The 115,343-nt window shown below is 33.7% G+C and carries 93 protein-coding genes, 3 tRNA genes and 9 pseudogenes (1 of these 105 only partly in view); 61 read left to right on the top strand and 44 right to left on the bottom strand.

What is annotated here, in order from left to right; translation table 11 throughout:
* The first annotated feature begins 88 nt into the window (after positions 1 to 88).
* Positions 89 to 1,225 carry a TomO hydrophobic C-terminal domain-containing protein gene (locus OPR37_RS03620; protein WP_264684801.1) on the top strand — a complete coding sequence of 379 codons (1,137 nt, stop codon included), beginning with the start codon at positions 89 to 91 and terminating at the stop codon, positions 1,223 to 1,225.
* Between the two features lie 142 nt (positions 1,226 to 1,367).
* Here OPR37_RS03620 and ubiB read toward each other — a convergent pair whose 3' ends face one another.
* Both ubiB and OPR37_RS03610 read right to left on the bottom strand, forming a co-directional pair.
* Positions 1,368 to 2,789 carry a 2-polyprenylphenol 6-hydroxylase gene (gene ubiB / locus OPR37_RS03615; RefSeq protein ID WP_019236358.1) on the bottom strand — a complete coding sequence of 474 codons (1,422 nt, stop codon included), beginning with the start codon at positions 2,787 to 2,789 and terminating at the stop codon, positions 1,368 to 1,370.
* On the bottom strand, positions 2,786 to 3,517 hold the full coding sequence (locus tag OPR37_RS03610) for a metal ABC transporter ATP-binding protein (RefSeq protein ID WP_019236357.1): 732 nt from the start codon (positions 3,515 to 3,517) through the stop codon (positions 2,786 to 2,788). The genes ubiB and OPR37_RS03610 overlap by 4 nt, the downstream gene beginning before the upstream one ends.
* Here OPR37_RS03610 and OPR37_RS03605 point away from each other — a divergent pair.
* Positions 3,509 to 4,384, top strand: a complete 876-nt coding sequence (locus OPR37_RS03605) for a zinc ABC transporter substrate-binding protein (RefSeq protein WP_265016824.1) — start codon at positions 3,509 to 3,511, stop codon at positions 4,382 to 4,384. The genes OPR37_RS03610 and OPR37_RS03605 overlap by 9 nt on opposite strands.
* A 359-nt stretch (positions 4,385 to 4,743) precedes the next feature.
* Here OPR37_RS03605 and OPR37_RS03600 read toward each other — a convergent pair whose 3' ends face one another.
* Positions 4,744 to 5,040 (bottom strand): hypothetical protein, encoded by a 297-nt coding sequence (locus OPR37_RS03600; RefSeq protein WP_007302708.1) that lies wholly within the window; start codon positions 5,038 to 5,040, stop codon positions 4,744 to 4,746.
* Positions 5,041 to 5,749: 709 nt separating this feature from the next.
* Positions 5,750 to 5,950 (bottom strand): 50S ribosomal protein L33, encoded by a 201-nt coding sequence (rpmG, locus tag OPR37_RS03595; RefSeq protein ID WP_012481745.1) that lies wholly within the window; start codon positions 5,948 to 5,950, stop codon positions 5,750 to 5,752.
* Between the two features lie 149 nt (positions 5,951 to 6,099).
* Here rpmG and OPR37_RS03590 point away from each other — a divergent pair, with 149 nt between their 5' ends.
* The 5 genes from OPR37_RS03590 (at position 6,100) to OPR37_RS03570 (ending at position 12,963) form a co-directional block, all read left to right on the top strand.
* Positions 6,100 to 7,848 (top strand): Rne/Rng family ribonuclease, encoded by a 1,749-nt coding sequence (locus tag OPR37_RS03590; RefSeq protein ID WP_007302710.1) that lies wholly within the window; start codon positions 6,100 to 6,102, stop codon positions 7,846 to 7,848.
* A 73-nt stretch (positions 7,849 to 7,921) separates the two neighbouring features.
* Entirely contained in the window at positions 7,922 to 9,835 is a 1,914-nt protein-coding gene (gene dnaK, locus OPR37_RS03585) for a molecular chaperone DnaK (RefSeq protein ID WP_019236356.1), read from the top strand.
* A 72-nt stretch (positions 9,836 to 9,907) separates the two neighbouring features.
* Positions 9,908 to 10,192 carry a BolA family protein gene (locus tag OPR37_RS03580; RefSeq protein ID WP_012481743.1) on the top strand — a complete coding sequence of 95 codons (285 nt, stop codon included), beginning with the start codon at positions 9,908 to 9,910 and terminating at the stop codon, positions 10,190 to 10,192.
* 7 nt (positions 10,193 to 10,199) lie between these two features.
* Positions 10,200 to 11,432: a cystathionine beta-lyase gene (metC, locus tag OPR37_RS03575; RefSeq protein WP_264684800.1), complete on the top strand. Its 1,233-nt coding sequence runs from the start codon at positions 10,200 to 10,202 to the stop codon at positions 11,430 to 11,432.
* Positions 11,401 to 12,963 carry a Mur ligase family protein gene (locus OPR37_RS03570; RefSeq protein ID WP_264685036.1) on the top strand — a complete coding sequence of 521 codons (1,563 nt, stop codon included), beginning with the start codon at positions 11,401 to 11,403 and terminating at the stop codon, positions 12,961 to 12,963. Before metC ends, OPR37_RS03570 begins: the two co-directional genes overlap by 32 nt.
* Before the next feature lie 358 nt (positions 12,964 to 13,321).
* Here the strand turns inward: OPR37_RS03570 and miaA are convergent, their stop codons facing one another.
* On the bottom strand, positions 13,322 to 14,215 hold the full coding sequence (gene miaA / locus OPR37_RS03565; RefSeq protein WP_214303411.1) for a tRNA (adenosine(37)-N6)-dimethylallyltransferase MiaA: 894 nt from the start codon (positions 14,213 to 14,215) through the stop codon (positions 13,322 to 13,324).
* Positions 14,216 to 14,290: 75 nt separating this feature from the next.
* On the opposite strand from miaA, the gene OPR37_RS03560 reads away from it, so the two are divergent.
* The 5 genes from OPR37_RS03560 to OPR37_RS03540 all read left to right on the top strand — a co-directional run bounded on the left by OPR37_RS03560 (position 14,291) and on the right by OPR37_RS03540 (position 17,868).
* On the top strand, positions 14,291 to 14,761 hold the full coding sequence (locus tag OPR37_RS03560) for a hypothetical protein (protein WP_019236353.1): 471 nt from the start codon (positions 14,291 to 14,293) through the stop codon (positions 14,759 to 14,761).
* 139 nt (positions 14,762 to 14,900) lie between these two features.
* Complete coding sequence (locus tag OPR37_RS03555) at positions 14,901 to 15,488, top strand: L-threonylcarbamoyladenylate synthase (protein ID WP_214303401.1); 588 nt, start codon at positions 14,901 to 14,903, stop codon at positions 15,486 to 15,488.
* Positions 15,489 to 15,505: 17 nt separating this feature from the next.
* A complete protein-coding gene (locus OPR37_RS03550; RefSeq protein WP_007302718.1) occupies positions 15,506 to 16,357 on the top strand; it encodes a DNA polymerase III subunit delta' in 852 nt (283 codons plus the stop codon).
* A 36-nt stretch (positions 16,358 to 16,393) separates the two neighbouring features.
* Complete coding sequence (locus OPR37_RS03545) at positions 16,394 to 17,188, top strand: hypothetical protein (protein ID WP_214303399.1); 795 nt, start codon at positions 16,394 to 16,396, stop codon at positions 17,186 to 17,188.
* A gap of 29 nt (positions 17,189 to 17,217) precedes the next feature.
* Positions 17,218 to 17,868 (top strand): VirB8/TrbF family protein, encoded by a 651-nt coding sequence (locus OPR37_RS03540; RefSeq protein WP_254229674.1) that lies wholly within the window; start codon positions 17,218 to 17,220, stop codon positions 17,866 to 17,868.
* Between the two features lie 14 nt (positions 17,869 to 17,882).
* Here the strand turns inward: OPR37_RS03540 and OPR37_RS03535 are convergent, their stop codons facing one another.
* The 3 genes and pseudogenes from OPR37_RS03535 to OPR37_RS03525 form a co-directional block, all read right to left on the bottom strand.
* Entirely contained in the window at positions 17,883 to 19,382 is a 1,500-nt protein-coding gene (locus OPR37_RS03535) for a proton-conducting transporter transmembrane domain-containing protein (protein ID WP_372436128.1), read from the bottom strand.
* Between the two features lie 276 nt (positions 19,383 to 19,658).
* A pseudogene (tnpA, locus tag OPR37_RS03530) lies at positions 19,659 to 20,077 on the bottom strand (IS200/IS605 family transposase).
* Between the two features lie 191 nt (positions 20,078 to 20,268).
* Positions 20,269 to 21,711, bottom strand: coding sequence for a replicative DNA helicase (locus OPR37_RS03525; RefSeq protein WP_264684799.1), 1,443 nt, complete (start codon positions 21,709 to 21,711; stop codon positions 20,269 to 20,271).
* Between the two features lie 102 nt (positions 21,712 to 21,813).
* Between OPR37_RS03525 and OPR37_RS03520 the strand changes: the two genes are divergently transcribed.
* From OPR37_RS03520 to OPR37_RS03495, 6 genes are all read left to right on the top strand, one after another.
* Positions 21,814 to 21,896 (top strand) — tRNA-Leu (locus tag OPR37_RS03520).
* A 23-nt stretch (positions 21,897 to 21,919) separates the two neighbouring features.
* Positions 21,920 to 22,522 carry an RDD family protein gene (locus OPR37_RS03515; RefSeq protein WP_264684798.1) on the top strand — a complete coding sequence of 201 codons (603 nt, stop codon included), beginning with the start codon at positions 21,920 to 21,922 and terminating at the stop codon, positions 22,520 to 22,522.
* A gap of 91 nt (positions 22,523 to 22,613) precedes the next feature.
* Positions 22,614 to 23,333, top strand: a complete 720-nt coding sequence (locus OPR37_RS03510) for an alpha/beta hydrolase family protein (RefSeq protein WP_264684797.1) — start codon at positions 22,614 to 22,616, stop codon at positions 23,331 to 23,333.
* Between the two features lie 38 nt (positions 23,334 to 23,371).
* Positions 23,372 to 25,117, top strand: coding sequence for a TomO hydrophobic C-terminal domain-containing protein (locus tag OPR37_RS03505; protein WP_264376801.1), 1,746 nt, complete (start codon positions 23,372 to 23,374; stop codon positions 25,115 to 25,117).
* A gap of 114 nt (positions 25,118 to 25,231) precedes the next feature.
* Complete coding sequence (locus tag OPR37_RS03500) at positions 25,232 to 26,551, top strand: dihydroorotase (protein ID WP_213863713.1); 1,320 nt, start codon at positions 25,232 to 25,234, stop codon at positions 26,549 to 26,551.
* Positions 26,552 to 26,635: 84 nt separating this feature from the next.
* Entirely contained in the window at positions 26,636 to 27,820 is a 1,185-nt protein-coding gene (locus OPR37_RS03495; protein WP_012481740.1) for a ribonuclease D, read from the top strand.
* Here the strand turns inward: OPR37_RS03495 and coaE are convergent.
* Complete coding sequence (gene coaE, locus OPR37_RS03490; protein WP_007302729.1) at positions 27,810 to 28,388, bottom strand: dephospho-CoA kinase; 579 nt, start codon at positions 28,386 to 28,388, stop codon at positions 27,810 to 27,812. The two genes, OPR37_RS03495 and coaE, sit on opposite strands and share 11 nt — an antisense overlap.
* 135 nt (positions 28,389 to 28,523) lie before the next feature.
* On the opposite strand from coaE, the gene OPR37_RS03485 reads away from it, so the two are divergent.
* The 3 genes from OPR37_RS03485 to metG all read left to right on the top strand — a co-directional run bounded on the left by OPR37_RS03485 (position 28,524) and on the right by metG (position 32,582).
* Positions 28,524 to 29,927, top strand: coding sequence for an NAD(P)H-dependent flavin oxidoreductase (locus OPR37_RS03485; protein ID WP_052264766.1), 1,404 nt, complete (start codon positions 28,524 to 28,526; stop codon positions 29,925 to 29,927).
* 83 nt (positions 29,928 to 30,010) lie between these two features.
* A complete protein-coding gene (locus OPR37_RS03480; RefSeq protein WP_264684796.1) occupies positions 30,011 to 30,919 on the top strand; it encodes a hypothetical protein in 909 nt (302 codons plus the stop codon).
* Between the two features lie 133 nt (positions 30,920 to 31,052).
* On the top strand, positions 31,053 to 32,582 hold the full coding sequence (gene metG, locus OPR37_RS03475) for a methionine--tRNA ligase (RefSeq protein ID WP_052264938.1): 1,530 nt from the start codon (positions 31,053 to 31,055) through the stop codon (positions 32,580 to 32,582).
* Here metG and OPR37_RS03470 read toward each other — a convergent pair.
* Positions 32,579 to 34,087 (bottom strand): WH2 domain-containing protein, encoded by a 1,509-nt coding sequence (locus OPR37_RS03470; RefSeq protein ID WP_264684795.1) that lies wholly within the window; start codon positions 34,085 to 34,087, stop codon positions 32,579 to 32,581. The two genes, metG and OPR37_RS03470, sit on opposite strands and share 4 nt — an antisense overlap.
* Before the next feature lie 95 nt (positions 34,088 to 34,182).
* On the opposite strand from OPR37_RS03470, the gene OPR37_RS03465 reads away from it, so the two are divergent.
* Both OPR37_RS03465 and OPR37_RS03460 read left to right on the top strand, forming a co-directional pair.
* Positions 34,183 to 34,350, top strand: a complete 168-nt coding sequence (locus OPR37_RS03465) for a hypothetical protein (protein WP_246485284.1) — start codon at positions 34,183 to 34,185, stop codon at positions 34,348 to 34,350.
* A 293-nt stretch (positions 34,351 to 34,643) separates the two neighbouring features.
* Positions 34,644 to 35,039 (top strand): annotated as a pseudogene (locus OPR37_RS03460) (hypothetical protein); the annotation flags it as partial.
* Between the two features lie 30 nt (positions 35,040 to 35,069).
* Here the strand turns inward: OPR37_RS03460 and OPR37_RS03455 are convergent.
* Positions 35,070 to 35,408 carry an outer membrane protein assembly factor BamE gene (locus OPR37_RS03455; RefSeq protein ID WP_007302809.1) on the bottom strand — a complete coding sequence of 113 codons (339 nt, stop codon included), beginning with the start codon at positions 35,406 to 35,408 and terminating at the stop codon, positions 35,070 to 35,072.
* 129 nt (positions 35,409 to 35,537) lie between these two features.
* Here OPR37_RS03455 and OPR37_RS03450 point away from each other — a divergent pair, with 129 nt between their 5' ends.
* Both OPR37_RS03450 and OPR37_RS03445 read left to right on the top strand, forming a co-directional pair.
* Positions 35,538 to 36,527, top strand: coding sequence for a ribonucleotide-diphosphate reductase subunit beta (locus OPR37_RS03450; protein ID WP_052264911.1), 990 nt, complete (start codon positions 35,538 to 35,540; stop codon positions 36,525 to 36,527).
* A 75-nt stretch (positions 36,528 to 36,602) separates the two neighbouring features.
* Positions 36,603 to 37,268 (top strand): annotated as a pseudogene (locus tag OPR37_RS03445) (IS6 family transposase).
* A gap of 656 nt (positions 37,269 to 37,924) precedes the next feature.
* On the opposite strand, the gene ygfZ reads toward OPR37_RS03445, so the two are convergent.
* On the bottom strand, positions 37,925 to 38,722 hold the full coding sequence (gene ygfZ, locus OPR37_RS03440) for a CAF17-like 4Fe-4S cluster assembly/insertion protein YgfZ (protein WP_265016823.1): 798 nt from the start codon (positions 38,720 to 38,722) through the stop codon (positions 37,925 to 37,927).
* A 112-nt stretch (positions 38,723 to 38,834) separates the two neighbouring features.
* Here ygfZ and OPR37_RS03435 point away from each other — a divergent pair, with 112 nt between their 5' ends.
* The 3 genes from OPR37_RS03435 to OPR37_RS03425 all read left to right on the top strand — a co-directional run bounded on the left by OPR37_RS03435 (position 38,835) and on the right by OPR37_RS03425 (position 41,664).
* Positions 38,835 to 39,125 carry a co-chaperone GroES gene (locus OPR37_RS03435; protein ID WP_007302813.1) on the top strand — a complete coding sequence of 97 codons (291 nt, stop codon included), beginning with the start codon at positions 38,835 to 38,837 and terminating at the stop codon, positions 39,123 to 39,125.
* Between the two features lie 89 nt (positions 39,126 to 39,214).
* Positions 39,215 to 40,873: a chaperonin GroEL gene (gene groL / locus OPR37_RS03430; protein WP_007302814.1), complete on the top strand. Its 1,659-nt coding sequence runs from the start codon at positions 39,215 to 39,217 to the stop codon at positions 40,871 to 40,873.
* A 287-nt stretch (positions 40,874 to 41,160) separates the two neighbouring features.
* On the top strand, positions 41,161 to 41,664 hold the full coding sequence (locus OPR37_RS03425) for a protein-disulfide reductase DsbD domain-containing protein (RefSeq protein WP_264684794.1): 504 nt from the start codon (positions 41,161 to 41,163) through the stop codon (positions 41,662 to 41,664).
* A gap of 144 nt (positions 41,665 to 41,808) precedes the next feature.
* On the opposite strand, the gene OPR37_RS03420 is transcribed toward OPR37_RS03425, so the two are convergent.
* Positions 41,809 to 42,492, bottom strand: coding sequence for a hypothetical protein (locus OPR37_RS03420; RefSeq protein WP_265016822.1), 684 nt, complete (start codon positions 42,490 to 42,492; stop codon positions 41,809 to 41,811).
* 56 nt (positions 42,493 to 42,548) lie between these two features.
* Between OPR37_RS03420 and OPR37_RS03415 the strand changes: the two genes are divergently transcribed.
* Complete coding sequence (locus OPR37_RS03415; protein ID WP_214303242.1) at positions 42,549 to 43,568, top strand: IS110 family RNA-guided transposase; 1,020 nt, start codon at positions 42,549 to 42,551, stop codon at positions 43,566 to 43,568.
* A 450-nt stretch (positions 43,569 to 44,018) separates the two neighbouring features.
* Here the strand turns inward: OPR37_RS03415 and OPR37_RS03410 are convergent, their stop codons facing one another.
* Complete coding sequence (locus OPR37_RS03410; RefSeq protein WP_265016821.1) at positions 44,019 to 44,351, bottom strand: hypothetical protein; 333 nt, start codon at positions 44,349 to 44,351, stop codon at positions 44,019 to 44,021.
* Positions 44,352 to 44,989: 638 nt separating this feature from the next.
* Here OPR37_RS03410 and OPR37_RS03405 point away from each other — a divergent pair.
* Together OPR37_RS03405 and OPR37_RS03400 are read left to right on the top strand one after the other, a co-directional pair.
* Positions 44,990 to 46,327, top strand: coding sequence for an alanine/glycine:cation symporter family protein (locus tag OPR37_RS03405; protein ID WP_052264771.1), 1,338 nt, complete (start codon positions 44,990 to 44,992; stop codon positions 46,325 to 46,327).
* A gap of 380 nt (positions 46,328 to 46,707) precedes the next feature.
* Positions 46,708 to 48,921 (top strand): hypothetical protein, encoded by a 2,214-nt coding sequence (locus OPR37_RS03400; RefSeq protein WP_019236339.1) that lies wholly within the window; start codon positions 46,708 to 46,710, stop codon positions 48,919 to 48,921.
* On the opposite strand, the gene OPR37_RS03395 is transcribed toward OPR37_RS03400, so the two are convergent.
* The 4 genes from OPR37_RS03395 to OPR37_RS03380 all read right to left on the bottom strand — a co-directional run bounded on the left by OPR37_RS03395 (position 48,908) and on the right by OPR37_RS03380 (position 53,357).
* On the bottom strand, positions 48,908 to 49,498 hold the full coding sequence (locus OPR37_RS03395) for a Maf family nucleotide pyrophosphatase (protein ID WP_007302819.1): 591 nt from the start codon (positions 49,496 to 49,498) through the stop codon (positions 48,908 to 48,910). The two genes, OPR37_RS03400 and OPR37_RS03395, sit on opposite strands and share 14 nt — an antisense overlap.
* Positions 49,495 to 49,731, bottom strand: a complete 237-nt coding sequence (gene infA / locus OPR37_RS03390) for a translation initiation factor IF-1 (RefSeq protein WP_007302820.1) — start codon at positions 49,729 to 49,731, stop codon at positions 49,495 to 49,497. The genes OPR37_RS03395 and infA overlap by 4 nt, the downstream gene beginning before the upstream one ends.
* Positions 49,732 to 49,830: 99 nt before the next feature.
* Entirely contained in the window at positions 49,831 to 51,921 is a 2,091-nt protein-coding gene (locus tag OPR37_RS03385) for a hypothetical protein (RefSeq protein WP_264684793.1), read from the bottom strand.
* A gap of 158 nt (positions 51,922 to 52,079) precedes the next feature.
* Positions 52,080 to 53,357 carry an adenylosuccinate synthase gene (locus tag OPR37_RS03380; RefSeq protein WP_007302822.1) on the bottom strand — a complete coding sequence of 426 codons (1,278 nt, stop codon included), beginning with the start codon at positions 53,355 to 53,357 and terminating at the stop codon, positions 52,080 to 52,082.
* A gap of 179 nt (positions 53,358 to 53,536) precedes the next feature.
* Between OPR37_RS03380 and OPR37_RS03375 the strand changes: the two genes are divergently transcribed.
* Positions 53,537 to 55,069: a hypothetical protein gene (locus OPR37_RS03375; RefSeq protein WP_007302823.1), complete on the top strand. Its 1,533-nt coding sequence runs from the start codon at positions 53,537 to 53,539 to the stop codon at positions 55,067 to 55,069.
* 371 nt (positions 55,070 to 55,440) lie between these two features.
* On the opposite strand, the gene argB is transcribed toward OPR37_RS03375, so the two are convergent.
* Both argB and yihA read right to left on the bottom strand, forming a co-directional pair.
* Entirely contained in the window at positions 55,441 to 56,379 is a 939-nt protein-coding gene (gene argB, locus OPR37_RS03370; protein ID WP_007302824.1) for an acetylglutamate kinase, read from the bottom strand.
* Entirely contained in the window at positions 56,354 to 56,947 is a 594-nt protein-coding gene (gene yihA, locus OPR37_RS03365) for a ribosome biogenesis GTP-binding protein YihA/YsxC (protein WP_007302825.1), read from the bottom strand. Before yihA ends, argB begins: the two co-directional genes overlap by 26 nt.
* A gap of 113 nt (positions 56,948 to 57,060) precedes the next feature.
* On the opposite strand from yihA, the gene prfA reads away from it, so the two are divergent.
* Entirely contained in the window at positions 57,061 to 58,152 is a 1,092-nt protein-coding gene (gene prfA / locus OPR37_RS03360) for a peptide chain release factor 1 (protein WP_007302826.1), read from the top strand.
* 118 nt (positions 58,153 to 58,270) lie between these two features.
* Entirely contained in the window at positions 58,271 to 58,714 is a 444-nt protein-coding gene (locus tag OPR37_RS03355) for a leucine-rich repeat domain-containing protein (protein WP_012481725.1), read from the top strand.
* A gap of 364 nt (positions 58,715 to 59,078) precedes the next feature.
* On the opposite strand, the gene OPR37_RS03350 is transcribed toward OPR37_RS03355, so the two are convergent.
* Positions 59,079 to 60,008, bottom strand: a complete 930-nt coding sequence (locus OPR37_RS03350; RefSeq protein WP_007302828.1) for an AEC family transporter — start codon at positions 60,006 to 60,008, stop codon at positions 59,079 to 59,081.
* A gap of 253 nt (positions 60,009 to 60,261) precedes the next feature.
* Positions 60,262 to 60,817: pseudogene (locus OPR37_RS03345) on the bottom strand (GNAT family N-acetyltransferase).
* A gap of 16 nt (positions 60,818 to 60,833) precedes the next feature.
* Here OPR37_RS03345 and OPR37_RS03340 point away from each other — a divergent pair.
* Positions 60,834 to 61,994 (top strand): multidrug effflux MFS transporter, encoded by a 1,161-nt coding sequence (locus OPR37_RS03340; protein ID WP_264684792.1) that lies wholly within the window; start codon positions 60,834 to 60,836, stop codon positions 61,992 to 61,994.
* Between the two features lie 440 nt (positions 61,995 to 62,434).
* On the opposite strand, the pseudogene OPR37_RS03335 reads toward OPR37_RS03340, so the two are convergent.
* Positions 62,435 to 63,263, bottom strand: a pseudogene (locus OPR37_RS03335) (Mur ligase domain-containing protein); the annotation flags it as partial.
* 26 nt (positions 63,264 to 63,289) lie between these two features.
* On the opposite strand from OPR37_RS03335, the gene OPR37_RS03330 reads away from it, so the two are divergent.
* The gene (locus OPR37_RS03330; protein ID WP_012481726.1) at positions 63,290 to 63,958 is read left to right on the top strand and encodes a septal ring lytic transglycosylase RlpA family protein; all 669 of its coding nucleotides are present in this window, start codon (positions 63,290 to 63,292) and stop codon (positions 63,956 to 63,958) included.
* A gap of 224 nt (positions 63,959 to 64,182) precedes the next feature.
* Here the strand turns inward: OPR37_RS03330 and OPR37_RS03325 are convergent, their stop codons facing one another.
* The gene (locus OPR37_RS03325) at positions 64,183 to 64,818 is read right to left on the bottom strand and encodes a hypothetical protein (protein ID WP_052264692.1); all 636 of its coding nucleotides are present in this window, start codon (positions 64,816 to 64,818) and stop codon (positions 64,183 to 64,185) included.
* A 161-nt stretch (positions 64,819 to 64,979) separates the two neighbouring features.
* On the opposite strand from OPR37_RS03325, the gene ubiH reads away from it, so the two are divergent.
* Both ubiH and OPR37_RS06315 read left to right on the top strand, forming a co-directional pair.
* Positions 64,980 to 66,137 (top strand): 2-octaprenyl-6-methoxyphenyl hydroxylase, encoded by a 1,158-nt coding sequence (gene ubiH / locus OPR37_RS03320; RefSeq protein ID WP_007302833.1) that lies wholly within the window; start codon positions 64,980 to 64,982, stop codon positions 66,135 to 66,137.
* Between the two features lie 250 nt (positions 66,138 to 66,387).
* Positions 66,388 to 67,328, top strand: a pseudogene (locus OPR37_RS06315) (IS5 family transposase).
* Positions 67,329 to 67,561: 233 nt separating this feature from the next.
* Here the strand turns inward: OPR37_RS06315 and odhB are convergent.
* A complete protein-coding gene (odhB, locus tag OPR37_RS03300; protein ID WP_007302840.1) occupies positions 67,562 to 68,734 on the bottom strand; it encodes a 2-oxoglutarate dehydrogenase complex dihydrolipoyllysine-residue succinyltransferase in 1,173 nt (390 codons plus the stop codon).
* Between the two features lie 143 nt (positions 68,735 to 68,877).
* On the opposite strand from odhB, the gene OPR37_RS03295 reads away from it, so the two are divergent.
* The 3 genes from OPR37_RS03295 (at position 68,878) to OPR37_RS03285 (ending at position 71,683) form a co-directional block, all read left to right on the top strand.
* Entirely contained in the window at positions 68,878 to 70,095 is a 1,218-nt protein-coding gene (locus tag OPR37_RS03295) for a hypothetical protein (RefSeq protein ID WP_264684791.1), read from the top strand.
* Positions 70,096 to 70,371: 276 nt separating this feature from the next.
* A complete protein-coding gene (uppS, locus tag OPR37_RS03290) occupies positions 70,372 to 71,067 on the top strand; it encodes a polyprenyl diphosphate synthase (RefSeq protein WP_007302838.1) in 696 nt (231 codons plus the stop codon).
* Complete coding sequence (locus tag OPR37_RS03285; RefSeq protein ID WP_007302837.1) at positions 71,057 to 71,683, top strand: phosphatidate cytidylyltransferase; 627 nt, start codon at positions 71,057 to 71,059, stop codon at positions 71,681 to 71,683. Before uppS ends, OPR37_RS03285 begins: the two co-directional genes overlap by 11 nt.
* Before the next feature lie 15 nt (positions 71,684 to 71,698).
* Here the strand turns inward: OPR37_RS03285 and OPR37_RS03280 are convergent, their stop codons facing one another.
* Positions 71,699 to 71,908, bottom strand: coding sequence for a zinc-finger domain-containing protein (locus OPR37_RS03280; protein ID WP_007302836.1), 210 nt, complete (start codon positions 71,906 to 71,908; stop codon positions 71,699 to 71,701).
* 71 nt (positions 71,909 to 71,979) lie between these two features.
* Entirely contained in the window at positions 71,980 to 72,486 is a 507-nt protein-coding gene (coaD, locus tag OPR37_RS03275; protein WP_007302835.1) for a pantetheine-phosphate adenylyltransferase, read from the bottom strand.
* A 74-nt stretch (positions 72,487 to 72,560) separates the two neighbouring features.
* Between coaD and OPR37_RS03270 the strand changes: the two genes are divergently transcribed.
* A tRNA-Phe gene (locus OPR37_RS03270) sits at positions 72,561 to 72,633 on the top strand.
* Positions 72,634 to 72,693: 60 nt separating this feature from the next.
* Positions 72,694 to 73,632: a gamma-glutamyl-gamma-aminobutyrate hydrolase family protein gene (locus OPR37_RS03265; RefSeq protein WP_007302834.1), complete on the top strand. Its 939-nt coding sequence runs from the start codon at positions 72,694 to 72,696 to the stop codon at positions 73,630 to 73,632.
* 347 nt (positions 73,633 to 73,979) lie between these two features.
* On the opposite strand, the gene OPR37_RS03260 is transcribed toward OPR37_RS03265, so the two are convergent.
* Positions 73,980 to 74,924, bottom strand: a complete 945-nt coding sequence (locus OPR37_RS03260; RefSeq protein WP_264336326.1) for an IS110 family RNA-guided transposase — start codon at positions 74,922 to 74,924, stop codon at positions 73,980 to 73,982.
* Positions 74,925 to 75,169: 245 nt separating this feature from the next.
* Positions 75,170 to 76,110: pseudogene (locus tag OPR37_RS06310) on the bottom strand (IS5 family transposase).
* Between the two features lie 441 nt (positions 76,111 to 76,551).
* Here OPR37_RS06310 and tnpA (OPR37_RS03240) point away from each other — a divergent pair.
* The 4 genes and pseudogenes from tnpA (OPR37_RS03240) to OPR37_RS03225 all read left to right on the top strand — a co-directional run bounded on the left by tnpA (OPR37_RS03240) (position 76,552) and on the right by OPR37_RS03225 (position 79,442).
* Positions 76,552 to 76,970, top strand: a pseudogene (gene tnpA, locus OPR37_RS03240) (IS200/IS605 family transposase).
* 107 nt (positions 76,971 to 77,077) lie between these two features.
* Entirely contained in the window at positions 77,078 to 77,923 is an 846-nt protein-coding gene (locus OPR37_RS03235) for a hypothetical protein (protein WP_007302842.1), read from the top strand.
* A gap of 418 nt (positions 77,924 to 78,341) precedes the next feature.
* Positions 78,342 to 79,118 carry an enoyl-ACP reductase FabI gene (locus OPR37_RS03230; protein WP_007302843.1) on the top strand — a complete coding sequence of 259 codons (777 nt, stop codon included), beginning with the start codon at positions 78,342 to 78,344 and terminating at the stop codon, positions 79,116 to 79,118.
* A gap of 177 nt (positions 79,119 to 79,295) precedes the next feature.
* Complete coding sequence (locus tag OPR37_RS03225) at positions 79,296 to 79,442, top strand: hypothetical protein (protein WP_265016820.1); 147 nt, start codon at positions 79,296 to 79,298, stop codon at positions 79,440 to 79,442.
* A 71-nt stretch (positions 79,443 to 79,513) separates the two neighbouring features.
* Here OPR37_RS03225 and OPR37_RS03220 read toward each other — a convergent pair whose 3' ends face one another.
* Positions 79,514 to 80,695: a hypothetical protein gene (locus tag OPR37_RS03220; RefSeq protein ID WP_010406367.1), complete on the bottom strand. Its 1,182-nt coding sequence runs from the start codon at positions 80,693 to 80,695 to the stop codon at positions 79,514 to 79,516.
* Between the two features lie 118 nt (positions 80,696 to 80,813).
* Between OPR37_RS03220 and ychF the strand changes: the two genes are divergently transcribed.
* Positions 80,814 to 81,908 carry a redox-regulated ATPase YchF gene (gene ychF / locus OPR37_RS03215; protein WP_010406370.1) on the top strand — a complete coding sequence of 365 codons (1,095 nt, stop codon included), beginning with the start codon at positions 80,814 to 80,816 and terminating at the stop codon, positions 81,906 to 81,908.
* Positions 81,909 to 81,913: 5 nt separating this feature from the next.
* Here the strand turns inward: ychF and OPR37_RS03210 are convergent, their stop codons facing one another.
* Positions 81,914 to 83,371 carry a hypothetical protein gene (locus OPR37_RS03210; protein WP_264711296.1) on the bottom strand — a complete coding sequence of 486 codons (1,458 nt, stop codon included), beginning with the start codon at positions 83,369 to 83,371 and terminating at the stop codon, positions 81,914 to 81,916.
* A 143-nt stretch (positions 83,372 to 83,514) separates the two neighbouring features.
* Positions 83,515 to 84,438, bottom strand: coding sequence for a class II fructose-bisphosphatase (gene glpX / locus OPR37_RS03205; RefSeq protein WP_264685035.1), 924 nt, complete (start codon positions 84,436 to 84,438; stop codon positions 83,515 to 83,517).
* Between the two features lie 116 nt (positions 84,439 to 84,554).
* Between glpX and OPR37_RS03200 the strand changes: the two genes are divergently transcribed.
* Positions 84,555 to 85,916: an ankyrin repeat domain-containing protein gene (locus OPR37_RS03200; RefSeq protein WP_264684789.1), complete on the top strand. Its 1,362-nt coding sequence runs from the start codon at positions 84,555 to 84,557 to the stop codon at positions 85,914 to 85,916.
* A 66-nt stretch (positions 85,917 to 85,982) separates the two neighbouring features.
* Here the strand turns inward: OPR37_RS03200 and OPR37_RS03195 are convergent.
* Positions 85,983 to 86,056: transfer RNA gene (locus OPR37_RS03195), tRNA-Arg, on the bottom strand.
* Positions 86,057 to 86,207: 151 nt separating this feature from the next.
* On the opposite strand from OPR37_RS03195, the gene OPR37_RS03190 reads away from it, so the two are divergent.
* From OPR37_RS03190 to OPR37_RS06225, 6 genes are all read left to right on the top strand, one after another.
* Complete coding sequence (locus OPR37_RS03190; protein WP_007302769.1) at positions 86,208 to 86,945, top strand: ABC transporter ATP-binding protein; 738 nt, start codon at positions 86,208 to 86,210, stop codon at positions 86,943 to 86,945.
* Positions 86,946 to 87,085: 140 nt separating this feature from the next.
* Entirely contained in the window at positions 87,086 to 87,253 is a 168-nt protein-coding gene (gene tatA, locus OPR37_RS03185; protein ID WP_006013840.1) for a twin-arginine translocase TatA, read from the top strand.
* Between the two features lie 126 nt (positions 87,254 to 87,379).
* Entirely contained in the window at positions 87,380 to 88,033 is a 654-nt protein-coding gene (locus OPR37_RS03180; RefSeq protein ID WP_007302768.1) for an exopolysaccharide biosynthesis protein, read from the top strand.
* A 114-nt stretch (positions 88,034 to 88,147) separates the two neighbouring features.
* Positions 88,148 to 88,804, top strand: coding sequence for an exopolysaccharide biosynthesis protein (locus OPR37_RS03175; protein WP_007302767.1), 657 nt, complete (start codon positions 88,148 to 88,150; stop codon positions 88,802 to 88,804).
* Entirely contained in the window at positions 88,797 to 90,191 is a 1,395-nt protein-coding gene (gene cysS, locus OPR37_RS03170) for a cysteine--tRNA ligase (protein WP_012481729.1), read from the top strand. The genes OPR37_RS03175 and cysS overlap by 8 nt, the downstream gene beginning before the upstream one ends.
* Positions 90,160 to 90,573 carry a YqaA family protein gene (locus tag OPR37_RS06225; RefSeq protein ID WP_012481730.1) on the top strand — a complete coding sequence of 138 codons (414 nt, stop codon included), beginning with the start codon at positions 90,160 to 90,162 and terminating at the stop codon, positions 90,571 to 90,573. The genes cysS and OPR37_RS06225 overlap by 32 nt, the downstream gene beginning before the upstream one ends.
* Positions 90,574 to 90,603: 30 nt before the next feature.
* Here OPR37_RS06225 and OPR37_RS03165 read toward each other — a convergent pair whose 3' ends face one another.
* From OPR37_RS03165 to hemJ, 7 genes are all read right to left on the bottom strand, one after another.
* Positions 90,604 to 93,537 (bottom strand): YhdP family protein, encoded by a 2,934-nt coding sequence (locus tag OPR37_RS03165; protein ID WP_007302765.1) that lies wholly within the window; start codon positions 93,535 to 93,537, stop codon positions 90,604 to 90,606.
* Positions 93,530 to 93,967 carry a ribonuclease HI gene (rnhA, locus tag OPR37_RS03160; RefSeq protein WP_007302764.1) on the bottom strand — a complete coding sequence of 146 codons (438 nt, stop codon included), beginning with the start codon at positions 93,965 to 93,967 and terminating at the stop codon, positions 93,530 to 93,532. The genes OPR37_RS03165 and rnhA overlap by 8 nt, the downstream gene beginning before the upstream one ends.
* A 175-nt stretch (positions 93,968 to 94,142) precedes the next feature.
* Positions 94,143 to 95,030, bottom strand: a complete 888-nt coding sequence (locus tag OPR37_RS03155; protein WP_007302763.1) for a heme o synthase — start codon at positions 95,028 to 95,030, stop codon at positions 94,143 to 94,145.
* 1 nt (position 95,031) lies between these two features.
* Positions 95,032 to 96,582 carry a cytochrome c oxidase subunit I gene (gene ctaD, locus OPR37_RS03150; RefSeq protein WP_264684788.1) on the bottom strand — a complete coding sequence of 517 codons (1,551 nt, stop codon included), beginning with the start codon at positions 96,580 to 96,582 and terminating at the stop codon, positions 95,032 to 95,034.
* 15 nt (positions 96,583 to 96,597) lie between these two features.
* Entirely contained in the window at positions 96,598 to 97,362 is a 765-nt protein-coding gene (gene coxB / locus OPR37_RS03145; protein WP_264374714.1) for a cytochrome c oxidase subunit II, read from the bottom strand.
* 556 nt (positions 97,363 to 97,918) lie between these two features.
* Positions 97,919 to 99,430, bottom strand: a complete 1,512-nt coding sequence (locus OPR37_RS03140; RefSeq protein ID WP_007302760.1) for an HlyD family type I secretion periplasmic adaptor subunit — start codon at positions 99,428 to 99,430, stop codon at positions 97,919 to 97,921.
* Positions 99,431 to 99,584: 154 nt separating this feature from the next.
* Complete coding sequence (hemJ, locus tag OPR37_RS03135; RefSeq protein ID WP_012481732.1) at positions 99,585 to 100,013, bottom strand: protoporphyrinogen oxidase HemJ; 429 nt, start codon at positions 100,011 to 100,013, stop codon at positions 99,585 to 99,587.
* 65 nt (positions 100,014 to 100,078) lie between these two features.
* On the opposite strand from hemJ, the gene pdhA reads away from it, so the two are divergent.
* The 4 genes and pseudogenes from pdhA (at position 100,079) to OPR37_RS03115 (ending at position 107,363) form a co-directional block, all read left to right on the top strand.
* Positions 100,079 to 101,059, top strand: coding sequence for a pyruvate dehydrogenase (acetyl-transferring) E1 component subunit alpha (pdhA, locus tag OPR37_RS03130; protein WP_213863701.1), 981 nt, complete (start codon positions 100,079 to 100,081; stop codon positions 101,057 to 101,059).
* A 205-nt stretch (positions 101,060 to 101,264) separates the two neighbouring features.
* Positions 101,265 to 102,689: an Asp-tRNA(Asn)/Glu-tRNA(Gln) amidotransferase subunit GatB gene (gatB, locus tag OPR37_RS03125; RefSeq protein ID WP_264684785.1), complete on the top strand. Its 1,425-nt coding sequence runs from the start codon at positions 101,265 to 101,267 to the stop codon at positions 102,687 to 102,689.
* 132 nt (positions 102,690 to 102,821) lie between these two features.
* Positions 102,822 to 105,719 (top strand): ankyrin repeat domain-containing protein, encoded by a 2,898-nt coding sequence (locus OPR37_RS03120; protein WP_264684784.1) that lies wholly within the window; start codon positions 102,822 to 102,824, stop codon positions 105,717 to 105,719.
* A gap of 641 nt (positions 105,720 to 106,360) precedes the next feature.
* A pseudogene (locus tag OPR37_RS03115) lies at positions 106,361 to 107,363 on the top strand (IS630 family transposase).
* A gap of 139 nt (positions 107,364 to 107,502) precedes the next feature.
* Here OPR37_RS03115 and OPR37_RS03110 read toward each other — a convergent pair.
* The 3 genes from OPR37_RS03110 to OPR37_RS03100 are packed head-to-tail and all read right to left on the bottom strand — an operon-like array spanning position 107,503 to position 110,907.
* Positions 107,503 to 108,423 (bottom strand): tyrosine-type recombinase/integrase, encoded by a 921-nt coding sequence (locus tag OPR37_RS03110; RefSeq protein WP_010401376.1) that lies wholly within the window; start codon positions 108,421 to 108,423, stop codon positions 107,503 to 107,505.
* 2 nt (positions 108,424 to 108,425) lie between these two features.
* Positions 108,426 to 109,805, bottom strand: coding sequence for a dihydrolipoyl dehydrogenase (gene lpdA / locus OPR37_RS03105; RefSeq protein WP_264376823.1), 1,380 nt, complete (start codon positions 109,803 to 109,805; stop codon positions 108,426 to 108,428).
* Positions 109,798 to 110,907: an outer membrane protein assembly factor BamB family protein gene (locus OPR37_RS03100; RefSeq protein ID WP_007302753.1), complete on the bottom strand. Its 1,110-nt coding sequence runs from the start codon at positions 110,905 to 110,907 to the stop codon at positions 109,798 to 109,800. The genes lpdA and OPR37_RS03100 overlap by 8 nt, the downstream gene beginning before the upstream one ends.
* 315 nt (positions 110,908 to 111,222) lie before the next feature.
* Here OPR37_RS03100 and OPR37_RS03090 point away from each other — a divergent pair, with 315 nt between their 5' ends.
* Positions 111,223 to 112,515 (top strand): cbb3-type cytochrome c oxidase subunit I, encoded by a 1,293-nt coding sequence (locus OPR37_RS03090; RefSeq protein ID WP_007302752.1) that lies wholly within the window; start codon positions 111,223 to 111,225, stop codon positions 112,513 to 112,515.
* Positions 112,516 to 112,632: 117 nt separating this feature from the next.
* Here the strand turns inward: OPR37_RS03090 and OPR37_RS03085 are convergent, their stop codons facing one another.
* Positions 112,633 to 113,136, bottom strand: a complete 504-nt coding sequence (locus tag OPR37_RS03085) for a hypothetical protein (RefSeq protein WP_264684783.1) — start codon at positions 113,134 to 113,136, stop codon at positions 112,633 to 112,635.
* A gap of 157 nt (positions 113,137 to 113,293) precedes the next feature.
* Between OPR37_RS03085 and OPR37_RS03080 the strand changes: the two genes are divergently transcribed.
* Positions 113,294 to 115,343, top strand: the 5' portion of a protein-coding gene (locus OPR37_RS03080; RefSeq protein WP_264684782.1) for a valine--tRNA ligase. The gene runs 524 nt beyond the window's last position; only the first 2,050 of its 2,574 coding nucleotides appear in the window; it begins with the start codon at positions 113,294 to 113,296; its stop codon lies beyond the right edge, outside the window.

Below are 115,343 nucleotides of genomic sequence, written 5' to 3'. Positions count from 1 at the left end.
ATATATTGAACAAATTGGGAGAGAGCAGGAGAAAGATTTTTCACATCTTACAAAAGAAATACAAAAAGCACAAACAGGAAAACAATTATTGAATGCTCTTTCTCATGGAAATTTCCATGAAGCAAAAAGACTATTAAATGAAGAATTCAACCCTAATTGCTGGAAAAGAAATTTCAATGGAGAAATAGAAACGCTGCTTAGCCTGATTATCAAATCATGTTTACAAGGAATAACACAAGATAACGAGGAAGTATTGACTAAACTTTTAGAACATAAAGACCTAGATTTTAATCAAATAAAACCGATACCAGCTATAGAGCAAAATCCATGGGTGAAGCAAATAATTGAGCAAGTTATGAAAGAGCGATTAACTGATGCTATTAATAGAAAAGATTTGGATGATATAAAAAAATTAGTAGAAGATAATTGCTTTATGAATGATCAAATTGTTATTGAGTTGCTTAAAAGTTTTAATCCTGTCAGAGAATATCTAAATGGAAAATTCCCTGCAACTGTGGAACAGTCTTCAGCAAATGTACATAATGTTGCCCCGGAAATAAACGACGATTTGATTGCTCAAGAATTGCAGCAGCTCGAAAACCTTAGAAATGAGCTTGAAAGAACAAAGGCTCAACTTGCAGAAAAAGAGCAAGAGTTGAATAGGACCGTAGATGAAAGAACAAGAGACACTGACAAAATTTCACAGTTAGAAAGGGAGTTGAGACAAGTAAGGCAGGATAATCAGGAAAGAATTCACACTCTCACTGATCAAGTAGCTCGACTTACTAGAGAAAAAAGTCAACTTGAAAACCTTAGAGATGAGCTTGAAAGAACAAAAATTCGACTTAGAGAAAAAGAGCAAGAGCTGGGTAGGGTTGTAAGTGAAAGAGACACTAACAAAATTTCACAGTTAGAAAGGGATTTTAGGCAAGAGAGATTAGAACTTCAAGCTCAAAATCAAGACTTAAAGAACAAAAACAGAAAACTTTCAGAAGCAAACATTTATAATAGAAGGCAAAGTAACTATGCCTCTGCCTCTTTTGTGTTATCTGGAGCGTTTGCTATTGGTGCATGTTTAACAATATCGAATTTAGAAATATGTATTTCACTTGCTGTAGCTGCACTTGTTTTCATTGCAATTGGGTGCTACTGTTCATATAAAGCAAGTACAGTACTGAGTGATGTGATAAGCACTGAATTTGGTAATGTTATCAGTTTAAGATAGAGTTAAAGTTTTTACTTCTTCTCTAAACTCTGCTGAAAGTTTTATACATCCTGAAAATACCTTGATAATTCGAGTGAATGTGAACCTGAGTGGTTTCAAGACTTAAATAGTTGTTGTAAACTTGCTTTTATTATCTTTTAGTTCAAGAAATTAAAAGTTTAACGATGAGAATTATAATTACAGACCAAAGTAAAAAGTAGGCTTTTCCATTTGATTTATTTTTCACCTGTAATTTTTTGTCAGCTATTAGGTTTAATTTTTCTATAAGGCTAAATATTCCTTGGATTGTTTTGATGGGATAAGAGCTTTTAATTTTTTCCCTATACCCTATTTTACTTTCATGTTGACTGTTTATCCATGTTTCAACTACTTTCCACATATTGATTTCTGGATAGACTTTCCTACATGTTCCTTCTAATAAAATCATAGTTTTCTGCAGCAATAACAATTGTGTTTGAACTTTCATATCAAAATCACCAGTTATTTTTAGTAGCTGAGTAAGTAATCGAGCAAATGAAATCTTCTGTATAGGCTGTCCAACAATGGGCTCACCTATTGCTCTGCAAGCTGTAACAAAATTTCTATGCTGTGATGGAACATAACCGGCTCTAAAGTGCATTTTTGCAACGTGATCATAATCCCTATTTAAAAAGCCTTTGAGTATCTCTATAACGTAATAGCATGTCTCACGATCTATTCTACCCATGATTCCACAATCCAGGGCAATAATATTGTTATTACTATCGATCATTAAATTTCCAGGATGCATATCAGCATGAAAAAAACAATCCCTATATACCTGATTACAAAAAGATTCTATAAGATTGATAGCTATTTGCTTTCGGTTATTCAGCTTTTCAACTTCGTATATTGGTATAGCTTCCATCCATTCTAATGTTAAAACCTTTTTTGAAGTTCTACTCCAATCTATTTCAGGTACGTAGAAACCTCTGTCATGTTTAGTATTTTCCTTCAGTTCCGAAGAGTGGGCAGCCTCAAAACGTAGATCTAACTCTAATCGGCAAATTTCAGCAAAAGTTTTGACTAATTCAACTGGCTTCAGCCTTTTTGATTGTTCACTAAATTTTTCTGCAATTTCTGCAAGCCAAGAAAGCATTTTTATATCCCTTGAGAATGTTTTCTCAATATTTGGCCTCAAAACCTTTACAGCAACTTCCTTACCCTCAATTGTAACTGCTCTATGCACCTGAGAAATTGATGCTGCTGCAATTGGCTTTTCAGAAAAACTTGAAAAAATATCGCTTAATTTACAATTAAACTCACTTTCTATAGTTTTAACTGCTATTTTATACGAAAATGATGGCAATCTATCACATATCAATAGCAAGTTATTTGTTATGTCCTCATTTAAAATATCAGTGCGTGATGAAATGGATTGCCCAAATTTAATGAACACCGGACCTAATCTTTCAAGAGCACGCTTTAGTTTATGACCTTGTATTTTATTTATTGATTTTTTTGATGGTGGAAGTAAATAAGGTAACACATTGTAACGTGTTAGCACTGTAGTTATTTGCAGAAGACGTAGAATATTTTGAATCATTTCGCTGCGTAACTGCCAAATATTTCATTTATCTCCATAATTTCATCAGGTTTACCTTGATAATAGATAGTATTATTTATGCAAATTATGTAATCTGAGGATGGTAGAGCAGAGTTAAGGTCATGAGAAGTCATGAGAATCGACACTGATCGTTCTTTTGCGATTTTATTTATAATATCATAAAATTTAGATCGTGCGTTAATATCCATTGCACTGACTGGCTCATCTAAAATGATCAAATCAGATTCTGAAATTAAACAGCGTGCAAGCAGCAGTAATTGTGTTTGTCCTGCAGAGATTTCTAATACTTGATTTTTTAGGATGTTACCGATACCAACCAATTCTATTGCTTCTGTAACAATGGGTTGATTTTTCTTCAATTTCTTCGAGGAGCTATTGAAAAGGAAAGACTCAACTGTTATTGGCATCAAATTACCAATACTAAAATTTTGTGGCATATAGCTAATTTTTATATTGTCAGCGAATACAATACTGCCAATAAAACCTTTATTTATACCAGCAACTGCTTTCACTAAAGAGGTTTTACCTCCGCCATTTGGACCAAGTATTGTAACTATATCTCCTCTTTGTACTGATATGTTGATATTATCAAGAACTTTTTTATTATCGTATGAAAGAGTAAGGTTTTCTATTTTTAGAATGCAGTTATTGACACTACTTAATTTTTTGGCAAAAATTGACTTCTTCTCAACATTTATATGAGACATTTACTGTTTTTTTTTCTATTACTTTCATTTACATTATACTACAATAGTGCCTTTTCATCCAATTTAAAAATTGTAGCTACAATCAAACCTATACACTCACTTGTAGCTTCTGTTACAGATGGAATTTCAAAGCCAGAACTACTAATGTACGAAGTAGTGTCTGAACATGACTACATGCTCAGGCCTTCAGACGCAAGTAAATTAGAATCTAGCAATATTATATTTTATATCGATGATTCTTTGGAAACATTCATTAAAACTTTCGCTAAAGAAAATAAGAAGTTAATACCGCTATCAAGTGCAATCGATCTACTTCCTGCTCGAACACATTCATTTTCTAGTCACATTCAAGATGAAAAAGATTTGCATATTTGGCTGAGTCCTGAAAATGCAAAAAGTATGATACTTTCTATCAGTGCAACATTATCTAATATAGATAAAGAAAATGCCTATCGATACAATACTAACGCAGAGGAGGCTATAAGAAAGATAGACCAAGAAGTAGAAAAAATTACGAAAGAATTGGATGAGTTAAAAAATCAAAAATACATAGTTACTCACGATGCTTATCAATATTTCGAAAAATATTTTGATTTAAGTTACCCAAGCGCCATTCTTTCTATAGAAGAAGATTCTTACATAGGTATGAAGAGTTTAATGAAATTAAAAAAGGTAATGAAAGAGGAAAACGTTAAATGTATTGTTTCTCATTCACGAGAGGATAGCATAAAGCCTAATGTCTTTTCTAGTGACGTAAAAATGGTGATTCTTGATCCTATTGGATCAGATGTAGAGCCTGGAAAGGATGCATATCTAGATATAATCAGCAGCATTGCACAAAATTTCAAGTCTTGTTTCACTGAGTAATGAGTTCTTTTATCTATTCAGATAGCATTGCAAACTTAGTGCTTTCTATTCCAATCACAACTATACCGACATTATCTACCAGAAGTATATCATCCCAGTCTGGGATTCAGTTAAGTTGGTAAGCATAAAAATATTATGTTAAAGCACAACGTTCTTGATGAGATTAGGGCAAGCCAATGTCAGCTACTTGAATGACACCATTTGCTATGCCCTCAAAAATGAATGCTCGTACAGCTGTGTGCCAGCTACTTGCATCTGCTATTTTTACTCATAATTATCTTGCCTGAACGAACTTAAATTCAAGTAGTTAATCATAGAAACAAAAAAAAGAAGATAACCAATATCTTCTTTTACTCTAATTAAAAAGACATTGAATTGTAATTGTCTATTTCATCTGATATAAGCGATAATTTTATGCTCTCAAAACGGAGATTACTTGCAATATCTGTTAACTGTTCACTAAGTGTTACTTTTTCTGGTGAATGGTGTTCAGGAGCTTTAATATTTCTATTACAGTCAGCCTTACACCAAGATCTATTAATTTTTGTCAATAAATCATTACCCTCGTATTTATTTTCACACTGTCTGTGGCACAAATTAAGTAAATCAACACCATGCAATGTCAATGAAGCAGAATCTTGTGTAAATTTTACCATAATATAATCCTTAATCTTATTATATCTATATTAACATATAAATGTGAATATTATACTAATATAGTTACTTTTTATGGCAAGTGGTTTTTGGTTATTTTCTAAACTTTCTTTATAAAAACCATAGGCGCCTATTGGTTTTTAGCTAAAGTAAAGATCAAGTATCTGGAATTCTGGACATAAAATCCTCCTGTGTAAAAAAGATTAGAAAAAAAGTGCGGCGCACATACGACAGAGATTAAGTATGTGTGTGCACCTACGTACGCTGAAGAAGATACGCCACATTTTTTAATGAATTTAATGAAAAAAGTCTGCAGATAAAGATAAATTTTGAGCTCTTAAAATATCTTTTACTATGATTATAGTCAGATTTAAAATATGCGCAAGCAATTTTTTTCTGTAAAAGTTTAACAAAAGAATTCAAAAGTTTGTGAACAACCTCTAAGTGTATGGTCCCAGAGTGTGATGGTATATAGACTATCTGGATCATTTAAAGTGTCAGATCAAGTCCCATTTAAGCAATAAAAAGACCAGATCAGGACAAAAACGCTACCATTTTCAGCCCTTATTCAGGTGGCTCAATTTCCCGTAACTTATATAAGTTACCGTAATCTTTCAAAACCTCAAACAGACTTTCTCTAATGCAAAACAGTATAACTAGTGAGCAATAAGCTACACTCCTTTTAGCTGTAAGCTTTGCATGATAATATACTTACTTTAATTTTTCTTCTTTAAATAATACGTGTCTTCTGACCACTGGGTCATACTTCCTAAACTCGAGCTTCTTGGGAAGGTTCTTAGGATTACGTTTTTTTACACAAAAATAGCCTGTTAGTTTCTCTTCTCCAGTTTTTGTTGTTTTAGTTGCAGTGCTAACTAGCTTGACAAGCAAAGAAGCATTTTTTTTCGCCATAATTGTTAGTGACATAATAAACTCTATGCAAGTTTATTACGCAAAACACTGAAAGTCAACCCAATAATGCAGATCGCAAAATTCTTGACAATCAATAATATATTAAGTAGTATAAGAACATTTCAGAATGAAAAGTAGACGGTAAATAAGTGGTGAGTGATGGCAAAAGGTTATTGTTGATAGAAAGTACTACCTGTTCTAACGAGGTAAGGGTTGCCCTACTAGTTAATGGTAGGGTTGTAGAGTTTGAACAAGAATTCAAGGAAAAAAAACAATTAAGAGGTAATATATACGTTGCTTATGTAAAGCGTATAGAGCCTGCTTTGCAGGCCGTGTTCATTGAGTATGGAAAAAATAAGCAAGGTTTTTTGTCTTTTTCTGAGATATCTCTAAATTATTTTAATATTCCAGAAAAAGAGAAGGAAATTTTCCCTGATGAAGACTATTCGAGCGGTGTGGACTGTTCAAATGATAATTGCACAGAAGAAGGCCTAGATTCTACAGCTAGTAATGAATCCAGCAGTGGTTTTGTGAGGGGGGTACCTTTACATAGAAAATATAAGTTACAAGATGTGATTTCAGTAAATCAAAAGTTATTAGTTCAATTAACTAAGGAAGAACGAGGAAATAAAGGAGCTTCATTTACAACATACGTAACTTTGGTCGGTAGATACTGTGTTTTCATGCCCAATTCCATAAGTAGGGGTGGAGTATCTCGCAGAATTGAAGATACCAACGTTAGAAAACAGTTAAAGGATATATTAAATTCAATAAATTTACCAAAAGGCTCAGGTTTAATAGTAAGAACTGTTGGTGCAGGAAAAAGTAAGAAAGAAATTGAGCAAGATTACAATAATTTGACCTTATTATGGCAAAATATTCAGCAAAACTTCTCTTCTTTAAATGTTCCATCATTAATTTACAACGAAGCAGATGTAGTTATGAGATCTGTACGTGACTTTTGTAGTAATGATACAGAAATTATAGTATCTGATAGAGAAGTTTGTGAAGCGGTAAGAAAATACACTAAAAATGTGTTACAAGGAAAATTGCGTCCTAGATTATATAGAGGTTCTGTTCCAATCTTTACTTACTATCGAGTCGAAGATCAAATTTCTGAATTATATAGCAATAGAGTAGAATTGCCATCTGGTGGGTCTTTGGTGATAACCTTAACTGAGGCATTTGTTTCAATAGACGTAAATTCAGGGAAAATGACAGGAGAAGATAACATAGAAGAAACAGCTTATAGAACTAATATGGAGGCATTATCTGAAATATCAAGGCAAGCGAATCTCAGGGGCTTATCAGGGTTAATAGTTGTTGATTTTATTGACATGTTGAAACTTGAGTATTGTAAAAATGTTGAATTTGCTATCAAGCAGGCGTTTAAAGATGATAAAGCTAAAGTTCAATTTAGCTTTATCAATGACTTTGGTTTAATGGTCTTTTCAAGACAAAGAATTAAACCAAATATACAGGAAATTAATACTACAGAGTGCTTACACTGTAAAGGTATTGGAAGAGTGAAATCAAACGAAGTGGTTGTTGCATCGATACTAAGGGATTTGCAACATATTGCTAATAAAAATCAAAATAAGTCCTTTGATTTAATAGCACGCAGTGCAGTTATAGCGCACATTTTTAATAATAAGCGTGATATGGTTTCTACAATCGAAAAAGAGTTCAATATTACATTAAATGTTAGTATTGATAATAGTTTAGACGCAGATACATTTATTTTAAAGCAAGGAGACCATATTAATTTTAATGATTATAAGCCATTGCAGAATTCTGGATGTCAAATTGTGAATAGCAGGGATAAAGAAGCTGGTAAACTACCGGGCAACTTTTGGTTAACTAAATGGCTTTCGCGCCTTTTGGGCTCTAACAACTAAACGGGACTTGTAATTAACGAGTTTTATACTTATATATTTTACATCAGATAATATTTAAAAGGGAGTATTCATTATGGGAAGAGCAATAGGTATAGATCTTGGAACAACAAATTCTTGTGTTGCAATAATGCAAGGCAAGGATGCAAAAGTAATCGAGAATAAAGAAGGAGCAAGAACTACTCCGTCTATAGTTGCATTTACTTCGTCTGGAGAAAGGTTGATTGGTGCTCCAGCAAAAAGGCAAGCAACTACCAATGCAAATAATACTTTTTTTGCAACTAAGAGATTGATAGGTCGCCAATATAGCGATCCTGAAATGAAGAATCTAGGTGTACCGTATAAGGTATTTGCAGCAAAAAATGGTGATGCATGGGTTAAAACAACTGATGGTAAAGAATACTCTCCTAGTCAAATTGGTGCATTTATACTACAAAACCTGAAAGAAGCAGCTGAGGCTTATCTTGGGGAAGAAGTAAAGGATGCTGTGATAACAGTGCCGGCGTACTTCAATGATTCTCAACGTCAAGCAACAAAAGATGCAGGAAAAATTGCTGGATTAAATGTCCTCAGAATAATTAACGAACCAACTGCTGCAGCACTTGCTTATGGTCTTGATAAAAAGCACGGACACACAATAGTAGTGTATGATCTTGGTGGTGGTACATTTGATGTTTCAGTTCTTGAAATAGGTGACGGAGTTTTTGAAGTAAAGGCTACAAATGGTGATACTCACCTTGGAGGGGAAGACTTCGATAATGCAGTAGTAAATTATTTACTGGGTGAATTCAAGAAAAGTAATGGCATTGATTTGAAAAACGATCCAATGGCTATGCAAAGAATCAAAGAAGCTGCAGAAAAAGCAAAGGTAGAATTGTCAAGTGCAATGGAAACAGAAGTAAATCTACCGTTTGTTACAGCTGATGCAAGTGGCCCAAAACACTTAAATATGAAGCTAACAAGAGCAAAGCTTGAAAGTTTAGTGAATGATTTAATTGAAAGGACTATAATTCCTTGCAAAAAAGCTCTTGAAGATGCTGGTTTGTCTGCTAGTCAAATTGGTGAAGTAGTTCTTGTTGGTGGCATGACTCGTATGCCAAAAGTCATAGAGAAAGTTAAAGAATTCTTTGGCAAAGATCCACACAGAGGGGTTAACCCTGATGAAGTTGTAGCAATTGGAGCTGCAATACAGGCGGGAATCATTCAAGGTGATGTAAGAGATGTATTACTACTTGACGTAACTCCACTTTCTCTTGGTATTGAAACTCTAGGGGGAGTGTTCACTCCACTTATTGAACGTAATACTACTATTCCCACAAAAAAATCTCAGGTGTTTTCAACTGCAGAAGATAACCAAACAGCCGTTACAATTAAGGTACATCAAGGTGAAAGAAAATTGGCGATTGATAATAAACTGCTTGGTCAGTTTAGTTTAGAAGGAATACCACCTGCTCCTCGCGGGGTTCCTCAAATTGAGGTGACATTTGATATAGATGCAAATGGAATAGCGCATGTTTCTGCAAAGGATAAAGCTACTGGAAAAGAGCAAAAAATACGTATTCAGTCTTCAGGTGGTTTATCGGAGGATGAAATAAATCGGATGGTGAGAGAAGCTGAGGAAAAAGCACAAGAAGATGAAAAGCGTAAGAAATTTATTGAAGTGAAGAATCAAGCGGATAGTTTAGTTCATTCTACAGAAAAATCTTTGACAGAATATGGTGATAAAATTTCTCCAGAAGATAAATCTGCTATTGAGAATGCAGTTAATGAATTAAAGGAAGTTAGTAAGTCTGATAATATTGATGATGCTGATTCAATACAACAGAAGGTTACTAATCTTTCTCAACTTTCTATGAAGCTTGGAGAAGCTATGTATAAGGAATCTCAACAACAACAAGGTGGAGAAAGCTCATCCACAACAAATAATGAGGAAGAAAAAGTAGTAGATTCTGATTATCAAGACATGGATAATAAAGAAGAGAATAAGTAATTCGATTGTCATCCCAATGCCCAGATACTGTGGGATGACAAGAGGAGCGTATTGTTGCTTAAAGGAACTATTGTGGATATTATTAAGACAATAGAAGAAAAATTACGCGATTCAATAGGTGTAATTGATATTAATATTATCGATGAATCAGCAAAGCATGTAGATCATTATTTTGTTTCTTCTTCGACACTACCTTCACATATCAAATTAGTATTAATATCTAACGACTTTTCTGGAATGAGCTCTTTAAAGAGGCATAAATTGATCTATGAATTATTAAAGAGTGAAATAGAGCGATTACATGCGATTTCTCTTCACTTGTATACGCAAAGCGAATACAATCTAAAAAATAAATAGTAGAAACGTGAGAGAAGAGTCTTTATTAGTTAAAGCAGGAAGAAAATTTAATGATTATAAAGGGTCGATGAATCCACCAGTTTATCATTCTTCTACTATATTATTTCCTACTTACAAGGACTACTTAAATGCAGCAAATGGAGAAAGTATATACGATGTAATCAATGATGGTGTTGCAAGGGATTACAGTTACAGTAATGTTGGTACGCCTACTGTTCATTATTTTTCAAATGCACTGGCTGAAATTGAGGGTAGGGGACAAGCACTCATCTACCCTTCTGGATTATTTGCACTTACTTTTGCTATTTTGACTTTCACTAAAGCAGGTTCACATGTCCTGATACAAGATAATAGTTATTATAGGCTAAAGAGATTTGCCGAAAATGAGCTACCAAAAAGAGGAGTAGAAGTAACTTTTTATAATCCGACACAGGATATAACTGATTTAGTTCAGAGTAATACTTCACTCATCATGATTGAGACTCCTGGTTCTATAACGTTTGAGATTTCAAATATAGAGCATATAGTAAAAGTTGCTAAAGCACGTGGAATCGTAACCGTTTGTGACAATTCATGGGCCACTCCTTTGTTGTTTAAGCCGCTTGATTATGGAATTGATGTTGCACTATACGCGGTGACAAAGTATCTAGCCGGTCACTCAGATTTAGTGATGGGAGCTATGGTTGCTGAAGATAAAATTTTTAAATTGCTTTATGAGAGCTATAAAAATTATGGAGTCACCATTCAATCGCATGACTGTTACCTTGCACACAGGGGACTTAGAACACTGCAAACACGCATGAGGAAGCATCAAAGTACAGCAATGCAAGTAGCAAAGTGGCTGGAAAAACATCCAAAAATCAAAAAAGTCTTATACCCCGCACTTTTTTCCTATTCTCAGCATGATTTATGGAAAAGTTATTTCAAAGGGGCAAGTAGCGTATTTAGTATAGTACTCGATAGAGAATATTCATGTGAGGAACTAAGCTGCATGGTTGATCACATGAAAATTTTTGGCATCGGTGCTTCTTGGGGAGGATGTGACAGTTTGATATTACCAATAGAACATAGATCTATGTCAAGATCTGTAATGAATTCAGATTATGGTGGAAGTTTTGTGCGAATATTTTGCGGACTAGAAGATCCTGAAGATTTGATTTTTGACTTGAATACTGCATTAATAAGACTGCCATGTTCAAGTGTTAAAGATGATTGTGAGACTGAAAGAGCTACTGCATAACATTGTAAATGCTGACTTTGATATTGAAATCAAAGGCGTCACATGTAATCCTAAGAGAGTTAAAGAAGGTTACCTTTTTGTTTGTGTGTCAGAAAGGAGTAAAGAACACGTAACATGTCTTCCTAATGGATGTGTACACAACTGTGTAGACGTTGTAATACAAGGGGCCAAGAAAGATGTCATCCCAGTGCTCAGACACTGGGATCCAGAAAATTTAATTGTAAACAAGCATACTAGACAATTGTATAATGAAAACTGGATTCCAGTGTCCGCTACTCGAATGACAAGTACTCCAAGTTTTGCAGTGCTTTACCACTCGGACCCTCAAGGAATATACAGTGAAATAGTCAGCAGGTTTTATCAATTCAAACAACCTAAATATGTTGCTGCTGTAACTGGTACGAATGGTAAAACTTCAGTGGTGGAATTTTGTCGCCAGATTTGGCAAGATAATGTAGCGTCTATAGGAACACTGGGAACATGTGTCAATAATAATAGAAAAGATAATAGCCTTACAACGCCAAGTGCAGATGATCTTTATTCCACATTGCGTGACATAAATAATAAGAACGTAGAACACTTAGCATTAGAAGCTTCAAGCCATGGAATCGATCAATACAGAATCCATGGACTCAGGCTCAATGCTGCAGCTTTTACTAATTTCTCTCAAGATCATTTGGACTATCACAAAAGTATCGATGAGTATTTTGAGGCCAAGAAAAGGTTGTTTGATGAGGTATTGCCAAAAGAAAAAACAGCGATTTTAAATGCAGATATAGGCGAATATGGAGAGTTGCTCAACATAGCTGAAAAGCGTGGCAACAAAGTTATAACCTATGGAAAAAAAAACTCTGACATTACTTTATTAAAGCAGATACCCACTGCCAATGGTCAATACCTGACAATTCAAATCGGTGATGAAATTTATAACGCATTTTTTCCGATTTTTGGGCAATTTCAAGCATATAATTTGTTGTGTGCAATCGGTATAGTTATTTCATCTGGTATGGACTGTCAAAGAATGTGTATAGATAAACTCGCTTCTCCATCTGGAAGAATGGAAAAAGTGAACACTTTTGCATTTGTCGATTACGCTCATACTCCAAGTGCACTCAAACAAGCTCTGTTGTCTTTAAAATGGCACTTCAATAAAAAGATAGTTCTAGTGTTCGGTTGTGGCGGGAATCGTGATCAAACAAAACGTGCAGAGATGGGTAAAATAGCACAAATGCTTGCAGGTAAAGTTATAGTCACAGATGACAATCCGCGCGATGAAGATCCGGGGAAAATTCGTCACGATATTTTGTTACATTGCCCTGATGCACTGGAGATAGGAGATAGAAAAAAAGCTATAGAGAAAGGTATAAATATAGCACATGATGAAAATATGATTCTGCTAGTTGCAGGAAAAGGACATGAAAGATTCCAAATAATAGAAGGCCAATCCCTTGAATTTAGTGATGTTGAAGTTATTAGAGAGGGCCAAAAATTTGCTACTGCTGTTTTGCTCTCTCCTTCATCCAACGCCTGAATGGCTTTTTTCCTTAAGTCATAACTGTACGCTGCTGGCATTTTTACCTTCTTGTTACACTAAATCACTATCTTATCTTGTTCCTACTATTATGAGAAGAGCTATACAAGGATATGAAAGTGGAGATTGTGGTTACAAGATTAGTGAGAGAATATAGAAAAATTTAGGATGAAATATTGCGTGATATAGTTCATTTAGTGATAAAGGCTCTTACAGGTATAGTAGCGCTTCATAAGTAAGAATATTTTTACAAAGAATTTAATAATCACAATTTAGGCAATGATGAAAGTTCTTTAAGAAAAAAGTTTAATACTATCAAGAAAAGTTTGCATAGGCATAGCAATATAATACATAATAATCAAAATATTCCAAATTCTGTCAATTTATTTGCACAGTCAATCACTTGAGAATTCGGAAATTGATTTTTAAACCAAGTGTACTGGCGTTTTGCATAATGCCTTGTGTTTGTTTGAGCAATCTGTATTGCTTCGTCTAAAGTAATCTCCCCTTTTAAGTATCTTATAATTTCTGGTACTCCATGTGCTTTCATAGCTGGCAAATGTGGAGATGGGTTCATGCTAAGTAGGTTTTTTACTTCATCAATTGCTCCATTTTCAACCATTTCAATAAAACGAGAATTTATTTTTCGGTATATATCTTCACGTTTAGGTAGAATTGTATATACCTTAAAATTATTGAACAAAGGAGGCTGTCTATTTTCTTGCCATACAAAGATTGTCTTGCCAGTTTCAGTGATAACTTCAAGTGCTCTTGAGAGGCGATGTGAGTCATTAATAAATATTTTACCTTGAATCCTTGGATCTTTGCTTAGCACTAATTTGTAGAATTCCTCTTTACTTAAATTTTTCCTAAGTTCATTTACGTTTTCTCTCACTTCCTGGCTTATTTGTGGAATCGATGATAATCCCTTGATTAAGCTGCTAATGTAAAGCCCACTTCCTCCAGTGATGATGGGTATTCGTGAATTTTTCAGCGCGTTGTTAACTTCCCTCTTTAAATCCTCTAGCCATAAACCTACGGAATAATTTTCTCTTGCTGAAACATAACCGTATAGCCTATAAAATTCTTTCTGCTTTGGTGGTTGAGCAGTAATTACGGGAATCTCTTTGTATAACTGCTTTGAGTCACAGTTTATTATGCTAATGTTTTTATACTTTTTTATCAAGTTATCGCATAATTCTGATTTACCTGAGGCTGTAATTCCTGTAATAATTACTATATTATCTTTCATTTATATTAATTTAACTAACCTATGATAGGGTGTAGTAAAAATTTGGATTCTACAATCTAAAATTTGGAGACTTTTATGGCAGAAAATGATAACGATAACTCGTTTACTAAGCGTTTTACAAATAGGACTTCTAATGAGACAAGAGGAGGTTTTTCCAGTAAGTATTCATCTCAAAATACCAAAGAACATGCACTAGGAGCAAAAGGAAAAATTTCTGAATTGGCAAACAAAAAAGCTGAAGCCAAGGAAGCTTTTTCTGAAAGTGGCGGCATAAAGAGTAAAAGCAGAACTATCAATGAAAGATCCTTTGCTGATGCAACAAGAAGAAGTAGATCAGATCTCATATATCTAGTTCGTGGTAAAGATCGAGGAAGATCAGCTTGGCACTATGTATTAGTTGATAAAGATAAAAGAGAAATGTTTCTGGCAAAAAGTAGAACTGGCTCTATAGATGTTGCAGATTATGGAGAGATTTTATATTCAGGATGGGGAGATGATCCACCACAGACGATAGTCGATAAAATCAATGAGGAGTTCGGATTGTAGTAAATCTGTTGTAAAAACGAGCAGTTGCTAATAAAATTTACTGTAAGTATACAACAGTAGCCATTTCGGTATCTTAATTGCTACCATATAGCGAGATAACTGTAAACCCAGAGCTATTGTAGACATAAGTTTTAGCTATATGGTATTTGAAGTAATAAATGCAATAAAAAATAATTTGTTAGCATGCTTTCCAACAGAGACAGTATATGCTCTTGCTTGTAATGCGCTAGGTAAAGAATCTATAGAAAAAATATACCGGATAAAGAAGCGTTCTCAAAACAAGCCACTCTCTGTATTTGTTAGTAATATTGATAGTTTGATAAATATAGCAAAGGTAAAGGAAGAGTATATCGATTTAATAAACTATTTTTCTCCTGGACCAATGACCTATATTTTACCACTTCAAGATAACAGTATATTACCAAATGAGTTCTTTAAAGATAGTATAGGCATAAGAATTCCTGATCATCCTATTGCGATTTCAATATTAAATGAACTGAAAACTCCAGTAGTTGCAACTAGTATTAACATTTCAGGAGAAAAAAGTATATGCAAAGCAAGAGATATACCTCAGTCTATTAAGCAACACTTATCTGCAGTAATTGAAGATGATGAATTAGTTTCTGGTATAGAATCTACTATTATTGACTTAACTGGAGACAAGATTAAGGTTTTAAGAAAAGGTAAAATTTCATTACAAACAATAAATAACGAATTTTCAAACTAAGATCTATAGGAGAAAGAATGAAAAAGGTGATAGGCCACAACCAAGCAAAAAAAAAGATAATGAACAACTTGTCTGTTCAATCTTGGCTGATCTGTGGTAAAAAAGGCATAGGAAAAGCAACACTTGCACAATCCTTTTCTAATTGGTTTCTTATCAAAAATTACGATGAAGTAGCATTAGACTTACACATTGTTGAAGGTGATACAATAGGAGTGGAAAAGGTGAGAGAAATGAAAAATTTTCTGTACCTAAGCCCCATTCAATCAGAATATAAGATAGCTATAATAGATAGCTTGGAGGCAATGACTAGCAATGCTAAAAATGCAATATTAAAGATATTAGAGGAGCCGCCACAAAATTCTAAAATACTTATAATTAGCCATAAACTATATGATATACAAACCACCATCCGGTGTAGGTGCTTTCAGCTGAATTTACTTCCGTTAACTTACGATGAAACAAAGCAGGTTGTTTCATCTCAGTGTAAATTCGACGATAAAATATTTAGTGAGATCATTACTTTGTTTCCTGGAACTCCGGGAGTAATAATAAATGCAATAAACAGTGGTGCTTATGAGTCACATAAGCATTTTTATACATTTTTCCGTAATCTAAATAATTCTGATATAGTTAATAAAATAATTAATAGTGAAATTGAGCTAGAACTAGCATCACATATCATTCAAACCTCCATTTTAGAAAGTATAAAGAAAGAAGTAAATAATGTTGAAATTTTGCTAAGTCAATGGAAAGAAATAGATGAACTTTTCGTTGCTGCAAAGCAATTTCGCTTAGATAAAAAGCATGTTTTAGCTAATGTAGTTAACATCATGACACAAAAATATAATACTTTTAACATAAATTCATGATAAAATCCTGATAATTTAATACTTAAAGTATATAGTTTGACTGATAATAAATTAACTTTATGGCAATCAATAGAAGTTTTAACAAAAACCATATTGAACATGCAGAAAGAATTGAGTTTACTCAAGAATACAGCTTTAGACCAAGACGTCACTTTAGAAAAAGGGAAGGAGCTGTCAAGTGGTATCTATGAAGCAAATTTTAAGCTCAATAAGGCAATCAATATAGCTACTTTGCCAAAAATTGGCCATCGCATGCTCAGTGGCGAGTTAGTCATACTTAATCATATTACGAAAGAAGAAGTAAAGATTCCTAGAGATTTTCATTATCTTAAAGTTATTAAACTCAATCATGATGACTATAAACTAACGTTTTGTAATTTTTTAGGTAATGAGTTTTTTGAATATAAAAAGTATGATCCACAATATTCTGATCTTTCAGATGAATATAAATTCGTGGATTTTGGTAGTGTAAAAAAGACTAATAATCTAAAATTTAAGGAGTATGTTGGTCATGCACCTAAATTTTTTGCTGTAGAAGGTCTTATTGAGCCTGGATCTGAAAACCATGTAATTGATCTATTTGAGCTAGTCAGAGACGGTAAAGGCAGAAAAGTGGGAACCCTTGCTGATGAATTTGGTTATTTTGATGATCAAAATAAATTACACTACTATAATTATCACAAAAGTGCAGAAAGTAATACTTATGATCCTGAAAGCTTCAGTGTAAAAATGATAAATTTAGATGTGAAGAAAATTGATAAATTTCATCTTATTGCAGAACAAGGTGATATAATCATTCATACTATTTTGGAAAATTTAGACATATTTTAAAGTTTTTTTAGAGTTATTATAATTAGGTTATGGAAGTTGAATCAGTAAAAAACAAAAGTTATTTCAGGAAAGCAGTAGAATGGTATTGCCACAGATACCTGTTCTGCGTTGTAGAAAGATCTTGGATGGCGTTAATAACGTTACTTCTCTTAGTATGTTTATTTTTATCATTACTAAACATATACCTATTACTTCCTGTTAAAAAAGATTTAAATTTTGTGAAGTACACGAACCACACAGAAGATGAGTTTTCTACAATACATAAACTTAGTTTTAGTGAAAAAGAAGATGAATACACTTCCATAGCAAGGTACTTGGTAAGTCAATACGTCGAAGCATACGAGTCCTCTCAGATCGTTGAATCAAAGTATCAAGAAAATTTTATAAAAAACAATTCTATATATAAAATCTATCAAGACTTTCAGGAAAAAGTAAACAATGAAGCTGTTTCATCCACAAAAAAAATTACCAACATAAACGTAACAACACTATCTATTGACCGATCGATCAAGGACTTAGTTAAATTTGCTGGAAATGCCACTGTACTTTTTGCAGCTGAGCAAAATAAGAAAATGAAAGACTATGCTGTGGAGGTTAGCTTTACTTTATCAAACATGAAAGCAACTCTAACTGGTATAATACCATTTAAATTTATTGTTAACGGCTATAAATACAGCTGATTACATTTAAAAAATTACTTGGTAGCTAAAAAAATAACTAAAGTGCATACAGCAGTAACAACTGGAGGTAAAATTAGAAGCATTGGTGTCTTTTTAATAAAATAATTTCTAGAAGGTTTTAAGAAAAAGGCATTGTAAATTATCGGTAAGAAGTATAGAGCGTTGAGTATAGTACTGACAATTAACACCAGAGCTACAAATACAGAAAGTGTTACATTACTAGAGTTAAAAACAGCTTGAAAAATGAAAAATTTGCTCCAAAAAGTCGGAGCAGGTGGTACCCCTATCATGGACAATGCACCTATAGTAAATGCTATCATACTAATTGGCATACTACGTCCTATACCGTGAATTCTATCTATGTATTTCTCACCTGTTTTCGTTATTATTGCTCCAGCAGTGAAAAATAAAGTGATTTTTGCAAATGCGTGGCAAACTAATTGAAAAATTGCAATCCTCATGCTAAATTCACTAAAAATTGAAGCGAACAATATAATATATGACAACTGAGAGATAGTAGAATAAGCAAGCAATTTCTTTAATTCCTTTTGCTTTAATGCAATTAACGATGCAGTAATAATAGTAAATCCAGCAGCGTACGGAAGCCATCCTCCAGCAAACCAACTTTGCTGTGCAAAACGTTGCATATTATCGATGCCAAAAGTGTATAATATAACTTTGATGATGATGAACACTCCTGATTTCACAACAGCAACAGCATGTAGTAGTGCGCTTACAGGAGTTGGTGCAACCATTGCTTTTGGCAACCAAAAATGCATTGGCATTAATGCAGCTTTTCCTATTCCATAAATCAGCATAGCAAAACACACTGCAATAAAAGTTATGAACGAAGTATCAAACTTGAATATTCCACCTCTTACAAAGTCTAAAGTATGGAATTCATTATATAAGAGACCTATTGCAGGAAAAAATAACACTAAAGAAGAGAAAAATAGTAAACCAAAGTAATAGCGTCCTGCAATTACTGATTCATTTGTTGAGTTGTGAGTAATCAGAGGGTATGTACTAATAGTTAGAAGCTCGTAAAAGACAAATGTAGTGAGCAAATCTCCAGAAAAAGCAATAAACATTGCACAGCTAATCGCTATTGAAAAAAAGCATAGAAAACTCGAGTAGTTACTATCAGCATAGTTATTTCGCATATAACATATTGCATATATACTGGTTAGTACCCACAAAAATGATATTAATAAACTGAATATTGCTCCACTAGACTCTAACTTTAAACTAATATGCAAATTATTACCAAAGTCCATGAGAATAAATTGAGAATGATCACCATACACCAAATATAAAGTGCATAGAGATGTATACGCAAATAGAAGCATAGAAGAAACAACAGTAATGCTATTGTTCACTCTGGGCCATTTACTAGTAAAAGAAATAGCTAATGCACTTAAAAGTGGGATCAACGCAGTAATTAACAAATAATTCTCAGTAATAAAAAGTGGCAAGGAAAGAGATATTAAAACAAAATCCATTAAGTAATTCATCTTTCTGTTTAGGTAAAGCTAAAATTATATTCAAGTTATAGAGAATTTGCTATTTTTTAGTTGTATATCGGAAATGTTAAATAAACCATACGCATCAAGTTAAGAAAAAGTGGCGTAAGGAAGAAAGGAAATAAGAAAAAACTATTTTATATATTAAGTAATAAGGTTAGTAATTTATAGATCTTTCTAAAAAATCATCTTATCCTAGATAAGAATTTCCTAAAAAATTCAACCACTATGGATTAAAATCCAAAGATTGAGAGAGAGCATAGAATGCTAACTTTCGACTTGAAAGTCACCAAATTTATCTTCTTTTTTAGAGTGATTTTCAATATAATTTTTTATCATTTCGTCAGTTACATTTCCGCTAGTCCTGACAAAGTAGCCTACTGCCCACAACCCAATATCTCTTTTTTAGCTCTGGAAAGTTTTGCTGGATTTTTCTGGAACTTTTTCCTTTTATTAACTGCACTAACTTACTAATACTTAAGTATGGGGGTACAGAAACGTATACGTGTACATGACTTGACGCAACTCTACCTCTGATAATTTCTACTTGATTATTTGCACATACTTCTTGTACAACTTCTTTAGCTTTCTGTCCAATATCTCCAACTAGTACTGGATATCGATATTTTGTTATCCACACTATGTGATATATATACAGAGTGACTGCTTTTTCTATAATATTCCACATTCTTTCAGATTTTTCACCTTAAAATTATATTCTTAAAAGGATGGACTTCAAGTCCAGGGTTTTTCTCCCAAATTTGGGACAATAAATGTAACAAATAAAATGCCAATCTTAAATATTGCTATGTTTCACGATAGCTTCTTAATTTGGCACGTATGGTTTGTTAAACACTTCCAGAATTACTCAAAACCGCTACAGACTATATCTTTCTGTATAATCTTTAAATGCACCTCTATTGGAGTCAAAATGTAGCTTCACACTGCCAATTGGCCCGTTTCTTTGTTTTGCAATGATCAGCTCTGCAATATTTCTAATTTTCTCCATTTTCTCTTGCCACTCTCGATGTTTATTACTTCCTTCATTTGGTTGCTTTCTTAATTCATAATATTCTTCTCTATAGAGGAACATTACTATATCTGCATCCTGCTCTATGCTTCCTGAATCACGTAAATCAGAAAGTTGTGGTTTTTTATCATCCCTTTGCTCAACAGAACGAGAGAGCTGTGATAGTGCAACAATGGGAATATTTAGTTCCTTTGCAATTGCTTTTAAACCCTGCGTCACTTCTGAGATTTCTTGCACTCTATTTTCACTACTCCTTTTTGTTGTTCCTCGAATTAATTGCAGATAATCTATAAATACCACCTCTACATTGTATAGTTGATATAGCAGTCGTATTCTGGTACGAAGGGCACTAATTGATAGAGCAGGAGTATCGTCTATTATGAAAGGTAATTCTGATAGATCTGTACTAGCATTAATGAATTCATGTAATTCAAAATCACTAATTCTCCCAGTCAGTGCCTTATAATAACCAATGCCTGAATCTATAGTAATCAATCTTGCGGTTAATTGCTCTGCTGACATTTCAAGTGAGAAAAAAGCTACGTAATGTTGTTTATCTGTTCTTTTTTGCAAAATCTTACAAGCGTTAAGTGCGATGTTCAGTGCCAATGCTGTCTTTCCCATTGAGGGCCTTGCAGCTATAATTAACAGATCAGATTTCTGCAAACCACCAAGAAGCTGGTTTAGATCTTGAAGTCCGGTTGTAATACCTAGAGCCTCTGGATTATTTTTTAGCTTGCTAATCTTCTCAACCACATCTTTAATTGAACTTGCAAGCTTTATGTATGTTTTCTCACCTTGCTTTTTTACTGCTAAATTGAACAATTTTGTCATTGCTTGCTCAATTTGTACCTGTGCAGGATTTTCGATGTCATAGTTATAACTATCGTCAATTGTCTCTTGTCCGAGCTTGATTAAGCATCTTCTTAAATAAGTATCACGGATTATTCTGGTCAAGCTATAGATATCAAGCGCAATGCTTGCCTTTGCTGCAAGTTTTGCTAGGTACTCAACTCCACCACATTCGGCAAATGCTTTATCATTTTCAAAAAACATCTTAAGGCTTAGTTCATTGGCAACTATGCCGTGTTTTCTGGTTTTAGATATCTGGGTAAAAATGCTTTGATGTAGTGGATCATAAAAATTGTCTGCTGCAATTATATCTTCAACTGCATCACAAATTCTATTATCACGAATCATTGCACCAATGAGCATTTGCTCTGCTTCTAAATTGTGTGGCAATTTACATATTTCTTCTCTTGAATCAATAAGATTAGCTAATTCATTCATTTTAAGTTTTCAGAGTAATGATTGATTATTGTAGAATATTCAGTCCTTACTTAAAAGATAAAAAATTTGACTAATCTTGTGTTGCTTATAGCATTAAAGTAGGCCCCTGTGGTGGAATGGTAGACACGGCAGACTCAAAATCTGTTGCTTGCAAAAGCATGCTGGTTCAAGTCCGGCCAGGGGCACTCAAACATTGGAAAATGCATATATGTTACATAAATTTTTTAATCGTTTATTTTCCATTCTTTCTTCTATAAATGCTATTCAAAAAGTGAAAAAGGATGATAATGGAATATGCTATGTAACAGGACTTAGACGCTATTTGTCAGTGCTGCTTGATTTAATCATCATCGTTTTATTTTTACAGTTTTGCGGTCAGGCCTTAAATCAACTCTTTATGAGCTCGGAGAGCAGTAAAATATTAGGCCAAATTGCTGCAAAATATCAAATGCAGGTGCCACTATCTGCAGAGGAAACAGCAATGCAGAGTAAACTAATAAAGTTACTAGTTCTAAATCAGATAGTTCAATTTATTATGCTTTTTAGTTATGTAGCATATATGTGGATAAGATTTGGCGCTACACCTGGAAAATTCTTACTTGGACTTAGAGTTGTGAATGCACAAACTTTTGAAAAATTGACTCTGAAACAAGCAACAAAGAGGTTTTTTTCCTTCATATTGTCAACTGCACCATTATTCTTGGGTTTCATATGGGCAAGTTTCGATAAACGCTGCCAAACTTGGCACGATAAGATTGCAAATACAGCAGTTGTCACAAACAAAAGTCTTAAGTGTGATAAAATGAACTAAATTCGTTTAAAATAAGAAAATTTTAATAGTTTTATTGATAAATTTGATCAAATGCTTAATTAATGATATACTAAAATAGTAGGTAAAAAATATGCCAAGTATTACTCATGATCAAAGTATGGATTCTATTAGCGATAGTATTGTACATATTGATGATAATGAAATAAAAGAATGCGTAATTGAGGCACTAGAACCATTTAAGAACGAATTAGAAGCTCAAAGTTTTGACCTTAATGGGCTAGGAACTTCTGACCTAGTTAAAGCATGGAAGAAGATAGAAGATTTTAAAGGTGCTGAGTTAAAGGATGCTTCTGACCTTGCTGATCTGATAAAAGGGCAAATTGCAGAATTTGATGAAGAAAAATTATGGAAAATGTGTACCTTTAGCAAAATTTCCTATGGTGATGTGGATAGAAAATTAGAGAAAGGTAAATACAAAACTAAAAGGAAGTTTGAAGAAGAAGGTTATCAGATTATAAGATTTTACGATAATGAACTTATTGAAGATAAATATTGCTCAGATGTTGATTATAAATTAGAGCAACACGATGTTGGCTATGCTTTAACTGGTAAAAATTCATATAATCGAGATGCTGGTTATATTTTTATTAAAGATAACGAAGTAGATATAGCTTACCATGGCACTCGTGATTTAAATGATGTGAAGGAAGATCTGCGTGCTTCTTTAACTAAGTTGCCATTTTTGTCTGGAGATAATTATGTTCACTCTGGTTTTTACTCTCTATTCAAACGTTCTTGGCCCAGCGTACATAAAATATTACAAGGGCATGCTCTAATGATAAAGGATTAGCAATCAAAGATTTAAAAATCAATGTTACAGGCCATAGCATGGGAGGTGCTCTTGCTAGTATAACTGCTTTATGTCTTAATAAAACAGAAGGTGCTGAAGATGTTCATGTTGCAACTTTTGGCTCTCCAAGAGTGTTCTACAATGGTGCTGCTGAAGTTTACAATGAGTGTCTTGGACATAATACTATTAGAGTAGCTTGTCAATCAGATCCGGTACCATGTTTGCCACATGGTAATGCTGGTATGCACTATAAACATGTAGGTAAACCATTAAAATTAGAAACAGGTAAAACTCTGGAGTATTTAGAACTACACTATCATAAAATCGATACCTATTATAACCTTATTGAGAAAATAGAGCAGGAAAAATTTAAATCGGATAGCGAAGCATCTAAGTATCGTCATATTGCTTATATTTGTGGCCTATTTTACCATGCAGTTTTGTCATATGTTGATGTGGATGATAAGGAATTCTTTGAAGAAGTCAGAGAAGAAAATGAAGGCATTAAGCTTTCTGAGATACCAATTCAACGTGCTCCAAATTTAGAAGAGGAATTTAGACAAGGAAAACAAAAAGTAGCTCAGCTTACTAATGAAAAAATTCAACTAGAGGGAAGGTTAAATAGTATACAACAAAGTTTGGTTGGAAAAACTAAAGAGTTAGATGATGAAAAAGGAAAATTAACACAAGAACAACAGAAGACTAATCAACTCAATGATCAAGTAGATAAACTTACTGCAGAATTTAAAGGGACAAAAGATCAGCTTGCAGAAAACAAAGCAGAGTTGGATGAGCAAATTAGCAAAGTAACTAGGCTTAACGGTACTGTAGAAAAACTTGAAGAAACAAATGCTGGATTAGAAAGAAAGAATAGTAATCTGACTAATCAACTGAAGAAGCTTGAGAAAGCAAAAACTAAGCTAGAAGAAAAGGTAGAATGTGCAGAAAAAGAGCTAAAGGATGCTAGAGCTCAATTCAGAGAGAGTGAGGGAGGGCTAAGGGAAGTAAAAGCTCAACTTGAACAGGAAAATAGTAATTTGTCTAGTCAAGCAAGGGAGCTTGAAAGGAAATGTGAGCAAACAGAAGTTCAACTTGTAGCATCAAAGCAAAAATTAGCTGAAGAAACTAGTAAAGTCATGCAACTTAGCAAAGAATCTAATGAAGCAAGAGCTCAGCTTGAAAAGAAGAAAAAAGAGATTGGAAGGCTAAAAGATCAAGTAGATCAAATGACTATACAAAACAATCAATTGGAAGGGCGGCTGGATGATGCAAAGCAAGGTCTAATTGATAAAACTGATGAAGTAACCCGATTAACACAGGTTGCTGATACGCTAAATGGTCGGGTAGCTCAATTGACTACACAAAATGATCAGTTGGAAGGGCAGCTGAATGATGCAAGACAATCGTTCGCTGATCAAATAATGCAACGCGAAAATGAAAATAACGACTTAAAGACAAAGCTGCAAGAAATTGAAAACAAAAGTGAAGTACTAGAGAAGAGTCTACAGAAGCAATTTGAAAGCAAGAATGAAGAGCTAAGTGAAAAATTCTTGAAAGCAAGAACTTACAGTAAAAGGCAAGGTAATTATGCTTCTGTTTCTTTTGTATTATCTGGAGCACTTGCTGTTGGTACAAGTCTAACAATTCTTCATTTAGCAATGTGTATTTCGCTTGCTGTAGCTGCATTAGCTTTTCTTACAGTAGGGTGTTACTGTTCTTATAAGGCAAATACCACATTTAACAATGTAGAAATCGAAAATTGTAGTTATAGAATAGCTGCTTAGATATTAAGTTAGTAATTTAAATACTCTTTATTGCTAGTTATTATGCCATCGCTTTAATTTGTTTGTGTTTTACTAAAAAAACTTTAGATTATACTTTATAATTGATACTAAAATATGATTTGGAGTTTATTGCAGACAGGCCAAAAGGAAGGCTATAAAATTGCGTATACCAATGCTCGTATTATTGACCCGGAAACTAAACTTGATATAAAAGGTTCATTGTTAACTGAAGGGGATAAAATTGTTGATTTTGGCGAATCGTTATTTTCAACAAGTGGGGTTGATGAAACAATAGACTGTAAAGGGCTTGTTCTAATGCCAGGCCTTATTGATATTCACGTGCATTTTCGTGAACCAGGTCAAGAGCATAAAGAAAATATACATACGGGTAGTAAATCTGCAGCTGCAGGAGGCGTTACAACTGTAGTTTGTCAGCCAAACACTGTTCCAGCGATTGATAGTGTTGTCTTGGCTCAGTATTTGAAATATAGAGCATTTGAAACTTCGCATGTGAATGTGGAATTTTACGCTAAAATCACCACTTCGGAAGAAAAATTAACTGAAATGGCACTCTTAAAGGAAGCAGGTGCAGTTGGTTTCACCGATGATGGTATGCCAGTTATGAATCCAATGATTATGAGACAGGCACTGCTTTATTCAAGTATGCTTGGTGTTCCTATTGCTCAACACGCAGAGGATTTAAATCTATCTGCTGGTGGCGCAATCAATGCAGGTAAAATTTCTGAAGAATTGGGAATAAAGGGAATCTTGAGTGCGTCAGAGTCGGTTATGGTAACTCGTGATATACTGCTAATGAAGGACATAGAAAATGTACACTACCATATTTTACATGTCTCTTCAAAAGATTCACTTGATGCTATTAAACGTGCAAAAGATTTGGGATTAAATGTTACATGTGAAGTAACTCCTCATCACTTTACTTTAACTGAAGATATAGTAAAACAACACGGAGCAATCGCAAAAATGAACCCGCCGCTTCGCACTGAAGAGGATCGTTTAGCTATGATTGAAGGTTTAAAGACAGGTGTGATTGATTGCATTGCAACCGATCATGCTCCGCATGATCTTAGTTCTAAAGATTTGCCACTTGAAAATGCTGCATTTGGTATTGTTGGCCTTGAAACAATGCTGCCCATTTCACTTGAACTATATCACAGTGGACAAATGGGTCTACTTGATGTGCTTGCAAAATTGACATATAAGCCTGCAGATATCATACATGTGCCACGTGGCCGCATACAGAAAAACCTTGCAGCGGACTTAATTTTAGTTGATTTGGATCATGAATGGAAAATTAAAGTTGACAACTTTGCTAGTAAATCAAAAAATTCCCCTTTCGATGGACGCAAAGTGAAAGGGCGCGTAATACGTACCGTTGTGTCTGGCAAAACTGTATATTTACAGAAGAATTAGTTATCATACAGTTGCGTTCTCAATTTCAATCAATTGTAAATATTCAATATAAGTGGTAAAATATAGCCACTGAATAAAAAATATATGCTAATTAGTACGACATCGGAGCTGGAGAATGCATGTGAAGAATTGATGGCAAAAGATCCAAAATTTATAGCAGTGGACACAGAGTTTATTAGAAACAATTTAACCTACTATCCTAGATTATCACTAATTCAAATTTCTTACGGAGAGAAGAGTTTTATTGTAGATGTGTTAGTACCGGGAATTGACTTATCGCTTATTAAGAAAATAATGCTGAATCGAGAAATAACCAAAGTTTTTCATAGTTGTCGGCAAGACATAGAATCCTTACTCACCGTGCTTAAATGTGTTCCTACTCCCATTTTTGATACCCAAGTTGCTGCTATGTTTTGTCATTATTATCACGACTTTATTGGTTATTCAAAAGTAGTAGAGCAATATCAGGGGGTAGCGCTGGATAAAATTAAAGCTAAAAATTCAGATTGGTTAAAACGGCCATTATCTGAGGATCAATTAGATTATGCAGTAAATGACGTGATACACCTATATGACCTACACCAAATATTGTGCAATAAACTTGAAGAAAATAATAGGATGGGCTGGTTTCAAGAAGAGATGGAATCAATAGTTGATGTCAATAAGTATTTGCATAATCCAAAAGATGCATGGAAGAGGATTAAATTTAATTATGAAGCAAATCCAAGGTTGATGTTAACTGTTAAAGCAGTTAGTGAGTGGCAAGAGACCTTAGCACAGCGTTACAATATAAATCGTAATAAGGTAGTCAATAATGCCGTAATAACTGGTTTAATTGAAAAAAACGTGGAACATATTGATGACATTTTAGATGACCTTAAGAGAAACACAAAAAATATAAAAGAGGAAGATTTATTAGAATTTATAGATATTTTCAATGAGAATGAGAAGGAATTTGTGCAGCAAAATTATACTCTGTCGGATAATTATGATAAATCTGTCTTTGATATACTCTCGATTATTTTAGAGAGCAAATGTAAGGAAAATAACATATCGAGAAAGTTAGTTTCGTCAAAAGATGAGTTAGCTGGATCAATATCTGGGAAGATAGATAAATTGTTCAAGGGATGGAGATATGATTTTTTCGGCAGATCAGTAGAATCGTTTTTGAATGCAGGCTCAAGGTTTGAAATTTTAATGGTAAAATCTGCTGATAGTACAGCTAAAATTCGGAGTAATCTTGTGGAGAATAACCGTATCACGTGTTGAGGTCTAACGAGTTTATTATATCTTTCACTTGAGAAAGAACATTTGCGCTGGTATCGATGATAAAGTCGCTCATTTGCTTTTTTTCTTCAATAGGGAGCTGAATACTAGACATTAGATCCAGCTTTTTTTTATCCATATTACGCTCACTAATCCTTTGAGCTTGCACAACGCTATCTGCATGGATAAAAACAATAAAATCGCAATACAAATGGAATCTCGTTTCCAGCAGGAGTGGAATGTCTAGAACTAGAAGTTTTCTGTTGTTTTCTTTCTCATGAGCAATAAAAAATTCTAATTCATTTTGCACAGCGGAATGTACTAAAGACTGGAATTGCTTCCAATTTTCATCATGTGCTAAAAAATATTTAGACAATACTGTTCTATCAATTTTTCCATTTACTACTACCCCAGGAAATTTTTCTTCTGCATAACTTATTATGTTTTTGTCCACTTTATAAAGCTGGTGTACGACAGAGTCAGCATCAAACAAAGCGGCACCAAATTCTTTAAAGCAATTGGCTACAAAGCTCTTTCCGACTGCAATTCCACCTGTTAGACCTATTATCATATATCAAAGACTTCTTAAAAAGAATATGTGTCGTAGCTGTTATGTCTACTTAAAACTGAATTTGTGTGCATTAAAAGAAAAGCTATTATTTTTTTAGCAATCAAGTAAAATAGAGTGAAAGATTAAGAGGAAATTTTGAAAAATAAGATAAAAAAGATAGCAATTTCAGGGAAGGAAGTATGGCCAATCATCGAGGGCGGCAAAGGCATTGCAGTCAGTGATGGAAGGTCAAGTGGAGCATTTGCTGCAGCAGATGCTGTTGGTACGTTTTCTGGTGCAAATGCTAAACTTATTGATGACAATGGTGAGTTGGTGCCGCTGATTTATAGAGGTAAAACAAGAAATGAAAAGCATGAGGAATTAATTAAGTATAGTATTGAGGCTGGAGTTAGTCAAGCAAAAATAGCGAATGAAATATCAAAGGGCCGTGGAAGAATACATATGAATGTGCTTTGGGAAATGGGAGCAGCAGAACAAGTCCTTCATGGCATATTAGAAAAAGCAAAAGGTTTAGTTCATGGCATCACTTGCGGTGCTGGTATGCCTTACAGGCTTGGAGAAATTGCAGCTAAATATCAAGTTTATTACTACCCTATTATCTCATCGGCGCGCGCTTTTAAAGCGTTGTGGAAACGTGCTTACCAAAAAATATCTTCTTTTTTACTTGGTGGAGTAGTATATGAGGATCCGTGGCTTGCTGGTGGTCACAATGGACTCAGTAATAGTGAAGACCCAGAATTACCGCAGGCTCCATTTGAAAGAGTTGCAGAGCTTAGATCTTTCATGAATGAGGTCGGTCTTTCTGAAACGCCAATTGTTATGGCGGGGGGAGTGTGGAATTTGAAGGATTGGGAACATTGGTTTGACAATTTACAAATCGGACCAATAGCTTTTCAGTTTGGCACTCGTCCACTTTTAACAAAAGAAAGTCCGATTTCTACAGAATGGAAAAAGAAGTTACTTACTTTAGAAGAAGGTGATGTATTTTTAAACAAATTTAGTCCAACAGGATTTTACTCATCTGCAGTAAGAAATAGCTTCATATATGAGCTACAGGAACGAAATTCACGTCAAATGAAATTTTCAGAAAATGTGAGTGGAGAGTTTAATAATGAATTTGCAATGGGTAGCAGAGGTAGAAAGATTTACCTCACTGCAAAAGACAAAGAGCTAGCAAATGCATGGATTAAAGCAGGGTATACAGAGGTAATGAAAACTCCAGATACAACTGTTATTTTTGTGACGCCAGGCAAATTTGCGGAAATAAGACAAGATCAAATTAATTGCATGGGATGTTTGAGCCATTGTCTGTTTAGCAATTGGAAAGATCATGGTGACCATTCAACAGGGCGAAAGCCAGATCCACGGAGTTTCTGTATACAAAAGACACTGCAAAACATTGTACATGACGGCAATGTTGAAAATGAACTCATGTTTTCTGGGCACAATGTGTACAAATTTAAGCAAGACCCATTTTATAAAAATGGTTGCATACCGACAGTAAAAGAATTGGTAGATAGAATATTGGTTGGTTTATGACTAACTTGACAAGAAGACATTATTCTATATAATTTATAGTAATAATTGTTTATTAATTTAATCTTAATTTGAGGGGAATATCTATGCGCGATAGTGTTTTAAAAAGGTACGCACTTGCCTATATAAAAGAAAATGGCAGTGATAAGAATGTTCAAGAATTTTTACGTTCTCGTGGTATGCAAAATATTGAGAACTGGAGTGATAAAAATTTTGAAAATGCGTATAAGGAATTTAGGCGCTATAACCCAACTAATGAACACAATATAGGAAGTGATCGACGTGATAGTAGGCAACAACCTACAAGCCCTCAGGTTACACACGTACATGTACACAATAATAGAGGTTTAGATTTTTGGGATTATTTACTACTTAGCAACCTGTTTAGTGGTCATACTACAGTGATAAATAACCTTGGTTCCGGTAGCAGTAACCAGCCATGCAGAGAAGATAAGAAAAAAGACGCAGAAGACAACAGGAAATTATTAGCTTTAGGGATAGTAGCTGTAGTTACGTGTGTTGCTTTCCATGCTTTAATGTGTGTTTGGTACAACAGCAGCGAAAAAACGGCTAGAAAATCAGAAAAGGTAGATTACCTGGATAATAAACTTAAAATGTTCAGAAATATAGAATTTGCAGTTGGTGCAATTTCTTTAGCAGCTTTGGTAGGTTGCGCTATTAACCCAGTCTTACCAGTTTGGGGTTTAGTCATTCTTGGTATTAATTCTCTTGTATGTTTTGCTGGTGGTGTGGCTTTTCATATGAAACATGAGAAAGAGTCAGAAAATATTAAGAAGGCTGAAGAAGCGGTAATTAACTATCATAAATCAGAACCTGGATATGATTTGGGAGATTCTTCTAATCTTGAACCACCACCTCCTTACTCTCCTCAAGATCCTAATACTGCTTCAAGTGCTCCTTCTTATGATGGCACACCTGGGTATGCATTTGGTGATCCTAATGCGACACAACAGTTTGGAGGGTTGTGCTGCTAAACCATAAGTTACTAATCGAGAATACCGCTGCAACGCGCAGCGGTATAATGGATTTTCAGATTGCTTGTCTGGTAGGATATGTATTGATTTTTATTACTAGTGCAGATACGATAAAGCTTTAAACTAGTACAAAATGGAGCAATTTGAGAGCTTTTACATCACTACGCCAATATATTACGTAAACGACAAGCCACATATCGGCCACGCATATACTTCCCTTATCTGTGATGTTACAGCTAGATTTATGAAATTAGCTGGAAAGAACGTCAAATTTACTACTGGTACAGATGAACATGGACAAAAAATTGAAAAAGCAGCTAAAACAAAGGGAATAGAGCCAAAAGAATTTACAGATGAAATAAGTGTTACGTTCAGAAAATTAGCTGAGCTAATGAACTTTAATTCTGATGATTTTATCCGCACCACAGAAGAACGTCATGAACAAGCAGTTATAGCTCTATGGAATAGGCTTGAAGAGAGAGGGCAAATATATCTGGATTCTTACTCAGGTTGGTATTCAGTTCGTGACGAAGCGTTTTATCAGGAATCAGAGTTGATAGATGGCAGAGCACCAACAGGCGCTGAAGTTCAGTGGATAAAAGAAGAGAGCTACTTTTTTCGTTTGTCAAGTTGGCAAAATAAATTACTAGAGTTATACGAAAATCATCCGAATTTCATCTTTCCTGAGAGCAGAAAAAACGAGGTGGTATCGTTTGTAAAATCAGGACTTACTAACCTTTCGATTTCTCGTACTAGTTTTAATTGGGGAATAAAAGTACCAGGGAATGACAAGCACGTAATTTATGTTTGGATAGATGCGCTCACTAACTATCTCACGTCAATAGGCTTTCCTAATATAGAAGATGAGGAATATAAGAAGTTTTGGACAAACTCCTTCAACATTCATGTGATCGGTAAAGACATATTGCGTTTTCACGCTGTATATTGGCCAGCTATTCTTCTTGCAGCAGATTTACCACTGCCAAAGCAAATTGCAGTTCATGGTTGGTGGCTAAACGAGGGGGAAAAAATATCCAAATCCCTTGGTAACGTTATAGATCCAATTAATCTTGCAGAAGAGTTTGGTGTTGATCAACTACGCTATTTTCTCCTTCGGGAAGCAAGTTTCGGTCAAGATGGTAATTTCAGTAAGAAGAACATGATCAGCCGCATAAACTCAGAGCTGGCAAACAATATAGGCAATTTAGTGCAAAGAACAATTTCATTTCTGCACAAGCAATGCTTTGGAGTTGTACCAGTGGTCGATCGCAATTTGCTTAAAGATGATGAGAGTTTACAAAATTGCAAAGCCATAATTGATCAAGTAATGGATCATCTATCAAAGTATGAATTTAACCAGATTATACTCCTGATTATCAATATCTCTTCCAAGGCCAATGCTTACATAGATAAAAGTGCACCCTGGACACTCAGTAAAACCGATAGAGAGCGCATGAATTTAGTGATTTATAAATTACTCGAATATATCAGAATAATTGGTATTTTATTGCAGCCAATTGTTCCAAAGTCAGCAGAAATAATACTTGACCAATTACAGACTCCAAAAGAACAACGTGATTTAAAATCTCTGTGCAACGCATGTGTAAGCTTAGGTGTTACATTACCTAAGCCTACGCCGATTTTTTTGAGGTTTGATATTTAAAGAACCCTTAGTAAACCAGGCTGAATTGGTCGTTGTGTAGTTAATTTGCTTAGTTCAACAGAATCAACAAAGGTACCTTGCTGTTTTGATGTGTTTATACCGTTGTCTACTTTGGAAGAAATGACTTTATTTTTGTTTTGATCAAGCTGCTTTATGATCTCGGCTACAGGAGGATTTGATGAATCTTCTACCTCACCTGGTTTTGTTGAAGAAGAAGCTGAATATGGATAATTATCTCTATTCTTCATTTTCTCTTGTTTTATATTATCACACTGAAAAGACATAGAATCTTGGGATGTATCCCACTCTTCATCATCAGATACATTACTACTATTGCTCAATAAATTATTACTAGGGCTATTTAGTAATGGATTTTCACTGGACATTATATTCTTTAATACTATTGGTAAGTTTAGCGGTTTTACGGGTTTCTTTAGCTCTTTATTGGACGTGTTATTTGGTTCTATAAGTGATTCTTCCAAACTACAAAGAGAATCATCTTGTTTGTCTAAGGAATCTAGCTCTTCATCTTGAAAACCACTTTTATTTCTTTGCTTTAGAACTTTGCTTTTCAAACCCTCATTCATATAATTTCCTTGTTGAATACTCTCACTATTGTTTTGCTCTTTGTCAGTTTTTTGATTTTCAACTTTCCTTATTTGATGTACTTCTTTGTTTCGCGATTGTACGTCGCTCTCTTGCTTTTCAGCAACACTTTCCTCCTCTTGTTTTTGAGGTATTTTAAAACCATCCTTTGGAACTGGCTTCAAAATAACACCTTTTCTTATCTGTTCAAGCAGATCAGAACGATCATGCTTAGATTCATTAGCCTTTTTCGGTGCACCATTCTTAGGTTTCTCCGTATACTTGGAAGCTGTAGGAGGAGGCGGCGGAGATGGTAGTGGTGCAGCATTTTGTGGCAATGGAGGAGGTGGTGGAGGTAGTAGTGGTACAATGGGTATTCCAGACATTACTGGAAATGATGGTGTAGGAGTATTGCTATGTTCAAGTCCTTTTGCTTTCTGTAAATCTTGTGATTGTTTTCTACCAGGATCAACTCCTTTCTCGCTGTTTATTGCAGAAAGGTATGAATAGATAAGATATGCAGCTAAGCTCAACATAACCGATGCAGAAACAAAAGCAATAACTGCAGAAGAAACTGGCACTGCAGCACTACTTAATACTGCTGAAATGATAAAATACGTGCATACTCCAGCTACAGGACCGGATGTACACAATAACAAAATAGCAATTGAATATTTTAAGGCAGTTGCCTTTTTTTGTTCTGCTACAGATGACTTTTGATTTTCACTATCAGAGTGTACACCATTATGTTGTTCAGTCATAGGTTTTTTCGGCACACCCTGTTTAGTATTGCTTCTATCATTTTTAGTTTTGTCACTCGCATTATCTTCTTCTTTATGACTGAGCGCTATTTCTGGTTTCTGGATTCTTAACATGAGTACTATTCTTGCTTCCTTCATCTGCATTTTTGCTATCCACATTATTTTTTTCTTGTATTTTCTTAAATAGTGGATTTTCTGCAAAATTAAGAGATGATTGTTGAACAGGACTCTTAGATTGACCTTTTTTTGGTTCAGTGCGACTGCTAATTCCTGATGTAGCCAAATTAGAAGGTTTTTTATTATCCTGTGGAGGTGTCCAATTCTTTAAACCTTCGAGTGGTAAAGGAGGTGGTGGTGGAACTGATGCAGGTATTTTATTATTAGATGAATCAGTAGTAGGAATTTCTCTTCCTTATTATTAATATAATGTTATTAACAATTAAATTATTAGTACTTGTTAATAATTTTTGAGTAAGTTAACATTAAGATAATAAAATAAAAAGGAAAGAGAGAGGAGCAGTCTTCTAAGAAGAAATAGAAGCTATCTTAAACCTCAAGTCATCACTTTGTTACCACAGCACATCATCGATGTTTTGGTATTCAGAATCATAAAAATAGCTTAGTGTTAGATATTTTTATGATAACCTCTCTTAAACAATTGATATTTTACAGTGTTTTTGGTAAAATAATAGCTTAAGGCTTAGAATAAAAGTTTATGAGTGAAGCACAAGGTCCAAATATTGCAGAATGGCAGGCACAGCAGCAACACCAGGAAGCCGCTAGTGAGAAAAGTGGTTTCGGTCTTGGTCATAGTGACTCTGTTGCAACAATTGTGGATGGAATGAAGTGGATGTTCAACTTTCATGAAGGAGCAATTGCTGCTTATAATAATGTGTTTGAAGGTTTGGTAAGTGGTAGCAGTCTAGTAACGTTATTTGGGAAATCAGGTAATATGTTTGGCATAAAATTTCTTGAAAGTCTTGCTGAATATTTTTCAGGTGGAGGTGGAGAAGATATGCCATCAGAAGGAATGGGTATGGACTACGGTGATGAGGGGCATCATCCGGATGATTATCCCCACTCTAACAATGAAATAGCTCAAAGTGCTGATACTTGTAATGAAAAATAGATCAGCAAATTTTCAATCAACAACAGCTAAAGACCTTTCTGCAACGTTGATTTCTCTTATATCTGTAACTTCGTCATTCTGATTAAACGAAATTTGCAGAGACTTACTACTGTACTTCCTTTTTCCCAAGAAGTTAGCTTGTTTAATTTTATATGAGACATAGTACCAAACATTTTCGTCGAACTTTGATACTAGTGTTGGCGATCCTAAAGTATGAACCACTTTTTCTCTATCATCACCTACTTGTATTTTGCTCCACAGTTCAATATTAATGCCAGGAACTCCGTGATTGTGAATAGTGTGAGTGCAGCTCACTGTAAATAATAAAATAAAAGATATTAATACTCGCATTTCGTCAATTAATTATTTGAAATCATAATACACTGATAAACTATCTGTCGTCAAATTTCAAAAAAGTTAAATTGACTGATTCTCAATATCATTTAATATAATATTTACTTCAAAATAATTAGGTACCTTATGTCATTGCTAGAAGCAGATCCAATATACAAGCCTTTTAATTATCCTTGGGCATATGATGCATGGTTGCAGCAACAAAGGATACACTGGATACCTGAAGAAGTTCCGCTTGCTGATGATGTGAAAGATTGGAAAACTAAACTTTCGAATGTAGAGAAAAATTTATTGACCCAGATTTTTAGGTTTTTTACTCAAGCAGATATTGAAGTAAATAACTGCTATATGAGGCATTATTCAAATATATTTAAGCCAACAGAAATATGTATGATGCTTGCAAGCTTTTCCAATATGGAGACTATACACATTGCAGCCTATTCATACCTTCTAGATACGATTGGCATGCCAGAAAATGAATATCAAGCATTCTTAAAATATGATGCTATGAGAAAGAAGTATGAATATATGTTAGAATTTGAGGAAAGTAAAAAGCAAGATAAAAAACATGTTGCTAAAACTTTAGCAGTATTTGGTGCCTTCACTGAAGGATTGCAGTTATTTGCATCATTTGCAATTTTGCTCAATTTTCAACGGTTTGGAAAAATGAAAGGTATGGGGCAAATAATTGCTTGGTCAGCACGTGACGAAACCTTGCACACCAATTCAATTATCAATTTGTTCAATACGTTTATTAAAGAGAATAATGAAATTTGGAATGACGAGTTCAAAGAAGAATTATATTCTGCATGTCACACTATTGTTGAACTTGAAGATGAATTTATAAGTCTTGCTTTTGATTTAGGAGATGTTGAAGGGCTATCTGCAGAGGAAGTGCGCAATTATATACGTTACATAGCAAACAGAAGGTTAACGCAATTAGGTCTTAAATCTATATATAATGTTAAAGATAACCCTATTCCGTGGCTTGATGAAATACTAAATGGCGTGGAACATACAAATTTCTTTGAAAATAGAGTAACAGAGTATAGCCGTGCAGCAACTCAAGGCACTTGGGAGGAAGCTTTTGCTAAAAACGATACAAAAAGTGAATAGCAGTAACTTCGGTTCTGTCGCATTTGTAGGGAAGTAGAAAAAAGAATGATATAATTGTCTAAAAATAAAGCAAAGATGTTTCGTATCAATCAAAAATTATTGCCATCCTTCAAAGGATTTAGCTTTTCAGCGATGTTATCTGTATACATGAAATGTCGATTCTCTTTGAGCTATCGAGATTTGGAAGAAATTATGAGTATAAGGGGAGCAAAAATTGACCATGCTACGTTACAAAGTGGGTTATCACCACTGATAGATTAGGCAGTAAGGAAAAGAAAGAAGCAGGTTGGTAGTAGTTGGAGAGACCTACATTAAATTAAACGGTAAATGGGTTTATTTATATAGAGCACTATTGGTAATACTGTAGACTTCCTCTTGTGTGTTAGTAGAGACAAGTCTGCAGCACTTGCATTCTTTCGTAAAGCCTTCAGGAGTAACTATCTTCCTGAGAAAATTGTCATTGATAAAAGCGGCAGTAATACTGCTGCTCTTGATGATTTGAATGCAGAAATTTCTGAAGATTATAGAATCACAGTTCTTCAAATAAAATATCTAAATAATATTGTTGAGAGGTTTATCAAGAAGCGAATAAAGCCTATGCTTAGTTTTAAAAATTTTCATTCCGCAAAGATTACTATTACAGGTATAGAAAATATTCGCATGATTCAGAAAAAACAAATTATCGGAGCTAATGACAATGTTTCTACTTTTGAGAATTTTGCTATGTTAATGGCTCTATAACTCCTATAATCCCAGCTTTAATGATCTTCTTTTCTATGGTTTATAGATGCAACAGAACCAGATAGGTTGCTGTGTAAAAATTTGGGAAATGTTTTTGTTAGTATTAAAAATTACATAATGTGTATTATGGAAAATATAAGAAACACAAGCTTTCAGCAAGAGAAAATGCAATTTTTGCTCTTCTCAAACAGCATAAAAAAGTGCCTGTTGAACCTCCAGATTAATGCTCAAAAATGTTCAATTGATACTTTAAAAGTATTACTTTAAAAATACCTAAAGTATCACTTCAAAAGCACTTAAAAATTTTATCTTTTAGGAAAAATTTTCCAAGACTACCCCCTTATTGGCTTTTGTTAGAAAAATATTAAAACTATAACCAAATATGTAATCTTTTATATGATTGTATTAGCTTAGCTCCCTTAATGGTTGTTTCTTTTTTTTTTTAAATATTAAAATAAATATAACTTTTTAGAGTTATCCACAGTTCTTTTGCTTTCAATTATATATATATTAGTATTTGGAGATCATATTTATTATAAATCTCCAAAGTACTCAGAAATGTAAAATTATATACTCTACTAGGTTATCAACTTAGTTATTAACAATTCTGTGAATAACTTAAACAAGAAAAAGGGGCTTTTACCCGAATAGATATTTTATAACGTCTTAATGCTAACTCCACCGACATATAAATTTGCGTGGCTTTTTCCAGTATTAAGCAATGCAAGTCCAATATTGTCGACACTAGAGCGTAGTTCTCCTACTTCTTCATTATGTTCACTGATTACTTTAGTGCCAATATTTGGAAGTGCATTTTTTCCCTCAACAAGGTAAAGTTTCCTTCTGAATTTTTCTTGTCTGCTCATTCGATTTACAACTTCCTGACCTATATAGCACCCTTTATTAAAGCTTATACCATTTATCTTATCGATTAAATATTGCAGCGGAAATGATGAATTTTGCACCATATCTTTTGCTCCATCTGGGACAAGGTTTTTAATTCTAACTTTTTCATACTGAATAAAATCTCCAACCGGTTCTTTTATTTCATCTTCATGTATGATCCTCATTCCTAGCAGCTTGTGCCTTGGATCTTGAAAAATAACTTGTGACTTACTACTACACTTCGCCAACTTAGCATCAAACAAAACTCCAACCTTATATAGTGAACTAATGTCTTTAATCCTCACTCTAAGGTAAGTTTTGAGCAAGTCTAATTTTTCAATTATTTGCTGTAGATGGGCATTTTCACACTCCAAATAAATATATTTATCATGCTCAATGAGGAAAAAATCGTACAGATATTTTCCCTGAGGGTTGAGTAATAAAGAGTAAATTTCCTGCTGGCTACTTAGTTTATTAATATCATTTGTTATAACACCCTGAAGAAAATCTCTCGTATCTGGTCCGTATAAAGATATTAGACTACGGTTTGCTAGCGGTATGTAACCCATAAAACTTCTGTTCAAATCTTAATTATACACTTTTACTAACTCCAACCCTTGAAATGTAACCTTTAGATGACTACATAGAATTGTAGGTTAATCTATTAATGAGGAAACATAAATGTCAAGTGTAAATTTGAATGTATTAGATGATAACGTGCTAATAAAGCCTATTACTGAAGAAAAACAAGGTGGAATTGTACTACCATCAAGTGCTGAAAAGAAGCCTACTAAAGGTGAAGTTATAGCAATTGGTAGTGGTTCACGCAACTCAAGCGGAGAGCGTATAGCTTTAACTGTAAAAACTGGTGATAAGGTTTTCTACAGGCAGTGGGCTGGCACAGAAGTAGAGCATGACAATGAAAAGTATGTCGTGATGAAGGAGTCAGACCTACTTGCTGTTATCAAGTAGGTATCCCTATTTTACTAAACTAATGCGCTATATAGTGCATTATGTATTTTAATATTCTAAATTTTTTATTAATTTAAGGAGTGATAAAAATGGCTAACATAGTAGTATCAGGCGAACAGTTGCAAGAAGCCTTTCGTGAAGTTGCAGCAATGGTTGACTCAACGGTGGGAGCAACTGCAGGGCCTAGGGGAAATACAATAGGAATTAGCAAGCCATATGGTGGACCAGAGGTCACAAAGGATGGCTATAAGGTAATGAAAGGTATAAAGCCTGAAAAACCATTACACTCTGCGATAGTAAGCACCATTGCTCAAAGTGCTTCTCAGTGTAATGACAAAGTTGGTGATGGTACCACAACATGCTCAATACTGACTAGCAATATGATAATGGAAGCTTCAAAGTCAATTGCAGCTGGAAATGATCGTATTTGTATCAAAAATGGAATACAGAAGGCAAAAGATGTGATATTAAAGGAAATTACATCAATGTCTCGCACAATTTCTTTAGAGAAAATGGATGAAGTTGCACAAGTTGCAATAATTTCTGCAAATGGTGATAAAGATATTGGTAATAGCATTGCTGATGCTGTTAAAAAGGTTGGAAAAGAAGGCGTCATCACTGTTGAAGAGAGTAAGGGTTCAAAAGAATTAGAAGTTGAACTTACAACTGGTATGCAGTTTGACCGTGGTTATCTCTCTCCATACTTTGTTACAAATAATGAAAAGATGAGCGTGGAGCTTGATGATCCATATTTGCTGATTACAGAAAAAAAACTTAATATTATTCAACCTTTACTTCCTATTCTTGAGGCTATTTTTAAGTCTGGTAAACCTTTGTTTATCATTGCAGAAGATGTTGAAGGTGAAGCATTAAGCACTTTAGTGATCAACAAATTACGTGGTCTAAAAGTTGCTGCAGTAAAAGCTCCAGGTTTTGGTGATAGGAGAAAGGAGATGCTCGAAGATATAGCAGCTTTAACAGGTGCTAAGTATGTCATAAAAGATGAGCTTGGAATCAAGATGGAAGATTTGACTCTTGAAGATCTTGGTACTGCTAAAAATGTTAAAATCACTAAAGACAATACCACAATTGTTAGTGAAGACAGCGACTGTGACAAACAAAACAGAGTAAATGCTAGAATTAACCAGATTAAATCTCAGATTGAAACTTCAACCTCTGATTATGACAAAGAAAAGCTAAGAGAGCGTTTAGCAAAACTATCAGGCGGCGTTGCTGTACTCAAAGTTGGTGGAGCAACTGAAGTAGAGGTAAAAGAACGTAGAGATAGAGTAGAAGATGCACTTCATGCAACAAGAGCTGCAATTGAAGAAGGGATAGTTCCAGGTGGAGGAGTTGCACTTCTTTACGCTGCATCTGCTCTTGATAAGCTAAAAGCTTCAAGCGATGAAGAGCAAATAGGTATCAACATTGTCAAAAAAGTTCTCAGTGCTCCAATCAAAAGATTGGTTAAAAATGCTGGTCTTGAATCTGCTGTTATAATTGACTATTTGATTAAGCAGAATGATAAAGAGCTTATATACAACGTTGAGGCTATGAACTACGCTAATGCATCAACAGCTGGTGTAATTGATCCGGCAAAAGTAGTTCGTATTGCTTTTGAAACGGCAGTGTCTGTAGCAAGCGCACTTATTACTACTGAATCTATGATAGTTGATCTACCAAACAAAGAAGAAAATGCTTCATCACCTATGGGTGCAGGAGCAATGGGCGGAATGGGTGGATTCTAAGTAAACAAGAGCCTTGGAGCAACTTGCTCCAAGGTATCTTTCTAGTTCTAAAAAGTCTTACATTTATAAAGGAAATAAATTTGTGATTTTCTATGCAAAGCCACTACTATTTATATTTGTTACGTCTCTTTAATATTATAACTGCTTAAAAATAAAAAAATAATATATGAAAGTTATAATTGCTAGTATATTACTATTAGTATAATATTATATTAATAAATGATTTATATAATATTTTTATTATAATAGATAGAACTTAAATTATTTTCTTCATAAATAGAGTATTTATGAAAATACGTATATACTCAATCCTACTTTTACTTTTTTCTTGCACTCAATTGTGCGCTGAAGAAGAAGTTGCAAAATTTGATCTGCTCATTGGTAAGATAAATAAAGCAAACCTTACCATTGAAGGCGCAATAAAGGTTACAATAAAACCAGGTTGGCATATATATTACAAAGACCCTGGAGATTTCGGCCTTCCTACTTCCTTTGACTGTCAGGGTAACATATCAAATATAGATATTCATTGGTCTACTCCCAAGGAACATGAAGATAAAGTTGGGGAAGTTACATTTGTTAGTAACATATATGAAGATATGGTGTTATTTCCCTTTAAAACTAATATCATTCCAAATCAGGAATACGCTGATATTAACTTTCATATAAAGTACGCAATATGTAAAGATAGGTGTATCCCTAAAAATGCCGAGATAAAAACCAGTCAACCACTAAAGGATTTTATGGATTCCGATATCAATAAACTCATAAATGAGTGGTATGAAAAATAGAGCTCCCAGCGAGCAAGTGATAGTTATACGATAGCTTAAAAATGTTATTCCTGTCCCTGAATTTTCCAATAAAGATCTTTCCAAAAATTTCGATCATGAAGCCTTTTGGTCCCCAAAAGGCTTCATTTCAATCAATAACGAAAATTATAACTTTGAAAGAGCTGCTTGCTTATTAACTCCTGTAGTGATTTGTATGCTTTCCACACTTGTTGAAGGATAAAATCCTTTTATTACTTCAGAGCCTTCTCGCTTTAAATATGACAATGCTTCATATAAAGGCTTCGCTTCATATTGTCTTCCTACTTTTACTTCTTTATTTGCAGCTAATTGCTCCCAAGTGACACCATTGCTTTCAATAAACTCTACAGCACCATTATCACTAATGATAATTTTCATTTCACACTCTTCTCCTTCAGCATACCAATTTAAAGTCATATAATATGAGCCGTTAGCTACTTCATAAATTCTTGTTCCATTCTCATCAACTCTGCAGCGTATTCCCCTTGTTTCACATTTGCTTTTACTAGGCAGCAATAATGTAATTCCATCTACACCATATTTTCTGCATATATCACTATTTAAAACATCAACCACATTTATTGATTTTGTAGGATCGCCAAGCATAATTCTGAGTGCAGGCTTAATCTTACCTTTCTTTCTACTTTCTTTAATTCCTATATATTCTAAAGTATTATCTTTTATACTTTCCTTTACATCTTTTGCAATTTTCTGAGCAATTGCACCTACGACATTTTTGCTATCGTACATACTGTAATTGCTATTGAATGATGGAGAGACATACTCCATTATTTTAGCACGAAGTAACAAATTCAATGAATTAGTTCTTCAAGAATAATTTAAACTTTTACAGTAGGAGTAGTCTCATGAAACATTATAGCGGGTTAGATGTCTCACTCAAAGAAACTTTTATTAGTATCATTGATGAGAAAGGAAAAATTGTTAAAGAAGGGGTTGTTGCAAGTGAAAGCAGTGCAATAGCTGAGTTTCTGCTTGGTCAAAACAAAAAATACGAGTCCATAGGAATAGAAAGCGGGCAATTATCAATATCGATGTGCAAAGAGTTGAGGAATCTTGGATTACCAGTAACTTGTGTAGATGCAAGGCATATGGCAGCAGCATTATCTGCGAGAATCAATAAGAATGATAAAAATGATGCAAGAGGCATAGCACAAATGATGAGAGTTGGGCTATTTAAGGAGGTATTAGTAAAATCAGACGAAGCTTGTCAGGTTAAAATAATACTTGGAAGCAGAAGACAATTAATACGTTGCAGAGAGCAAATTGCGGGAACAATAAGGGGATTACTGAAAATATACGGGATAAAAGTTAATCAACGTCTTAGTTCTGCAAACTTTGCTTTAAAAGTGCAAGAAATGGTTAATAATCTAGATGAAATTAGCCAAACCTCAATTGAATCATTAGTACATAGTTTAGAAATAATAGAAGAATCAATAAGAAAACTTGATAAAATGCTCTCAGAACAAAGCAAAAAAGATGAGGATTGTAAATTATTAACTACTGTTCCAGGAGTTGGTATTATAGTAGCAATGACATATAAAGCTGCAATAGATGATCTGCATAGGTTTGAAACATCTTATACAGTTGGAGCCTATATGGGATTAAGTCCAAGACAGTACGCTTCTGGTGAGATTGATCGACACGGAAGTATATCAAAAATGGGACCAGTGGACTGTAGGAATATGTTATATGAAGCCGCGCAGGTCTTACTGGTAAAATGTAAAAGGACATTTAAATTAAGAAGCTGGGGATTGAAGCTTAAAAAGAAAAAGGGCATGAAAAAAGCAATTGTTGCAGTAGCAAGAAAATTAGCCGTGATTATGCATAAGATGCTAATCGATAGAAAAGAGTTTTGCTATCAATAAACACTAAAGAAGTATAAAACAATAATTTTACTGAAAGTAAAGATAGCAATGCCGATGGAAGGGATAAGCAAGAGGATAAGTTGAAGCATAGACTTCGTGGCGTACATGTTGCCGTCCACTTCCGCCTAACAAGTATAGTGCGGCTTGGCTACAATATGAATTAGCCATATTAGACCGCGGAGAGAACAATGGAAGCATGCTACTTTTAACTTATGTAAAATCATTAAGACTATAGAGGAAAAGAATGATACCTTAGTTTTTATAAGCTTAATGAATATGTGGATAAATACTTTAAGTTTGTGTGGACGTATTTATCCACATATTCATTGGCTACATAGTTTAAAAGAGATTAATTGGAAATTAGTGTTGATGTTTTTATTGCCAATAAAACCTCTTTTGATTGAATAAGATAATACAATAATAAATAAAAGGTTGTATTAGAGCTGAATTTTACATCAAAAAATATTTTTCATGATACAAAAAATTATTGTTGACTTTTATGCAATTAGAGAACTTATTGGCATGTTTATATTCATACCTGCCATTAACCTCATATCTATACTTTTCCTGTCCTTCTTCATTGGAAAGTACAGTAGAAAAGTGTTTAAACCACTTTTCATCATCATCAATACTAACTTCTTCGTTCTTATCTTCAGAATCCATAGATACTTTACTATCTGGGCTCAGATTTTTAAAAAAATTATCTTTTAAGCGCAAATAAAAACGATTACTTTTATCAAAACAATCCTGATTATTAACTGCTTTTGGATTATCTACCACCATATTACCTCCACATATTAGCTATATAGAGGTATATATCAGTGTTGACCTTCTAGGTCAACACTAAACAATAACGAAAACTATAGTTGTTTCTTTTCACCTGCTAAAGATTGTGCTTGTGCTTCATCTACACTTGTTGAAGGTTGCTTCTCAATATGTGTGATTTAGATATTCTCGTGCTTCATCACTATATTTAATGCTCTTGTAGCTTAAACTTCTTATCAACACCTTGCCTAAATGAAAATATTCCTATTTCTTGGAAAAATTTGTTATATTTACCTTGGTTACTGACTCTCATTTTTTATGATATATTTATCCTTAAGCGGTTAAATGGCTATTTTATAATGAATTTTGTCAGTAATCGCTAGTTTTTCTCCTGCTATGCAACAAAGCCCTCTGGCATCCAGATTAGACACTAAGTTGATAAGTATAAAAGCAGCTAACCTTATGTAAAAACACAATATTCCAGTGTTAAGCACTGGAATGACATTGTATGAACATTGTACCATATTACAATCAGTTGTGATTGGTATGACAAGATTAAGAGGTGCTAGAATAATGAAACCGAAGTCATACATAGAAAATAGGTTGGGTATTTTCAACTTTTGCTATATACTCAAGTAAAAATCTCTCTTTTACAGATGGATACAGTAAAGTTTGTTTTCTTACTGCCAACAATACTACTCATACTAGTTGCTGGTGTTTACCTATCGGTTAAACTAAAATGGTTACAGGTGTTTAGACTACCGTATGCCGTTTCACTTATTGGAGCTAAAAGAGGAGAAAATAAATTTTCTTCTATAGCCGCCCTGTTTACAATCTTAGGAGGAAATTTAGGAGTAGGAAACGTTTCAGGCACTGCTGTTGCTCTAAAAACCGGAGGACCAGGATCCATTTTATGGATGGCAATAATTATTGTTGTTACTTCTGTGATAAAATATGTTACTTGTTACCTAAGTATAAAAACCAGAAAAGAAAAAAATGGACGGTTTATAGGTGGACCTGTAGCCTACATGACTGATGCATTTAATTCTAGAAAAGCTACAGTTGTGTTTCTAGTTATTATGATGATGGTTTCAATAACAGTTGGTAACCTTGTTCAGGTAAATTCTCTATCAATACCACTCAGCATGGTAGATATACCTGTAGTCATTGGCGGCATTGTAATGGCCATAATATTTTTTGTTGTTGCAGCTCTCAGCTTAAAAAAAATTAAAATTTTTATATCGGCTATGATACCGATAATGACGGTAAGTTACCTCACACTTTGCGGTATCATATTATTTAAGTTTAGTGAAAATATTCTTCCTTCTCTAAAACTAATAACAAGCAATTTTTTTACAACTAGTAGCTTTAACTCTGGCTTATCTTTAGGTTTAATTTTAGAAATGTTGACTATTATTCAAGTAGGAACTCTGCGAGGTATTTTTGCAACAGATATAGGACTTGGCCTCGAAGGAATTGTACACTCCTCGATTACTCCTAAAAAAAATAACAATAAATTTATCATTGAACAGAGTCTAATCACAATAATATCTCCTTTTATAGTTGCACTCATAGTGTTCATTACAGCAATGGTACTGCTTGTCACAGATTCTTGGATTACTGATTTAGAGAGCACTAACATGTGCATTTTTGCTTTTAGAAAAGCTATGAATTGGCCCTATACTGACTATTTAATTATGGCTATAATGTTTTGTTTTGCCTTTACTACTATCTTTACTTGGTTTTTTTGTTCAAAACAAACAATACGCTATGTATCTATGGATAATAAATACACTAAAATCTGGACTGTAGTTTTTACCTTAATCATTCCATTTGGTGCAATCGGTGGAGTTAAGTTACTCTGGGATATCGCTGATATTTCAATTGCTGCTTTGCTACTCATAAACATACTTGCTATACTCAAGCTCACTTCTCAAGATCCAGAAGTATTTACTATGAGTAGCAAATACCTGAAGTTGCAAAAACAGAGCTAAAGCAATATTTTAAGTTGTCATCCCAGTCTGGAATCCAGCCTTTCATGAACTTCATCAAAAATTTTATGTTTTAACATAATACTTTTATGCTCACTAACTGAGTGCGACTGGATCCCAGTGTCAGCTACTCAAATGACATACTTTTTGGTGAAAATTACTCTTATATTACAACGTTTGTAGTTATGAATTTGACTATAGGATCAAGTCTAGAAAAATCTAGATTCCAGACTGGAATGACAACTTAAATTGCTTGATGTGAACATAAAATAGCTCATGTCATCACGTTAGCAATACAACTTCTTTAATAAAAACTAAATCAATTCCCGTAATAATTGTACTAGCTAAGGCTAAAAGGCAGAGGGTTATTAGTGAGGGAAAATATGAATACTCAAAGCACACAACAATATCATGAATTCATTCGAGGATTTTTTACTTTATTCGATGAAATAAAAAAGGAAGACGACCCAATTTATAATTCCAGAGTTGGTTTTAATGCAGTAAAGTTTCTAATAAAGCACCCCATCTGGAATTTGGAGACAGATGAAGACAAAAATAAAGCTTATGAAGTTATTCTTCCAGAGCAGAACAAGATAAAGAAAGCCGAACAAAAGCTTGAAAGTGAAGTTAAAGCAAGGTTAAAAGAGTATGTTGATGATATCGCAGGAGTTTCAATATATGGCGATCACGCAAGTATTACACTGGGAGATGACAAAAAAGAGTTTAAAATCAGCGAGTTTTTAAATAGTGACTTTTGTCAGAAGAAAGGAATTTCGGGATTTTCAACGCTGCATAGTGATGGAAAGAGCGGAATGCACGGTTTTGTTGCCGAAGAAGGAGAGAAAAGAATAAGGCATTATGTTGTAACCGATGGTTCATATGAAATGACTTTGAATTGGCATGACAAAAATGGCAAAAAATGTACTATCAAAATCAAGATTGATAAAGATGGTGTAGATCTCACTGAACGTAATGGTGTTACTGAGGAACAATTAAAAGCAAACACAGATGTAAAAATAGGTGGCTTATTCCTATATCAAATACAATTCAAGGAGAAAGGACAAGAACAAGAGAATCAACAATCATCTGAAACTTTCATAGAAAATGATATTAGTAAAGGTGTTGGCGTTCAAGCTACTCAAGATCAAGAAGTTAAGTTTAAGCATGCAACGACTAGCACTACACATTCTAATAACGCATCTGCTAAAAAGATTCCACCGTCACTGCCAACTAGAACTAGTTCATTACCTAATAATCAGCAAAAAGGTGAGTATCAGCCAATACGGATTAATAGTGGAAATAACTACAATTCTCCATATTCTGATCATTCAAACAGTACTGCTTTCACCAAATCTGTAAGCCAAAATCAAAACGATAGGCAGTCTACATTTACTACGTTTGGATATACTGCATCTGGAAGCCGAAGATCAGATGAAAGTGAGCAAATATCTAATAATCGGCAAAAAGGTGCAATTTTTGATCCTACAACTAATGAAAGCACTGCAGCAGCACAAGACGTTGCATTCAAAAAAGTTAAAGGTGCATTTAAGTATGAAAACGCTAAAGAATCAAGCAATACTGGAAATAAGCAATCACTAAATGATGTAGCTTCGATTCTTGCATGGAAAGCAAAAAATGAGTTATTACGTAGTGAAAGTAAGTATGGTGAAGAATTTTCTGACTTCGAAGATGGTTGGAGCGATAACGAAGATGAGTATATAACGCTTTCAAAACCTCAATCAGATTATAAACAAGAAAAAGATTATCTTAGCACTAAGGAAAACGAAGAAAGAGGAAACGATGAACAAAAAGAAACCGAACAAGAAAATGAATCGCTAGAATACAGCTCAACAGATATAAAAACAAACGATTCGGGCTATTCATCTCCAACTCACTCTAATCATGAACAATCTCGAGTAAATTCTGGACAGTTAAAAGCGAGCCTAATGAATGTTGAACAAAGAGATTATACCCTACTTACGGAATTTACCAGTAGGTTGGATAAAGAAACTCAGAAATTCCCGCTAAAACCAGTAAATCAAAAGAAAATGAGTGAACAAACAAAAGAACATTTATTAGCAGCTGGATTGCTAAAAGACAATGCAGCGGAGGAAGAAATAAACGACTCAGGTTACTCATCTCCAACTTACACTAGCCACGATAATTTTCAGGTAAATCCTGAACAATTAGAGAGGAAATTAGAAACCATTGAACCAAAAGATACATTGGAAAAATTGAATAAAGGATTGAGAGACCAGGCTACTAAAGATTTATTCTCAGAAAGTATGTTGAAAGAAGTAAAAGAAGGTAAAAAATATGACCCTGTACGTAAGTTATTAGAAAGAAAAGTAGCAGAACAAGAAAATGATAATACTAATCTGACTATAGACAAAAATAGCGAACTATATAAATTGCTAGAAAAAGATGCAGCACAACTGAAAGCTGGAATAGTAGAAGAGGAAAGAAAAGATACTTTAACAGAATGCAATGATAGTCCTGATCGCAATAGAATTGCATTAGCAAATAGAAATAGAATCTGGGCTAAACTTATTGCTGAAGAAAAACAAAAAAAGGACAGTGGTATTAGTATAGGTTAAAGTAATTACTTAGCAAGCAATTGGTTTCATGTAATGGTAACCCTATTACAGAAGAGTAAGAACCACGTAAAAATAATACAAACATTCCCGCAAGGCCTTGTATGTTGCATCCCCCTGCCCTGTTTTTCCACTCTTCTGATGCTAAATAATATTTAATTTCTTGTTCGCTGAGACGCTTAAATTTCACTATTGTAACTACAGTCCTAATATGCTGTTTAGATTGATCAGGAATTAATAAACACACACTGGTGTATACTCTATGCCTTCTTCCTGATAACAAGCGAACGCATTTTTCTGCTTGTTCAACGTTTTCAGCTTTGAGCAATATCCTTCTACCACAAGCAACAACTGTATCCACACCAAGCACAAAGTAATTTGGATTTGCACTTTGTATTTTCTCGGCTTTACTTTTTGCCATACGGATTGAGTAATCTTTTGGCAGTTCTTTCTTCAAAGGCGATTCATCTATATCTGCTGGCAAAACCAAACCTGGCTTAATATTTATTTGTTTGAGTAAGGCTACTCGCCTTTCTGATGATGAAGCAAGAATAAGATTATCTAGAGATTGTTCTATCACTTTAGCCTTTTTATTATCCTACCCTTTCTTGCATTCCTATCATAAATACTCATCTCAACTAACACTCTATCGCCTATAATAATACGTATTTTACTTCTTCTCACTCTTCCTGATACATGACAGATAATCTCATGTTCATTGTCCAGCTTCACTCTAAATTCTGCTGCAGGTAGTAAAGCAGTTACTGCCCCTTCCACTTCAAAAATTGTTTTTGATTTGTCTTCTTTTATCATTGTCGTATTATAATTTAATAATCTTTTTCAGTCTACTATAGATTTTAAATTATTATCAATACAAGAGATTTTTGTGAGTATTCCTCTTGCAACTTATCTCTATATAATACGAGAGGAAAGCAAGTTACCTACTTTTCTACTCTCTGCCACCTTCTCAACAGAACTTATAGAACTTATGTTAGAAGATAAATCATTATCACAACTTTCCTCATCGCTATCAAGTCCACTATCAAAACTTGAAGATCTGGATAACTCTGTCTTCTTTTGTGAGGCACTATCAGGCTCACTAAAAACGTTTCCTGCTAGAGTATAAAATTGATGATTGAAGCTTCTTTGTTCAATAGAACTCATGTTAGAAGATAAACCATTATCACTACCATATCCGCCATCAGAGCTTGAAGATCCGAGTAACGTCATCTTTTCTTCCAGTGGAACACAAGACTCATTATTAGTCTCATTAAAAATATTTCTTGTTGGAGTATAAAATTGATTATTTAGGCTTCTTTGTTCATCAGCATGAATTTTTTCTCCCAGTCCATCAGCTATTTCTACAACTTTATCATCCCATTCATTCTCACACTCTAGTTTGCTTCTTAACTCTTCAACTTCCCATGCTAGTTTGTGTATCCCTTGTTCATAAGATTCCAGTTGTGCTTTATGCTCATCTTTCAACTCTTGCACTTGAAGTTTTAAATTGCTTATATACTGCTCCTTTTCCTTCATTATGTGTGCTGCTTCTTTTAATTTGTCTTCTAACTCCTTCTTTTCTGTATTAACATCTTTTAGCTTACCCTCTAGCTTTCCTTTTGCTTCACATACATTTTTAAGTTCTTGTGCTTTCTCTTGTAACTCTGCTAACACACTTGCTAACTTTTCATTTTTTTGTGCCAGTTCAGTTTGCAATTCTGTGTTTTTTCGCTCTTCTTTTCCAAAACTGTTTTGTAAATCAGTTATTTGTTGTGAAGCAACTTCTGGTTGAGTTTCAGTGTGCTGTAAATTGACTTCCAATGCATTGCTATTAATAGAAGGAGAAGAAGGAAGGCTATTATCAGCATCAACTTTATGATCTAACTTCCCCTCTGGTTCCTTACCTTGATAAGCCACCATAGATTCATTGTAAAAATTAATAGGAGTAGCCCTATTCTCTTCTAGTGATTCCATTACAGCATCGTATAAGGAGAGACCTTGAATATATAATTCATCGTTTTGCTTTATTAATTCTAGAATCTCCTTCGATGAAACAAAATCTTCACCATTAAATTTTAGTATTTCAGTTATGCCATCTCTACTCACATTCATAATCATGGTACACATTCCTGATCCATCTTTTGCAGCCCAAGTGCTTGTCATTTCATAATATGCACCTTCTTTAAATTCATAATATCTTTTCTTATCTTTTTTATGAGCGTGTATTTCATGTTTTTTATTGCAATAGATATTCAGTTCTTTAATATCTTTCTCTTGCTGTAAAACGTCACTAATCTTTGTTGGCTCACTATTGTCGTAATGAGTAAGGTTAATATTCAAAACTTTATTATTATTGTCAATTTCTTCACAGTAAACTTGAAAGTCCTCTTTCCATTTTCCAAAATACCTACTTGCAACTTCTTTTCCTTCCTTTACTAACTCTATGTATTTACCTATATTTTTCTCAAAGTCCTCATTAACAGGCTTTTCTCTTTCTTTTACTGCTTCATCCACATACATTCGCTTAAAATCATTATCACCTATTAGATTACTAAAACGCCAATTACCATAAGCTTTTTGTATATCAGTAAAGTCCATCTTTTCTCTCAAAAGCGCTAATAAGCTTATCTTATCTCTCAAATTTTCTAACTCACAATCGAGAAAATCATCGAAACTGCATAACTTTTTATACAGTTCCCTATCTTCTATAATTGAGCGAAGAAATTTCATTATAGTAAGGTTCTTAATGAAAGGCTCATTTTTTTCTGCATCATTAATATAGCTTTTGAGAAATTGAAATATACCAAGCCCATCACTATCTTGGACAAACTTCTCTCTATCATTAACACAATTGTTGCCCTGTGATGAACATAATCTATTATGCAATTTTTGCAAGTCATGTATTGACTTAACTACATATTCTGCAACTGACAATTCTCTCGGCTGATCACTTGTTTTTTCCGCTCTTACTGCTTTGTCTCCCTTAGTCAAACCTGCAATCATAATACGCCTCCTTTAACTATGTTTATATTATAACAATCAACATGTATTTAAGAAAAATCACACTGCTCACTGTACGTTTACGCTGCTACTTTGCATAATAGATTGCTTGAAGTCACACAAGTATCGTTTTTTATTAGATAAAAGTTAACAAGACGTTTTCATAGATTTTTAAGCTTAATAACATCCTCTCTATTGGGACTAGTTGAAATTAGATGAATTGGTACACCTATTAATTCTTCTATTTTTCTCACATATTTCATCAAATTTGCAGGTAATTCCTTAACTGACCTTTTGCCTTGAGTTTTCTCTTTCCAACCAGGAAATTCTTCATATATTGGCTCTAATTCTTTTTGTATTGAATGTGATGCGGGTAAATAATCATACATTTTTCCGCCATACTTATAACCAGTGCCTATTTTAATAGTATCAAAAGAATCAAGAATATCTAATTTGGTTAATACAATGCTTGAAACTCCAGAGAGTTGTACGGCCTGGCGCACTAAAACTGCGTCAAACCATCCGCAGCGCCTTCTTCTATTGCTTACTGTTCCAAGTTCCTTACCTATAGAAAATAAGCTGTCTCCAATCTCGTTATTTTGTTCAGTAGGAAATGGACCATTACCCACTCTTGTTGTATACGCTTTTGCTACACCAATAATTTGAGCATTGTAGGATAATCCTGAGCCTGTTATCGCTTGCGATGCTACGGTATTACTTGAAGTAACAAAAGGGTAAGTTCCGTGGTCGATATCTAAAAATGCGCCTTGAGCGCCTTCAAATATTATTTTCTTACCTTCTTTCATAAAATCATTTAGTATCTTCCACACAGGTTTTTTATATAAAAGAATTTTTTCTGAAATCTCTTGAATTTCCTTTAATATTTCTTCTTTTTTAACTACCTGGTAGTTAAGTCCTTTTCTGATAGCATTATGGTAACTCAGGAGAGCATCCACTCTTTGATTGAGCTCATCTGTGTTTTCTAAGTCACAAAGGCGTATAGCTCTCCTGCCAACTTTATCTTCATAACATGGCCCTATCCCTTTGTTTGTTGTACCAATTTTGTGATTTCCGTTTAAATCTTCAAATAGCTTTTCCTTGTCCTTATGTACGCTAAGTATTAATGGACAGCTCTCGGATACCATCAAGTTGTTATAGTTTACGTCTACTCCTTTAACTTTCAATGACTCTATTTCTGAGACTAGAGCATGTGAATCAAGAGCAACACCGTTTCCTATAATAGATATTTTGTCCGCTCTCAAAACAGCAGAGGGCAGTAAATTTAATTTATAAACCTCATCATCTATTACTATAGTGTGCCCTGCATTATTTCCTCCCTGAAATCTCACAACTACATCTGCATTCTCAGAAAGATAATCTACTATTTTACCCTTGCCTTCGTCACCCCATTGCAGACCAACAATTACAATATTATTCATCACTATTTTCTAGATTAATACGTAAATATTAATGCAGCATGCTACAAATGAAAAGAGAAATCTACGCCTTTCCTATATCCCTAAAATAAAGAAATAGACTATCGACTTTTTTATATATTATAAAATTATTCATCATTATATGGTACAACTTACAGCATATTTATAGTAAGGTGTTAATTATGAAAGAGGCAAAGAAGAGTCCGGTAGTTAGATTAAAGGCCACAGCTAAAGAATTCAATTTTAGTAAATTAAGAGCAGATCAAGATAATAAATTAGCGAATTCCGGTGAAACAATGTTCTTAGATTTTCAAAGAATGAATTTTATTATTAATGAAAAAGAAATAGATAAAAATTTTATTATTGCATTTAAGGAAGGAGCTAAAGATTATAAAAATGAGATTTTTAACCGTGATAATTTTGATAACCTCTCTGAAGAAGGTAAAGCTTTTATGGAACCAGTACTTAAGGAGCTTGATCAAGATAGACTATCTGAAGTTTGGGAAAATCATTGTAATAGCCCTACAGTTGCTGATGAAAAAAAAATTGATGAATATAGAAAGGAATTTGAGAGATTTTATAACGCAGGGAGAAGCTCTTATCATCTATTCTCCAAAAAAGATTACCGTGCATTAGCAAAGGAAATTTTCAAGGAAATGTTCAGGTACGCTGGGGCAGAAGTTCCAAGTAATGCTATTTTAGAAGAGCTAGTCACCAATTGTAATCAAGCAGGGTATGAAGCTGGTATATTTAATGAATCTCATGCAGCACTCAGTAGTTGTAGCTTGATTCCACATAGTCCTAAAAAAGCGCTAAACATTTACTGCACTGATCACAACCACATAAAAGTGAAGTCTGATATGGCAATGCCTATAACCACGCTTAACAATCCGAAAGAGAAAATATGTGACCTATCCAGCTCATTAGAATTCACACTTGAATCTCAAGATAGCAAAAATGGTATAATATATAAAGAAGGTAAGTTATCACTTACTATTCCTGAAGAGCTAAAAAACTATAAAGATAATGGCAAGAGCTTGTTTGACATTATTAAAGAATATTTTCAGAAATTCTGTGCAGAACTAGGATTTAAATATGAGACAAAAATACAAATAGAGCATGACTTAGGTACTCAAATCAAAGTAAATAACTATTTAGATGGTACGATATCAACCATAGGATCAGATGCAAATGAAGAATTTATTAATCTTTTAAGCAAAAACCTCAGAGAGAAGTTATTGGAATCAGGAGTTGCTCTAGGAGGTGAAGACGTTGATGATATTATTGAAGTCAGAGTATCTGCAGTTATGGATCTACTGCGTGATTATACTAAATTAGAAGATAATAAAGAAAACAGAGAGTTATTAATAAGTGAAGTAGCAGATAATTTAGGGCTTTCCACTCAAGATAAAACAGCATCAGAAGTATTGATGGAATTAAACTCTTTACCTTCTTCGATAAAAGGTCAGGTTAATCATAATCAAGTGCAGTTTGTTGTAAATATTTTTACCAATTTAATTGTTGAAGGAAAAAGCGAAGTATACAAAGAAAAAAATGCAATTAATGCAATTGATGCAATTCATCAGAAGATAGATAAGGCAATTGTTGAGCAAGAAAAAAGAGCAACCAACAAACAAGATATAGAAAATGATAAATGGACAGATAAAATAAAAAAACAGAGATTATCTATGGAATCACATGGGCATTTGCATTAAAGATACTGTGTACAGAGGCGTAGTATGCTCAATTTTCGCCTTTCATTTAAAGCACTCAAATTGATCAAACACACTCAATCGAAAGCGTTTGTAGATTCGATATCTTGAGTAACTTGATGCAGAGAGAATTGTATACCTTAGTCAACTTTTCTAGCGGTATCCATAAGGTAAATCATTATTTGAGTGTTACACCCAAGCCCTCTTTATTTTCCTCTGTTATCAAGCTAAAAATACCATTTGGTTTCATTATGTATACGAAACTATTATGCTTGCAAGAAAAAAAAACCTAAAAAACTGGAAAAGAGAATAGGAATTTGACATAAGCTATTCCCAAATTTTCAATGTTCATATGGTTATAAGCAGTACAGCTATTAATCATCCATTATTGATATACCTGAATTATTCTCAGTAAATAAATCAAGTATAATGTTAGGTACTCTACCGTCAACTATGTGAACAACCCCTGCACATTCTTCTACCATTTTAGTATATGACATAAGCCTTTCAACAAATTTTTCTCCTTTAATTTTTCCACAATCAATCGATTCTTTTAAATTTTTAATCAAGACTCTTCCATTGCCAACTTTGTTTATTTCTTCATCTGTATCACTCAAGATTATCATTTTAGATGCGTAAACTGCAAGTGCAATTGCACTTGCAGTGCTATCAGTATCAATATGATATGTTTCTCCATTTTTTCCATAACCGATAGGTGCAATAACTGGTATAGAATCTGATTCTTCAATAAAGAATAATATATCAGGATTGATTTCAGTTGGTCTACCGATAAATCCCATGTCTAGTATTTTTTCAATATTATTTAATCTATTTTCCCTAAGCGTAGTGCTTATCTTTTCAGCTTTTATGAGGTTGCCATCTTTTCCACATAGTCCAATAGCTGAACCACCAGCAGAATTTATATGCTGAACAATTTTTTTATTAATTGAACCACACAGTGCCATTTCAATGATTTTCATAGTGCTTTTGTCTGTAAGTCTGACACCATTTATAAACTTATCATTCATATCTAGCATTTTTAACACTAAGTTAATTTCATATTCTCCGTCATGAACTACTACCGGATTTATACCAAGCTGTTTCAACAGAACAACATTATGCGCAAAAGCACTAAGCAGCGTTTCATCTGAGATTATTACACTGCTGCATTTGATGATAAAAGTTTCGCCTACAAATTTAGGTATGTTAGACAGAACTTCAAATAATATTTCTGTTTTTTCCTTCAATGGCATCTTACCATTTAAAGATTCATCACTTTTCATTTTTTTATCTTGTAAATTTGAAAAACTCATCTCTTACCTTGGTGATTTTATGCTTAACACGAATGCTTATTTGATGAATTGATACATGTTCATTATTAACCCACTTTTGAGTATTTTCTAGAATAGCATTTAGACTTTCCTGATTCACTTTATCTATTTTTGTTAGCACAATATTAAAGTTAATATTATTACATATTAACCAATAAACAAAGTCTTTGTCTATTTCTTTTAATCCTACCTTGCTATCTATAAGCACAAACACTCTTTTTAGATTTCTCCTGTGAATTAGATAGTACTCAATTAGGTTTAAGTATTGTACTGCTTCTTCCTTGCTTGCACAAGAATAGCCATAACCCGGTAGGTCGACAATCCTAAACTTATCATTGTACATAGAGTAAAAATTTATTTGTCTAGTGCATCCAGGTTTAGAAGAAACTCTTGCAGCTTTTTTGCTGTTTATCAGCAAGTTGATTAAACTTGATTTTCCTACGTTTGATCTACCAGCAAATGCAATCTCTGGAGCCGACTCATCTGGTAATGATTTTTTGTCTGAAGCTCCAAATATGAAGCTGCAGATTGATGTTATCTGTTTTGCCATTATACTTAGGTAGAAATATTCGAGACAATTATAGTGTTATTGCTTGATATAAGAAATTTTTTATTTCAGTATATATTACTTACTTAAACAGCTGAAAACTAGACCTGTACTATATGGATATAGAGAATAATTTACAAGACTTAAAAAAAAAGTTTTCTGATGTAGAGAGAAATCTGGAAAACCCTACCAATTTGAGTCAAAAAGAATTCGTTAGTTTTTCAAAGGAATACTCTGAACTCAGACCAATTATCGAGATAATCGATGAATATAATATATTAAAAGAGGAAATTTCAGATTTAGAAGAAATCATGAAAGATGAGAACAGCGATGGTGATATAAAAGAGTTAGCAAAAGAAGAACTTCTTGAGAAGCAAAAGATAGTATTACCGAAAGTAAAAGCAAAACTAAAGTTGGCATTATTACCCAAAGATGAAGATGACTCAAGAAATGCAATATTAGAAATTAGAGCAGGCACAGGCGGAGAAGAAGCAGCATTATTTGCAGCGATGTTATTTCGTATGTATCAAAAATATGCAGAAAGAAGAAATTGGAAGTTTGAGCCAATAAGTATTTCTAATACAGGTATAGGTGGCTATAAGGAAGCTTCTGCACTCATTAATGGAACAGAAGTTTTTGCAAGACTGAAATTTGAGTCAGGGGTGCACAGAGTACAAAGAGTGCCAGAAACTGAATCCTCAGGAAGATTGCACACTTCCGCAGCTACTGTTGCAATATTACCTGAAGTAGAAGAGGTTGACTTTGAAATAGAAGAAAAAGATTTACGCATAGATGTTTATAGATCCAGTGGTCCTGGAGGGCAATCAGTGAATACAACTGACAGCGCAGTAAGGGTCACCCACTTGCCAACAGGGATAGTTGTAATACAGCAAGATGAAAAATCGCAGCACAAAAATAAGGCTAAAGCGCTCAAAGTGTTGAGAGCAAGGCTATACGAAATTGAAAGACAAAAAAAAGAAATGGAAAGGTCAACAATGAGGAAAAGCCAAATTGGTTCTGGAGATCGCTCTGAACGTATAAGAACTTATAACTTTCCACAATCAAGAATAACAGATCATAGAATTAATCTCACTTCACATCGACTAGAACAGATTATAAAAGAAGGTGAACTAGATGAATTTATTGAGGCATTGATTTCACGAAATGAAGCAGAAAGGTTGACTGGAGGGGGTAATGTTACTTTTTGATGGAAATTTGAAACAAAGCATAGGTATCAGGTTAAAAAGAAGTAAAGTTAGTTGTTCATAAGGTTGACAATTATTTAAATTTATGCTATAATTAGCAGCTCTATAACTTACAGAAACCATGGAAGTTGACTTTAATCAATATGTTAATAGTAACACCTTAGAGTTAAATAATCTATATGTATATATGGAAAAGCTAGTAAACTTTTTACAGAAAAAGCAAAATATTACAAGCTTGACTTTATCTAATTGTTATATTGATGCTCAGTGCGGAGAAGTTTTAAATGAAGCATTAGAGAATATTAATCTTCCAAATATTACTGAGTGTAAATTAACTTCTAGCATTATTGGCGCAGAAGGCTCAATAGCAATCACTAAATTGTTAAAGAATGGTAACTTTCCAAATCTTATTAAACTTGATTTAATTTCTAATGATATTGATGTTGAAAGTGGAATAATATTAATGAGTGCGCTAAGGGGTAGTAGTTTTTCAAATATTAAAGAATTTAATTTACTTTATGACAACGTCTGCAACGAAGGCATAGCAGCATTACGTGAATCATAGAACAACAATATGCTTCCAAATCTTATTAAGTTTAGTTTTCCCTTTAGTATTACTAATGATAACAAAGATATGGAAATGTCAAACGAATACCTATTCGGTTAATAGCATCATATAGAAAAAGGCAAGTTACATTTATTTGTTGCTGCTCATAGAACATCCAAATTCAACTATAGACCTGCTAAAAGGTGTAGGAAATCTTACTGCTATTGACATTATTGCGAAAATTCCATCAATTGATAACTTCCTATTCTGTGTAAAAAAATAAGAAAGGAGAGGAAAAAAAGGATTAGTTTCTTTTATGATTATCCAAGAAGTCTAGTCTAAATTCAAGTTTTGTGAATAGGCCTAGCGCTTAAATTTTTGATTAAAAAGGGACAAGTTTAGTAAAAAATAATGATATTATAAGTGGAACATAAAATAGTCCCACTGCAGTACTAATTAGGAGCAATAAAGTAGCTTTATCTGGTTGGTAATTTAAAATATTAGCAAGTATTATACTGGATCCAGAAATTGGAATAATAGCCAGTAACATCAGTGCTTTATAGATGCTTTCATCATATATACCTGTAACATGCTTGTCTAGTAAGACAATTCCCAAAACAAATAACGGCCAGAATATGTACTTTGCTACAATAGTGGTCAAAGCAAGCTTCCAATCTACTTTAAAATTTGTAATTTGTGCAATACTTATTCCAAGCAGCACCATTCCTAATGTGATAAATGTACTTCTGATATTTATCATAACATCCGTCAAAAAAGTGGGTATTTGTATATCATATATACTTAAAAAGAAGCCTAGAATCATCGCATATAATGAAGGAAGTTTGAGTAACTTTAATATGCATTCTTTTGCAGTATAGATACCATTTGCAGCTATATAAAATCCCAAGCTATTTTCAAATAGTGCCATTCCTATGTAACAGACAACATACACAGACACTGAATCTTCATCAAATAAAGCCATGGCAATCGGTAGACCAAAATAACCCATGCTTGTGCTGCCCGAGCTAAACGCTAATATGTTTCTCGTGTTGTCCTTAAATAAAAAAGAAGAAAGATAATACACTGATAAGGACATAGTACTACCTATAAACCATATCAAAATCGGCAGAGAAATTACTTTTAAATTAACTTCTGTATGAGATACTCCGTATAAAATCACTATTGGATTAGCTATATAAAAGAGTATTTGAGATATAGTATTTCTATCAATTTTAAGATATCTTCCTGCTAAGTAACCAATAAGTATTGTAATGTAAATAGGTAATATTTTGAGGAAAAGAGTGAAGAACATACTAGCCTATTGTGATATCTTTGCTGATAAAGTGATATTAGATTTTAAGGTATTGTAAAAGCAAGTAAAATTTATTTTCCAATTAATCAAGTTCATAGTTAGTTAAAAAAGATTCACTGAGTGCCAAAATTTGTTCTTATATAGGACTTAATAATGATATTTTTATGACTAAATTATGTTAAGTTTGTATAAAGCTCCTTGTATATTTTTATAAGCCACTTTTAGTAATTTAGGTAGATTGTTGAAAAAACACTCATCTTGAATGGTTCTCAGGAATTCTTGCCTTAATCATTAAAATCGCACTATTACTTTCCATAATTTTTTAAAGCCAACTTTTTCGTAAACACGGATTGCACAAACATTTGCTATACCTGGGTCGACAAAGGCATTCTCATAAACTTTAAAGACAAATTTGTTTAAAAATATATTCAAAGCTTGTGAACCAACTCCTTTACCTACATAGTTCAGCTCTCCGATATACCAGTCTATAGCAGCACAACTTTCTGGAAGTTCTAAAGTGTTATAGATCTGTTTAGGTGGGAAATCATGTTTGTTGTAATATTGAATATAACCAATATCAACTCCATCACAATTAATAATGAATGCGTGCATTGGTTTTTCAATAATTTGTGTCTTAAATTTCAAACGTTTGAATCCTTTAACGTAGTTGCTATATTTTTTCTCAATTAACTCTGGTGTCCAATTTATATCCGTATCCCACCACTTCTTATATGGGGCATTTCTACCCATTTTAATAATAGTGAAAAATGTTCTTCTTTCAACGCTTTAAATGTGATATTTTTATTCATTAATTAAAGATTTTAAGTGTTACTACCGTTTTTATTAATTCTATCTCTAATTGCTAAGTTCATTGAAATTGATATTTCTGTACCTAGTTTTCCTGATATAGTACGCTATTTTAACGTACCGGAAGGCACAATTCAATTAACTATTGCTTATAATTTTTTAGGCGTTTGCATAGGAGGGTTATTTTTTGGTCCATTGTCTGAATGCTATGGCAGAAGAAGGATGATGATCATAGGCAACACTTTGCTACTCATCGGTGCTGTTGGCTGTGTTTTTGCGCTGTCAGTTTCTTGGCTTTTAATCTCTCGCTTTATTCAAGGCATTGGTGTTAGCACATCTGTAGTTGTGTTTGCAATTATTGCAGACAGCTATAAAGGCAACGAAGCAGTAAAATTTATTGGAATCATGAATTCTATTATCACAGTTCTCATAGCAATTGCACCAGTATTAGGCAGTTTCATCAACAAAATTGTTGGGTGGCGTGGTAACTATGCAAGTGTTGCAATACTTTGTTTCATCTCTTGGGTTTTGCTGCTTTTTCTGTTACCAGAAACAAAAAAGGACCGTGATATTTTTAGTCTAAAAAAAATGATGAAAGACTATAAAAAATTATTATCAAGTTCAAAATTTATGGTGTTGTCTTTGGCACAGAGCCTTTTTTCTGCGGCTTATATGTCATTCATTACTTGTGGCCCTTTTTTGTATATGGAAACTTTTGGTTTATCCAGCACTATTTATGCGCTACATCAAGGTGCAATGGTTGGGTCTTTCTCACTAATTAGCCTGTTTTCCAGTAAGATCTTAAAGAAACTTGGAGCAATTTGGTGTGTAATTTCCGGTACAGGCGTAATTGCTATTGGATCCCTATCACTTTTAATATTCAGTATAATCATGCCCAGTGCTTACTACTTAGTAACGCTGTCTATGGTTATTTTTTGTATTGGCTGTGGAATTTGTCAAGCAGTCATTTTCAATGCATCATTAAATATTTTCCCTGAAATGAAAGGCACAACTTCTTCTGCAATTTCATTTATTAGAGCTTCTATCATGGCTATTTTTATCGGCTTAACAAGCTACGTTTACGATGGTCAAGCAACCAGTGTAGCTATTCTTGTTTTTTTTGCAGTAGTTCTAATTTACTGTCTATTTATTGTTTTCAAGGTCTGGAAAAATCTATAATCACCATATAGATCCTTCTCATTTCTAGTTATTGCGGTAATATGTATTGTAACTTTGCTGGCTGCTCTAGATGTATCTCTTCCAAATCACCTAATCTATATTAGTTAAAGAGTATTATCTTGCTCATGCGTCTAAAGTTTGAGAGCCAATTTTCAGCAATCCAATCAAATTCCAATTTTTTTCAAACAACTGTTTCTTGCTATTTTTGTACCTTAAAAAATTTAGCTTACTTTTACGCTAGCTTGTTCAAATAGCATTAGTACGATTTACTTTTTTTGAATGTAGAGATTTTCTAGGGATTGTCCTCTTAAATTCTATAGTATCTTGTTTAACATTGAAACGAGAATCCAGTTTCAAGCATTGAAGTGACGAATCAAGAGCTGCTTTTATTCCACCACTCTCAACTACTCGAGTAGTGGACAATGGAATACGATTACTTTCGTTTATACTAATCAGCACGTCAAATTCTATGCTATTATTGTGTTGTTTGATGTTGCTAGCTCTAATTTTACCATTTCCAAACCAAAACTTTATAGAATTACTCGCATCATGATTGATGTCTGCAGAATCAGGCAAAATAGCAAAATTCGCGTTGTTTACAAATCTAGAAAACGCATTTTTGATGTCGTTAAATGTACCGTAATGGTCTATATGGTCGTCATTAATACTTGTTACAACAGCAATATCTGCAGGAATTTTTAACATAGTTCCATCAGACTCATCAGCCTCAATTAAGAAAATGTCACTTTTGCCAAGTTTTGCATTACTCTGATAGGAATTTAATATTCCTCCAACAATTACAGTGGCGTCAGCACCAGAATGATCAAAAATGGAAGCAATCATAGCTGTCGTCGTCGTCTTGCCACTTGAACCTGAAACTGCTATCACATATTTACCTTTCATAATTTTAACCAGCATGTCTGACCTATGCAAAACGGTTTTATTGTTATTTCTTGCTGCAACTAGCTCCACATTATCAGGTTTTATTGCGGAAGAATGTACAACTATTTGAGCTTGTCTAATACTACTTGCATCGTGACCAATATAGACCTCTATACCTAATTTTTGTAACCTATCTATATTGTCGTTTGATCGCGTATCACTGCCTTGAACTTTATAACTGGAATTATGAAGAATTTCAGCAATTGCGCTCATTCCAATTCCACCTATACCGATTATATGTATTACTTCTTTTTTAGTGCTGTGCATATTTGGCAGTAGACGTTTACTTATTACTAAATTTATTATAGTATAATTTAAAATCCTCATGGTATCGAACCATTTCACTAAGTACAATGATAAAAAAACTAGCCTTTCTATGTCTAATATTCGTTTTGATGAGTAGTTGTAGTTTTAGCAATAGGTGTAATCACACTGCAGGTCATTATAAAATTGGCAATAGCTATACAATAAATGGTATCACCTACCACCCAAAATACTGTAGCTGTTACGAAGAAGTAGGAATAGCATCGTGGTATGGAATAGAAGATCATGGCACAATTACAGCCAACGGTGAAGTGTTTAATCGTCACTTGATTTCTGCAGCACATAAGACCTTGCCCCTACCCTGCTTTGTTCGTGTTACTAATTTAGAAAATGGAAGAAAGCTTGTTATAAGAGTTAATGATAGAGGGCCATTTGTTGAAGGTAGAATAATAGACTTGTCAGAAAAAGCAGCACAAGTTTTAGGACTTCATAAGTCTGGGCTTGCGAAGGTAAAAGTCGAGTACTTAAGAAAGAGGTCAGAACAATTGATACAAAATACTCCTCATTACAAAAGGCAATATGAAAAAGAAATGCAGAAACGTCACCCAAAACAAAACAATGCAGAAAGTAAGGGATATGTAGCATTTTTTGTAAACGCTCAGGTAGCTAAATCAGCTGCATCAAAGCTTCGTAATCAAGGAATAGAAAATGTTAGATTGCTTTTCAAGAATGATCAATATTGCGTAAAAGTAAGTTAAAACCTGCATTACAGATTGTGTAGCATGACAGAAACTATTTGACAAATGAGAATGTTCCAAAAGCATGTGCGTTAAATTGAGAAACTATCGTGAAATATAGCAATATTTAAGATTGGTATTTTATTTGTTACATTTCAGGTAGTGACAGCTACCTCAGATGTAGCTGTAAAAAATAATCTACCACTTAAGAAATTTCATTAAAAAAATAGCATAATCTTATTTCTCTAAAAAATACTATCTTCAACTTGAATATGTTGAAAAATATTTTGCGTATTATCCAAAAAGTCATCCTTTATAGCAGCTAGCTCGGATTGTTTTTGAGATAGATTATCTTCTATTGTTCTATTAAAACAATCAAGATCATTGCACTTTAGTTGAGAGCGCATGTCTCCATTTTCATATAAACCTCGTATAACGTCATAATATGCTCGAGTTTCATCAGTTTCTGGTTGTTGCTTTTCTTTGAGTATTGCCTTTAATTTTGAATCTATGTCTAATTCTCTTTTTATAGCTTCAGTAGAATTTTTATGATATTTTTCATAATCTTCAAAACTTTTTAATATTTTACCTTTGATTTCATTTTGTAACATCTTTAGCAAATCTTTAGCATGAGGTTTTTCAATTTTTTCCTTCCACTCATCATACGTATATTCTTGTCGACTACCATATTTTTTATCTTGACACTCACTTCCTATGTTAAACAGCTCTTTGTTACAGATTTTATCACCCTTATAAAAGTAATCGCTTATATTAATTTTATCGCTAGTTAAAGTTTGTCTAATTGCTGCTTTATTTTCTGCAAGTTCTTCTCTGTACTTGCTAATGCAATTTAGTAATTCTTTTTTGCAATCTGTAGTCATAATCTAGCTCCTTTAATAAAATTAGACCTAATTTAGTGTAAAATAATTAATATTTTATTACTATTTTGGTTATAACTAAGATAGTAATGAGAAGTTCAGTGTCTACAAAGTTCGTTTAAACTATTTTCAAAATGGGTATAATATAATTTTAGGTTAATAAAATGAATTACGATGTAATCATTTCAGGTAGTGGGCTAATTGGTCTTATTACTGCTATTGGCCTGAGTAATGACTCTGTATCTGTAGCCGTAATTGAGAAAAATAGTTTACCACGTGCAGTTGATGATAATCGAGCATTTGCCATTTCTCAAGGATCAAAAAAAATACTAGAAAAATTAGGGATTTGGCGGCTCTTAGAAGGCGAAACTGAACCAATACTTGATATATGCATATTAGATGGAGATAGTCCATTTACTGTGCATTATGACCATAAAATGGTTGGTGAAGAGCCAATGGGCTATGTAATCAAGAGCGCTATTATATGGAATGCAATCAATAAAAATTTTTTGCATAAACTCAATATATATTCTCCACGTTCCTATAAAACAATCTCTTGTGACGAAGGATACATGGAAGTTACTCTTGATAATGATCAAAAATTGATATCATCACTATTTATCTGTGCTGAAGGTAAAAACTCTAGGTTGCCAGAGTTGTTTTCTATACCAATGATAAAATTTGATTATAAACAAAATAGCATGGTATTTAATGTAAAACATGAATTACATCACCAAAACTTAGCTGTAGAGCGGTTTTTTCCTGGTGGTCCATTTGCAATTTTGCCAATGAAAGGTGGCTATACTTCTTCAATAGTTTGGACAGAAAAATGCGAAATTTCAAAAATGCTGATGAGCTTATCCGAAGAGGAATTTGTCATAGAACTCAAAAAAAGATTTGGTTCTTATTTGGGAGAAATTGAATTAGAGGGTGAAAGAAGATTCTATCCTTTGAGTTTTTCTTTTGCAAGAAAGCTGCATAAAAGCAGAATTTTGCTGATTGGCGATGCAGCACATTCAATCCACCCGGTTGCAGGTCAAGGACTTAACCTTGGAATGAGAGATGTAGAGAGTGTTATTAGACAAATAACTGCTGCAAAATCCTCTGGCATTGATGTTGGCAGTAATTATCTATTGAAGAAAATTTCATATGACAGATACTTTGATAATTTTACTATGGCACTTGCAACTGATGGACTAAATAGAATATTTTCCAACAGAATACTTTGCGCTCAAGTTCTGAGAAATCTTGGTTTAATGGTAGTTGAAAATTCAGATTTTCTTAAAAAAAGCTTCGTTCGACATGCTATGGGGTTTATATAAATCATTAGATTTCTTTCATCATAATCAGGTATCATTAGAGTAGTTGACACTGGAGCTCAAATTCCATAATGTCATGCCAGTGCCCAGACACTGGCATCCAGAAAAATTTATAAGCAAACTTGAGTTATGCTAAATTTGATGAAACGAAAAACTGGATCCCAGCAGGCTTTGTTGCACCACTCAAGGAAAGAACAGGCAGTTACTGATGGAATTTGTTATAAAATAGATATTTAGCCGACAAAGGAAAAATATGCCAATAAGAATGAAAGTCAGTAACTGCAATGAATATAACAAATTTCTTCAAGAAAGGGGAAATGTTTTTCATTATATCAACGATGCCATTGAAAATTGGTACGAAAATAGTCCAAAAGTAGCAGGTGGCAACAATGTCTACAGCGACAAAGTAGTGATTCTAATTCACATAATAACCTATCTATTCAGGATTGGTCTTAGGCAAACAGTGGGATTTATAGAGAAATATCTTGAGCAAATAGGGAAAATTTTGCAAATTATCAGCTATTCGCAGGCTTCAAGAAGGTTTAAAAAGCTTAATATCAAAATCAACGACTGCAGAGTTGATAAGAACGATATGGAAGATATTGAAATTGCTATAGATAGTACAGGTATCAGCATCTACAATAATATTCCAGGCCATAGTAAGGCAAATGGTACAGATAGAAAGTATCGCCGCTATGAGCAAACAAGATGTAATGCTAGAGATAGGTAGTAAAAAAGTTATAGCTGCAAAATACAGTAGTGGAGTTTATTCCGACCACTATGGAGCCTGTGATCTTATTGAAAGAGTGGATACCAAGTATAACATAAGCACGATATATGCAGATAGATCGAAAGAAGTTATACAAACTGTGCGATGAGCTTGACATAAAGACAAGGATTCCTCCGCAAAATAATGCAGTAGAGCATCCAAAGTTGGATTATATGAATGAGAGAAATTCTACAATCAAGCTCATAAAGTCATATGATGAAGATGGTATGAAGAGGTGGAAAAAAGAGATAAATTATTGGAAGAGATCTTATATAGAAAGTTTTTTCTCGCGACTGAAGCAAATATTTGGATTTAGTTTTAGGAATAAATCTGAGATTAATCGTGAGAAGGAACTGCTACTCAAGTGTTATTTGCTTAACAAATTTACTGAAATAGGCATGGCTAAGTTTGATATGGCTTCATGAATTTATTATACATTACCCACTATCCGAAGAGCTGTGCAACAAAGCCATCCCAGTGTCAGCTACTAGGATGACACCAAATGGGCTACTCGCATTTTTTAGGCCTAAATCACAATGCTCGTACAGTAAGCACTGACCATTTTTCGTATAAGTTACCTTTATAAACAAATGTTTGTACAGCTGTAACACCCACCTTAAAAACTTCAGAAAAACTTACTTGTCTTTTTTTAATCTGTTTAAATTTCCAAAACCAATCTATTTGGATCTTCTATGTAATTTTTGATTTTAACAAGGAAAGTAACTGCTCCTTTGCCATCAACTATTCTGTGGTCGTAAGAGAGGGAAATGTACATCATAGGTCTGATTTCAATTGAGCTACTCACAGCAACTGGCCTATTTTGTATTGAGTGCATGCCAAGTATTCCAGATTGCGGAGGGTTTATTATCGGAGTAGAAAGAAGTGAACCATATACACCACCGTTTGAGATAGTAAATGTTGCACCTTCCATTTCCGATACTTGCAGCTTACCTTCTCGTGCTTTTTTGCCAAGAGCAACTAAAGTTAGTTCAATTTCAGCAAATGACATTTGATCAGCATCACGAATAACTGGTACAACAAGACCTTTATCAGTGCCAACAGCAACACCTATGTCATAGTAATTTTTATATACAATTTCATCACCTGAAATCTCAGCGTTAATCTCACGAATTTCTTTTAGTGCTTGCACTGCTGCCTTTATAAAAAACGACATGAAACCCAGTTTTATTCCATATTTCTTTTCAAAAGTTTCTTTATACTTTGCCCTCAGATCCATGACGTTTTTCATGTCAATTTCATTGAACGTGGTCAGTATTGCAGCAGTATTTTGCGATGCTTTCAAACGAGCAGCTATTACTTGCCTTATTTTGCTCATTTTCACTCGCTCTTCTCTTCTCTCTCCACTTACTACACTTTTTGGCGATTCATATTGTTTTACCGAAGGTTGTTCAGCTTTACTCATATGGTCTATCACATCCGCTTTAGTTATTCTACCTCCCATGCCAGTTCCTTTTACATTTTCTGCACTAATTGCATTTTCTTCCATAATTTTACGAGCTGAAGGGGCATCTTTTTTATCAGGGCCTTCGCCTTTATCTTCTTTTTTCACTTCTTCTTCTACTTCTCCTGCAGCAAGTTTTGCCAGTAATTGATCAGGGCTAATTATATCATCTTCTTTCACAAAAAATTCAGTTATTTGTCCTGAAGCTTCTGCAGTTAGTTCTAGCGCCGTTTTATCAGTTTCAATTTCAAAGATCAAGTCATCTACTTTTACTGCTTCGCCGATATTTTTCTTTATTTTTACTATACCTTCCGTAACTGATTCACCACCAAGAGTTTTTGGCGCTCTGATTTCTATAATTTTGCTCATAAAATAACTTCTATATAAAACTTTCTATAAATTTATACATGAAAAGAAACATAAATAAACTAATAAATTCATTAGGCCTTATGCTTGATTCTTTCCTCCTAATACATGCAAAATTAAAATACTAAGTAAATTGAAATAAGATTATGGATTTTGATAAGGCAGGCAATGCAGAAGACTTATATAACGAAAAACTTCAACTGATATGTAAGACTTATAACAGAGAATTACTATCAAATCAAAGAGTTGTTGATGGCATCAATTCAATGGATTACAGTAAGCTTAAAATCTTATGCAAGTATCATAATAAGTTTAGTCACAAAGGTATTGAAGAATTATTATTAGATGAGAGCATTGTTAATCACATCAACGATTATGATGATGAAATGTTTAGGTCCATGCTAAATAATGCACCTGCGGAGCACAATATTCTAGAAATACTAAAAGGTGGAAAGATTTGCAATATCAACAATGAATTCGAAAGTAGTGATAGTGAGGAGAATGGAGAAAATTATGGATATTATGATTACGAGGAAGATGAAAAAAATGATCCGAATAACTTCGCTAAAGAAGCACTAGGAAATAAAGGAATTAATGAAAAACATGTTGATGATGTTCAGTTTTGCAACGATGCAGATGTGGGAATACCACCAAAAAATCAAAATGATATTAGGAATATCCGTCTTATTCAATGGATGATAGTTGAGAGTGATGGTAAGCTTAGTGAGCAAAATGTTACAGAATTACTAAAAGATCAGAGTTCTATTGATCGAATTAACTCTATTGGTGATAAAAAGCTTCAACTTATACTCAAGAGTAATAAGTTTAGTGGTGAAAATATTATGGAGTTATTAGGAAATCAAAAAGTTGTTGAATACCTCTGTTTTATTGATTATGAAAAATTTGAACTCATTCATAATAGCGATAAGTTTAATAGTAGCAATTATACTAGTAGCAGTTACAAGATTATAAGGTTGCTAGAAAATCAACAAGTTGTTGAGCACATCAATTTTATTGATTATGAAAAACTTAAATTCATACTTTGTAATGATAAGTTTCTCTTTAGCGATATTGTAAGACTACTAAAAAATCAGGAGGTTGTTGAGAATATCATTTCTTTTAACATTAAAAAATTTCGACTCATATTTTATCGTGATAATCTTAACTACGTAGATACAATAGAATTACTAGGAAATCAGAAAGTTGTTAATGGAATCGGTTTTACTCCTTTTGAAGAGTTAAAATCCATGTGTAGTCATTCTAGTCTTAGCGATATTATAAAACTACCAGAAGATAAAAATGGGCCTAGTAATGTCTTAAGTGGGACACGGAAAGAAAAAATGCAAGTCAGTTACATATCATGACATAGCTTAAAAAGTGTTTATATCCAAGGTTTTGCTTTATAAATTTAAGAGGGTGTTAAATAAACCATACGCATCAAATTAAGAAAACACGCTCAATTTAGACCATTTTTGCCATATTTCTTAGTAAAATCACTGGCAGCTGACACCGAGGTTGAGAAAATTTTTGTAATATAGACTATCAATGATTTTTCAGTAATAATATAGTTTTAGGTGGATATAGTGAACGTTTCATACAGAGATATAGACATTAAGCTAATTAGAACAGGTTGAATTCAAATGTTGAATCTAGAATCTCTGCCAAAACATCTAGCAATTATTATGGATGGTAATGGTAGGTGGGCAAACAATCAAGGAAGGGTAAAAATTGATGGCTATAGAAAAGGCAGTGAGGTTGCATTTGATATTGCTAAGCATTGCACAGTCCTGGCCATACCTTACTTAACTTTGTATGCATTTTCCATGGAAAATTGGCTCAGATCTGAAAACGAAACAGACTACCTATTTAATTTATTTTACTACACTTTAACTAATGAAGATAAAATGAAATTCATTTACAATTGTAACATTAAGTTAAATTTTATTGGCAATTTAAGTCTATTGCCCAGTAAAATATTCGATCAAATCAAAAAAGCAGAAGAAGTGACACATAAGAACGATGGTCTATTACTCACTGTTGCAGTTAGTTATGGAGCAAAGCAGGAAATTATACATGCTATCAACAACGTCATAAAAGGAAATATTGATTGCGTATTGGAAGAGGAATTTGAAAAATTTCTGTATACTAAAGATTTGCCAAAATTGGATTTATTAATTCGCACTGGTGGCGAAAAAAGGTTAAGCAATTTTTTATTATGGCAAGCAGCTTATGCTGAATTGTATTTTTGTGATACTTTGTGGCCCGATTTTTCTTGTCAAGATTTGACCAAAGCACTAGAAGATTATACGAAAAGAGAAAAAAAATATGGTAGATAATAACTTTATGGTTAGAATATTGTCCTCAATAGTAATATTACTCATATTTTCTTTTGCTACATATTTCAGTGATTTATCATTTTATCTACTAATTTTTTCAATTGCAGTTTTATCTTCTTTTGAATGGTATAATCTAACTCAGGGCAATAGAATCTTATACATTTTCGCATTACTATTAATCGCACTACCAAATGCCTCGCTAATATGCCTATATAATCTACCACAGGGAAAATATGCATTAGTATGGCTTATCTTAACTATTTGGAGCATCGATATTGCTGCCTATTTTTTCGGCAAAAATTTTGGTAAAACTAGAATTTGTCCAATCATTAGCCCTGGGAAAACTTGGTTAGGACTTTTTGGTGCAGTCTTAGCTGGAATAGTGTGTACAATTTTTGGCTCAATATTTTTGAGTTTATTTCCAATTTTTTATTCTCCAATAATTGGTTTGATAGTTGCTATTCTAGCCCAACTTGGAGATTTCACTGAGTCACTCATCAAAAGAGTTTACAATGTTAAAGATAGTGGAGGTATTATACCAGGCCATGGAGGAGTACTCGACCGTATGGATAGTTTCATTTTTACTGCCCCTCTCATTGCTATTTACATAAGCTAAAAAAATGAAGTACTATTAACCTTTGGTTCTTTCCTTCTTGCTTATTACTTTCACCTCAACAGATTGAAATTCTTCGGCACTCACTATTTCATCCATTGACTTATTACAATAAGGACAATACATTTCTCCTTCTTTGTGTAAGTATACTATTGGATGACCAGAACCATCATCATTTTCATCACCACGGCAGCAAACTATTACATTATTATCCCTCACTTTTAACATGTCTCTCCTTTAGCTTACAATATTTTACACATCTAACATACTCGTTTGGAAATAAAAAAGACAACAAATACTTATTCTCCATTTTCTACCCTATTTAGATTAATCAATTCACTTTGGACACTTTTTGACACAAAGTTGCTAACATCTCCTCCTAATCTCGCTATTTCCTTTACAAAACTTGATGAGATAAATTGAGTATCCTCAGATGCAGGAAGAAATATAGTTTCGATTTCAGGAAAGAGCTTATAATTTACCCAACTCATTTGAAACTCGTAATCAAAATCCGATACTGCTCTCAGTCCTCTAATAATAACAGAAGCATTTTGCTCTTTGGCAAACTTCACTAGCAACCCATTAAAGGATATAATATCTGCATCAATTCCTGCTCCTTTCACTTCATTTTTAGCCATGCTTGTGCGCAGTCTTATGTCAAAATTAGTATGTTTATTAACATTCTCTGCAACACCAATTATCAACTTATCGACTAGCTTACATGCTCTTTTTATTATGTCAAGGTGCCCAAAAGTTATGGGGTCAAATGTACCAGGATAAATTCCTATTTTGTTACTAATGTTCATTCTTTGTTTCTATACTTCAAAAACTTTTGATGGACATGATAACGTTTTTTATCTAAAAATGAAAGTACGTAGTTGGCCTGATAGCTCAGTTGGTAGAGCAAAGGACTGAAAATCCTTGTGTCGCTGGTTCGATTCCTGCTCAGGCCACATTCTTTTTCTTAATGTTCTATAATATATTATAATATTAATATAATTATTTAGGAAATAATGTATAAATGTTACAATAGAATATTTAATATACTATTAATTACATTTCTACTATTAAGTAATATCGCTTATAGTGAAAAAGTAAACAAAGAATTACCTGCTTTGACAGTGGAAAATGCAGTAAATTATAATATAATTGTTGGTTTATTGCAAACAGATGAATCTCAAAATATCTATGAGATATTCAATAATTTTGGGGTTAAAACTATATTCATTGACTACGACAAAATAATTAATCTAAAAGAAATCCAAGAAGAGTTCGCAAAACAAGATGAAATATTGGCAAAAAAGCTGATACTAGATCGAATAAAAGTTGAAGTTGCAAAATTTATCAAAGAGCAAAAGATAAACAGAATATTTATTTCAGATAACTTTCATTCAGCTCTTAACCCTTACCGCCAGCTTGTGAATGAAGCAATTGTAAAAATAGTAGATGACAATCCTACAATTCATTTGCTTGCCATATGCGGTGGTTTACAAGACATTATGCATGCAAAAGAAATTGAAATAACAAATGTTGTTAATGATGAGAAGAATCATTTAAAATCAGCATCCTATCCACAAAAAGAGAATATACCTCTTCAGCAGATAAAAATTGTTCCAGGTAGTAGTTTGGAAAAAGTGGTAGCTAGATTTTTACTACCTAATCAAAATGGCTGGTTTTCAACTTATTTTCCGAATGCTCATTCAGGTACAGTAAGTAATACTACAGAGAATAGAAGAAGGCTAGAGCTACTTGGATATAAAATTGCAGCGTTTGCCAATGACGGATTAATAGAAGCTATCGAAGATAAGCATAGTAATATTTACTTTCAAAGTCATCTAGAAGCCCTTGTTGTCAAATCAGATAAAAACTCTCGTTTGTCAAGCCAAAAGGTACGTCAGGTTTCAACACTAGTTGCTATAGCGATTATAAATGATTTTCTTCATCGCGTTTAATGCTAAAATAAGGAGAATCATTTAATGTAATGCCAGTACTCTTTCTTCTTGTCATCCCAGTGCTTGACACTGGGATGGCTTTGTTGCACAGCTCTTCGGATCAACTATGTTTTTTAAAATTTTTTGAATTTAGTTTCATTACAACTTTTGTTTGTAATTTTGTTTTTTATTCGAGTAAAAAGTGCATTTTTGACAATAAAAACCCTAACTTAATCATAGAAAAATTTTGTATCAAACAACAGTTACTGCTTAGATCTTATGGTTAACGAATATGTGTATAAATACTTTAAATGTGTGTAGACGTATTTATCCACATATTCGTTAACCTATTTTCTATGCAGATTTTTTTAATTCACATTGACTGCTTCTTTAAGCCTCGCATTGGCAATTACTATGATTTTACGCATTAGAGCTGTCATAGCCACCATCTTCTTTTTACCTTTACCAACAAGCCTTGAATAGAAGGCACCAAGCGCAGACTTAGACCTTGAAGCAGACATCGCAGCTGTAAAAAGCTTTTCACGAACGTTGCTTCTGCCACCACTTATTCTGCGATAACCAATAGTTTTACCACTTTCTTTCGGATGAGGTGCAACTCCAGCAAGACTTGCAATTTCTCCCCTACTTACATAACCAAGTTCTGGCATTAGACACAGAAAATCTTGAGATAATTTTGCACCTATTCCTGGAACTGTTTTAAGGATTTTTTGGCGCTTTTGTAACTCTGGATTCTCATCAATAATTTTTTGTATGGTATTGTTGAGCTCATCTATCTGGCTATTAAAGAATTCAATAGTTTTCTGACAGCTTTCTTTTATATGGTCGTTTTCAGGTGCTGCAAGCCTAGATTTCTCTTGAGCTCTCATTTTTGTAATGTCATCACGACGTTGACAAAGTGCAACTAAGGTTGTTTGTTCTTTTGACATAGGTGCAAATAGAGATAGAGTACTATAGCGTTCAAACCCATACTGAGCAAGGGCTCTTGCATCTGATTGATCAGACTTTGCTAAAGTTCCATGAGATAGAACAAAGCTTTTTACTTTGCGAGTATTAGCTCGATGTACAGCAATATCTTTATCAACAAGAAAATGTGCTAAGCCAAGCTCATATTTTCCAGTGTTTTCCAGAGTTACTAAAGAATTAGGTAAGATATTTGAAAAATCTTGAAACAATTGTTGCCAGCCAGCAGTATCATTGTCGAATTCGACAGCGTTCTTCTGTTTGTGAACTGCAACAACATTTTTAAATTTTCCAATATCAATGCCAATAAAATTTTGATAAGATGTAATCATAATAACCTCGATTAGTTTTAATTAATTTAAGATTGTAAACGGGTGCATACATATGTCCCATGCAACTATTCAAACGTATCGAGAGATGGGCTAGTGTACCTTGATCCGAACGGTTATAATACCAACAGTTGGTCGGTCGCACACGCCCGTGATAACTCTATTCCTATAGTGAGTAGGGTTATCTTCCCTCTTATCTCCTTTATATCATATTTTTAACTTACAATAGTGGGTAATGTATAATAAATTCATGAAGCCATATCAAACTTAGCCATGCCTATTTCAGTAAATTTGTTAAGCAAATAACACTTGAGTAGCAGTTCCTTCTCACGATTAATCTCAGATTTATTCCTAAAACTAAATCCAAATATTTGCTTCAGTCGCGAGAAAAAACTTTCTATATAAGATCTCTTCCAATAATTTATCTCTTTTTTCCACCTCTTCATACCATCTTCATCATATGACTTTATGAGCTTGATTGTAGAATTTCTCTCATTCATATAATCCAACTTTGGATGCTCTACTGCATTATTTTGCGGAGGAATCCTTGTCTTTATGTCAAGCTCATCGCACAGTTTGTATAACTTCTTTCGATCTATCTGCATATATCGTGCTTATGTTATACTTGGTATCCACTCTTTCAATAAGATCACAGGCTCCATAGTGGTCGGAATAAACTCCACTACTGTATTTTGCAGCTATAACTTTTTTACTACCTATCTCTAGCATTACATCTTGTTTGCTCATAGCGGCGATACTTTCTATCTGTACCATTTGCCTTACTATGGCCTGGAATATTATTGTAGATGCTGATACCTGTACTATCTATAGCAATTTCAATATCTTCCATATCGTTCTTATCAACTCTGCAGTCGTTGATTTTGATATTAAGCTTTTTAAACCTTCTTGAAGCCTGCGAATAGCTGATAATTTGCAAAATTTTCCCTATTTGCTCAAGATATTTCTCTATAAATCCCACTGTTTGCCTAAGACCAATCCTGAATAGATAGGTTATTATGTGAATTAGAATCACTACTTTGTCGCTGTAGACATTGTTGCCACCTGCTACTTTTGGACTATTTTCGTACCAATTTTCAATGGCATCGTTGATATAATGAAAAACATTTCCCCTTTCTTGAAGAAATTTGTTATATTCATTGCAGTTACTGACTTTCATTCTTATTGGCATATTTTTCCTTTGTCGGCTAAATATCTATTTTATAACAAATTCCATCAGTAACTGCCTGTTCTTTCCTTGAGTGGTGCAACAAAGCCCACTGGGATCCAAATTGCAAGTAATGCATTAGGTTGGGTGAGTATAGGTCTTGCGTTATAGAATAACATCATTTACTATGTGCCATATTGCAATGTTTGTAAAGTTGTGTGTGTGGTCCACCAAAAGGGTGTCAGCTACTTGCATGACACTATCTGCTATTTTTCCTTATCTGAATGAATACAAAACGGTTTTTGGTTACTCACGAAATAGATTTGTCCATTTTGCTCTTATTATTTAAAACGCTTTTATGTCAAATATATCAAATTTTTATTGTCCCAAATTTGGGAGAAAAACCCTGGACTTGAAGTCCATCCTTTTAAGAATATAATTTTAAGGTGAAAAATCTGAAAGAATGTGGAATATTATAGAAAAAGCAGTCACTCTGTATATATATCACATAGTGTGGATAACAAAATATCGATATCCAGTACTAGTTGGAGATATTGGACAGAAAGCTAAAGAAGTTGTACAAGAAGTATGTGCAAATAATCAAGTAGAAATTATCAGAGGTAGAGTTGCGTCAAGTCATGTACACGTATACGTTTCTGTACCCCCATACTTAAGTATTAGTAAGTTAGTGCAGTTAATAAAAGGAAAAAGTTCCAGAAAAATCCAGCAAAACTTTCCAGAGCTAAAAAAGAGATATTGGGTTGTGGGCAGTAGGCTACTTTGTCAGGACTAGCGGAAATGTAACTGACGAAATGATAAAAAATTATATTGAAAATCACTCTAAAAAAGAAGATAAATTTGGTGACTTTCAAGTCGAAAGTTAGCATTCTATGCTCTCTCTCAATCTTTGGATTTTAATCCATAGTGGTTGAATTGACATATGTTAAAAACATTCTAAGATAAGACTATTTATAGAATAAGGGGGTATATAATGTTAACTAATTCTTTTAAAAAAAGTTTTGAAGCTGTTCAAGGTATATCTGAATCAGTATCGAGTGATAAACCGAATAGGACTTTCAATTTTCCTCCGAATAATAGGGTGAGAGCAGATGATCATCCATTTTTAGGTACCAAGCATGACCGCAAAATTGAATATTTAGATTGTGATGATGAAGAGTCAAAAAGGCGAATTCTTGCTGATAGCTCTCCTTATAATTCAGAAAATGAAAATCACGGTAAATATCTAAAAGGCAAGATTATTGATGAAACTAAGCAAGAAATTGCTCAACACATAGAAAACAGTGATGTAGAATCTGTACAGCTTAGAGTGAGAAGTCCAATTAGAACTATGTTGACTGCAAGAACTGTGCTGAATGATAATAAAGGAAAAATAAACATTAGTAATATTTTAACTAATGATTTTTTTGAAAGCAATAGGATAACGGCGGTTACATTGTTGCTACCTGGAGATGAAAAAAGAGGAATGCGTGGACGAGTTGATGAGCATGGAGTAAGAATTTATGAAGTAGCTAATGGCTCATATAACATGACTTTGAATTGGTACGATGAAGAAAAAGAATGTAAAATGAAAATTAATATTAGTGATGACGGTTCTATCAAGCTTATTGAAAGCAATGATATCACTTGGGAGCAAATAGCTGCACATAAAGAAGTAAAAGTAGGAAAACAATACGAAGCGAAGTCCTTGTATGATGCACTATCCTACTTACGTAAAGAAGGTTCTGAAATAGTAAAAGTTTCACAGAATCCTTCAACAAGTATGGAAAGTGTGACTATATCAAAACAACTTTCTTCTGCTCAAGGAGTAAGTAAATAAGAAGACTTTATGAGCTGCTTGCAAATATAGGCAGCTTATATTTCAGTATCCTTATTTCATGTTCTCTAGAGTATTTTTATTTCCTGTAATCTTTTTATAAAAACCATAGGCGCCAGTTGGTTTTAAAGTAAAGGTCAAGTATCTGGAATTCTGGACATAAAATCCTCCTGTGTAAAAAAAGTTAGAAAAAAATGCAGTGCATATACGACAGATATACACTGAAGAATATATTTTTTAATAAATTTGATTAAAAAGTCTGCAGACTAAAGATAGATTTTGAGCTCTTAAAATATCTCTAATTGTAATTATAATGAGGTTGGAAATATGCGGAAGTAATTTTTATACGTTAGCTACAGTTAAAACATAATTGACTTTGCCTAGTTAATATTTCAAATTATAAAAAAGGCAAATAATTTCTATGATATTGCAGGGTAAAAAAGGGTTAATAACCGGAATAATAAATAAGAGGTCAATAGCATATGGTATAGCAAAGACTCTCTCAGAGCACGGAGCTGAGCTTGCAATCACTTATCAAAATGAAGTAATAAAAGAGAAATTATTACCAATAGCGAATGAATTAAATGTGGAGCTAACACTACATTGTGATGTTTCAAATGAGGAAATCATACATAGTGCTTTTAAAGAAATAGAGGAAAAGTGGGGTGCTATTGATTTTTTGGTACATGCAATAGCATATTCTGATAAAAATGAGCTCAATGGTAAATACGTCGATACTTCACTAAACAACTTTCTCAATGCAATGCATATATCGTGCTATTCTTTTACTGCTTTAGCAAAAAGCGCCGAAAAAATGATGTTAAATGGTGGTAGTTTACTTACTTTATCTTACTATGGTGCTGAAAAAGTTATGCCAAATTATAATGTGATGGGTTTATGTAAAGCAGCACTTGAAGCAAGTGTAAAATATATAGCATGTGATCTTGGGCCAAAGAACATCAGAGTAAATGCAATTTCTGCTGGTCCAATCAGAACTTTGGCATCTTCTGGAATAAGTGACTTTCACTCCATATCGGAATGGAATAGAATTAATTCTCCACTTAGACGCAATGTTACAATAGAAGATGTTGGCAAGGCAGCACTATACTTATTAAGCGACCTGAGTAGTGGTACAACTGGAGAAATTTTACATGTTGATTCAGGGTATAATGTTGTGGGAATGAAGATAGTAGACTAATACAGTACTGCAGATGCATGTGAAGCCTGTGTTTTTTTGTTATCCGAGTAATTGACATTGGAGCCCAGTGTCAGCTACTCGAATGACAACATTTTTTAATTAAATCTCGCACATTAACCATAGAGTTATTATTTTATAAGTATTTGTTGCTGCTGATCTTCTATTTTTACTTCCTCCATGTGGGTTAAGGGATTGTGCGTGAGGGTTGCTCTTGAAGTTGCCTTGCAAGGAAAAAGTCTTTTTCCTCCCGATCTTGGAGTTGCTTTGCAAGCAAGAAATCCTATTGTTCTTGTGTTTGTTTTGCTAAGACTTTATTCTTATTAAGCAGTGGTTAAAAATGAGCATGGCTTTTATTATAGAATGCCCCCCTATAGAAGTATATAGACTATGAAGACTTATCTTACAGGTTGTGGTACTTGTTGTTGATAAAATGTTTTTTCTACACGTGCTTCTTCCACACTGCACCTTCTTGATAAGACTGGCTCCTCAAGGCATTTTATACGTTGCTGTACATCATTAATGCACTGCCCTATAACATCACCAATTTTTCCATCAGCATTTTTTGCCAATAACTCATCAAACTCCCTCTCAATCTCTACTCTCTCAGAGATATCCTTTGAAAGATCACAATATTCCAAAATTTCATCTATCTGAAGTTGTTTTGCTAATAGAAAGTCTTCTTGCTCCTGCTGCTGTTTTATTAACTCTTGAGTTACAATTTTAGCCCTAGAGTAATGATTTCCTTCAAGATATATTGTTTCTCTCTCTTTACTACCCCATAACTCGTCATTTAATTTATAACTCTCACGATTAAACATCTGATTTAGTTGATCATTGTTTATCATTTCAGGATTTGGTTCAAACTTTTGTTGTTTCTCTCTGCCGCTAACTTTACAATGGACATTAATTTCAATGTTGGCTAAAGAAGCTAATAATTGAATTTCTTCAATAAAAGGAAAATAACTTTTACTTTCTATTGCTTCTAGATAGGATTGATAGAGTTCAGGTTTGTCAAGAAATGAGCGTGTAATAAAATCACTGTTATATTCGGCATTATAGTCACTCTCACCAATGCCATCAAGAGCCTCTGCATATTCACTTAGATTAAGCACAGCTTGATTATGCGATATATTAAATTTGCTAACAGCTCTACTTACTAACCTCTTCACATTACCTTCAGCATTTTCAATTTTCCTATTTGTTTGCTTAACCAGACCCTTTATTTTATCAGACTTGCCAGTTAAATCCCCTGGCTTATTAAAAAACATATTAAAAACCTTTTCTAGCTGATCCTTTAAAGGAGCTGGCATACTTGGATCATCTAAAGACGTAAATCGACTTAAAAATTTGTGCCATTCCATTCTCATATCTTGCGCTCTTTCAGCTTTATATGTACCAGAACTGTTATCACCAAACACTGCATGAAAAAAGCAATTGCCATCACCTGCAGTATCATATTTAACTACTTGGTTATTAGAAGGTTCTTTTTCTACATTACTCTCTGAAGTCTTGCGTCCTTTAGCATTTTCAATACTGTCAAAACCATTTGGTAATTTCCGTTTTCTAAGCCCAACCATAATTTCTACCTTAATTCAAGCTATATGTTATTATATTAACTAACTTATTAATAAGTAACTAATTAGGTATAGCAAAAATTTTTTAATTATGCAATAATTAAGGCTTTAAATAGCAAATATGAGCTTTAACTGTGGTATAGTTGGGTTACCAAATATAGGAAAATCAACTTTATTTAATGCACTTACAGAGTCAAGTGCAGCTGAAGCTGCAAATTATCCTTTTTGCACAATCGAGCCAAATGTTGGCAAAGTGCCAATACGAGATCAGCGTTTGAAACAAATTGCCTCGATTGCTCACTCAGGGAAAATAATCTACAATCAACTGGAAGTTGTCGATATTGCCGGCTTGGTTAAGGGTGCGAGCAAGGGTGAAGGACTAGGAAATAAATTTTTGAGTCATATCAGAGAAGTTGATGCCATTGTTCATCTGCTCAGGTGCTTTACGGATGACGATATCAGCCATGTAAACAGTAAAATAGATCCAATATCAGATGCTGAAATAGTGGAAATGGAGTTAATTCTAGCTGATATTGATAGCATAGAAAAAAGGCTTCCTCAATTGGAAAAGAAAGCAAAGCAAGGTGATAAAGAGCTAAAGAGACAACTTGAATTAATGCAAGAGGTATTAGCTACTTTAAAATTAGGTAAACCGGCAAGAAGCTTGGAGAATATCGATGAAGATGAGATGAAGTTGCTTCAATTGCTAACAACAAAGCCTGTTATGTATGTATGCAATGTTGAAGATACGAATATCATAACTGGTAATGAACTATCTAAAAGGGTGGAAAAAATGGCGGAAGAAAATAAAAGCAAATTTTATTGTATTTCAGCGAAACTTGAAGCAGATATTGCAAATCTTGATAGTGAAGAGGAAAAACAGAATTTTTTATCAGAATTTGGCTTACAAGAATCAGGACTTGATGGAGTAGCACGTATTATGTATGAAGTGCTAAGTATGATAACTTTTTTTACTGTGGGCCCCAAAGAAGCACGTGCATGGCCAATAAAGATAGGATCAACAGCTGACAAAGCAGCAGGTGTAATTCACACTGATTTTGAAAAGGGCTTTATAAAAGCAGAAACCATAAGCTTTGAAGACTATATAAAATATGGAAGCGAATTAGCTTGCAAAGATGCAGGGAAAATTCGCTTCGAAGGCAGAGATTATATCGTGCAAGATGGCGATATAATGCACTTTAGATTTAATGTCTAATTAGTCTAGCACCTTCCTGATGCAGCCCGTGAATTTTTATATTCTCTTCTCTCTTCTTCCTCTATCTCCTCTTCAGATAAAGGAGAGAAAGAGAACTGCCCTATCTCCAGATTATCAAGTTTAGTTCCAGGAGTTTCATCACATCTCTTTATTATCTCTTCCTGTGATTGTACATCTTGCTCCAGATATCCTTCTAAAAATTCATGTAAAGCTTTACCTTCTATAAGCACATCTTCGCTTTGCTCAGCTAATTTCAAAATTTCGTCTAGTTCAACATCTTTACCATTAATAGTTGCCTGACCAATCTCAATTTCACTAGGATTTACATTTAAACTAATAAAGCAGTTAACAGAATTACCTTTCTCATCTTCTGCACTCCACCTAATTTTCATATCGCATGTTGCATCTTTTGCAAAGCGGTAATTTCTTTTTCCATTATCATTCTTCTCAACCGTTGCTATTCTTTTATCGTTACTGTATATTTCTACTATCTTTACCTCATTTTTATTTCTTTCCATCCCTTCAATTTTGTCAGTGAAAAGACGGCTGATTTCTAAGCTACACCCAGGCTTAGAAATATTAATACTAAGATGATCATAATGATTAAGAGAACGTTTTGCATATGCGCATGGCACATAACATCCATCAAAAAAGGCAACTGCACTATCAGTTTTGAGAAATTCCTGTCCGTTACTCATCCCTTCTTCAACTCGAAGAAGATATCTACCCAACCTCTTTTTAAAATTCTTTCGCTTGTCTTCAGGAATAGACTTTTCATTCAATATACTTATTATTTCTTTTTGCTTACTTAATACTACATAATTAAAAAGGAAAATGTTCTTATTCCATCGATAATAATTCGCTATTTTGTCAAATGGATCTGCAGGCCAGCCTTTATTATAATTTACGTTATCCTTATCATCTTTACACAAATTATCCTTAAGGCCAAAATTCAATTTTCTAAAATCTGATAATACTTCTTCTACCCTATCTTCAAAAAATTGAAGTTTATTTTGAAATTCTTTCCCATAATTCATTTTCTCATTTATTTTAAGAAGATATTCACTAAATTTCTTCCTAAAATTTTCTTGATCTTTGTGGGCAAGCCTCTGATCTAATATATCTGTTATGTATTTTCGCTTATTCAATATTACGTAGTTAAAAAGGTCACTTTTTTTCCTCCTTTCATAATCTTCTGCTATTTCGTTAAAACACTCATTACTGTTCTTAAAATCCAATTTTTCGAAGTCTTGGAGCACGTTTTTTACATCATCCTCACTAAATTGAAGATTTGTTTGAGGAGACACGTCAGTTCTACTTTGATCATCAAGTTGAGGATTTTTTTTAGTAGATTGGACTAATAAACTTTCTGTGCTGTTAGAGAAAGAATGATTATTTTCTTCAGATTGAGAACTTTTCTTTTTAGACGTATTAGTAAAAAAATTAGTTAGTGAACTAAATATTAAGCACCTCTTAGTATTACTATTTAACTATAACTTAATGCCAAATGTTGTAAAGCTAAAATTAATATGTAAATTCATTTTTTTAAGACAATTATAAGTATCTTCCTTCTATAAAAATTTTATAATCAGCATATGACAAATGTTTAAGATATTGATTTTGTTTGTATTTTTATTACTTTACCAGGCAATATTATTAATGAATTAGTCAGACAAATATCTTGGCCAAACTTTACTCCATCCACAAACTCTCCATTTGTTACTCCAGTTGCAATGAACACTGATTCACTTCTTGCCATGTCTTTCACGGTGTAGATTTTTTCTGGGTCAGTGATATTCAAATTTTTTGCTCTTTCTTTTAATTGATCCGTGTCAAATATTAATCTTCCTTCTATCTGCCCACCGATTGAGCTTAGCGCTGCTGCTGCAAGCACTCCTTCTGGAGCTCCTCCTGTGCCGATATACATATCGTGATTGCCATTTATTAGCGAAACTATGGCTGCAACATCACCATCATCTATTAATTTCACTTTTGCTCCTAGCTTCCTAATTTTTGCTATTAATTCATCATGTCTTTCACGTTTAAGTACAGTTACTATAAGATCACTTGCTTTACATCCTTTTGCCTTGGCTAAATTGTCCAGATTCTTCTCAATCCTATTTTTTAGTGAGACTACACCCTCTGGGAGATTTTTTCCCACTGCTATCTTTTCCATATAAACATCAGGTGCATGTAAAAAATTACCTTTTTTTGTTGCAGCAAGAACAGACATTGCCCCTTGTTTATAATGAGCGCAAATCGTAGTGCCTTCAAGTGGATCAACAGCGATGTCAATCTCAGGGCCACTTCCTGTGCCAACTTTTTCTCCGATATATAGCATCGGTGCTTCGTCCCTCTCCCCTTCCCCAATCACAATTGTACCATTTATTTCCATTGAGTTTAGCACCGTACGCATTGCATCAACTGCAACCTGATCGGCCTTTTTTTCATTACCAAGGCCTGCCAATTTATATGCAGAAAGTGCTGCAGCTTCGGTTACTTTCACTAACTTATAAGCTAAATCTTCCATCATTTGCTCGAGAATTATAAATCAATATATATCATGCCATTTGATACTGCAAGATTCCTTGACTGACTTTGATAAAGTTGGTATAATAGAGCATTGTAATAGTAGGTTTAATTATATTGTACAGTCAGGAAGAAATCAAGGAATTGTGTCTAGATGCAGGTAGGTTTTTAATTAATGATAATAGGTACAACAATAAAATCACCCTTGAAAGCTTGCAAAATAGGTTAAGAAGAAAGACTAAATTTAAATACATTGATTTGCAAAGTAAATGCGAAGGGAACAATTCATTAGGAGACTTACTTCTAAAACTTGCAGATGAAAATGACAACCTAAATGTTAGAGAATTTTTCCTTGAAAACGGATTCAAGCTTCCTGAGCAAGAACAAGTAACTGCTGATGAAAACAAGGAAAAGGAAGAGCAAAATACACCTAATTTAGAAGAAGATAGAGCAGAACTTAGCAACAAAAATGAAGATGATCAATTTTCTACTTCATACAACAAGATAAAGAAAATTGTAGCTAGCAACCCTAATATAACTGCTGAGGAGTTTTGTAATGAGCTTGAAAAAGAGAAAATAGATATAAAAATAACAAACCAAGATGGTTGGACTTTGCTTTATTATGCTGTCCGTTCAGAAGGACCTGGTATTATCGACGATCGCATTATATTCCTAAAGATTGTTGAGTTACTCACAAATTTAAACATCGGAATCGATTTTAAAGATACTGCTTCCAAAACTGTGTTGGGTACAGCTGTAATAAATAAACAAGCTGATGTTATAAAGATACTCTTGGATAGTGGTAAATTTAATGAAGAAGAAAAATTTAACGCTCTGCGTCTTGCTATTATTCAAGGCAATGTTCAAGAAGTTAAAGCATTTTTAGGTTATGTAAATGCTGAAAGCAGACAAGCAGCTTTAGAGTGTGCTGTGAATAATACACAAAATAATACACAAGAAGAAATTACTCAGGTACTTTTAAACTTTATTACACCAGAAACACCCAATGTAAAAGAAAATAGAGCAAAACCTTGCAGCAGTAATGGAAATATTGGTAATAGACCTGTAGCAACAGTGCTCCCTGTTAGTACTAATGGTAATAATAACAAAAATGAAGCACCTGTATCAACAAGGACTGGCCCAACTGTCACACCAAATAATGATAAGAAAGCTAACGGCTTTGTAGAGGCTCAATTTTCTCCACCACATGAAAAAGAAACTAAATACAAAAAAAGTAAGGAGAGTTTTTACGCCTCATTAAGGAGTGATGTTGTTGGAGTTGTTATTGCAGGATTGTTTGTTGCTGCTGCTGTGATGGTTCCATCTTTAGCTGGTGCATTAGTTTGCAGTGTCCTAGCTATTTTAGTTGTAATAGTAACTGGATTACATGTAAAAAATTTTACACTTCCAAGTTACAGCGAAATGAGAGAAAATAAGGTTGAACCTGTAAATTCAAGTTTGAGAAACCATGCAATCTAGCTCCTAGAATCACTTTTCAAACCAATTATAATTTCTTGATTGTTAAACCACTTTATCAAAATTAAGTGGGACTAGTGCGATTCGAACGCACGGCCTTCGGATTAGGAATCCAACGCTCTATCCTACTGAGCTATAGTCCCATGTCTTCTGCTATTTATGCAAAATTATAGCAAAAAGTCTCGCATTTTTCTAGGCACCCTGTACAATTAATTCACAATAATAAAAAATATTTCTGTATTTCTTGAATGTAATACTGTTATATTTAATAATACGATTCCAATTGAAAGATTAATGCTAGTTAACAATATTAGTTACTTTTATAGTAATCAAGATGGCTTTGCTTTAAGCAACATCAACATTCAAGTGAAGAAAGGAAGTGTTGCCTGTTTACTAGGTCATTCTGGCTGTGGCAAGTCAACAATTCTAAAATTAATCGCAGGAATAGAAAATCCAAAATCTGGAACCATTGTTATAAATGATAAATTAGTTGCAAGTAACAAAGTGTCAATTGCTATAGAGCGTAGAAATATCGGGTTGATTTTTCAGCATTCTGCATTATTTCCTCATAAAACAGTAATAGAAAATATAACTTTTGCTATTTGCAGTACTTCTAAGAAAGAAAAATACCTTACTGCATTGGAAATCTTAAAGCTATTTAATATAGAAAAATATGAAAACATGTACCCTCATGCTTTATCAGGAGGACAGCAACAATTAGTTGCAATAGCAAGAGTAATGGCGCAAAATCCTGATGTTGTTTTGCTCGATGAACCATTTTCTAATTTAGATATACTGCTCAAATATCGAATAAGGCACCATATATTGTCACTTTTTAGAAGCAAAAATATTCCTGTACTCATGGTAACTCATGATCCGCAAGAAGCGTTGAAAGTTGCAGATTTTATTTACGTGATGAAAAATGGTAAAATTATTCAATCAGGAGTTCCTAGCTACATATACCACAGACCTAAAGATGATACGTTAGCAAAATTTTTTAGTGAGCTTCCTTTTACTCTACAGCTAAACTAAACTTAATGTTAGGCTAAAACTATTATAAGATAATTAAAAACTCTTGATTTATAATTTAATAAAAGTGATATAATTTATGTATCACTTGGCTTCAGTCAAGTTTTAATACCTAAAAGTTAATATTTTCAACGGAGGTACAAATGAGTTTAGGTCCATGGCAGCTGTTTCTAGTCTTAATAATAATCTTAGTTCTGTTTGGTGCAGGTAGGTTACCACAAGTTATGGGTGATTTAGGCAAAGGCATTAAAAACCTTAAACAAGAACTTAAGGATTCAGAGAAACTATCATCTAATGAACCAGATCGTTAGCTTCCTTATGTTTCGTGACACGCACTAAAGTGCGTGTCATTTGTTTAAACAAGGCTAAAGAATTGAAGAGGTATGATTGAAGTACAGTAATAATTATGTTAGTTAGAATGTTATTAAAGGTTAATCGTGGAAGAAAGTGAGAAATTGACTGAAGATAAAAAATTGGCCTCTGATATTCTAAAAGAGGTTGCAGATACCAATAACAACGATAGTGATAAAGTAACATTGTTCGACATCAAAACAGCTTTACATGAGCGCGGTTTTGGTATTTTAATAATCATCTTCTCTTTACCGCTATCAGTACCTATACCTGTTCCACCTGGCTATACAACCATTCTTTCTATACCTTTAATCTTATTTTCACTGCAGCTTCTATTTGGGTTTGATTCTCCTTGGATGCCTAATTGGCTAGAAAGGAAATCTTTTCAACGTTCAACACTAGCTCTCGTGGTAGAGAAAACTTCACCTATATTAAAAAAAATAGAAAAGTTCATGAAACCAAGAATGTCTTTTATTTTTCTTGGTCCGGGTGAAAAGATTCTAGCTTTTATGATGTTGCTTTGTGCAATAATAATAGCTCTTCCATTACCTTTTACTCACTTCCTTCCTGCAATTGGTATAACTCTTATTTCACTCGGCATTATGGGTAAAGATGGATTTTTATCTACGTTAGGAGTGTTAGTTTCATTCTGTGCGTTATTGGTTACCCTTATTGTAATAGTTAAAGGACCAAAACTTATAGCCGGAACACTTTCTCTTCTTAAAAGCCTTATAACTTAAAAGCTTTACAACACTTTAATAAAAGAATGAAGTACAGCATGAAATGAATAATCGATATTGAAATATAGCAATAACTATGTTAGTTAGAAGTTATATTGTTATTAAAGGGTAACTGTGGAAAAAAGTGTGAAATTGACTGAAGATAAAAAATTGGCCTCTGATATTCTAAAAGAGGTTGCAGATACTAATAATAACGATAATGATAAAGTAACATTATTTGATATTAAAACAGCTTTACATGAGCGTGGTTTTGGTATTTTAATAATCATCTTCTCTTTACCGCTATCAGTACCTATACCTGTTCCACCTGGCTATACAACCATTCTTTCTATACCTTTAATCTTATTTTCACTGCAGCTTCTATTTGGGTTTGATTCTCCTTGGATGCCTAATTGGCTAGAAAGGAAATCTTTTCAACGTTCAACACTAGCTCTCGTGGTAGAGAAAACTTCACCTACATTAAAAAAAATAGAAAAGTTCATGAAACCAAGAATGTCTTTCATTTTTCGTGGTCCTGGTGAAAATATTTTAGCATTTATAATGCTGCTTTGTGCATTATCGATAGCAATCCCACTTCCTTTAACTAACTTCATTCCTGCAATTGGTACAACTCTCATTTCACTGGGTATCATGAGCAAAGATGGATTTCTCTCTATAATGGGAGTATTAGTATCATTGTGTGGGTTATTACTTACTCTTGTCGTAATAGTTAAAGGACCACAGCTTATATTTGGAGCATTTTCTTTTCTAAAAAGCTTTGTATATGGTTAAGCTTTACAACACTTTAACAAAAAAAAAAGAGCCCTTTACACCGATCGATAAAGATCATATAAAAATGTACGTTTGTGGGCCAACAGTATATGATACAGCACATATAGGTAATGCACGTTCTATTGTTGTTTACGATGTATTATTTCGACTGCTTAAATTTTGTTATGGAAAAGTTACTTATGTGCGTAATATAACCGACATCGATGACAAGATAATCAATGCAGCAAATGAGAAAAATAGTAATATAGAAAGCATTAGCAAATATTACACTAAAACTTTTCATGAAGACATGGAAAGCATAAATTGTGCAGAACCAACATATGAACCAAAAGCAACGGAAAACATAGATAACATTATCAAGTTAATTGAGTCTTTGCTGCAAGCTGGTCATGCTTATGAATCCAATAAACATGTATATTTTAGTGTAGAATCTTACCCTGAATACGGCGTTTTATCAGGAAAAAAAATTGATGAATTAAACTACGGTAGTAGAGTTGAAGTTGGTGAAAATAAAAAACACCCAGGAGACTTCGTACTTTGGAAACCTGCAAACGAAACTGACTATAAACTTTCAAGTCACTGGAATAGTCCATGGGGAGAGGGAAGACCAGGGTGGCATATAGAATGTTCAGCAATGTCATATGCTTACCTTGGCAAAGATTTTGACATTCACGGTGGGGGTATAGACTTGCAATTTCCTCATCATGAGAATGAAATTGCACAGAGTAAATCTGCATTTGCTGAGTCAACGTTTGCAAAATATTGGGTACACAACGGGTTTCTTACGGTAAATGAAGAGAAAATGAGCAAATCCTTATTTAATATAGTCAAAGTAAGGGATTTGTTAGATAGTGGAATAAAGGGTGAAGTAATACGTTATGCGCTGCTTAAAACTCACTACAGAAAACCACTTGATTGGACAGAAAATGTTATCTCTGAGTCGCAAGAAACTTTAAACAAGTTTTATCGGTTATTACGTAGTACATGTATTGAGGAAAGTGATACAGAAGTCTCTAAAGATTTTATAGAGGCTTTGAAAAACGATTTAAACATTCCTGAAGCTGTAGCCATATTGCATGAAATGGCTACAGAAATCAATAAGACAAGTAATGAATATGAGAAGCTCAAATTAACTAAGAAGTTTGTTAAAAGCGCAAGGTTCATTGGTATTCTTGAGTCAAGTTATCAAGAGTGGTTTGCAAGTGGTGTGAGTCATCAAGAAATAGAAAGGTTGATAGACTTAAGAAAAGTAGCAAAACAAAATAAAGATTATGATACTGCAGACAAAATAAGAGAGCAATTGAAACAAATGGGGGTTACAATTTCTGACAACGAAGATGGTACAACAACTTGGTATGGAAAATTATCTCCTATTGTTTATAGATAGCCTAGTATCATCGCTTATCTTACCCATACATCAAGGTTTTGTACTTTACACTATGTTATGCTTTAGGTCAAACTACGATCAACTACTTATATTACTTTTTGGAGTATTAGGATCCAGTCTTGGTGGAATAGCTAACTGGTATTTAGGTAGAATAACAATTTTTATCAGAAGATCACATCACAAATTAGAGAATGAAGACAAAACACCAAAAATTGTAAGGCACCTACTGATTTGTGCAGTTGCATTGCTTTCGTGGGTACCAGCACTTGGAAGTGTGACTCAGATTTTATCCGGTTACTTCAAGTTAAACCTTTATATTCTTGTTCCCTTAATTATTTTATCTAACTTCCTCTGTTTGTTGTATCTAACGTTTACCATCTAACTAAACATCAATAAACAACTTTTCTTCTGGTCATATTGAGCTAAATTTCTTCTTCAAACTACCTTTTAAAATGCTTTTATTACTTTTTGTCATAATACGATCAAATACTCCTAATAACCTCTTAAGTAAGCTTGGGGTTAGCGAAGAGATAGGATTAACAGATACGTTGTTGTTTTTATCATCACCATTTGCTTTGTAGTCTATTGAAATAATCCCCCTACTCTTTCCACCAGTCAGAAGTTTTCCGATTATAGGGATTTTTAACAAAGATTTGTTAATTGAGTATGCCGGTATTACTTGTCCTTCAACCTGGAATTTATAACCCTTAATATCGAGCGTACCACTAGTGCTAATACCTAGTTCCGCTCCTTCAAGCCAAGATTCTTCAATTTCAACAGTGCCATCTTTATATGAAAAAGGTGCATTACACTTATAAAAATGTACACCTTCGTTCTTTATAGCATTTACAATACCAGGCAGTGAAGACATTGATAATAAAGTGGTAAGCAGTGGAGCATCTTTGATATAGAAATTGCTGATAGATAACATACCATAATGTTCTCCATTTTCTCTCTTAGAAGATAGATAAAGAGATAATTTGCCATTTTTAACTGATTTACCAATACCTAAAGAACGCAAAAGCATACCTGAATTATCCGAATATATTTCAAGCCCTATTTCACTATGTTCTACTAGTATATTACTGTTATCTTCTAAAAACTGTCCTGTGAATTGACTTCCACTACAATCACCTTTAGCACAAGTTACATTTAGCTTAGCATCTTTTATGATAATTCCTTCTTTCATAATTATATTATCAACATTCATAGTAACTTCTATTTTGTTATTTAATCGATTACTATCTTTGCCAAGTAAACCTAACACATCACTTAAGTTGATTTTCTCACCGTGAATAGTTATGGCATTTTTCTCCTTACCTGATTCAATTTCTATACTAAAATTATTATCAGGTAATTTAAAGTTGCTAGAATTTAAATATAGATTTCCATTTTCTACTCTTCCGCTAAATTTTATGTCTAGATCATTTCCTACAACATCTAGTTTATCTATTAGTAACTTACCTACTCCTTTTAGCCTTGTAGAAAATAAAACTTCATTGTGATCTTCAAAATGGTTTTTCCACCCTAAGTAGCTTGAACGCAACTCGAGCTCTGATAAATCTATATTACCATTAACATACCCTGTTTTGTCTTGATACATTACTGACTCTATATTTGCATTGATATAGCCATCACCGAAATTAAGTATTTGAGCAGGCAAATCTCCAGTCAAACTCCAGGCAAAATTTTCATTTTTATTGCTACTTTTGAGGTCAAATAGCAGCTGTGTATTATTTACCATACCACTGCCATTTAAATCAATAAAATCTCCGCCGAAATCAAGCTTAATCTCATATTTACCAAGACTGCCATTATACGCGACAAAATTATCAATTTCAGAATGAAATTTGGCTAAAAAATCTACTTTTTTATCATCAGCATTTAAATTAAAAATGTGAAAACTGAATACAGATTTTGCTATTCCACCTATACTGTCCCTTGTAATCTTCATCATATCATCCAGCTTAAATTTTATAGGTTCATATAACCCATAAGCATCACTTACAGCCTGACCATTAATTGTGAGAACAGAATCCTCTTTATTAAGAGATTGCATCTCAATTTCGCCACCATCAATATTGAAATTCTGGAACTTAGCGCTATTTACAATAATTTTGAGATTGTTATCCTTGAGGGTTAACTCACCGTTCAAGTTCTCTACTCGTTCAAAATCCTCATCAAATTGAACGCTGCCATTTTCTATATCAGCAACAATTACAATACCTGACAGATCATCATTTATTAAACTATCGATTTTACCGTTAAAACTTATAATTGTATTTATAATATTCCCATCAATATTATTACAATACCACTTTCTAAATTCATTGTTCACTAGACCATCTGGTACATAAGTACATAAATCTTTTGCAACAAGTTTACTAATATTAACTCTAAGCAAAGCATGATTTGTGCCAAAGTTCATTTTACCAATCAAAGAAAGGTAAGTATCATTTAACTTAAAATGAAAGTTTTTTATGCTAATGATTTCATCACTATATGTCAAATTTACATTTACATTAGTCAAGGCTAAGTTTTTACCTGAGTGACTCTCTGTATTTAACACGTATATGTTTCCGTCCACAACTTCATCCTTTCCATTAATTCTAATTGAAAAGTTTCCTTTGAATCCTATTTCTTTGTCCAAATTGTAACTTTTAACTAGTGTGGAAAATTCGTTAAATAGCCCCAACTTTAGGTTATAGAATGTTCCATAGAAATTTAGTAAATTATTACGGTTTTTTATCGTAATGGATAAATCATCTAGAAACCCTTTACCTTCTTTTGTATGGACACGAATATCCAAAACATTGAAATCTTCCCCCTTCCCTACATATACTTTATCAATAAAAAATTCACCTTCCATGCTTTTATTGATAGCAATGTTAGTAATTTTAATCCTTGAGTCTGCATTGAAGTAGAAAAAAAATTTTCTTATTGTCTTTAGCAGATTTTTTGTACTACTCATCTTCTCTGTCATTACAGATGTTATCTCTTTGCTCTCCTCCCTCTTGATATATATGTGTACATTATCAGCTAAAACCTGAGAGAACTTTTTGGAACTTAACTTAAAGTGTACGAAAAGCTCAGGAACTTCTATTGTAAAATCAGGATTTGTTATTTTTAAATCTGTAATGACTAGCTTGCCATCTTGATGCCAAATAACCGAAGTACTCTCCATGCTGACATCCGAATTGGTAAATATCTTTAATATTTTTTTCTTTATATAAAAATTAATATAACTAATATTGATTTCTAGAGGTCCCTCACCTTTAAAAAAGATAAAGAAGCAGGATATAAATAATAAAATTATAGAAAATGATATAGTAATTTTTTTAAGCATTGATTATTGCTTTTCTTGCTAGAATATCAGCTTCCTCATTGTATTTGTCACCATTATGCGCTTTCACCCAATTCCAATTAATTTCGTGTTGCAAAGCAGCATTATCTAATTCTTTCCATAATTCTATATTTTTTACTGACTTCTTATTACTTGTCTTCCAGCCGTTCATTTTCCACTTATTTATCCATTCTGTTATACCGTATTTAATATAGAGGCTATCCGTATACAAACTGATATTACAAGGAAATTTTAATACCTTCAGTCCATTGATCACTGCTGTTAACTCCATTTTATTATTTGTAGTATTTTCTTCTCTACCACAGATGTTCTTTCTATGATTTTGAAATAATATGATTGCTGCCCACCCTCCTGTCCCTGGGTTACCAGAGCATGCTCCATCTGTGTATATTGTCACTTCCTTTTTCTTCATCTTTAACTGTAGTGAATTAATAAAGTATATCGTTGCTTCTATAAAATCACAATTTTTATAGATATAGAGGCAATTTAAGCCGCACCTTTAAATTTTATTATGGAAATAAAAAAAAGTGCTACAACGAGCATTATTAGAAGAGAAAGTAAAAGATAGTTTTTATGTTCTTTCATAGTTAAAATAAGTCAATAGAACAAAAAATAATACTAGCAAATAGAGAAAATAGATAAGAAATTGAGTAAGAAAACATTTTTTTCTGCGAGCTATGATTCTTAAGCCTTATAACTGATATGGCAAACCAAATAAAAACGCAACCTTCAATAATTGCCATACTGAGGTAGAATAATGACTTTTTCAAAAATAGTGCTGGGAGTAAGCTAGTTAATACCAACAATATACTATAAATTAATATATGTTTTCTTGTCTTTTTCGGTCCATGGATAACATTAAACATTGGTATCGATGCTTTTACATAGTCCTCAGATCTATTTAAAGATAGAGCCCAAAAATGTGGTGGAGTCCACATAAAAATTATTAAAAATAGAATAAAACTTTCCCAACTTACAGAGTCAGTTACAACCGCCCAGCCAATCATTGGAGGAAAAGCACCTGCTGCACCACCGATAACGATATTCTGCGGAGTACGCCTTTTTAGCCAAATTGTATATACGAAAACGTAAAATAATATGCTAACTGCAAGTAAAGCAGCAGAAATATAATTTACTGCTATTGCCATGATAAATACTGACAATATTCCAATAGTTATGCCAAACTCAAGCGCGCTTTCTGCAAAAACTCTACCTGAAGGTATAGGACGATTTTTTGTCCTCTCCATAACCAAGTCTATATCTCTGTCATACCACATATTTATTGCACCTGCAGATCCTGAACCAAGAGCAATGCACATAAGAGATATTAGTGCAAGGAAAGGATGAATGCTACCTGGTGCAGCAACCATTCCAGCAATTGCAGTAAACACTACAAGGTACATTATCCTTGGCTTCAGCAAATGCCAAAAGTCCAATATTGTCGATTCAACGTTTAACAAAGCACTTATATACACTTTATTTTACCACTGGTGGCTTTTCGAAAGTATGAAAAGGTGGTGGTGAAGATACCGTCCACTCTAAGGTATCACCCCCCCAAGGATTATCTCCATTTTTTTTGCCCCACTTAAAGAGATGTATAACTATAAATACAAAAAACATAACTGAAACAAAGGACATATATGAGCCAATTGAGGATATATAATTCCAAGGGATAAACGCGTCGGGATAATCAGGTATACGCCTTGGCATACCTGCTAATCCCAGGAAATGCTGGGGTAAGAAAGTGACATTGGTGCTAATAAAAGTGAGCCAAAAGTGTATCTTTCCTAAACACTCGTTATATTGCTTACCTGACATTTTGCCTATCCAATAATAAAAACCGGCGAAAGCTCCAAATAATGCAGCAAGCGACATGACATAGTGAAAGTGAGCAACGACATAATAGGTATCGTGCAAAAGCTTATCTATTCCACCGTGAGAAAGAATTATCCCTGTTATACCACCTCCAACAAACATGAAAATAAAACCTAATGCAAATAGCATTGGTGTCTTCAATTCAATCGCTCCACCCCACATAGTTGCAATCCAACTAAAGACTTTTACACCAGTTATAACACCAATGAAAATTGTGCTAGTGCTAAAAAATATAGCAGCATCCTCGCTAAGCCCAACAGTAAACATATGGTGAGCCCAAACCATGAAGCCAAACGTTGCTATTCCTATCATAGCATAAACCATTCCCATATAACCAAATACTGGCCTATGAGAAAAAGTTGACACAATCTGACTGATGATACCAAATGCAGGAAAAATAATTATGTAAACTTCGGGATGACCAAAAAACCAAAACAGATGTTGAAATAACACAGGATCACCACCACCAGCAGGATCAAAAAAGGAGGTACCTATATTACGATCAGTGAGCAGCATAGTTATAGCACCAGCAAGTACCGGTAAGGCAACAATTAACATAAATGACGTTAGTAAAACAGACCAAACAAATAGTGGCATTTTAGTGAGTGACATGCCTTTTGCACGCATATTGAATATAGTGACTATAAAGTTGATCGCCCCAACAATTGATGACATACCAGCAACATGAAGTGCAAGTATAGCAAGATCAACTCCTGCACTTGGGTGAGACATAATTTGCGACAAAGGTGGGTATAAAGTCCATCCTGTTCCAGGACCTTCGCCAGCAAATACCGAGAGGATAAGCAAAATAAAAGATGAAACTAACAACCAAAAACTTAAATTATTCATACGAGGAAATGCCATATCTGGTGCACCAATCATGAGAGGTACGAACCAATTACCAAATCCTCCCATTAAGGCTGGCATTATCATAAAAAACACCATTATTACCGCATGCCCTGTAATCATTACGTTATATAGCTGGTAATTATTGTTAAGTATATTAATGTGCATTAGCTGAGTACGAATAATTACCGATAATAATCCACCAATAATTCCAGCTAATATGGAAAAAATAATGTATAGTGTCCCTATATCTTTGTGATTAGTAGAAAACAGCCAACGTCTTATACCTTTTGGTACATCACTCATATCTATACTCCAAACTTAACTTACTAATTTTTTATCTTCAATCCACTTATTAAAATCTTCTTTACTCACTGCTTCAACAACAATTGGCATAAATCCATGACCTTGACCACATAGTTCATAACATTGCCCATAATAAATACCGGGCTTTGTAACGTTAAACCATGCTTCATTCAGCCTACCTGGTATTGCATCAATTTTTATACCAAAAGCCGGTATTCCCCAGCTATGTATTACATCTCCTGCTGTCACTTGTAAACGAATATTAGTATTGATAGGTAAAATAACGTTATTATCAACAGAGAATAGTTTTAAATCTCTTTCGGTAAAGTCTTCTTTTCCTTTTATATAGCTGTCAAATGAAATACCTTGATATTCTGGGTACTGGTAACTCCAATACCATTGATGACCAATAACTTTTAGTGTTATGTCAGCTTTTGGCACTTTCTCCTGTAGTTTAATTAATTCAGCATTTTTAAAAGCCAATACCCCAACAATAATCGTTGGTATAACAAACCAGATAATTTCTACAAAGATATTATGAGTTATTTTACTGACATTTTTCACTTTGCCCTTACGAAAGCGAAATACTACATAAGCAAGCAGGGCCCATACAAAAAGCATAATTGCAATCATTACACTCATCACAAACGAATGTGACTTAACTACAACCTCCATTATCTCAGTTGCAGGCGCAGGAAATCCAAATTGCCAAGAAGTAGGAGCAGAAGCAATTGATATATTTGAGTAAAACATTATCAATAATGCAAATAACTTCACCATATTTTTTGCTGTAAAACTAACTGTATAATAATATATATACACTTACTATGCAAACAGAGATTATAGAATTTACACAAGTGTTTTGCTAAATATTGAATCAAAAGTAAATGATGATTAATGTTTTTTTAGCATTTAATAAATATAATAATACGATACTAACTTGAGGAAAAAGCATTTACATGAATCTATTTTAACTTAAAATATTATAATATTTTAAGTTAAGTATTTACTTTAAGGAAGTTCTATAATAAGTTTAATAGTGTCTGTTGTTGCTAATAACCCTCTAGCCTCACACCTAAAAGCAGTAACAGACACTATTAAACTTTAAGTAAGTTTGCCTATTTATAATTCATTGAGGTAAAAATCTTACTAATTCCTTTAATTCTATTATACAGCTGAGTTTACTAATTAACCTTTAATGTTTACGTTAGCATTTGCATCTTAAATCAAAGATTTACATATTATAGAAAATAATTATAAAATAATACACTACTTGTGTGTAAATTTTTTTGCATATCAAACTCTGTAAACAAATTTTCTAGAAAAGCCAAATAAATTATCTCTCTATGAAAGATCTATCGAATGTTGCAATTATAGGTGTAAACAAGAACGATAAAAGAGTGCGAGATTGAGTAACTATATATACTTCTACTGGCATACCAGGATATAGGTATACGTTTTTAAATTGAGCAAGTTCTGATTTTGGTATCACCACTCGCACTGAATAATAACGCCCCATCCTTGGATCATCAAGAGCATCAGGGGAAATATGGTTTACTATACCGTTAATTAAACTTAAGCGACGTGCACTATAAGCGCTCAGCCTTACTTTAACTTTCAGCCCTTCTAGTCCGTCGATAGAGACTATATTGCTATCTTTCTTTTTTGCTGACAGTATCTCTTCTATGTTTCTGGTTAGAACTTTAGCATCTATTATTAGATCATCATCTGATGGTACTATACTCAGGATTGGGACTCCAGATTGTATAACACCACCTTCAGTGTGGTATCTTATATCTGTAACTATACCATCTTGAGGTGATTTAATTATTGTACGTGCTAACGAATCTTCAGCAACCATCAGCCTCTCTTTTAAGTCTGCAATAGATGTATTAACTTCCTTAAGCTCAGCATTTGCTCTTTCTTGAGCATCATTCTTCACATTTATAATCTCTAACTCATTTTCTCCAATCTTTTGCTGTACTTGAGATATTGCAGAACGGTAATGTCCAACTCTACCCTCAATTTCAGCAAACTGTTTTTCTAAAGCTAAAATGTGTGGTTTGCTTATATGGCCACTATCAAGTAATTGTCTTTTTGTTTCTAACTCCTCAGTTATCAAGTCATATTGCTTATGGGCTGCATTTAGTTGAAAATTTAGCCCTGCTAATTCATCATTTAACTGCTTTATACGTTGTTGCAGTATGTCAGTTTTTCCTAATATACTCTTTCTCTGAGAGTTGAACAACTTTACCTGATTCTTTATCGCTTTATTTACAAGTTCATCGTTAGATAATCTTTTAACCTCATCAGAAAATTCTAGCGTATCTAAGTCTCCCCTGATTGCAATAAGTCTTGCTTCAGTTGCCAAAAGTGATAAGAGTTTTTCTTTAATTATACTCAAATTTGCCTTTTCGTTAACATCACTTAATAAAACTAAAGGCTCATCTTTTTTAACTGCTTGACCTTCTTTTACTAAAATTTTGCTTATTATTCCCCCACCCAAGTGTTGCACTATTTTTCTATTTGAAGAGACAATAACTTCTCCACTTGCATGCACTGCTCCGTCAATTGGAGCTATAGCTGACCAAATACCACCTATTCCAAAAAAGATGAATATCACCACTAAACCAAAAAATAGTGGTCCCCATGTGACTTTTAGGACTTCATTTACGTTATTACTCTCACGTTTAAAAATAAAATTTATCATCGCATCAATCCATGCGAACGTCTTATCCAAAAATTGATATTTCTTCTTTCTATTTCCTGCCCTTTGCATATCTATATCATCACTACCAATTAGGCCTGTCAAAGAAAGTCCAGCACTAAGCTTTTTTAACTTACTCATTATAATACTACTGCGAATTCTTGTTAACCAGGATAACACACAAAAACAAAGAATCTATACCTTAAGTACTTTACTTAGACTGTGAGACACTAGAATAAACTATTTAGTAACAATTCTTATACTCCATTCAATGGTTCAGCATTAGGCTAGAAAATCAAAAAGGTTTTACAATAACCATAATAACTATAATTATTATTAACACTGTTACTGCTTCGTTTAAAACACGAAAATAAACGTGAGTTTTCTTATTCAAGCCCACTGCAAAATTTTTCCTATGCTTTGCAAGTAGGACATGAATAGCAAACATTAAGAATAATGCTAGCGCTTTTACATGAAACCACCCTTCGCGATATGCTTCCCTAATAATCATTAGCATAATTCCAAAACTAAGGGAGAAAAGCATTGCAGGGTTTATGATATATCTAAGGAGTCTCTTCTCCATTATTTGAAGTAAGCTGTCATTTTCTGACCCTGGTTTTACAGATGCATGGTAAACATAAAGCCTTGGCAAATAGAGCATACCTGCCACCCACATAATTACAGAGATAACGTGAAAAGCTTCAAGCCAGTGATAGTAGTCCATATAGATAGTATTATAAAATGTTAAAGATTTCTGGTATGATCTCAGTTTAATAAAAGAAAGTCAATATGAAAGCAGGAAATTTCACTAAAGAGCAAGTGATTGGGTTCTACAGAAAAATGCTTCTAATACGCAGATTTGAGGAAAAAGCAGGACAATTATACGGAATGGGATTAATAGGCGGATTCTGTCACTTATCAATAGGGCAAGAAGCAGTTGCAGTTGGGACTCAAGCTGCATCAAAACCTGGTGATGCTTTTATCACAAGCTATAGAGACCATGGCTTAATGCTTGCATGTAATTCTGATCCAAATGTTGTGATGGCAGAACTAAACGGCAAAGAAACAGGGTGTTCAAAAGGTAAAGGTGGCTCCATGCACATATTTGATGTTGAAAAAAATTTCTTTGGTGGACATGGAATAGTAGGTGCACAAGTCCCAATTGGTACAGGAATAGCATTTGCTAATAAATACAAGAAAAAAGATAACGTTGTATTCACATATTTTGGTGACGGTGCTGCAAATCAAGGACAAGTATATGAATCATTTAATATGGCATCTTTGTGGAAGTTACCTGTGGTTTATATCATAGAAAATAACGAATACGCAATGGGAACTTCTGTGCAAAGATCAACTTTAGTAACTGAACTATATAAAAGAGGAGAGAGTTTTGGTATTCCTGGAAAACAAGTTGATGGAATGGATTTTTTCTCTGTCTATGAGGTAACAAGTGAAATAGCTGAGCACGTACGTGGGGGAAAAGGACCTATCTTGCTTGAAATGAAGACATATCGATATCGTGGACATTCAATGTCAGATCCTGCTACTTATCGCTCAAAAGAAGAAGTTGAAGATATGAAGCAAAATCATGATCCTATAAGCACCTTAAAGCAGTATATAACAGACAATAAAATCGCTTCTGATGAAGAATGCAAAGCTATTGATAAGGAAATACGAGACTTAGTAAAAAAGTCAGAAGATTTTGCTAAAAGTAGTAAAGAGCCAGAGATTGATGAGCTGTATACTGATGTTTATAAATTTGTTAGCTAATCAGTTGCCATCAAAATTATGTTTTGGCCTACTATAGATATTTTTTGGCAGCACTTAACTTTATTATATAACAGCCTAGTCAATAGAAACTGTAGTAACTCTTATATTATTGATATACACCGCTCTTGGATCATAGGTTAAATGAGTTTTATTTGACTTTTTGTGCTAGTTTGCAGAATATAAAGTTATTAATTGAATAAAATACATGACAAAAGAAAACTGGGAGACAGTAATTGGACTTGAGGTACACGCTCAGGTTTCTTCTAAGACAAAGCTATTTTCTAGTTCACTAACGGAATTTGGCACTGAGCACAATACTCAAGTTTCTCTAGTTGATGCAGCAATGCCAGGTACACTACCAGTATTAAATTATAGCTGCATAGAGCAAGCAATATGCACCGGTCTTGCACTTTCTGCAGAAATTAATAAATGCTCTTACTTTGACCGGAAAAATTATTTTTATCCCGATTTACCACAAGGTTATCAAATAACCCAGTTCTTTGAGCCAATAGTTAAAAATGGCAAAGTTTTTATCAATAATAATGAAAAAGAAATAAGAATCGCAAGAATTCACTTAGAGCAAGATGCAGGAAAGAGTATTCATGAAGAAAGCAAAACTTACATAGATTTAAATCGTGCAGGGGTTGCTTTAATGGAAATTGTTTCAGAGCCAGATCTTCGTTCATCTGCAGAAGCTGCAGAATTCATGAAAAAATTGAGGCAGATTTTGCGTTATATCGGTTCATGTGATGGTGATATGGAAAAGGGGTCGCTTCGCTGTGATGCAAATGTTTCTGTTCGCCCAAAGGGTAGTAGCACATTTGGCACTCGTTGTGAAATAAAAAACTTAAATTCAATACGTTATATTGTACAAGCTATAGATTATGAAGCACAAAGGCAGATCAAAATTTTGGAAAGCGGAGGAGAAATAAGTCAAGATACCTTATTGTTTGATGTCACTTTAGGAAAAACAAAAGTGATGAGAAGCAAAGAAGATTCAAGTGACTATAGATATTTCCCTGAACCTGATTTGCTACCTGTTGAAATAAACCAAGACAAAATTGATTCTATTAAATCATCTTTACCCGAGTTGCCAGATCAAAAAAAACTTCGATACATAGAGGAATTAGGTATCAATGAATATGATGCAGACGTTATCACTTCTGATAAAGAAATTGCCGATTATTTTGAAAAATTAGCAAAAAAGCATGATTCAAAGATTGCAGTTACCTGGTTAACCGTCGAGCTTTTCGGTCGTTTAAATAAAACAAATATTGATATTGTTAGCTCTCCAATTAAAGCAGATGCTTTATCCGAGCTCCTCGACTTTATCGTCGATGGAACGATCTCTGCTAAACTTGGCAAACAAGTTTTTGATATTATGTTTGAAACTGGCAAACCGGCATCTCTCATCATAGAAGAGCAGGACCTAAAACAAATAACCGATAGAGGTCAAATAGCAGAAGTTATCGACACAATCATCAATAGCAACCAAGATAAAGTTCAAGAATACAAAAGCGGTAAAACAAAACTATACGGATTCTTTGTCGGCGAAGTCATGAAACTTACCAAGGGAAAAGCCAGCCCTGATGTCGTGAATTCAATTTTAAATGAAAAATTAAGTAATTAGTCACATTTTTTTATTTACATAACAGCACATCTCGTAGATATTCCAAGGTCTTTGTTACGATATCTGTATATCATGACATATAACTTTTTTACCATTTGTTGGTACTGTTTTTAAAATTATGTGAGGTTGAGGATGCCTGAAACTTATCCTGCTTGGGGAAGAAAGCGGTCTCTTCATGGTGATATCTACCAACTAAAGTGGGTAATGCTGCTTCTCAAACGTGCAGTAGATGTTGGATATTCTTTCCGTTTAGCTACAGAAATGGAATCAGCTACGGGTTTTGATGATATTGTTTTTCAGGATAGGAAAAATGAAAAAATAGTACATAGGTTTATACAAAACAAACACAAGCAAAATGAATGCGAAAAAATCGGTGTAGGTAAATTGCTTTCAAAAAATAAAAGTGGTGAATTTAGCGTTCCAAAATATTTTGTTTCCTATCTAAAGATTAAAATTAATCCAGATTTTGCAGATGGTGACCTAAAGGACTTTACTATCTGTACTAATATCGGTTTCGATCTAGCTCAAAGTACAACACAAAATACAATAAAAAAGTTGAAAGCAAAAACTTCGGGACCAAACAAAGGAATAGAAATTGCAGTTGAAGTAATAAGCACTAGTGATATTTTTTTTAAATACGGCGGTACGAGATACAAGTTCTCTTGTACTCACGATAACATGATTTCAATAGTGCAACCGGCATTTAAGAGTGCTGTAAAAGAAGCAATAGAAGAATTGGAAAAGGAGATAAAAGAACTTCAAGGTAAATCAGATCAAAACTCAAAAAGAAAATTGGAAAGAAATCAGGTATGGCAACGTGAGTTTGAGCGAATGACAAATGAAGGCAAGTTAGAAGAGAATATAAGGGAATTTTTTGATAAATTAGTATTTGCAGTAAATCAACCTAACGAGATAAAACTAGCGGAAATCATTGAGAATGAGTTAGGCAAAGAATTTAATAATATCGATAAAAAGAACGTTTATGGTCGCTTTCTGGTAGAAGTTCTGGATTGGATGAAAGCAAGAGAGGGAAAGTTTCTATCACATGAAGAAATAAATGAGTTTTTTGAAAAAATAAGAGAGGAAATTTTAGGAGCGGTATGGTTTAAAATAATAGAGCCAGTAGCGTCTTTTACTGGTAGAAGTAGTGAATTAAAAGCCTTACATAACGCACTACAAAGGAGTACGGGCAGGCAAGCGGTGATATCGCAGGTTGCTACTATTAGTGGTCTTGGAGGAGTGGGAAAAAGTGAGTTAGCTAGGAAATATGCTTACAAGTATGGAAAGTACTATGGTGGCAATGTTATATGGATAAACGCTGAAAACTTTGAAGATATGAAAAATTCTTTCTTGAGGTTAGCTGGGGATGATAGATTAGGCATTCCTCCCAAAGATAAGCACGGAAGGGACAAAACGATAGAAGCTATTGTTGAAGAAATATATGCTTTTTTTGCAAGAAGGGGAAGGAAAAGCCTATTCATTTTTGATAATGCTGAGGGATATAAAGGTATTAAAAGGTTTTTACCTTCATCTTTACATCCTAGGCATAAAAAACCTTATGTTTTAATTACTTCTCGTGACTGTAAGTGGAATGTGAGAGGAGAAGGTGATATAAAAGTAATACAATTAGATGAGTTTGGTGAAGTAGAAGCTTTAGAATTTGTTAGAAAAGCTTTGAACATAGAGAACAATTTACAGGATAGGGAAATAGAAGAGCTAACAAGAGAATTACAATATTTTCCATTAGCTTTAGGACAAGCAGTTGTATATATTCAAGATCGAAATGAGGAATCAAGATTAAGGGGTGATAAGAGATTTAAAATAAGTGATTACTTAAAAGAGTATCAACAAAATGCAGGTGAATTGCTTAAGAAAGGAGTTTATGAAAATGAAGATCGTTATACTAAAACAGTTTTAACAACTTGGAACATTACGATGACATATATATGCAAGGAATATGGCTTTGAAGCATTAAGCATTCTTGAAATAATGGCCTATCTTGCTCCTGACAATATCTGCATCAAAGAAATTTTTTCAAAATTAATAACAGATGATAAGGCAAAGCTTTGGAATGCTGTTGAGTTACTTAATCGATATTCAATGATTAAATTAAGGGAAGGAGTAGTAAATATCCACAGGCTAGTACAAAAAGTAACAAGATTAAAATTGCAAGAGAAAGGTAGAGAGGAAGAAGTTCTTAGGAAAGCTCTAAATTTGGTGAACATTGGTGATGTAGCAAAAGATAATAAAATTCATGTTGCATTTATTTGGGGATATGCGAGTAAACATGGTAAGTTGATTGATGATTTTTACAAAGATACTAATTTACATTTGCTTGTTGAAAATGGTGATTATAAAGCTATTAAAAACTTATTAGCATATATAAAGAGAAAACATCAAAATAAGCTTAGTGGTATCGTTAATGCTAAAAATGGTTGTGATATTGCTCCATTGCATTTAGCTGCTGGGAATGGGGAATTGGACATAGCAAAACACCTGATCAATGAAGGTGCTAATATTGACGCTAGGGACTGTTTTTACCAAACGCCATTGTACTGGGCTGCTAAGAGTGGAGAGTTAGACATGGTAAAATATCTTGTAAATAAGGGTGCTAGTGTTGGTATTAAAGATAATTATGGCTGGACTGTGTTGTACTGGGCTGTTGAAAGTGAAAGTTTTGATATAGCAGAATACCTTATAAAAGAAAAAGGTATGGGTATTGATGTTAGTGCTAAGTACAGCAATGGCAAAACTATGTTACATGAGGCTATCAGGTTTGCAAAACTAGATGCAATAAAGTACCTGATTGATAAAGGAATTGATATTAATATCAAAAACGGATATGGTGATACTCCATTGCATTGGGCTGCTATCAGGGAAAAAGTTGATGTGGTAAGATATTTTGTAGAACAAGGTGCTGACGTTAACGCTAAAAATAATGAGGGAAAGACAGCATTGGATTATGTAACTGATAATCAAGAGCTTGTGGAGTTGCTTTTAACCCATGATGAAAGTGTTGAAGTAGCTTAAGAGAAAATTATTTATCTGTTTATTTTAACGTCCCAAAAATGTTTAACAAAAGTGTGTCAAACTGAATTTTTAGTTTAACTCAATTTTCAATAGATTTCTTGCATAAACAGGTGTCATCCCAGCTGGAACCCAATATCTGGATTCCAGTGTCACGCGCTGGAATGACATCAACTTTTGAATTCGAGTTATGCAAGAAATCCAACATATTAGGAACGACAATATCAGGTTGAGATGTAGTTCATATGTAAAGGTAACCTCTACTTTTCCTCAGCTTTCTTTCTAGGCTCTGTAAACAAAATTTTAAAGAAGCCATATAGTGTAGCTAGAGACATTTTTAGTCAACTGAGTAATTTTGTTCCTCTAGCCTGAGGTCAAAATAAATTTGAATGGGTTTCCCAGTACGTCAACAAGTGCATGAACTTTAGTCACAAATCCCCGTCCTCAATTAATTTGACCTGCTAACATTTTGTACACAGAGCCTAGCTCTTTTGCTATTTGCTTGACTTGTTTCTTTACATAGCTTCTAATTTAAATTCTGCTGTCTATTCTCTTTCATTCATACCAATTCCCACTATGTAAAGAACAGATAGACAATAATGGGAAAGAAGTGATACTAAAGTAGATAAAATAGAGAGGTATAAATGGCATTAAGGTCAAAACTATTAGACGAAAAAGTTGTAAATTTGGCGAAAGAAATGTTAAAAAAGGTCAGAAATAACGCATATGTTTCAAAAAAGTTACAAGCGGTGATAGTAGGAAAAAAAAAGTAGTATAAGCGCTGTGGCAAGAATATGTAAAATTTCAAGGACTGCTTTGACTGAATGGATAAAGCATCTAAAATTTGGTAGAGTGAAAGATTATTTGCCCCGTCTCAACGGCGAAGGAAAAGCAAATTAAACAAAAATCAACGTGAGCAAATTGAAATATGGGTAGAAAGAAATCCAAATATTACTATTAAGGAAGTGCAAATAAAAATCTCAGAGGAATTTGGCCTAAACATTAGCAAATCAACAGTGCACCGTGAGATACAAAGGATGAAATTTTCTTACATAACACCGAGGCCAATTCACCATAAACAAGATAAAAAAAAGCAAGAAGAGTTTAAAAAATACTTCAATAAAATAGTCAATTCCCACCCTGAAAAGGAGGTATTTTTTTGATGAGTCACGATTTGGAACTCATTCAAAAATCGGACACGGATGGTTTAAAAAAGGGGTCAGAACGCAGGTTAAAATGAAAATTGGTAGACAAAATTTCTATATCTACAGTGCAGTAAATCCAAGAAGTGGTAAGAAAATTAGCCTACTTGCTCCATATGTAAACACTGATTGTATGAATATATTTCTGGAGCAGATGTCGAAAGATTTAGGCACGAAAAAAGCCTTTCTTGTAATGGATTGTGCAGGTTGGCATAGATCAAAAAGTTTGAAATTTCAGGAAAACATTACCATTATATACTTGCCTCCTTATTCACCGGAACTGAATCCTGTTGAGAGGCTGTGGCAATATATCAAACACAATACTTTACGCAACAGAGTCTACGATACCATAGGCTTACTTGAAGATGTTCTGTGTAATTTTATTGTCAGTATTTCCAGCACTACTATTAAACGAGTTTGTAATGTTTCTTATTTGTTCGATTAGTAATGGAATTTGGTATCACAACCTTTTGCAAAACGTTTTGCTTTCTCTCTGCTGGTCACTATTGCTTATATAAAGCAAGTACAGTACTGAATGATGTTGCAAGCACTCAGTTCGGCAATACTATCGATTTAAGACGAAGTTAAGATTTCGATTTTTTATTCAAACTCTTCTGAAAGTTTTTATACATATTGAAGACATCTTGATAATTTAGGTGAGTGTAAACTTGAGTAGTTTCAAGGCTTGAGTGGCCAAGCAGCTGTTGTATTGATCTTATGTCAATATCTTCCTGAAGCAAATGAGTAGCAAAACTATGGCGAAATGCATGTGGAGATAAAATTTCTGGTAAGTTTAAAAATCTTCTTATTTTTTGCAAACGATTAGCAACATAAGTTCTTCCCAATTTTTTTCCTCTTACCCCGACAAAAAGATGTCCCGCTTCGTCAAAGTGGGGACAAGCTTTTATATATTTTTGTATACACTTTTTTACTACTGGAAGAATAAATACCTGCCTTTGTTTATCTCCCTTACCTGTTACTATTAAACTTTCATTGCTAATATCACTAACCTTAAGATTCAGTGCTTCAGTGATTCTTAAGCCCGTACCATATAGCAGAACGACAATTGCAATTTCTCTTTTTACCACCCAAGGCTCGCCTAGATCAGGCAATTTCATTTCTTTCAATAGAGTTTCTATGTTAGATATTGAAAGTGCTTTAGGTAGAGTTCTTCTCTGAATTGGCCTTGATAAAGAAAATACCGCTTCATTATTTATTTCATAATTGTTTTTTATATATTTGAAAAAATTTCTGATTACTGACAATGCGCGAGTGTTAGATCTCGCATTTACACCTCTTGCATAACGAGAGGTAAACCAACTTCTCAGTTCAGGTATGCTTAATTTTTCTAAAGAGCCAACATTTACTTCTTCACCAATGTGAGTATTTAGGAAACTTATAAGATCTTTGAGGTCCCTCATGTATGACTCCAAAGTGTTTGGTGAGTAAGACCTGTTGTACTTTAGCCAATCATACCATTTTTCAATGATTGAACCGAGGTCCACAGTTACTTTTTAAAGAAAGCATCGATGCACGCATCCCTAAAGGCTTCATTTATATCAGGATGAGAGTGACAAATTCTGTATATATCCTCTGCTGCTGCACCATATGCCATTGCAACCGCTGCTTCATTGATTAGCGTATCAGCGTATGCTCCTATGATATGTACACCGAGTATTGTATCTGCTTTGCTACAAGTCAGAACTTTCACGAATCCCTCAGCATCGTCAGTGACTTTTGCTCTACCGTTTGCAGCAAATTGACATTTACCAACTTTATACTTTCGACCAGCACTTTTTAGTTCTTCTTCAGTTTTACCGATTGAAGAAACTGCAGGGTGGGTGTAAATGACTGACGGTATGATTTCATAATCAACGTGAGGCAATTGCCTTGCTAGTATCTCTGCAACTGCCACCCCTTCTTCCTCAGCTTTGTGAGCAAGCATTGCTCCACCAATCACATCACCAATAGCAAATATTCCTTTTACGTTGGTTTCATAACTATTGTTGACTTTAATAAAGCCACGACTGTCTTTTTCTATTTTTTCAAGACCCTCAGAGCATGGTTTGCGCCCTGCTGCCACCAATACCTTATCCGCCTCTATAGTGTTTGTTTGATTATCTTTTACAGAGCAAACTTTCACACTCAAAGAGTTACTACTTTGTTTTATTCCCTCAACTTTAGTTCTAAGTAAAAATTTTATTCCTTGTTTTTGTAGACTAGAAAGTAGAGACTTACTTAATTCTCCATCCATTGCTGCAGCGATTCTGTCAAAAAATTCTACTACAGTGACTTCAGACCCTAGCCTCCTCCATACAGAAGACATTTCAAGCCCTATTGCCCCAGCTCCGATTACGACAAGTTTTTTTGGTACTTCAGTTAAAGACAATGCACCAGTTGATGAAATAATACTTTTCTCATCGATATTAATTCCTGGCAAAGAAATAACGTCAGAACCGGTTGCAATTACTATATTTTTTGTCTTCAGCACCTTACCTTCAACTGAAACTTCAAGGTTGCCTTGATCAAAAGAAGTAATTTTTCCAAGTCCATTGATCTTCGTAATTTTGTAAAGGTTAAACAGATATTCTATGCCTTTTCCAAGTTCCTGAACTCTAGCGTCTTTATAGCCTATCATTTCTCTCAAATCGAGACTTACATCCTTAACTTTTATGCCAAGTTTTGATAGATTATTTTTCGCGCTAGCATACTGATAAGAGGAATGGAGTAATGCTTTTGATGGTATACACCCAACTCGCAAACACGTGCCACCAAAAATGCTATTTTTGTCTATACAAGCAACTTTGAGTCCAAGTTTTGCAGCAGCAATAGCGCATTTGTAACCACCTGGACCACCACCTATAATAATCAAATCATAATCAGTCATAAAAAACAAACCTATTTTCTAAAGAATAAACACCATTTCCTTCAGTCGTTATATACATCTTACCATGGGTAAATACTGGAGCATGAAACACATTACCGGGTATTTTAATTACCCTTCCTGTACTTTCAGATCCAGGAAAAGCAAATATTGAACCTTTATTACTTGTTACCCAAAGCGTATGGGCATACATAATTGGAACAAACAATTGCACATTCTCTATAAAATCAGATGTCCAAACTGTTTTTCCACTTTGTATGTCGATGCCAATTACCTTATTATCTTTAGTCACCATGAAAATTCTTCCGCCTTCTTTTTGTTTCTCTGCAGGAATAAGAGGGCTATAATATGACTCAATGTTTGATATACTTTTTACTTGTAGTGGCCTTGACCATAAAATATTTCCTGAGTTTACGTCAATGCTATAAATATAAGAGTTGCTCGTAGCTATTAAGATATTATCGTGTACTCTAGGTGTAGTAGTTACATCTGTAAGCTGTGTATCCAAAAGGTTTGTAGCCAATTTTTGGCTCCACAATTTTTTACCGTCTTCATTAAAAGCTATCAATTCACCATTTGAAAATGGTGCTATTATTTTATCATTGGAGATTGCTGGTGAGATGGAATACAAACCTCGAACCTCATTTATACCATTTTGATAATTCCAAATGGAACTGCCATCTTTTATACTAAATGCATGCAGATAGTTATCAATAGTCAACACTACCAACTTATTGTTTATTACTACTGTTTTCCCTCTTACCGGAGCTCTTAATTCTTTTTCCCATTGAATCTCTCCTGTTTTCGCATCTATTGTGTGTAGAATGTTATCCACTATGAAGAAAACGTTTTCTTTGTAGCTCGATAAACTCATATTACCAATTTTTTTCCTACTTGAGAGGTATAATTTCCAATTTATAACTCTTGGGTTATCGATATCAAAGGAATATAAGGTACCGTGCTTGTCTGGTAAAATAACGCTATTTTCTGTAAGTATTGGAGCTACATATCCTTGAGATAATTTTTTATCTACTAAACTTATTCGTTCGCTTGCCATTGTATAGTTACTATACAATAACATTATCATGACAATTATTATTTTCATTATTTAGTGAAAACAAGATTCATTAATATACATACTAGAAACGTAAATCACAACGAAAATGTTCTTAATTGTGGATCAAAAGCATTAACGTAATGTCATACCATTATGTAAAGATTCTCTTACTGTAATAACTTTTATCAAGTATGGACTAAAAGAAATATCTATAGCTCAAACTAATGCTGTCAGTAATACTACTCCAATATGAAACAGGCAGCATTTTCAGGATGAAAGATATTGTTGTGATGTCATTCATTTGAACTACTCATATCAATTTGAAAAATGTATACTATCTTATGCTATAGTACCTAAAAATAAATGCTCAACATACAAAATAACGCTTCACTTTGCAGGCAATGGATATTCTTGGCAGTACTTGCTCTTGCTTGTTCTGGACTGCTGTCAATAATTGTTATTTTTCTACGATTGCCTTTTATTTCTTCTCTCATTCCTTCTGCACAATATATCTTTGATAATGCACTGGTGATACACGTAAATTTGTCAATTTTGGTATGGATGTGCTCTATAATATCTCTGCTCTTCATCATAAACTTAAAAAACACCAATCATTGGTTTAACTTCTCATGGATTCTCTCAATCCTTTCCATGCTGCTAATGTTTATATCTGCATTTGTTCCAAATACTGAAGTTATCAAAAGTAACTATATACCTGTATTACAAAACAAATTATTTTTACTTGGACTCAGTCTTTTCATTACCAGCATATTGATAAATACAGCTCTAGCCTACATATCAAATAAACAAGACTCATATCTTTCAATCGGACAAATTGGCCTGGTCATTATACTTGTGTCATCATTTCTTTGTGTTGTTTTAGCACATAAAAATATGCCTCCAGGTCTATATCACTCAGACAAGAATTTATTTTATGAATATCTCTTTTGGGGAGGCGGACATTTACTGCAGTTTGCCTTTGCTCAAGCAATGTTTTTAGTTTATTTGATCATACTGAATGCTCGCTATATTAGTCTAAATAAAATTACCATTTTACCACTATTTATAAACACAGTTTTGACCGTAGGTGCGCCGTTTATATACTTTATTTATTCGGCGGATAGTGCTGAATTGATACAGTTTTTTACCTGGCATATGAGAATTGCTGGAGCAGTTCTGCCGTGCTTTTTAACAATATTAGTGTATTGCAACATAAAAACTCTGCTCAATGATAAGGGCAATTATCTTCTTCACTCGTTTGTATTGTTCATTTATGGAGGTGTGCTTGGAGTGCTAACTATTGAAGGAAATGTCACTATTCCTGCGCATTATCATGGTTCTGTAGTTGGTATTACTATAGCTTTTATGAATTTTGTCTACTGGCTGTTACCAAAATTGGGCTGTAAAGAAATAAAAAGCTCCATAGTAAGATTACAGATTTATGCATATAGCTTGGGACATTTTCTCCACATTACTGGACTTGTTTGGCTTGGTGGATATGGTGCCTTAAGAAAAGTTGCAGATCTGCCAAGTATTTCATCAATGTTGGCACGTGCTTGTTTTATTACGGGTGGAGCTATATCAGTTATTGGTGGAATGTTATTCGTAATAATTGTGATTTTACATCTTCTTAAAGGCAAGGCTCGTACCAACTAACCCACAGAAACAAAACTAAAAATTTTAGTGTAAAATTACTATATTTACTTTGTACTATGGCTCAAACAACCTGCTTCAAATTTGGAAAGGCAGTGAAATGAAAAAAACTATATCAAGCTACACTGAATTCTTATTTGCTACTCCTTGTGGTTCTTGTGTTCCATTTACTTGAGAGCTAGGTTTCATTATTAAATCACCAGCTAAGAATGCAGATACTGTTGCTATAACAACGATTAACCACATGTCCAATTTATTTGTATGTTCAAGTGTAATATACACTACTAACCCAACAGCAAGACCAGTACTAGCAGTAGCGATATATGTTGCTTTTTCTTTTAGTTGTTTATTTGCTTCATTTTTGGTTTCTAATATTTTCTTTTCTTGCTGTAACTGCTGGATTTGAGTATTTATTTTTTGTTTCAGTTCATTCGACATTTCACTTTTGAGTTCATTTCTTATTTTATCTTTCAATGTAGTTATTGCCTCTTCTGGGCTTTTTTTATCTTTTAATTCCAGCACGTCTTCAAGCAATTCTACTAAGTCTACTTTTGCTGGGTGAGGCACATAGTATGGATTACTTAGAATATCTATAAGCTCTTTTAAGTTATGAAAGTTAATCATAATAAACCTCAATACTAAAAATTTATTATGTAATACATTAAAAATTATAAGATCAAGAAAAATTTGTATCATAACAAGGCTAAATTAAATGGCAGACATTAAAATTGCTGTATTTGCTCAATTGTGATAACTTAAAGCTTAAAACTGAGAAATATTTATGTTAGAAGAAAAGTATAGCTTTAGGGAAATTGAAAACAAATACAACATATTATGGGAAGGGAGTAAAGTTTATAAATGGAATGGTGAAAAGGATAATACTTTCACTATAGATACGCCTCCACCAACGATATCTGGAAAGTTGCATATTGGTCATATATTTAGCTATTGCCATACGGACTTTATTGCAAGGTTTCAACGTATGCTGGGGAAAGATGTATTTTATCCAATTGGGTTTGATGATAATGGGCTTCCCACTGAAAGGTTAGTTGAGCAGACCTATAAAACCCGTGCAAAAGAAGTTGGCAGAGAAGAATTTATAGAGATGTGCCATGAAGTTATTGAGAAGTCAAAGCAGGAATTCAAGGAATTGTTTAAATCAGTCGGTATTAGTTATGACTGGAATTTAGAGTATCACACAATTAGTAAAGAAGCTGTGGCACTTTCTCAAATGTCATTCATTGATCTATATAATAAAGAGTATGCATACAAAAAAATGCAACCTATTCTTTGGGACCCAGTCGATAAAACTGCAATTGCACAAGCAGAAATAGAGGATAAAGTCTTTGAGTCATTTTTGAACACGATAGTTTTTTCCACTGAAGAAAATGAGCAGATTAAGATTGCAACTACACGGCCTGAGTTGCTTCCAGCATGTGTTGCAGTTTTTTGCCATCCAGAAGATGCACGCTACACTCAGCTGATTGGAAAAATAGCCGTAGTGCCAATAACAGGAGCAAAAGTTCCAATAATAGCTGATGATAAAGTTAAAATAGATAAAGGTACTGGGCTTGTTATGTGCTGTACGTTTGGTGATGAGCTCGACATATATTGGCAGCAAAAGCATGGTCTGCCGATGAAAATTATTATCGATCAGGATGGTAGGATAAGTCTAGATTCAGTGTATGGTAATAATAGATCCCAGTGTCAAGGCACTGGGATGACAAAGGGGAGTGACATTCCAGTGCTTGACACTGGAATCCAGACATTAGAGGAGACACACGCTCCAGCGCGTGACGCTGGAATCTACGATGAAGTAAATGGCCTAAGAGTTAAAGAAGCAAGAAAGAGAATTATTGAAATCCTAACTGAAAAGGGCCTTTTAATAGAAAGCACTAGCATTTCTCATTCTGTTAAATGTGCTGAAAGATCTGGTGCGCCGCTTGAAATATTACCTACTTATCAATGGTTTGTCAAGACTTTAGAGCAAAAAACTCAAGTATTAGATAAAGTGAGTAAATGTAATTGGCATCCAGAATCTATGCGTAAACGTATAGAGGTGTGGATAGAAGGGCTAAGTTGGGATTGGTGCATCTCAAGACAGCGTTATTTTGGTGTACCATTTCCAGTTTGGTATTCAAAACGTAAGGGAGAAGAAGGCAAAATCATTCTAGCTGAAGTAAAGGATTTACCTGTAGATCCACTCAAAGATTTGCCGAAAGGGTATATTAAAGAAGAAGTTACTTCAGATCAAGATGTGATGGATACTTGGGCAACAAGTGCGATCACTCCTCAATTAAGTGCACTGGCAGTAAACAGTGAGCTCGGTTTACCAAGCCATCGGTATGATAAGATATTTCCTGCAGATCTGCGCAGCCAAAGCCATGAGATAATAAGAACTTGGGCTTTTTATACGATTTTGAAGGCACATTATCATGCAGATTCACTGCCGTGGAAAAATATCATGATTAGTGGTTGGTGTTTGGCTGATGATAAAAAAAAGATGAGTAAATCAAAAGGTAATATCATCACTCCTCATGTAATGCTTGAAACCTATGGAGCTGACGTAGTACGCTATTGGGCAGCAAACTCAAGACTTGGAGTTGACACAGTCTACTCTGAAAATATCTTCAAAATTGGCAAACGACTTGTTACGAAACTTTGGAATGCTAGCAAATTTGTTTCCATGTTTATGGAAAAACATCAAGCATTGAGCATAAATTCCATCAGTGAGACGATGGATAAGTGGATATTGTCCAAATTATATAAAGTGATAGAAAAAACGACGAACAACCTATTACAGTTTGAATACTGCGAAGCTTTGAGCGCAA

The sequence above is a fragment of the Wolbachia endosymbiont (group B) of Lycaena phlaeas genome, assembly GCF_947251875.1.
GTDB lineage: Bacteria > Pseudomonadota > Alphaproteobacteria > Rickettsiales > Anaplasmataceae > Wolbachia.
The sequence above is the reverse complement of the archived record's forward strand: the minus strand, read 5'-3'. Positions and strand labels throughout refer to the sequence as shown.

What these genes read in the sequence shown, in the direction of transcription:
- coaE (WP_007302729.1), bottom strand. Translation starts at nt 28,388, where the DNA reads ATGATAATAGGTCTAACAGGTGGAATTGCAGTCGGAAAGAGCTTTGTA.
- uppS (WP_007302838.1), top strand. Translation starts at nt 70,372, where the DNA reads ATGTTGAATCTAGAATCTCTGCCAAAACATCTAGCAATTATTATGGAT.
- argB (WP_007302824.1), bottom strand. Translation starts at nt 56,379, where the DNA reads ATGAGTTTTTCAAATTTACAAGATAAAAAAATGAAAAGTGATGAATCT.
- OPR37_RS03140 (WP_007302760.1), bottom strand. Translation starts at nt 99,430, where the DNA reads ATGAGTAAGTTAAAAAAGCTTAGTGCTGGACTTTCTTTGACAGGCCTA.
- OPR37_RS03090 (WP_007302752.1), top strand. Translation starts at nt 111,223, where the DNA reads ATGCTCAACATACAAAATAACGCTTCACTTTGCAGGCAATGGATATTC.
- lpdA (WP_264376823.1), bottom strand. Translation starts at nt 109,805, where the DNA reads ATGACTGATTATGATTTGATTATTATAGGTGGTGGTCCAGGTGGTTAC.
- dnaK (WP_019236356.1), top strand. Translation starts at nt 7,922, where the DNA reads ATGGGAAGAGCAATAGGTATAGATCTTGGAACAACAAATTCTTGTGTT.
- hemJ (WP_012481732.1), bottom strand. Translation starts at nt 100,013, where the DNA reads ATGGACTACTATCACTGGCTTGAAGCTTTTCACGTTATCTCTGTAATT.
- groL (WP_007302814.1), top strand. Translation starts at nt 39,215, where the DNA reads ATGGCTAACATAGTAGTATCAGGCGAACAGTTGCAAGAAGCCTTTCGT.
- OPR37_RS03515 (WP_264684798.1), top strand. Translation starts at nt 21,920, where the DNA reads ATGTTACATAAATTTTTTAATCGTTTATTTTCCATTCTTTCTTCTATA.
- cysS (WP_012481729.1), top strand. Translation starts at nt 88,797, where the DNA reads ATGGTTAAGCTTTACAACACTTTAACAAAAAAAAAAGAGCCCTTTACA.
- OPR37_RS03400 (WP_019236339.1), top strand. Translation starts at nt 46,708, where the DNA reads ATGAATACTCAAAGCACACAACAATATCATGAATTCATTCGAGGATTT.
- OPR37_RS03120 (WP_264684784.1), top strand. Translation starts at nt 102,822, where the DNA reads ATGCCTGAAACTTATCCTGCTTGGGGAAGAAAGCGGTCTCTTCATGGT.
- OPR37_RS03480 (WP_264684796.1), top strand. Translation starts at nt 30,011, where the DNA reads ATGCGCGATAGTGTTTTAAAAAGGTACGCACTTGCCTATATAAAAGAA.
- OPR37_RS03260 (WP_264336326.1), bottom strand. Translation starts at nt 74,924, where the DNA reads ATGATTACATCTTATCAAAATTTTATTGGCATTGATATTGGAAAATTT.
- ubiB (WP_019236358.1), bottom strand. Translation starts at nt 2,789, where the DNA reads ATGATTCAAAATATTCTACGTCTTCTGCAAATAACTACAGTGCTAACA.
- OPR37_RS03385 (WP_264684793.1), bottom strand. Translation starts at nt 51,921, where the DNA reads ATGATTGCAGGTTTGACTAAGGGAGACAAAGCAGTAAGAGCGGAAAAA.
- rpmG (WP_012481745.1), bottom strand. Translation starts at nt 5,950, where the DNA reads ATGGCGAAAAAAAATGCTTCTTTGCTTGTCAAGCTAGTTAGCACTGCA.
- OPR37_RS03330 (WP_012481726.1), top strand. Translation starts at nt 63,290, where the DNA reads ATGATAAAAAAACTAGCCTTTCTATGTCTAATATTCGTTTTGATGAGT.
- ubiH (WP_007302833.1), top strand. Translation starts at nt 64,980, where the DNA reads ATGAATTACGATGTAATCATTTCAGGTAGTGGGCTAATTGGTCTTATT.
- rnhA (WP_007302764.1), bottom strand. Translation starts at nt 93,967, where the DNA reads ATGAAGAAAAAGGAAGTGACAATATACACAGATGGAGCATGCTCTGGT.
- odhB (WP_007302840.1), bottom strand. Translation starts at nt 68,734, where the DNA reads ATGAGCAAAATTATAGAAATCAGAGCGCCAAAAACTCTTGGTGGTGAA.
- ygfZ (WP_265016823.1), bottom strand. Translation starts at nt 38,722, where the DNA reads ATGGGTTACATACCGCTAGCAAACCGTAGTCTAATATCTTTATACGGA.
- OPR37_RS03280 (WP_007302836.1), bottom strand. Translation starts at nt 71,908, where the DNA reads ATGTTAAAAGTGAGGGATAATAATGTAATAGTTTGCTGCCGTGGTGAT.
- OPR37_RS03425 (WP_264684794.1), top strand. Translation starts at nt 41,161, where the DNA reads ATGAAAATACGTATATACTCAATCCTACTTTTACTTTTTTCTTGCACT.
- OPR37_RS03350 (WP_007302828.1), bottom strand. Translation starts at nt 60,008, where the DNA reads ATGTTCTTCACTCTTTTCCTCAAAATATTACCTATTTACATTACAATA.
- coaD (WP_007302835.1), bottom strand. Translation starts at nt 72,486, where the DNA reads ATGAACATTAGTAACAAAATAGGAATTTATCCTGGTACATTTGACCCC.
- OPR37_RS03550 (WP_007302718.1), top strand. Translation starts at nt 15,506, where the DNA reads ATGAAAAAGGTGATAGGCCACAACCAAGCAAAAAAAAAGATAATGAAC.
- OPR37_RS03560 (WP_019236353.1), top strand. Translation starts at nt 14,291, where the DNA reads ATGGCAGAAAATGATAACGATAACTCGTTTACTAAGCGTTTTACAAAT.
- ychF (WP_010406370.1), top strand. Translation starts at nt 80,814, where the DNA reads ATGAGCTTTAACTGTGGTATAGTTGGGTTACCAAATATAGGAAAATCA.
- miaA (WP_214303411.1), bottom strand. Translation starts at nt 14,215, where the DNA reads ATGAAAGATAATATAGTAATTATTACAGGAATTACAGCCTCAGGTAAA.
- glpX (WP_264685035.1), bottom strand. Translation starts at nt 84,438, where the DNA reads ATGGAAGATTTAGCTTATAAGTTAGTGAAAGTAACCGAAGCTGCAGCA.
- OPR37_RS03235 (WP_007302842.1), top strand. Translation starts at nt 77,078, where the DNA reads ATGTTAACTAATTCTTTTAAAAAAAGTTTTGAAGCTGTTCAAGGTATA.
- pdhA (WP_213863701.1), top strand. Translation starts at nt 100,079, where the DNA reads ATGAAAGCAGGAAATTTCACTAAAGAGCAAGTGATTGGGTTCTACAGA.
- OPR37_RS03100 (WP_007302753.1), bottom strand. Translation starts at nt 110,907, where the DNA reads ATGAAAATAATAATTGTCATGATAATGTTATTGTATAGTAACTATACA.
- OPR37_RS03265 (WP_007302834.1), top strand. Translation starts at nt 72,694, where the DNA reads ATGTATAAATGTTACAATAGAATATTTAATATACTATTAATTACATTT.
- tatA (WP_006013840.1), top strand. Translation starts at nt 87,086, where the DNA reads ATGAGTTTAGGTCCATGGCAGCTGTTTCTAGTCTTAATAATAATCTTA.
- OPR37_RS03535 (WP_372436128.1), bottom strand. Translation starts at nt 19,382, where the DNA reads ATGAATTACTTAATGGATTTTGTTTTAATATCTCTTTCCTTGCCACTT.
- OPR37_RS06225 (WP_012481730.1), top strand. Translation starts at nt 90,160, where the DNA reads ATGGAAAATTATCTCCTATTGTTTATAGATAGCCTAGTATCATCGCTT.
- OPR37_RS03415 (WP_214303242.1), top strand. Translation starts at nt 42,549, where the DNA reads ATGAAACATTATAGCGGGTTAGATGTCTCACTCAAAGAAACTTTTATT.
- coxB (WP_264374714.1), bottom strand. Translation starts at nt 97,362, where the DNA reads ATGGTGAAGTTATTTGCATTATTGATAATGTTTTACTCAAATATATCA.
- OPR37_RS03540 (WP_254229674.1), top strand. Translation starts at nt 17,218, where the DNA reads ATGGAAGTTGAATCAGTAAAAAACAAAAGTTATTTCAGGAAAGCAGTA.
- OPR37_RS03495 (WP_012481740.1), top strand. Translation starts at nt 26,636, where the DNA reads ATGCTAATTAGTACGACATCGGAGCTGGAGAATGCATGTGAAGAATTG.
- OPR37_RS03325 (WP_052264692.1), bottom strand. Translation starts at nt 64,818, where the DNA reads ATGACTACAGATTGCAAAAAAGAATTACTAAATTGCATTAGCAAGTAC.
- OPR37_RS03375 (WP_007302823.1), top strand. Translation starts at nt 53,537, where the DNA reads ATGAAAGAGGCAAAGAAGAGTCCGGTAGTTAGATTAAAGGCCACAGCT.
- OPR37_RS03355 (WP_012481725.1), top strand. Translation starts at nt 58,271, where the DNA reads ATGGAAGTTGACTTTAATCAATATGTTAATAGTAACACCTTAGAGTTA.
- OPR37_RS03380 (WP_007302822.1), bottom strand. Translation starts at nt 53,357, where the DNA reads ATGAATAATATTGTAATTGTTGGTCTGCAATGGGGTGACGAAGGCAAG.
- OPR37_RS03435 (WP_007302813.1), top strand. Translation starts at nt 38,835, where the DNA reads ATGTCAAGTGTAAATTTGAATGTATTAGATGATAACGTGCTAATAAAG.
- yihA (WP_007302825.1), bottom strand. Translation starts at nt 56,947, where the DNA reads ATGGCAAAACAGATAACATCAATCTGCAGCTTCATATTTGGAGCTTCA.
- OPR37_RS03405 (WP_052264771.1), top strand. Translation starts at nt 44,990, where the DNA reads ATGGATACAGTAAAGTTTGTTTTCTTACTGCCAACAATACTACTCATA.
- infA (WP_007302820.1), bottom strand. Translation starts at nt 49,731, where the DNA reads ATGATAAAAGAAGACAAATCAAAAACAATTTTTGAAGTGGAAGGGGCA.
- OPR37_RS03085 (WP_264684783.1), bottom strand. Translation starts at nt 113,136, where the DNA reads ATGATTAACTTTCATAACTTAAAAGAGCTTATAGATATTCTAAGTAAT.
- OPR37_RS03470 (WP_264684795.1), bottom strand. Translation starts at nt 34,087, where the DNA reads ATGTGGATAGCAAAAATGCAGATGAAGGAAGCAAGAATAGTACTCATG.
- prfA (WP_007302826.1), top strand. Translation starts at nt 57,061, where the DNA reads ATGGATATAGAGAATAATTTACAAGACTTAAAAAAAAAGTTTTCTGAT.
- OPR37_RS03410 (WP_265016821.1), bottom strand. Translation starts at nt 44,351, where the DNA reads ATGGTGGTAGATAATCCAAAAGCAGTTAATAATCAGGATTGTTTTGAT.
- OPR37_RS03600 (WP_007302708.1), bottom strand. Translation starts at nt 5,040, where the DNA reads ATGGTAAAATTTACACAAGATTCTGCTTCATTGACATTGCATGGTGTT.
- OPR37_RS03220 (WP_010406367.1), bottom strand. Translation starts at nt 80,695, where the DNA reads ATGGTTGGGCTTAGAAAACGGAAATTACCAAATGGTTTTGACAGTATT.
- OPR37_RS03295 (WP_264684791.1), top strand. Translation starts at nt 68,878, where the DNA reads ATGGATTTTGATAAGGCAGGCAATGCAGAAGACTTATATAACGAAAAA.
- OPR37_RS03605 (WP_265016824.1), top strand. Translation starts at nt 3,509, where the DNA reads ATGAGACATTTACTGTTTTTTTTTCTATTACTTTCATTTACATTATAC.
- OPR37_RS03610 (WP_019236357.1), bottom strand. Translation starts at nt 3,517, where the DNA reads ATGTCTCATATAAATGTTGAGAAGAAGTCAATTTTTGCCAAAAAATTA.
- OPR37_RS03500 (WP_213863713.1), top strand. Translation starts at nt 25,232, where the DNA reads ATGATTTGGAGTTTATTGCAGACAGGCCAAAAGGAAGGCTATAAAATT.
- OPR37_RS03505 (WP_264376801.1), top strand. Translation starts at nt 23,372, where the DNA reads ATGGGAGGTGCTCTTGCTAGTATAACTGCTTTATGTCTTAATAAAACA.
- OPR37_RS03570 (WP_264685036.1), top strand. Translation starts at nt 11,401, where the DNA reads ATGATTGTGAGACTGAAAGAGCTACTGCATAACATTGTAAATGCTGAC.
- OPR37_RS03165 (WP_007302765.1), bottom strand. Translation starts at nt 93,537, where the DNA reads ATGCTTAAAAAAATTACTATATCATTTTCTATAATTTTATTATTTATA.
- OPR37_RS03190 (WP_007302769.1), top strand. Translation starts at nt 86,208, where the DNA reads ATGCTAGTTAACAATATTAGTTACTTTTATAGTAATCAAGATGGCTTT.
- OPR37_RS03285 (WP_007302837.1), top strand. Translation starts at nt 71,057, where the DNA reads ATGGTAGATAATAACTTTATGGTTAGAATATTGTCCTCAATAGTAATA.
- ctaD (WP_264684788.1), bottom strand. Translation starts at nt 96,582, where the DNA reads ATGAGTGATGTACCAAAAGGTATAAGACGTTGGCTGTTTTCTACTAAT.
- OPR37_RS03525 (WP_264684799.1), bottom strand. Translation starts at nt 21,711, where the DNA reads ATGAATGAATTAGCTAATCTTATTGATTCAAGAGAAGAAATATGTAAA.
- metG (WP_052264938.1), top strand. Translation starts at nt 31,053, where the DNA reads ATGGAGCAATTTGAGAGCTTTTACATCACTACGCCAATATATTACGTA.
- OPR37_RS03230 (WP_007302843.1), top strand. Translation starts at nt 78,342, where the DNA reads ATGATATTGCAGGGTAAAAAAGGGTTAATAACCGGAATAATAAATAAG.
- gatB (WP_264684785.1), top strand. Translation starts at nt 101,265, where the DNA reads ATGACAAAAGAAAACTGGGAGACAGTAATTGGACTTGAGGTACACGCT.
- OPR37_RS03455 (WP_007302809.1), bottom strand. Translation starts at nt 35,408, where the DNA reads ATGCGAGTATTAATATCTTTTATTTTATTATTTACAGTGAGCTGCACT.
- OPR37_RS03555 (WP_214303401.1), top strand. Translation starts at nt 14,901, where the DNA reads ATGGTATTTGAAGTAATAAATGCAATAAAAAATAATTTGTTAGCATGC.
- OPR37_RS03225 (WP_265016820.1), top strand. Translation starts at nt 79,296, where the DNA reads ATGTGGGTTAAGGGATTGTGCGTGAGGGTTGCTCTTGAAGTTGCCTTG.
- OPR37_RS03450 (WP_052264911.1), top strand. Translation starts at nt 35,538, where the DNA reads ATGTCATTGCTAGAAGCAGATCCAATATACAAGCCTTTTAATTATCCT.
- OPR37_RS03510 (WP_264684797.1), top strand. Translation starts at nt 22,614, where the DNA reads ATGCCAAGTATTACTCATGATCAAAGTATGGATTCTATTAGCGATAGT.